The sequence below is a fragment of the Maribacter thermophilus genome, assembly GCF_001020565.1.
Classification (GTDB): Bacteria; Bacteroidota; Bacteroidia; order Flavobacteriales; family Flavobacteriaceae; genus Maribacter; species Maribacter thermophilus.
This window is the reverse complement of the sequence record NZ_LDAS01000001.1, coordinates 446,430-561,772: the sequence shown is the minus strand read 5'-3', so window position 1 is coordinate 561,772 and position 115,343 is coordinate 446,430. Positions and strand designations below refer to the sequence as shown.

Below are 115,343 nucleotides of genomic sequence, written 5' to 3'. Positions count from 1 at the left end.
TGGAAAACGGCCGAGAAGGTATACATATCACAATCTACCTTAAGTAGACAGATTCAATCCCTTGAAGACGAGATTGGGGTACAACTTTTTAAAAGGGACAAAAGAAACGTAAACCTCACGGATGCCGGCAAATTTCTACAAGAACAATGGACTGCTATTATTCATAATCTGGACCATATACACAAACAGGCGAAAAGAATTGATCAAGGAACCTATGGTTTTGTCTCCATATCTTACCCTGGATCCATCGCTTTTAGCTTTCTTCCAAAATTTTTGGAAACCTTAAACACAAATCTCCCCGACTTAAAATTGGAACTGACAGAACCTACAGATGAAAATCACGAAAAACTACTGCTCGATTATGAAACGGACATAGCCTTTAACAGGGACGAAATAAAAAATGCGCACATCAACTCATTAAAACTATACTCTGAACCCATTTGTTTGGTAGTTCATAAGAACCATTGGTTGTACAACAATCCATTAAAAGATTTAAGTGACCTAAAGAATGAAAAATTCATTATGTCGGGCCTGCACCGTACTACCTTATTCGCCTCTCTACTAAGAAGTCTTTTCGACAAACATGCCTTTGAGCCAAAAACGATCATTGAATCCGATTTTGGGGGAATGATCCTTAACCTGGTATCCAAGGGACTAGGCATTTCTATACTTCCATACTCGTTTAAATATGCCAATACACAAGATGTAAAATTTATTCAACTGGAAGAAACTATCGATCTATACGTAAACTGGCGAAAGAACGAACCGAACAAAACAATAGAAAAGGTGCTTGAATACACGAAACTTATCGCCAACAACAATTCATAAATTCCAAAATTACACTTTAAAGTATAGGATACCTTTTGTACTCCCTTTCTAAAAGAAAAAAACACTTTAAACCGTTTTGTACAAAGTGGTGACTATACGCCCTTTGCCATTATTTAATACAACGGACAACATTTCTTTTTCGTCCTTTACCTTAAAATTAAAAGGAGGCGCCAAAAGATCAATACCGCTTTGTTTTTTTAATCTCGTTCCTTGTCCCGAAATAATATCTTTATTGGGTTCAAAACCTCCTTCTGGTACATGTTCTGTAAGTACCACATATTTATAATCGGCCAACTTGGACACCACTCTTTTTACCTCTGCATTGGATAAATGCTGCAATACCTGCCGTACAATGGCGCAATCCGCCACCGGCAAATCGTCCGTTGCTATATCTATACAATAAAATTCGAGGTTTTTCCTTTTGAATTCTTTCTTGTTGTGCGCTATTAGGTTCGGTACTATATCTACGCCGATATATTCCGATGTATATTCCGTTAACTGTTTTCCAACGTTAAAATCCCCACACCCTAAATCGCAAACTACAGGGGGAGTCTTGAAGCTCGATAAAAATGATTTCAATACCCTTACGTAAGGACTTACAATTTCGGCACAATGTGACCCTTCTCCCGAATAAAAGTCAGATTCGCCCCTACCCCAAAGATTCATCTCATAAACCTGAGCCATAGCGTCTTTGGTGGGCCAAGGTTTTTTATTTTTTTTACCTATGTTATCCTTTTTATCCATAAGTTTTCGAAGACCTTGAATCAACTATAGACCCAACCATTTACAATTACTATTGACATATGGCAAGGCCAAATACACCATTGTAAAGTAAAAACCTAGAAATGCCTATTAATGAACTAATTGAACGCCTTAAAAATAATAAGGCCATAAATAAGAAACCGTGCATATCTAAAAAGTGCCCACAACAAGTATTGCCTAAAACTATATTTGATAAGACCAGAGGCCAAACTTATTATTGAATGTGGTAATGGCGATACTGCTCCGAGAACAACAAAAACACCGCCCCATTTTCGCAAATTAACAATATGCTTATGAATTTTATTCTCTATATGGTTCTTAATAGAAGGTACTAACGACAAACGGCGGCCAATAAAATAAGAAATAATACCCCCTATATAAGATATGGTCGCCAATATGAACAAAAACAACCACGGGTTGACCGATTTTGATGCCCATGCAATGAATATTTCTGGAGGCACTATGCCCAAAAACGTTTCCGATGCCAAAAAGAACGCAAATATCACCATTGGCGAATAGGACGCGACCAAATTGTTCAGTATTGAATTAAAATCTAAAAAGAAGACTTCTAGACCTATCAATAATAGTACAAATGCCCCGATTACAATACCTCCTTTATAGGCTGTACTTTTAAGAAAGGGATAAAACCGCGTTATTTTGTAATAGCGATTTAATAAAGATAACCTTTTAAGGGCGTTATTATATAATGTATTTTCTGTCATTACTGATTATAACGTTATGTTCTTTCATCAATGATATCATTGAAAACGTTTCTTTGTCCCAAAAAATATTCTTCATAACCAATTTTTGGGACTACAAATCTATAACAAATTAATGTCCATAAATATTAACAAGGTGTAAATTAACTTTTTCTATAGACGAAAGAATATGATTTTTTGGATAAGGCTATCCTATAATTTACTTTAATTTTGTCGCATGGTCAAAACCCTACAATTAAGATTAACACTCGAAGAAGAAGCAATAGAGGGCTATCTAAAAGCCAAGGCCGCCAAATACCTATCACTTTCAGAATCCAGTTTTAAATTAAAGGTGCTCCGCAAATCCATAGACGCGCGCAAGCCTACCATATATTTTAATTATAAGCTTCAAGCTTTTATTGGGGAAGATGTTCCAAAATCTTCTGAATATACCTTTGACTATAAGGACGTTTCCAAGGCGAAACCTATTCATATTATAGGGTTTGGCCCTGCAGGTATGTGGGCTGCACTGCGCTGCCTAGAGCTAGGTTTTAAACCCGTTGTTTTGGAAAGGGGTAAAAATGTCAAAGATAGAAGAAGGGACCTAAGAGCTATAAACCAAGACCATCTGGTAAACGAAGATTCCAACTATTGTTTTGGAGAAGGGGGAGCAGGCACCTATTCCGACGGTAAACTATATACCCGAAGTTTAAAACGTGGAGATGTAAGAAGGGTTTTCGAAAGCCTGGTACACCACGGTGCTACGGAGCGTATCTTAATAGATGCCCACCCCCACATTGGCACCAACAAACTGCCCAAAATAGTTCAAAACATTCGAGAGACCATTATAGACCATGGTGGAGAAGTTCATTTTAACACCAAAGTGACCGATTTTAACATTGTTGACAAGCGATTAAAATCGATCATTCTAGAAAATGGAAACGAGCTGCCGGTACAAAAGGTTATTTTGGCTACGGGCCATTCGGCGAGGGATATTTTCTACCTACTCCATTCAAAAAAAATAACCTTGGAAGCCAAGTCCTTTGCTATGGGGGTTAGAGTAGAACATCCGCAGCATATTATAGACGCTATACAATACCATTGCAGCGGAGACAGAAACGAACTTTTGCCCGCAGCGGCCTACAGCTTGGTGCAACAGGTAAAAAATAGGGGCGTATATTCGTTTTGCATGTGTCCAGGGGGCTTTATAGTACCTGCAGCAACCGCGCCCGGCGAAATCGTGGTAAACGGTATGTCCCCTTCTAAAAGAAACAATATGTTCGCCAATTCTGGTATTGTAGTCGAGATCAACAGCAACGAAGACCTTTTTAAATATGAAAAATTTGGAGCCTTAAAGGGGTTGGAGTTTCAAAAAAACCTGGAACGCTTGGCGTTTACTGCCGGAGGGCGCACACAGACCGCACCCGCACAACGCTTAACGGATTTTGTAGAAGGAAAATTATCGGCCGACCTAAACCCTACTTCGTACCAACCGGGGTTAAAATCGGCTCCCCTACATTCGCTCTTACCCAAATTGATAGGTAGCCGATTAAGGGTGGGCTTCAAAGAATTCGGAAAAAAGATGTTGGGTTACTATACCAACGAAGCCAATATTGTAGGGGTGGAATCCAGAACCTCATCGCCTGTTACCATTCCTCGAAGCTCTACTTTAGAACATCCAGAAATTTTAGGGCTCTACCCCTGTGGTGAGGGAGGTGGCTATGCCGGTGGCATTGTTTCCGCGGCCATGGACGGTGAGCGCTGTGCAGAGGCTGCAGCGGCAGCACTTTAAGCGTTTTTCAACTAAAAAACCATAATCAAAACTATTAGACTACCTTTGCAGCTTATTATAATACATGACATTTAAAGATTTATCCCTAGCGGAACCCATTTTAAAAGCACTTGAAAAAGAAGGATACACCAACCCCACTCCCATTCAAGAACAAGCGATACCCATTTTATTAAAACGAAAAGACCTTTTGGGAGTAGCCCAGACAGGTACCGGAAAAACGGCTGCCTTTGGCATCCCCATCATCCACCATTTGTACGAAGGTATAAGCCTTAGGGACAGCAAAAGAAAAGTAAAGGCCTTGGTGGTCACCCCTACCCGCGAACTCGCTATACAGATCGGCGAGAGTTTTACCGCCTACTCTAAATTCACCGGGCTTAAGAACACCGTTATTTTTGGCGGGGTAAAACAAGGTAAGCAAGTAGATACCCTTAAAAAGGGCGTAGACATTCTTATTGCCACTCCAGGGCGACTATTAGACCTTATGAACCAAGGTTATATATCTTTTAGGGACCTAGAGTTCGTGGTACTCGATGAAGCCGACCAAATGCTGGACATGGGCTTTATACACGATATAAAAAAGATTATTGCCAAATTACCCCCTAAAAGACAATCACTGTTCTTTTCTGCCACTATGCCCAACACCATAGTAGAATTATCGAAAACCATGTTGGGCGATTTTGAACGTGTTACCATTAAACCACAACAGGCAACAGCAGAAAAAGTGGAACAAGGGGTTTATTTTGTTAGTAAACAGAATAAACCCAAACTGCTTATACACCTGATCAAAGAGAAAGGCTCTGCCTCTGTACTGGTGTTTTCACGTACAAAGCACGGTGCCAATAAAATTGTAAAAAAATTGGCACAGGCAGGTATAAAATCTGCGGCAATACACGGCAACAAATCTCAAACCGCGCGGCAAAAGGCATTGGGAGATTTTAAAGACGGTAAGCTAAAAGTATTGGTTGCCACCGATATAGCGGCAAGAGGTATAGATGTAGAGGAACTTTCACTGGTTATAAACTATGACCTCCCCAACGTTTCTGAAACCTATGTACACAGAATAGGAAGAACTGGTCGCGCAAGCGCAAGCGGTATCGCCCTATCTTTTTGTGACAAAGATGAAAGGCCTTATTTACGCGATATTGAAAAATTGATCAAACAACAGGTGCCTCGTATGCCAGAGCACCAATTTGTGGATAACGATACAAACCAGCAAGTCGAAGAAGATACCAGACCGGCCCCAAGACCCAAGGGACAAGGAAACCCACGGAATAAGAATAGAAACCGAAACAGGCCTGGTGGCAATAACTTCCGAGGAAAGTACAATAGAAATACAAACAAAAAAAATTCTAACCGAAATACTTCAAGAAATAGCGATTAATCTAGAGTTTTCGCTTTCAAAATAAATAATGAGGCTTTCATGTTATTATATAACTTGGAAGCTTTTTTATTAGGGTAGATTTAAATAGTACGTATTCGGTTTAACAAAAACACCTTGTGCGATTTACCAATGGGTATCACCTTTCTACCAATCTCTAAATGTCGGTCTGCCAATACATCCAATTTTGATATGTTAATGATATAAGACCGGTGCACCCGAACAAAATTGGCACTTGGTAGCTTTTCTTCCATCACCTTGAGCGTACAGGTAAGTAAATGATTTACTTTAGAGGTAATTAACGAACAGTAATTACGGTCGGCTTCAATATATAATATATCATCTAAAAGCAGTTTTTCCATTCTTCCGTTATGACGGACAAAAATACGATCGTCAAGTACCTCAATTTGTTGTCCACTTTGGTCGGTCTGCGTAGTTTCTTTTAACTGCCCTGCGACCAAGGCTATTGTTCTTTGTAAACTTAATTTATTAAAAGGCTTGGTTATAAAGGCTTTCGGATGGGTCTCTTTTGCTTTTTCAAAAGTTGCATCATCACTATTTGCGGTAAGATATATAACAGGAATATCCCTTTCTTTTTGAATTGCCTTGACCGTACCTATACCATTTAGGTCTCCTTTTAGATTAATGTCCATCAACAAAATATGGGGCGACTGCTCCCTAACGTGCAAGACGGCCTCTTCTCCCCTAGGTATAATACCCGTTACCTCGTAACCCAAACTTGTTAGTTGAATAGATAGGTTGGCGGCAATTATCATATCGTCCTCAACTATCAATATTTTAATAGTGTTGTTCATTAGGCTGCTTTTACATTTTGAAATTGAATTTGAACAGATGTGCCATGATCTGTCAACAATACCATTTTTCCATCTAATTGCTTTACCAAAAGGTTTACCAAGTGCGTCCCAAACCCTGTTCCTTTCTTTAGGTTTTTATTGAATAAGCCTACACCGTCATCCCTTACCAATAAAACGAGCTGACCGTTATTTTTTGCCAAGCTCAAAACAATGTTGCCCTTGTTGTTATTTGGAAAAGCATATTTTAAAGAGTTTGTTATCAACTCATTGACTATTAATCCTATAGGTATTGCTACATCTATCTCCAATTCAACCTCATCCATTACAATATTCACGTCTATTTGTTCTCCTTTACCAAAAGAGTGTATGATATAATCACTTAGATTATTAAAGTAGTCTTTCATTTCTATGGTAGCCAACTTTTCTCCCAGATATAGTTTTTGATGAATCATGCCCATACTATGAACTCTCTGTTGGCTTTGTTCCATGGCCTCTAAAATTTCGGGGTCTTCTATTAACGATGCTTGTAGAGACAGTAGGCTAGAAACGGTCTCTAGATTGTTCTTTACCCTATGATGTATTTCTTTGAGCAAAAACTCCTTTTCAGCATTCTTACTCTCTAAAAGTTTATTCTTTTTAATATTGTTGGAAATTGCCTTATAGGCCAACAACAGCAACAATAGCAACAAGAACGTAATAACGGTGATCAATTGTTGCCGTGATTGTTGCTTTTTAATTTGGATCTCTTGTAAGGCTATGGTATTTTCCTTTTTTGCCACATCGAACTCCGTTCTTAATTCTGATATACGGTGATCCGCCTCTGCGGTGAAAACTTCCCTTTTTAAGGAATCATATTCAGAAAATGCGTTGTACGCATTTTTATAATCCCGTTCATTTGCATAGGCATTTGCCAATTCTTTATACGCATCACTTAAATAATAAGCATCGCCAAAATCTTTTGTTGCCACTTTTAGAGAGGTGCTTATACTTTTAATGGCTTCCGAATAATTTTCTTGTATATTCTGTAATTTACCAACCGCAAGCCAAGAACGCATTATCATAAAATTATTCTCCAAGAGTTCTGCATACTTAACTGCATTTTTACCGGCTTCACTAGCATTATCATACTCACCTAAATAGGTGTAAAGCTCTACCAACGATATATAAACATCACTTAGGTTATTATAAAAACCATAACGTTCACCAATTATGATCGCTTGTTCATAATATCTACGGGCTTCATGGTAATTCTCCAATGCCAGATAATTATTTCCGGTGACATAAAGTGTAAAGTCATAATCTAAATCTGTAATGCCCCATGTCTCAAAAAGTTCTAAGGAACGTAAGCCATATTCTAGACCCGATTCATATTTGCCCTGTTTCCAAAAAAGGTTGCTTAAATCGCTGTAAGCCATGGCCATTGCTTTGGTATTGTTATGCTCTACACCTAATTCCATTGACCTTATGGCGTAGTCCGCAGCCTTGTCCAATTGGCCCCTTCTTTCGTAAACATAGCCCAACTGGGTATTCAAAAAAGCTAAATCTGATGAATGTACTTTTGTTTTTGCGGACTCGAGAACTATTTCGGCGCTATCCAATTTTTCCAATCGCAGAAGAATGGCGCCTTGTGTAACCTGAAATCTACCATACCATAAAGTATCGGTCTGGGCCGTATATTCCAGTCCTACTTCGGTAAAAGCCAACGCCTTGTTTAAGTTTCTAGTATGCCAATAATACCCGAGGTCGTTAAGCATAGAAAACCTAATGGAATCTTTCTTTACCTTGCTATAGTTTTGCTCCAAGGTATCTAGGTAAGAAGCTCCAAAATTGTCTGTTTCAACAAAAACCTTTGTATAAGGATGCTTGCTTTTTAAATCTACGATCTGACCATAGGAAAAGTCCAGTCCGAAAAAAGACAACAGAATTAAGGGATGTATGATATACTGACCGACTCTCATTTCACTGGTTGATTCTCACCGGGGAAAATGAGATTGCTTTAAATGTACAACATTCTCCCCAGTTTTTTGTTGGATCAAAAATTATCGTTATTCGGACAGTTTACATATAATCCCATCCTAATATATATTGATTTTCAAATGGTTATACCTTATTTCATAATTATAAAAAACCTACCTAAATCTCATTTATGAAATATCTTGGCTTTACAATAACCGTATTTGTGTTGTATACGGCATGTAGAGATACGTCTTCACTTGAAAAAAATGACCTATCCGATAATACAGCACTTCACGTTTCTACCTTAAAAAAGAACACAAAGAAGTACTTAAACGCATGGAGCGAGTATGATACATTGTTGCTAAAGTCGGTTGCCATACAAAAATTTGTGCGCAACGTAAACGGCGAAAATATTTCTTATGACCGCCGCCAACTTTTTAGATCTATGCATTTTTGGAACAGGGCCATGCCCGACCTTTCTGTGGTGGATAAAGAAATTACCGTAGTTGAGAACAGAACTTATGTTAATTGGGAATGTCATGGCACCAATACCGGAATGTTAGGAGATACCCCACCAACCGGTAAAGTGGGCCAAACAACGGGCATTAGCATTCTTACATTTGACGATGCGGGTAAAATAGTACATGAAGTTACCTATTTTGATATGCTAAGTTTTATGAAGGACTTAGGCTACACCCTGTCCTTACCTGTAATGGAATAAACCTAAAAGCTATGCTCTTGATAAAAACATGGCCACATACTTTTAATTCAGTTATAGAATCAATTAATTTGCCTGTATGAAAAAACAGCTCTTAGTGTACGGTAGTGGCAGGCATACCGTTCCATTTTTGAAATATATGGCCGCAGCGACCGGTAAAGAAAAACCGAACCTTTGCTTTATACCTACCGCAAGTGGAGAAGATCAAAACTATATAGATTCTTTTTACGAGGTTTGTTCACATATTAATGTAACCCCCCATGTCTTAACCGTTTGGATAAACTCTTATGACCAAAAGGAGTCATTTGATGAGATAATTTCAAAAATGGACGCTATTGTAGTAGGCGGGGGAAACACTTTGAACATGTTGGCCATTTGGAAGGCCCAAGGCATTGATGTTGCTCTTAAGAAAGCTTATGATAACGGAGTTGTTATGGGCGGTGGAAGTGCTGGCTCTTTATGTTGGTTCAACGCCGGTACTACAGACTCTAGACCCAAAGAGTTGAGTATTGTTGAAGGTATGCGGTTTATAGATAAAAGTCATTGCCCTCATTACAATTCAGAAAAATCAAGAAGACCTTTGTACCATAACAATATTATTACGGGCAAGCTGACAGATGGGTATGCATGCGACGATCGATCCGCTATACATTTTATTAATGGCGAGGTTAATTGCTCTATTTCTTTAGACAGTGAAAATCACTCATACTTTGTTTACTTGGACAATAAAAACAACATCGTAGAAGAGCTTATACCCGGTACCATTGTTTCATAAATACTACTATTAAGTAATAGCCCCCTTTTCTTTTATGTTTCCACGCCATGTTACCGCTATCGAACATGTGCGTTTACTTCCGTATGTTTTATAATCAATCGGTTACCGAAAAAAACAAGCCGTCCGCTCAATAGTGGGCATAGATACTTAGATAAGTTAAAATGGCCATTCGGACAGTAAGAGCTCTCATCCGTCCTTGTTCAATTGTATTTAAGACCTTATTTGAGGTTCTTTAAAACAATGTTCCACACATAACAGACTAATAAAAAAACACAAATGGCCTACCAGAACAATATGCTTACGAATAATAAACAAAATTGTAACGAACCCCATAAAATAGTTCGTTCTGCGAAGAATCGAAGCTATTTAGCAAGGTAAATAACCATTCTAATTAAAACCATTAAAGTTGGCAGACGTGTTTCGGGGGAAATTATTGTACATCTGACAGGGTTAAAACAATTATGTTTTTACAACCAACAACCTGTTTGATTACAAATTAAGTCTGCCACTTTTTTTAAAACCTATACCAAAGGACCAAAAGAGAATATAAATGAAAAACCAAACTACCAGCATTAATCTAAAAGTTATAGATGCCCTGTACAAAGCCTTTACAGAGGGCGACATCCCTACCGTTTTAGGGTTAATGGACGAAAAAATAATATGGAACGAAGCCGAGGGCAATGCCTTGGCCATTGGCAATCCATACATTGGGCCGGAAGCAATTTTAAACGGTGTTTTTATAAAACTGGCGGAAGAGCATGAGTATTTCAACACAAAGAATGTAGAACTTCATGAAATGTACGATGACAAAGTACTCGCTACACTCAGGTACGATGCCAAACGAAAAGGCAATGGTGCACTCATTAATGCACAGGCAGCCCACTTTTGGACCATAAAATCAGGGAAGATAGTGGCCTTTCAGCAATATGTAAATACAAAGCAACTGGCAGATGCCGCAAACAAATAATGTAACATAAAAAACCTTCAATTGTATGAAAAACAAAGCATTTCTTAAGCCCGTATTGTGCCTCGTTTCCATTGCTCTCCTGTGCACTGCATGCAACCAACCCAAAAAAGAAATAGAAAAGAAGGCTACCATCACGAAAGTTACTGCTGAAACTCCCGAGTATTTTTATTTACGTCCAGAGGTCGAAAAAACATTTGGGTATACGCATGCCGTAAAAATTGGAAATGATATAAAAATATCGGGGGCGGTTAGTATGGATGCCGATGGCACCCCTACCGCAGTAGGAGATTTTGAACAACAAATGATCAATTGCTACTCGGACCTAAATAAGATTCTAGAACATTTTGGATGCACTTTCGACGATGTTATTGTCGAAAATGTGTTTACTACCAACATGCCCAAGTTTTTAGAGGTCGCTGCGTACAGAAACGAAATTTACAAAAAACAATTTCCCGCGGGATCTTGGCTAGGAGTCAAAGAACTGGCAATGCCTGAGTTTTTAATAGAAATAGAACTAGAAGTTTATAAAAGTGAATAAAACTATCTTGTTTCATCATTAATATCGAATTAATAAACAAATACACTAAAATTCCCATACCAACTGGTAAACGGTAATGGTTATTTGTGTATTTTAAGGGCGTAAAATCCCCTTTTATTTTTCTGATTCACAACAAGTTGCCAATTACCCCTGATTTACAGCTGTATTTGTTTTGCTTTGGTTGAAAAATTAAATAGATAAATGAATTTGTAATCAGTACGATTTTTTGAAACCAACCACCAATTAAGTGCATGAAACCAGCTGTAAAAGTGGAAAAACAAGTTTTAGAAGTTTATAATAAATGGCTCTATAGTTATTTAAACGGCGATGTAAAAACCAATACCTCCATTTTCAATGTTGATACTTGTTTTACCGGTACTTCCGTCAATGAGGCGTTTTTGATTTGCTCTACTACCTCCAATTTCTTTACTACCATTATTGAACTAGGTTCAACCATTAACTTAAGAATCAATGATTAAACAATCCCTCCTATTCATTACCCTATTTTTCTATATGCTATTTACGGCAAGAGGACAAGAAAACCCGGTAGAGAAAAATGGATTGGCACTCGATACAATTATACATTTTACCAAAGCAGATGTTGATCCTCTTTTTGGTTTAACGTTAAGAAATAGAGAAGGTTGGATTTTTAAATCGGGCAATGAAAAAGATTCATCTCCTATCAACATTGATTTAGCTGGCTGGGAACGATTTAGTCCTTCTCAGATAACTAATGATATGGCAGATAGTGCTGGAAAATTTGAAGGATGGTTCAGATTGCAGTTTACTATTGATAGTGCTATAGCAAAGCTTCCTCTTTATTTAGATAAAGAAGATCATGCTGCAGAGGATATTTATTTAAATGGAAAGTTATTCCGCCAATTTGGCGAAAAAGGAAAAGACCGAGCATCCTTTAAAGAACATATTCAAGATTTTGAAATTAGAACCCCAATATTTTTAGAACCTGACACCGTACATACATTAGCCATACATTATGTTGACTATGGTACTTATGGAAACATTTCCAAAGTAGTTCCAGTGGGTTCAACCAGAATTGTATCCAACGAGTATTTTGACTATATGAGTTTGTTAAGCTTTAAAGCTTTATTTGACATTTATAGTTCTTTAATTTTCGCTATTCTTTTCTGGCTTCTCTATATTCTAATTAGAGATGAAAAGGAGTTATTCATAATTGCTCTTTTTACTACTGTGATGTTCCTAGAGTTTTTTAGTTCAGCATTCTATGGTGGAGATAATTTATTCTTTACCCTACCTTCTAACATCATGATTCCATTATATTATGTCCGTGATATTTTATTTTTCTTCTTCCCTATATTATGTCTTTTATTCGGCTATAGGATGCTATATGGAAAACTTCAAAAATGGCTGATTCTATTTTGTTTAGTTGCACCTTTAGGCATGTATTACAGTTTTCAATTTTACCTAATTACTGTAATTGGGATTGCCATTTTCTTACTCATTTTCGCATTAAAATCCAGAAAAAAAGTAGTGTCTGTCCGGGTAGTCATGTTTAGTTTATTTTTATCGTATACTATATCTTTTCTTGGTCTTATGATACGATGGTTCTCTTTTGGCGATCATCTTAGTTTAAGATTGATTTTCGTAAACGGTGACTTAATTGGTAAAGGTATTCTTTATCTTGGAATGTTAGCATTTGTCGCTTATCGCATGAGAGAGAAAAATGAGAATATGCGTCAAAATGCAATAGACCTTGTAAAGGTTGAAGCTGAAAAGAGTGCGCTAATTACTTCACAAAATGAAAAGTTAGAATTAAAAGTAAAAGAAAGAACATCAGAATTAAATCAATCTTTAGAAGAATTAAAAGCCACCCAATCTCAACTTATTCAATCCGAGAAAATGGCTTCACTTGGAGAGTTAACTGCAGGCATTGCCCACGAAATTCAAAACCCTTTAAACTTTGTCAATAATTTCTCTGAAGTAAGTAACGAGCTTATTGATGAAATGAACGAGGAATTGGATAAAGGGGATCTTGAAGAAGTGAAAGCTATTTCATTGGATATCAAGCAAAACCTTGAGAAAATAAACCATCACGGCAAACGTGCGGACAATATTGTAAAAGGTATGCTTCAACATTCTAGAAGTAGCAGTGGCACAAAAGAACCTACGGATATCAATGCACTTGCAGATGAATATTTACGCTTGGCCTATCATGGTCTGCGGGCAAAAGATAAATCATTTAATGCAGAACTCATTACCGATTTTGACGAGAGCATTGGAAAAGTAAATATTGTACCACAAGACATGGGGCGGGTAATTCTCAATTTGATTACCAATGCGTTTTATGCGGTAAACGAGAAAAAACAAAGAGATGTTAGTTTTAAGCCCATAGTAACTGTCAGTACCAAAAAGTCTGATGAACATATCACCATTAGTGTTTCTGATAATGGTGATGGCATTCCTGAAAAAGTCAAAGAGAAAATATTCCAACCCTTTTTCACTACAAAACCTACCGGGCAAGGTACCGGCTTGGGTTTAAGCATGAGCTACGATATTATTACTAAGGGGCATAGTGGTGAATTGCTGGTGACAACACAACAAGGTGAAGGAACCACTTTTAAAATCATTTTTCCTTTAATTTAAATAGCAATGAAACGCATATTATACATTATTGGTTTTCTTCTACCGTTGACAATTTTTAGTCAAGAGGACAAAGTGTTAGTCATTACAGATAGTACTGTTGCTGATAATTGGATGATTCTTGGAATGGATTGGCGTTTTCAAAAAGGAGATAATATATTATGGGCTAATCCAGAATTTGATGACTCTACCTGGAATGAATTCTCTAGTAATAACTTAAATCTGCTTGATGGAAAAAACGTAATTGCAGATAGGGGCGAAATTATATGGTTGCGTAAACGTATTATGGCAGACCAGTCGTTAAATGATGCACTGGTTTTAAATATCTTTCAAGAAGGAGCATCAGAAATTTATTTAGATGGCAAACTAATTCACCAATTGGGTAATGTAAGCTCTAACAAGGATGAAGTTATCTACCATAATCCATTTAGCCAAGTGCTTCATTTACCTTTAGAGATAGGCAAGGAACAAATTTTAGCTGTACGTTTTGTCAATGCGCAATACAAATACCCTATCTACTACCATCATAACGGACTAATTAGAATTTATATATCCTCTTTGCGTAATGCCAATTCAACTGATGAGGTAAAGAATAAACGTGTAGCTTTTTTTCAACAATATATCAATAATTATAATATCTCACTTGGTCTTGCCATTCTAATGTTTATTATTTTCCTATCGTTTTTTATTTTCTTTCCTAAAGAGAAAATTAACGGTTATTTTTCTGCCTCTTTATTATTCTTAATTCTATTTACATTAGGAGTATTGTCGTTCTATGATAATACTGGTACTTATTTTTGGCTCACGTTTTATTTTGACACTTGCATTCTTATTTCAAGCCTTATCCTTTTATTTTGTTTTTACAAAATATTAGAACAGCCTATAGACCTTGTTTTTAAAGCTATTAGTTTTTTATGTTTTATAACTATAGGTTGTTACTTTTTATATAATCCAGACGCGTTGGGGCCTATCTGGTCAATTTTCTATTATGCTGGTATTATACGTTTAAGTTTAAAATCTTGGAACAAAAATAAAGTTGCCAGCTTTTTATTTTTAAGTGCTAGTTGTATTGAACTTGTCTTTTGGATTTTAATGATATGTTTTTATACGGGTTTAGTAAATCAGCGCATAGATAAATTTATTCCTTTTGCTTTTATGCTTATCCCTGTTGTTTTAGCTATCTATTTAGGTTACGCATTTGGAAAGCGCAGTCAAGATTTAAGATTAAATTTAAATCGTGTCCAAGAATTATCCAAAGAAAAAGAATCCATTTTATCTCAACAAAAAAATACTTTAGAGCAACAAGTCAAGGAGCGCACAGCAGCACTTAATCAATCTTTAGATGATTTAAAAGCTGCCCAATCCCAACTCGTGCAATCTGAAAAAATGGCAAGTTTGGGTGAACTCACCGCTGGGATTGCCCACGAAATTCAAAACCCTTTAAACTTTGTCAATAATTTCTCTGAAGTAAGCAGCGAACTTGTTGATGAAATGAACGAGGAATTGGATAAAGGAGATCTTGAAGAAGTGAAGGCTATTTCGTTGGATATCAAACAAAACCTTAAAAAAATAAACCATCACGGCAAACGCGCGGACAATATTGTGAAAGGTATGCTTCAACATTCTAGAAGTAGCAGTGGCACAAAAGAACCTACGGATATCAATGCACTTGCAGATGAATATTTACGCTTGGCCTATCATGGTCTGCGAGCAAAGGATAAATCATTTAATGCAGAACTCATTACCGATTTTGACGAGAACATTGGAAAAGTAAATATTGTACCACAGGACATGGGGCGGGTAATTCTCAATTTGATTACCAATGCGTTTTATGCGGTAAACGAAAAAAAACAAAGAGATGTTAGTTTTAAGCCCATAGTTACTCTCAGTACCAAAAAGTCTGATGAACATATCACAATTAGTGTTTCTGATAATGGTGATGGTATTCCAGAAAAAGTTAAAGAGAAAATATTCCAGCCCTTTTTCACCACCAAACCTACCGGTCAAGGTACCGGCTTGGGTTTAAGTATGAGTTATGATATTGTAACGAAAGGGCATGGAGGTAAATTAATAGTAGAAACGTCTGAAAACAAGGGAACCACCTTCATTATAGAATTGCCAAACTCAACCGATAACTAGACCAGTATGAAGAACATAACATTAATAAGACCAATATTCTTAATCAGTATCTTTTACGGTCTATTTCTGATTTCTTGCCACAAACAAAGCAAGTCTGAAGATGAAACTACGGTGGGTGATTATAAAGTTCCAAAAACCATTCCTTTACAATTTACGGAACCAGAACCTTTTGAATGGGAAATTATAACCAACGACACGCTGACAACTCCTATATCGTATGATTTAAATGTGGATGCCTTGCCCAGCAAACCTTTTGAACTAAACACGTTTAAACCATTGAAGTCTCCCATGAAGGAGTATGATCTGGATTGGAATAATTTTCAGACAGAAAAAACAATACTCGATTCTGTTTCATTTACTATTACTAAATCTACTATAAAAAAACCGACCATTACCAAAATGAAACCCCCAGCGAATGTGGCCGGTACTCACGTAAATCTTTTACAACTTTCAACAAATGAAGGATTGCCCTCTAATGACATTACTTCCTTTTTAGAAACTGAGGATGGTGGTATTTGGATAAGTTCATCTTCTTCTGCATCACCATTAACACTTTATGACGGTGAAAATGCATTTATCTATGACTACAATACAGTCTATAAAATGGAATTGGACAAACAAGGCAAACTTTGGTTGGTTAGACCTGCAGATCGCATAATCAACGTATTAGATTTTGATAATAATATAGAATATACAATTACCAGAACTGAAAATTTTACCCCATTCGATATTCTTTGCGACCATACCGGAACTATGTATATAGCATCTCTAAACGAAGGCTTCTATACTATTGATCCGGAATTAAAAAATTTGCAAAAAGTAAGCAACGTAAATAGTAATAAACCCTGGAGACTTTTTGAAGACAGTAATAAGAACCTATGGTTAGGTTTTACAAATCATCTTGCGGTCATAGGCAAAGATAGAAAGGAACTTAAAACACTTTCAAAGATAGCAGATATTGAAATAAACTCCATAGTTTGGGATATTACAGAAGATCAAACAGGTAACATTTGGCTTAATTATCCGTATCCATTTGCTACCAATAACACCGCTTATCCCAGGGTTTTACGGCTTTCATTAAAAGAAAATACCGTAAAAATATTAGACCCGGAAAATGGCTACAGCATAATAGGCACCGAATTGGAACAAGATAACGAAGGTAACTTCTGGATCTTGGGAGCCAAAGAGGCGTTTATATTAAGTAATAATCTGGAAAAACACAAAACAATAGCTTTAAACAGCGCACTACAAGGCTCTCTAAAGATTCCTAGACCCTTAAAAAGAAATGATGGCTCGTTATGGATTGCCACTACGGATAATGGAGTGCTAATAACCACGAATTACACTTTACAAACAGAATATTTTGATGATACAAGAGGTCTAATAAATGAGGAAATCTGGGAAATAGAAGAAGACTCAAATGGTGACATATGGTTAGGAACAGCTGCGGGAATCAATATTATCAACTTAAATAAAAATACTATAAAAGCCCTAGGTTTTGATCTGTTACGGGGCAATACGAACACAATTAGTTTTATTAAAGAGATTACACCAAATATGTACTTTATAAATACCAGAAATGGCTTTTCTATTCTTGATAGGAAAAAAAGTAAACTAACTTCATACGTCAATTCTGCCGATATTTTTGGGGCAGGTATTGCAATTATTAATGAGATTACTTTTGCCATATATACCAATACAGGCCTGTATATCTATAATATTGAAAACAACAGCTTTAAAAAGGTAGTTTCCAAAAATGACCCTGATATTTTAATAGCGGGAAGCGGATCCATAATGGTTTATGATAAAGAAATTCTTTGGACCCCTACTACGACGAACGGGTTAGCCAAAATAAATTTAAAAACGAACACCATAAGCTACCTAAGAGAAGAACAAGGTCTTAGCAATAACAATGTATCCACAGCCAAAATTTCTAATGAAGGAGAGCTATGGTTAGCTACCTCAAATGGTATTAACATACTTAACTTAGAACAAAATACCCTTACCTCAATAAAGAAAGAAAACGGACTATACCCTACAGATTTTTATGATCTGACAGAAAAAGGAGGTATGATGTACGCTGCTAGTGGTAATGGCTTAATTGCCATGGAAAAAGCCACTGCAAAAACAACAGATAAAGGCTTCTACAATTTTAATGCGGGACTTGGTTTTAAATCGAACGATTATTTACAAAATTCACCTCTATTTTTAAAAAATGGCCAGTTTTGGTCTGGCCTCACTAACACCTCTAATGAATGGAAGCTACTTGTACTCAATGCAGAACCTCAACCTGATAGTACCATAAGTACCGTTCTAATTAACAATATGTTTGTTATGGATGAAAACCCGGGGTTCGGGTTTAACCTTAAGAAAGATTCTACCAAGGTGCAACCTTCAACATATGCACACACTAATAGCATTACTTGGGATTCGGTAAAACGCCCTTATAATATTCCTAAAGGCCTTACCCTACCCTATGACCAGAACAGCGTTAGTTTTAGCTATGGCAGTGATGCTATATTCAACAGGGATAAATTAACCTATCGTTTTATTCTAGATGGTGAAGATAAAGATTGGAGCTATGCCGCAAACGCCACAAAAACCAAGAACTATTATAATTTAAAACCCGGTAATTACACCTTTAAAGTAGCTGTTAGAAATGGTATTAGCGGCTGGTCTACACCAGATACACTTTCATTTAAAATAAATCCACCATGGTGGCAAACTTGGTGGGCATACTTAATATTCGGTTTAATTGCAGCTAGTATTTTAAGGGCTTATATTGTTTTTAGGGCCAGAAAATTAACTAAAGAGAATAGAATCTTAGAAGAGCGTGTTAGTCATAGAACGGTTCAGCTTAAAACAAAAATCGATGAGTTAAAGTCCACCCAATCCAAATTGATTCAATCTGAGAAAATGGCAAGTTTGGGTGAACTTACCGCAGGTATTGCCCACGAAATTCAAAATCCGTTAAACTTCGTCAACAACTTCTCTGAAGTGAATAAAGAACTTCTAGAAGAAATGGAAGAAGAAATTGAGAAAGGCAACTATGACGAAGTAAAAGCGTTGGCCAAAGATGTTTCTGATAACGAGGATAAAATCATTTTTCATGGCAAGCGCGCCGATGGTATCGTAAAAGGAATGCTGCAACATAGCCGTAGTAGCACCGGTCAAAAAGAAATGACCGATATTAATACTTTATCAGATGAGTACTTACGCCTAGCCTACCATGGTTTACGGGCAAAGGACAAAAGCTTTAATGCCACGTTGAATACCGATTTTGATGATACTATCGGTAAAATAAATATTGTTGGGCAAGATATAGGGAGGGTTATTCTCAACCTTATTACCAATGCCTTTTATGTGGTAAAAAAGAAAAAAGAAGAAAACCCCAAAGGGTACGAACCTACCGTTTCGGTAAGTACAGAAAAGAAAGATACTATGGTATTCATAAAAGTATCGGACAATGGTAACGGAGTGCCTAAAGAGGTATTGGATAAAATATTTCAGCCCTTTTTCACTACTAAACCTTCTGGTGAAGGTACCGGACTTGGACTATCATTAAGTTATGATATCGTAAAAGTGCATGGTGGTGAATTAACAGTTGATACCAAACAGGGAGAAGGCACCACTTTTACCATAGCATTACCAATAAAATAACCACAAAAAACCACCTTATGAAAATATTAGTTGTAGATGACGAACAAGATGTAAAAGTGCTTTTTCAACAGCGTTTTAGAAAAGAAATACGAAAAGAAGAATTAGAGTTTGTATTTGCCTTTTCTGGCGAAGAAGCCTTAAACTTAATGAAAGCAATGGAACATGAAGCGGTATTGATTTTATCCGATATAAATATGCCCGGCATGAGCGGACTGGAATTGTTAGATACCATCAAAAAAAATTACGTAAAACCGCCTCCAATGGTTATGATGATTACCGCCTATGGAGATGATGAAAATAGAACTATGGCAAAAAATCTAGGTGCCGATGACTTTCTTACAAAACCTTTAGACTTTTCACTTCTAAAAGACAAGCTGATAACCTTAACATAAGACTATGGCAAAAATAATGGTAGTAGATGATGAGACGGACTTGGAGATACTCATCAAACAAAAATTTAGAAAGCAAATACGGCAAAACGAATATGAGTTTGTCTTTGCCGTAAATGGAAAGGATGCCTTGGATAAGCTTGCTGAACACCCAGGGGTGGATATTGTTTTGAGTGATATCAACATGCCAGAAATGGACGGTCTTACCCTACTCTCAGAACTACATGAATCCAGTCCGCTTATCAAAGCTGTCATTGTATCTGCCTATGGTGATATGGAAAATATTCGTGTGGCCATGAACCGCGGTGCTTTTGACTTCATCACCAAACCTATCAATTTTGAGGACCTTACAGTGACTATGGAGAAAACCTTAAAACATGCCAAAGAAATTCAAAAAACCTTGCAGGCAATTAAGGAAAATAATATCCTTAAAATGTATGTGGATGAGAACGTGCTTAATTTCATGGGAGGGCAAGAGTACGAGTCCAAGATCATGGCCAACGAAAGCATTGAAGGCACGGTCATGTTCGTAGATGTATGCGGATTCACAAAAATTAGTGAAACTACAAGTCCGGATGTAGTCGTCACCATGCTCAATACCTATTTTGATGCCATGGTGAAAGAAATTATGGAACAGAATGGCATTATAGACAAATTTATAGGAGATGCCGTGATGGCCGTTTTTAGGGGCGAATATCATTTAGACCGTGCCATTGATGCCGCATTGGCCATAAGAAACCAAGTAAACAGTCTTCCTGTTGAGGAAGGCCAAGAAACATACCAACCAAAGGTTTCCATAGGTATAAAAAGTGGGGAAATGATTTCCGGAAATATTGGTTCAGCTACCCTTAAGCGTCTAGACTACACTGTTATAGGAGACTCGGTAAATACTGCTGCCAGGTTACAAGATGCCGCTAAAGAAAATCAAATTATTATCTGCGAAAGTTGCTATGAACAGGTAAAAGAAGCTTTTAAATGTGAAAACTTAGGCAGTATTAACATGAAGAACAAATCGCAACCACTCACGGTGTACAATGTGATAGAATAGCCAGTTACAATAAATTAAAATCCATGACCAAACCATCGAACAATAAAAACCAAAAAACGGCTGCTAAAGAGCAAGTTCACAATCCCTTATCCGCTTTTGAGAAAGGTCTTTTAGATGAATTAAAATCCAAAGGTCATTCAGAAGAATTGGTCGATCATTATTGGGGCACCATCAATTATGTATCCGGACTCATAAAGGCCTCAGAACTAAAAGCGGGGCTTATACTTTCCTTTTACGGTATTATTTTAAATTTTATCTATCAAAGTGCAGCCCCAGTAATGCATTCGCTCTCCAACGCTGTTTTTTTCTATATACTCATGGGACTTTGGTTTGTAGCTACGGTAGTTTCTATCTTTTATAGCGTACGGTGCTTTATTCCAAAGCTTGAAGGAAACTACAGCGACAATGTATTTTATTTTGGAGATGTTATTACCAAGTTTGGCACCATTAAAGAGTTTTCAAAGAAGTTTTACAATGTAAGCATTAACGAGAAAGAGGTTTTTGAACAATTGGGAGAGCAGGTCTATATCAATTCTAAGATCTCTGCGTGGAAATTTAGAAACGTACAACGGTCAATTAGGTTTTTAGCCATTAGCCTTGTGCTACTATTAATAACAGCAGTTTATTATGGCGTGCTTAGAATCATGTAACTATAAGCATACACCTCTAAAAACACAGAAATAAATATTAAAATTAACGTCAAATAACCATTAAAATGAGAACTATGAAACCTTTACTACTGCTTGTAACTTTATGCTGTACCACCTTAGTTATTGCTCAGACAGATTTAGAAAAAGCGGCAATGACCGTTGACAAGAACGAAATAGAAGGGCATATTTACTTTTTAGCGGATGACGCCTTAAAGGGTAGGGCCACTGGTACTAACGAGTTGAAGATCACAGCTTCTTATCTTGCAAATAGCTTACGTAGTTATGGGGTAAAACCACATCCGGCAACCAATTCATATTATCAGACATTCAACCTTTTACAAACGGCAGCTCCGAATCTTCTTAAAACAACTATAAACGGCGAAGACCACCCACATAGTATTGCTGTAGAAGCAAAAGCGGTCGCCCTTTCTGGAGAAGCCGAATATCTTGGTTTTGGTACCGAGAACGATTATAAAGGAAAAAATGTAAAAGGGAAGCTTATCATCGTAAACGGGGGAACCCCAGAATCTTCCGATGCCAGAGCTGTATATGGTGCCCATAAGGCAAAACAGCAATTGGCAATTAAAAATGGTGCTATAGGTATGATAGAAATGACTTTGCTAGAAGAGGACTGGTGGTCTAGAATTTCTCATTTTATGGGAGAAAATGTAAAGATTCCGGATGCAACCGATACAGAAGGTTCAAAAAATGATTTCATTCATCTTTGGGTAAATACAACAGCAGAAAAATTAAGTGCATTCAATGCTTCCAAGTTATCCTATTCTATTGAAAACGACGGAAAGAAAGAAAAAACACTGGTCACCCAAAATGTTGTCGGGGTATTAGAAGGGACAGACCCAAAACTTAAAGATGAATACGTTATGTATTCTGCCCACTACGACCATGTAGGTATTGGAAAACCAGACACCGCGGGAGATAGTATTTATAACGGTGCCAGAGATAATGCCATAGGTACCACCGCCGTTTTAAGTATGGCCAAGAATATTGGCAAGTACCCTACTAAACGGTCTGCCGTATTCATTTTTTTTACGGGTGAGGAAAAGGGATTGTTAGGCAGTCGATACTACGTAGAGCACCCCTTGTTTCCTCTAAAACAAATTGTTTATGGTTTCAATACCGACGGTGGTGGCTATAACAATACCAAATTGGCCACCGTAATCGGTTTAAACAGAACAACGGCCAAAAAACACATTGTTGCGGGAGCGGCCGCTTTTGGTCTTGAAGCTATTGATGACCCTGCTCCCGAGCAAGGACTTTTTGACCGCAGCGATAATGTCAGCTTTGCCAAGGTAGGAATACCTGCTCCCACCTACTCCACCGGTTTTGATGCTTTTGATGATGAAATAAACAAATACTACCACCAAGCCGGTGATGAGGCCGATAGTTTAGATTATGACTACCTATTAAAATTTTATCAGGGGTATGTACTCTCTGGTAGATTGATAGCCAACGATCCTGAAACGCCTTTTTGGGTGAAAGATGATAAATATGAAGCGGCAGCCAATGTTTTGTACGGTAAAGTTCTTGAAGCTTCTATTAAAAATTAAAACCCTCTAAAACAAAATTATTTGAAGCCGAGAAATCGTAACGATTGACCAATGATTAATTTCTTTAGAAAAATCCGTAGAAACCTACTCGCCGAAGGCAAAGTCTCCAAGTACCTAAAATACGCCATAGGTGAAATTATTCTCGTTGTTCTTGGTATTCTTATTGCACTACAAATCAATAATTCGAACGAATACAGCAAAAGCAAAAAACTAGAATTGAATTATCTAAAGAACATTCAAGAGGATATACTATCCGATTCTTTATATTTTGAAAGGAGTTGGTTTAAAAGAAGTGGTAAAAAAATACAAGGTTTAAATAAAGCTAAAAATTACTATCTGAACGGTATAATACCAACCGATACCACCACATTTATAAACGATGTAGCTTATGGCGGCATTTTTGGCATCGGCAGGCTTACCCCTAATGACAGAACTTATAATGAATTATCAAGTACAGGTAATATTAGCCTAATCTCAGACCAAGACATTCGTGATGAGATTGTTGCGTACTATTTAAATTTAGAATTCTTATATGAATATGGGGCAGATGCACGGAGTGATTATCCGCATTTTATGAACTCATATAAAGTATTTAACCCTAAATTTCCAGATTCAGTAAGTCCCGCCGAAATCCCCATTCTTTTAAAAATGATGCGTAAGGATAAATTTTACCAACTCACAAATTTAGAATTAACCTATGCCTATTCCATTCTAAATAGGCTTGAGTATGCTAAAAAAGATGCTTCACTCTTATATCAAAAAATAGAAAATTATTTAAATAATCATGAAATAGAAGAATAAACCTAGATATACAAGCCACTCTCGTAGTTCTATTTTACGGTAATTGCCTAAAAACAACCAACAAAAAAAAACAGCTTAAAAATGTTCAATCCATAGATGCCACTTTTAAAGCCAATGATAGCGGTACCTCCTAAATGAAATCGGATTCAAAAACGAGACCTTAAAAAAATTTACAATTATAATTCCTTATAGGCTTTCAACACATTCTCGATCTTCGCTTCTGTTTCCAAATCTATATTTTGTCGCTCCGGTTTTTCCTGTAACCATGTAATGGTTCTTTTGATTCCTTCTGAAAAAGGGATCGTTGCCTTGAATCCGGGCACAAAAGTCTTGATCTTGGTATTATCAAAAAGTACACTTTCTGCCTTGTCCGCCAATAAAGTTCCTGTAAACGATGGTTCTACCTTACAGATAAAGTCAGAGGCTATATGCACCACCTTCGCCTCTTTCCCCAAGGCATCCGCTAAAATCTTATAGATCATATTCCAGCTCAATACCTCATCCGATGTAATATGAAAAGCATGGCCAATAGCTGGCTGCAAGCCTAAGAGGCCTACAAATCCCTTGGCAAAATCATCGGAATGGGTTACCGTCCATAACGATGTTCCATCGCCATGTATTATAATTTCTTTACCTTCTAAAATTCGTTTTGCGGTATTGTATTTATTAAATCCACCTATTGCAATCGGTATTACGGTATCGTATGTTAACGAGGGGCGAACAATGGTAATGGGAAACCCTTCTTCGCGATACGCTTTTTGCAAACGGTCCTCGCACTGAATTTTACCTTGCGAGTAGTCCCATAAATTGTTGTGCAAAGGTGTAGACTCGGTTATTACCGGATAACTCAACGGTGTCTGGTAACAAGACGCAGAACTGATAAAAATGTATTGTTTGGTCCTCCCTTTAAACAAAGCTATATCCCGCTCAATATCTTCGGGTGTAAAGGCTATCCAGTTAACCACCACATCCCACTCGTGTTTTTTAAGTTCGGTCAACTCGTTTGGCTTATTAATATCTCCGATAATGGTTTGGGCTCCCTCAATTTGTACCTTGGCCTGTCCTCTATTCAGTAAATATAGATCCATACCCTTAGCCACGGCCAATTTGCTACTTGGTGTGCTAATATTTCCTGTTCCCCCAATAAATAATACTTTCATTCCTATTTTATTTAATTACTGAATTTCAATTACTTACAAAACACTATTTTAAATATCCCTGTAAAAAGTCAATCCGTTTTTAAAAGGGTCATAAAAGGCGAACTCTTTAGTACCCCAAGCTGTTTCCCTTAGTAAAGTGTGAGGATTAAAAACCTCTCTTTCTCCATACTCCCGATACAGGGATTCTATGTTCTGGGTGACGATCCTCAACATAGGTCGGTCAATTTCAGCATCCCACTCTTTGGCATCATGCCATTGCAAATGTATCTCCACGGCATCTTTTATAACACCGGCATACTTGGGTTTTTTAGGGTCATCGGCAAAGGCGATCCTGAACCCCAACCGGTTTACATAAAAATTTAATGCCTCTATTACGTCCCAAACTGGAAGTACCGGATGAACTTGGTGTAAATAGCCCCTTTTATCCATTTGGTGAAAATACAAAAAGCAACAAAAACACTTTGGTTATAAACTATTAAATACCTACCCCTTTACCATCTTATATACTTACATATTTTATACATAATCGTTATCTTCATAACTTCTATTTCTAACCTAATTGAGCATTATGAAAATTTTTATCAAAACGCTGTTTTTTCTACTGTTTTCGGTATCTACCATGGCACAAGTTTCATCACATCTTGAGCTTACCGATATTTTTAACATGGAGTATGTATCAGACCCACAAATTTCGCCAGATGGCAGTAAGATTATTTATGTGAGAAACTTTAAGGACATTATGACCGACAAGAACCTCTCCAACCTATGGATCGTTAATTACGATGGTTCGGAAAACAGACCATTGACCACTGGCAACCATAACGACTTTTACCCAAGATGGTCACACGATGGTAAGAAAATCATTTTTAAGTCGAACATGGCGGACAATAAAATGAAACTTTACATTATGTGGATGGATACGAAGGAAGTAGCTCCATTAACGAACACCCCTAAGGCACCGGGTGCCGTAAGTTGGTCGCACGATGACCGTTATTTGGCCTTTACCATGTTCGTTCCCGAAAAAGAGCAGTCGCTCATAAAAATGCCCCAAAAACCCGAAGGTGCCAAATGGAACACCCCACCTACCTATATAGACAAATTAAAATATAGGGGCGATGGCCAAGGCTACCTGAAATCGGGCCACAATCAATTGTTCACATTATCCATAGATGGTGGTACACCCAGGCAACTTACCTCCGAGCCTTTTAACCATGGTGCTCCCATATGGTCAAAAGACAATAAGAGCCTGTATTTTTCGGCTAATTTTAACCCCGAAGAAGCTTTTGAGCCGGCTAATAGCGAAATTTATCGTTTAGACCTTGACACAAATACCGTCACCCCCTTAACCACCCGTTTTGGCCCGGATAACAACCCCGTACTTTCACCCAATGGCAAACAGATTGCATATACCGGAAATGACGATAAATTCTTGGGTTATCAAATGGCGGAGCTTTATGTAATGAATACCGATGGTACAAACTCTAAATTGCTTTCGGGGGACTTTGATAGAGGTATTGCCAATGTACATTGGGCCTCCGATGGCAAAGGGCTCTATTTTCAGTACGATGATAAAGGGGACACCAAAATAGGACACATTACCTTAGATGGCAAGGTAACGACCATCGCCGAAGGCTTGGGCGGACTATCTTTAGGAAGACCCTATAACGCCGCCGATTTCTCAGTCTCAAAAAACAACAGGTTTGCCCTGACACTTGGCAGTACACAGCATCCATCGGATCTGGCCGTAGCGGATAAAAAGGGAACCAAAAGATTAACCTTCGTTAACGACGATCTCTTTTCCCATAAAAACTTGGGCAAAGTGGAGGAAATTTGGTGGGAGTCTTCTTTTGACCAGCGAAAAATACAAGGGTGGATCGTAACGCCTCCCAATTTTGAACCCAACAAAAAATATCCGTTTATCCTAGAAATACACGGCGGCCCCTTTACCAGTTACGGTTCTGTTTACAGTGCAGAAATACAAGCTTACGCAGCAGCCGGTTATGTAGTATTATATGCCAACCCAAGGGGAAGCACCAGCTATGGTTCCGAATTTGGAAACTTGATACATCACGACTATCCGAACCACGATTATGACGATTTGATGAGTGGAGTGGATGCGGTTATAAAAAAAGGATATGTGGATACCAATAATCTATTCGTTACCGGTGGTAGCGGCGGCGGCGTACTAACTGCTTGGATAGTGGGCAAAACAGATAGGTTTAAAGCGGCCGTTGTGGCCAAACCGGTGATTAACTGGACCAGCTTTGTGCTGTATGCCGACAACCCTGCTTTCTTCTACAAATACTGGTTCGGCAAAAAACCTTGGGAAGATCCAGAAAGTTATTTTAAACGCTCTCCCTTATCCTATGTCGGTAACGTTACCACGCCTACTATGTTGTTAACAGGTGAGGAGGATTACCGAACACCCATTTCAGAATCCGAACAATTCTACACCGCCTTGAAATTAGAAGGCGTAGAGGCCGCTATGGTCCGTATTCCAGGATCTGGTCATGGCATTGCCAACAGGCCAAGCAATTTGGTCGCGAAAATCGCCAGTGTTTTAGCTTGGTTCGATAAACATAAAGATGAGAAATAAGCTTATGTCAAGATTTAAAATTATTTTATCGTTAACGATACTCCTCGTTGTATCCAACAGTTACTGCCAAACGGTAAAAGTGTTGACCTATAACATTAAATATGACAATGTTAACGACACCGTTAACAATTGGAACGACAGAAAAGGGGATATGGTTAGGTTACTAAAATTCTATAGCCCCGATATCATAGGCATGCAAGAAGTACTGGAAAGGCAATTAGTTTATTTGGATGAAAGTTTGTCCCAATACAAAGCCATAGGTGTGGGGAGAGAAGACGGAAAGAAAAAAGGCGAATACTCCCCTATTCTATTTAATGCGGACAACCTTAAGCTTTTAAAAGACAATACTTTTTGGCTCTCCGAAACGCCCGATAAAGTTTCTATTGGTTGGGATGCCGCTCTAGAACGTATCTGTACCTATGGCCTATTCGAAGAAGTGGGCTCCAAAAAACGTTTTTGGGTATTTAACACACATTTTGACCATAAAGGTGTTTTGGCACGTGAAAAATCGGCCGAATTGATTGCTTTAAAAATTAAGGAGATCAATAAAGATAACTTGCCCGTAGTGCTCATGGGCGATTTGAACCGCACTCCAGAAACAAAACCGATCCAATTTCTTAAAAAAGAGTTGACGGATGGGCAGACGGCAACAAAAAAAGCCTTTTATGGTCCTACAGGTACCTTTAGCGGTTTTGACCATAATAAAATTCTGGACGAAAGAATCGATTATATTTTTGTTCAGAATTTTGAAGTAAACAGTTACCAACATATCGATGATCGCATGGAGAACAACAAACATATCTCTGATCATTTACCGGTAATGGCACATTTGACCATAGATTGATCTTTTAACGCTCTTTCAAATAAAAAGCCCAAAAGCCCCATGCAATAAAATGTATGGGGCTTTTCTTTTAAAAGAAGGCTTTAACACGTTTATTGCCTTAAAACCCATCACTTAAAGAAAGATCGTTTTACGAATCGATGTTTTGGTTACTTTTATACTATGTATATACCCAACCATTACAAAAACGAGGATTTATCAGAGGTAAAAGACTTTATAAAACATAACAGTTTTGGTATTCTAATAAATCAGGTAGACAATAAACCATGGGCTACCCATATACCGCTAGAATTGGATGTGGACGAGAATGGCAACGATGTACTCATAAGCCATATCTCAAGAGCAAACCCACAATGGCGGTCATTTGAAAATGAGAGTCAGGTGCTCTGTATTTTTAATGGTCCGCATAGTTATATATCCTCTTCGTGGTACCATGAAGAAGAAGTACCAACTTGGAACTATATAGCGGTACATGTATACGGCACGATACAAATTTTAGAGGAAGAGGCTGTTTTGGCGTCTATGCACAAGCTGGTGGACAAATACGAAAAAGATTCCGAAAACCCCGTATCCATACACAACCTCTCCGAAAAGACCATGAAACAAATTAAGGGGGTCGTAGGGTTTCAAATTAATATTACCGATATACAGGCCACCTACAAATTGTCTCAAGGACGAGAAGAGGACCATTCACAAATAATTACCGAGTTAAAACAGCGAGATTTTAATGCCAAAGCCATTGCCGATAAGATGGGGAACAAACATAATTAAATACGTAGATTGAAAAAGAGGGTCAAGAATTTAGCACTGATATACATATCACTTTGGGTAGTGGTTTTTATGGTGCTTACCATTCTTTTTTCCAGAAGGGAACGCAGTATCGTCGACAGTGCTTTGTTCTTTTTTGAAATGGCTTCCAACCCCAATTTTCTTCTAGGTTTCCATGTATTGTTCATGTTGGTCTATTCCCTTTTTTTAACCATCAAACATTTCATTAAAGTTTCAAAAAACAAAGGACGCAGCACAGCCATAAAACAATTTTTATACCGATGTTGCCTTCCGTTACTAATGCTGTTCGTAGGTTTTAAGACCATCGTTTTTATAAATGCAAGAGAATGGCACCATTATGATTGGGATACCAGTGTCATAAACAAAACCGGTTATGCGAAAGACCTTTATGAAAAAGATAACAAACAGCGAGGTATAAGTGTTTTTGGATGGTCCGATGATAATTCGGAAGCCATAAACGACCTCATCAAAAACAATGTTGAGTGGGTTGCGGTAATACCTTTTATTGACCAAAAAGATGAAAACAGTGATCACGTAAGGGCTCCTAACAACCTTGAAACTTATTCTCGGCGAGACTCTAATATGATACGGGCGATCAACGACTTACATTCTAAAAACCTTCGGGTTCACCTAAAGCCCCATTTATGGTTACGAAATGGATGGCGTTCCAACATCTCCTTATCCAACAAAAAGGAGTGGGATACTTGGTTTAACTCGTACCGTGTTCATATGTTACGTTACGCGAAGATGGCACAGGATACTAAAGCAGAATTGTTTTGTATTGGAACAGAGCTAAAGACCTCCATTAAAAACCAACCCGAAAAATGGGAGCTATTGATCAAGGAAATTAGGGAAATCTATGACGGTAAACTAACCTATGCCGCCAATTGGCACGATGAATACGAGCATATTACTTTTTGGGACCAACTAGATTATATTGGCATTCAGGCCTATTTTCCACTCACCAAAGAAGAAAACCCCTCTTTGGAAGCTATTGAAAAAGGATGGGACAAGCATTTGGAAGCCTTAGAAAACGTACATAAAAAATATGAAAAACCTATTCTCTTTACCGAGGTTGGTTATAAAAGTACTCCAGACGCCACTATAAAACCATGGGAATGGACTTCGTACTTCAGCAAATTGTCAGAAAAAAAATCTGACATGACACAACAGTTGGCCTATGAAGCTATGTTTAAAAAAAACTGGAACAAACCATGGTTTGCTGGTGTTTATATCTGGCAATGGCATACGAGAACTACTAGGGAAAGTGCAGAGACAGACCTCGATTTTTCTCCACGTTTTAAACCTGCTGAAAATGTAATTGCCAAATGGTTCGCCAGACACACCAATACCCATGATCAAGACAAAATGTATACTTCAGATAATTAGTATGCACCTGCTAATGACCGTGAAAATTTGATTTACAGATTGTCCAATTGATTGCTTTTTTTATCTTGACTAATGGTCCAAAAGAAACCAACAAAGAAAAAAGTGTCTGCCGTAGGCCGTATGGCCCTACGATCGTAACGCCCAAGGTCGTTTGGAGTGTCCGCGTATTGATACCCGTTTATATTGTTAAAACCTGCCGCATTACTAACCGATAAATACAAGATTTTTTGTGGGGAGACCAAATAGGCCCAGTTAATGCTCAAATTATTGTATGCCTTTGTTTTCTCGTTCATAAAAGCCGTCGTATTGGGGTTATCATACGGTCTACCGGACCCATAATTATATGAAAACCCAATTTGAGACCGCCAATCTTCCAACCAATATTTGGTTACCAAAGAAAAACTGTGTTTGGGCGCAAAAGTAGGTGTTGCTTTTTGGGTAAAATTTCTATAGTCCCTTTCTGTATCCAAAAAAGAATACGAAATCCAATAATCAAGATTCTTTATGCTCTTGTTATCTCTCCAGAAAATATCAAGTCCCGAAGCATATCCACTACCGGCATTCGAATATTCAGAATCAAATTGAGGCAATTGGGTATTAAACTTTACCAAGTTATTGTATGTTTTATAATAGGCCTCCGCCCTAAAGGTCTTGCCATTGCCCAAGTATTGATAGTTTAAAATATAGTGCGATGTTTTTTCTGCCTTTAGGTCTTGATTAAATTTTAAATACTCTGTCCAAGGATTTTGGTAATAATCGCCGTATGCCAAAGAAAATTGCCCTTTTTCTCCACTCTTGTAGGCCAGTGACATCCTTGGTGCCAAGGTAACCTGATCCAAAAGATTACTGTTTTCCAACCTGCCCCCTATTTTCATTGCAAATTTATTACTGAAGAAAATATCCGATTCTACAAAAGCCGCCAGTAAATTATCTTGATACCCATAAATGTATTCAGAACCTATTTCTTCCTTAAAGGATTCATCATAGTTATTGAAAAAATATTCCGCCCCAAAATTTAATTGAAACCTACTGGTAAAATTCTTGCCCACCTTCGTCTTTATATGAGTTGCCGTTTCTTTCGAATCGACCGTATCATCCAATATCCCGATATCATTCTTATCCATAGAGATACTGGCTCCAGAGGTAATGGTCCATTCATTTTCCAAAAAATGCCTATACGATGTATTCACGTAAAGGTTGTTGTTTTTTAATTGAAAAGGCACATATTCCTCATAGTTGATATCTTCTTGTTCAATATCCATATTGGCATGGTTAAAACCCGAGTAAAGTTTAAACATACTCTTGTCTCCCATACTTCTAAAAACGGCCTCCCCAGAAATTGATTCATAGGGCTTGTTCCACCGTACATCTTGGTTGGCTGGCACCAATGATTGATATGGAGAAAGGTTTATATACGAAGTATTGATACTTAAAGACTCTTTGCCCCATATCTTGGTATGGCCTATGCCACCCCCGACGGACATAATGGAAATATCGGTTTTTTCTTGATCTGGAATGTCGGTGGTATTCAATAACAGAACACTGGAAAGGGCCTGACCGTATTCTGCAGAATAACCTCCTGTACTAAATGTGATGCCCTTAAAAAGAAAAGGTGAGAATCTTCCCCTTGTAGGTATGTTGTTCGCCGTAGCGCTAAAGGGTTGAAACACCCTTAAACCATCTATAAACACCTGTGTCTCCCCTGCGGCACCTCCCCTTACGAACAATCTTCCATCTTCGTTTACCGTAGACGTTCCGGGCAATGTTTGTAAGGCGGCCACAAAATCACCTGCAGCACCCGCTGTGGTCACTATATCCAATGGTTTTAAAACCGAAGCCTTCGAATTATCGCCTGCCTTAAAGCTACCGGCCGTTAAAGTAACCCCGTTCAACTGGTTTATAGCCTCATGTAAGGTTATATCCAAATCCTTAAGATAAGAGAGGTCACCTACTTGAGAATAGGTTTCAAAAGAGACCATAGAAACAATTAGGTTTTGGGTACCCGTTTCTGTTGTTTCAAAAGAAAAATTCCCCTTAACATCTGTAGACGCTCCGTCATAAGTGCCCTCTAAATATACATTGGCACCTTCTATGGGGTTGCCTTTTACATCTCTCACCTTGCCAGATATTATGGTCTGCCCCATGGTAATAGAGCTTATACATAAAAGAAATAAGGTCGCTACAGTTTTCATACGTTCGTTGTTGTCGATTTTACACCACAAAACTGTTCTTAATTAACAACCTAAACCAATTGTTTTTACCGAACCGTAGATTATGAACACTGAATTGAAAGACAATTTTCAGCTTACAGTTCACTCACAAAAAACAACAGTTGAGAGATTCTGTTTTTATGAAGCAGTACTAATGGTAGACATTTGAAATATCAAATAACTTTTAAAACCACGCACATGAAAAGATTAGTACTTATTTTAGTTTTTACATTGGCCACTTTCGCTTTAAGGGCCCAAGACAATAAAGGAGTTACCGTGAAAGTGACCATAGAGAACATACTTTCTGACCAAGGAAAGGTAATTGGCTCTTTACACACTTCGGAAACCTTTATGAAAGGTCCCGGTATTATGAATACAAGTGTTGATGCCACTACAGGAGAGGTTACCCTTGTTTTTTCTGATGTTAAACCAGGGACTTTTGCATTAATGTTGATGCACGACGAAAACGAAAACAACAGAATGGACTTTGAATCCAATGGTATGCCCAAGGAGAGCTATGCTACATCTGGCGAAATGTCATATGGGCCACCAACTTTTGAGAGCGCAAAATTCAAGGTCGCCGATAAAGACCTTGCTTTACGCTTCAGATTTTAAAATCATCAAAATTTTATAAAAAAAAAGACCTTCGATCGAAGGTCTTTTTTTATGGAGTGGACACTACTATATTTCTTCCGCCAACCAAGCTTTCATCATCCAAACCGTTTTTTCCTGCTCAGAAATAAAATCGCTCATCATAGAATTGGTGCCTTCATCATTTGCCTCGTCCGAAGCATTTAGAATACCCCTTTCTATCAATAACAATTCTGTTAAAGAATCTACGATCAATCGTATCGCATCATCATCTTTGGTTATGTTTTTGCCCACGGGCACAGAAGAATTTTCAATATAATCTTCAAACGTGTGTAACGGTACTCCACCTAGAGTTAAAATACGCTCTGCAATTTCATCTACCTTAAGGTTTGCGTCGTTATACAACTCTTCAAACTTTACATGAAGGTCAAAAAAGCGTTTTCCCTTAATATTCCAATGAATACCTCTTAAATTTTGATAGTACCTCTGAAAATTGGCCAAAAGTATGTTTAAATCCTTGGCCAACATCTTAGACTTTTCTGCATCTAACCCTATACTGTTGAGTTTCATATTCTGTTTTTATTATTTATGGTTAAACTTATTATTACAACTTAATTTGGGTATAAAAGTATTGAATAAATATGATGTTTATCATAAACTTAATTGATAGGTTTAATACCTTTATAGCCCAAAATTATTAACATGACCATTACACAATTAAGATATGTATTAGCGGTGGCCGAACACCAAAATTTTACCTTGGCCGCAGAAAAGAGTTTTGTAACACAGCCTACTTTAAGTATGCAGGTTCAAAAACTTGAGGATGAGCTAGATATACAGATATTTGATCGTGGAAAAAAACCGATTACCGTTACAGAAGTAGGGAAAAAAATTGTAGACCAGGCCAAAAACATCGTTAATGAGGCCAATAGGATCAAAGACATTGTAGATCAAGAAAAAGGATACATTGGCGGAGACTTTACCTTGGGCATCATCCCTACGATTATGCCAACGCTTTTACCAATGTTCTTAAAGACCTTTATTAACAAATACCCCAAGGTAAACCTTATCATAAAAGAACAAAATACGGAGCGACTCATTGAAAATCTGGAAGATGGACATTTAGATGCCGCCATAGCTGCAACCCCTTTAGAAGTCGATTTTTTAAAAGAACGGCCTCTTTACTACGAACCTTTTGTGGGCTACGTGCCACAAAATCATCGTTTGAGTTCCGCTTCAAAACTAAAAACCGATGATTTGGACACCTCTGACATTCTTTTGCTTCAAGATGGGCATTGCTTTAGGGATGGCGTGTTGAACCTTTGCAAATCTTCCAGAAAATCTGGGGAAGACAATTTTCAATTGCAAAGTGGCAGTTTCGAAACCTTGATAAATTTATCAGACGAAGGGCTGGGAATGACCTTGCTTCCCTTTCTGAACACATTGGAACTCGAAGACAAGAGAAAACAAAACTTAAAATATTTTGTAGACCCATCACCAGCAAGGGAAGTTAGTCTCATTTACCATAAAAAAGAGCTGAAAATACAAATTACAGAAGCTCTTAGAGAAGTTATTTCGGCTGTAGTAAGGGGCGCCATTGCTTTTCAGGATGTAAAAATAATCAGCCCTTTGAGCAAATAAAAACATACTGCTCCGTTAATTACGGGATTCTATATACGGACAAAACCGTTCTTTAAATAATAAAAGCCACTTAGTAAGTGGCTTTTATATTATTCTTTTATGTAGATTAAACTTTTTTGTAGCTCTGGTTTATCTATTACAAAAGTCTCTAACCAGATTTTTAATTCCTCCACCTCTTCGGGCAGTAATCTTACAAGTGCTTTTTTCAATTCCTTATAAAATAATTTAGCATCAAAACTAACCTTCTTAAGTACAGTTTTACTATACTCTAACATTGTTCTAGCCATGTAGCGCGTTTTTAATTAGTTGTTCTGTAAATTTAAACCGAAATGATCTAATAATATTGTAGGTAAAAAGTTAAAATCAATGTAAATATGTTAAACTCGTTTACATCATAAAGTACTGACTATTACCTTTTTAAAAATACAAAAAAATTATAATTACCTGATTTATCATAACATACACAAATTGTTAAATGAAAAATAAAATAATAATCCTAATTATTATATCCGTCACAATTAGCTGCGCCGGGCTACGAAAGAAAAGCGTTAAGGCAATTGACCGCTCATTTCAATCTTCTTTTTTTAAAAATCAGTTTACGGGGTTATTGGTAATAGACCCTATTTCTAGTGATACTTTGTACAGCCATAACAGTGACCATTATTTCATTCCCGCCAGTAATACCAAAATCTTTACCCTATATACCGCCCTTAAAACACTACCACAAAATATACCCGCCCTTAACTATCTTGAACACAACGATACCCTTTTTTTTGAAGGTACGGGCGACCCATCTTTTTTGCATCCCTATTTAAAGGACAGCACAGCTTTTAAATTTCTAAAACACGAAAACAATCTTGCTTTTTACCCAGATAATTTTCTAGATACCCCAATGGGCCCAGGGTGGTCATGGGACGACTATGAGTGGTACTATGCGGCCGAGCGTAACGGTTTTCCCGTTTATGGAAATGTCGTATTGCTATACGAGAATCCCCAACATACCATATCTCCGAATTATTTTGCGGATAGCGTCATAAATATGACCAACCTTCACAACAGGGAAATACATCGGAATCTCTTTTATTTTAATAGCAATAGAAAAGATACGTTGGAAATACCTTTTATAACTAAAACTACTACCACTACGGCCATTTTAGAGCATATCCTTAAAAAACCTATTGTTACTGTAACGAACATGCCCGAAGGCAATAAAAAAACACTCTACGGCATACATGCCGATTCTCTTTATGTTAGATTGATGCACGAAAGCGATAATTTTATCGCAGAGCAATTGTTAATGCTTTCCTCTGGTATCTTAACGGATACCCTTAATAGTAAAAACGCCAGAAACTATATATTGGAAAATGACCTTAAAATGTTGCCCCAAGAACCACGATGGGTAGACGGCTCGGGACTTTCTAGATATAATTTGTTTACACCACAATCAATGGTCTATGTATTGAACAAACTCTATAAAGAAGTTTCTACAGATAGACTTTTTAATATTTTTCCGGCCATCGATACATCTAATCCTTTTAAAAACTGGCATAGTGAAACGGGCCACCCATATATGTTCGCAAAGACCGGCAGCATGAGCAATATCTATTGTCTAAGCGGTTATTTAAAAACCGAATCGGGAAAGATTCTGATTTTTAGCTTTATGAACAATAATTTTAGAAATTCTTCCTCTGACCTTAAAAATAGAATGCTCAACATTATGGAACAGTTAAGAACAGGATATTAAGCATATAATGATCTATTCCTAATTACAATAGGCCATTAATTTGGGCATATTGCAAAAGTATTATGGTCTTAGCGTCACGGATTTCGCCTGTTTTTACTTTCTCCAATGCTTCTTTGAACGTAATTTCCATTACCTCTATGTTCTCTGTTTCATGATCTGCACCACCGCCTTCTCCTACTTTCATTTGATCCTCATAAGCCCCAACGAACAAATATAGTATTTCGGTAACAGATCCTGGAGACATGTATGTTTCAAAAACACGTTGAACGTTTTCAATTTTATATCCGGTCTCCTCCTCAATTTCCTTTTTAATACAATCTTCGGGTGCATCACCGTCCAAAAGGCCGGCACAGACCTCTATCATCATTCCATCATCATTGCCGTTTACATAAGTGGGCATTCGAAATTGCCTGGTCAACACCACAGTTCCCTTTTTCGAATTATAAAGTAATATCGCAGCACCATTACCTCGGTCGTAGGCCTCTCTACTTTGCTTTTCCCATGTACCGTCATCCTTTTGATATTCAAAGGTAAACTTGTTTAAGGTGTACCAATTATCGGACAACAGTTCCTTTTTTATATTTCTTACTTTACTATTGGGCATATGTAATTTTTAAATAGAAAACCTATTTCCGTTCTACTCTACAGTATTTCTTCGATATTAGAATTCAATGATCAAATATATCATTAATGAAAAAAATGGCAACCAACCACCTTTATAACAATAAGAAAATAATAGTATTTTTAAAGAACCAATACAACCAAAAATGAAAAAATACATTCCTTTACTTCTTCTTGTTTTATCGATTTTCAGCTGCAAAGACGAGAGAAAAAACAGTGATACCCAAAACAAACTTCCTAGAATTGCTATCGCCGGACTGGGTATAGAATCCAGTACCTTTTCACCTGCACAAACCGGCGAAGAGGCTTTTCATGCCAGAATTGGGGATTCTATTTTTGGCAAGTATCACTTTTTTGATGAAGGCAGTGATATAAGAAAGCGAGCCGATTGGATACCTACCCTATTGGGCAAGTCTTTGCCAGGGGGTATCGTAACCCGCGAAGCCTACGAATCAATGGTTCAGAAAACTTTAAAAATGCTTGAGGAAAACGGGCCTTATGACGGACTCTTTTTTGATATACACGGTGCTATGAGCGTAGTTGGGTTGGAAGATGCCGAAGGGGATCTTATTACACGGATCCGAGAAGTGATCGGCCCCGATGTTGTTGTCTCCACCTCTATGGACCTACATGGTAATGTTTCCGAAACTTTGGCCAAACATAGCGATTTGATCACTTGTTATCGTATGGCACCACATGAGGATGCACTGGAATCAAAAGAGCGTTCCATAATTAACCTATTGGAACGATTGGAAAGTGGTAAGGGCAAACCTGCCTACAAAGCTTGGATACCCGTACCTATTTTATTACCTGGCGAAAAAACCAGTACACGTATAGAACCAGGAAAAAGTCTATATGCCAAAGTACCCGAAGTTGCCGATCAAGACGGGATCATAGATGCTGCCATATGGATCGGCTATGCATGGGCCGACGAACCTAGAAACCATGCTGTGGTAATGGTTACAGGAGATGATAAGGAAAAGGTGACTTCTGGAGCCGAGAAACTAGCCAAGGCTTTTTGGGATGTTCGCAACGAGTTTGAGTTTGTTGCCCCCGTGGCCACATTGGACGAAAGCCTAAAAATGGCGCTTAGTAGTGATAAAAAGCCGTTTATGATCAGTGATATGGGTGATAACCCTACGGCTGGTGGTGCCGGTGATGTTACATGGACGCTGCGTGAGATTTTGGCTCGCCCTGAATTTAAAACTGATAACGGACCATCATTGATCTATGCTTCCATACCAGGCCCAGAACTTGTTGAAAAAGCCTTGGAAATAGGTGTTGGTGGTGATATAAGTGCCTTGGCAGGTGCCGCGGTGGACGATAGATTTGCCCCGCCATTACTTTTAACGGGAACCATTGAAGCCATTAAGGAAGGGGATCGTGATGCGGAGGTAGAGGTCGTTGTAAAAATAGGCAGTGTACATGTTATAGTTACCAAAAAACGAAAGCCATACCATTATAAGAGCGACTTCACCGATTTGGGGCTTAAACCTACAGAAACCGCTATCGTCGTAGTCAAAATAGGGTATTTGGTTCCTGAATTATATGATATGCGAGGAGATTGGATAATGGCCTTGACTCCAGGTGGGGTTGATCAAGACCTCGAACGTCTTGGCTATAAAAATATCAAAAGACCTATGTTTCCTTTGGACAAGGATATGGAAACCCCAGACTTAAGTGCTAAGTTGATTCCCGCTTCGGACTCCGACAACTAGCTATACGCTGATAGCTTTGTTTAAATAGCGCCTAAAGGGCAACATTTCTAGATAGGCCTCCACTAGCATATCTTCAAAATTGTTTTTAAAGGTTTCCTCTGTCGAAAACTCTTGGGCTACCGCAAAAGTTTTATTTTTTAGCAGCTCTATATGCCTGTGGTCTTTTGCAAACCCTTTTGGTGCGTTCGTTAGTTTAACATCTTTATAAAGTCCTCCAAAACGATTTTTGAAGGACTTTTTATTTAATATTTTCTCAAGATTTTCTCCATCATAATCGATAGCATCTCGTACACTCCTTAATACTTTTGGTTCTGATCGCCAAAGTCCGCCTGCAAAAATGCATCGCTCTATTCCCAGTTCAAAATAGAAATCCGCCGTTTTTGGCCTTTTATCAAAACCTGCTCCAAAATGATCTTTATAAACAGGTTTATTAGGATGGAACATAAGGTTGTTATTGATCCTGTTGATTCCCTTTTTGCCCGGCGTATCATAATAGTCATCATCGATAGATGAAAGTCTAATATTCATACTATTTAACCAATCTATGTACTCATCACGTACTTGTAGGTACCATTTTCGATTGGCGTCCATCCAATCTTTCGAATTGTTTTTCTGTAGTTGCTTTAGAAATTCGATTTGGTTCTTAAAGTTCATAGGCATCAAATACTATACTTGCTATTATCATTTTGATGCAAAAAAAGATAATCTATACACTAAAACCTATTATCACCACCAACAATATCACCCAAAGTTCCTAGTATACTACCTTCTCCCTTATCTTTACCGCCTCTTGGTATCGAAGCCAAAACCCTACCCGCCAATCTACTAAATGGCAATGATTGGATATATACCGTACCTGGACCCCTTAAGGTTGCAAAGAACAGTCCTTCACCTCCGAAAATTGTATTTTTAATACCCCCAACAAACTCAATATCATAATCTACATCTTTGGTAAAGCCTACGATACAGCCTGTATCTACCTTTAAAACCTCACCCGGAGCCAAGGTCTTTTTCGCCAGTGTACCTCCGGCATGTACGAAGGACATACCGTCACCTTCCAATTTTTGCATGATAAAGCCTTCGCCACCAAAGAGCCCTCTCCCCAATCTTTTAGAAAATTCGATACCTACGGAAACTCCTTTTGCCGCACATAGAAAGGCATCTTTTTGACAAATGAACCTACCTCCTATTTCCGAGAGGTCTATGGGAAGTATTTTACCGGGATAAGGGGAAGCAAAACTTACTTTCTTTTTACCCTGACCTATATTTAAAAAAGCGGTCATAAAAAGGCTTTCCCCCGTCAACATTCTTTTTCCTGCAGAGAATATTTTTCCTAGAACGCTATTGTCCTGGTTGCTTCCATCACCGAAAATAGTATTCATTTTTATATCGGTGTCCATCATCATAAAGCTACCCGCCTCGGCCACAACCGCCTCTTGTGGGTCTAGCTCTATTTCTACATATTGCATTTCTTCTCCGTAAATCTCGTAGTCTATTTCGTGTGCATTCATTTTTGATCGATGTTTTTAAGGTTTACAACATCAGTAGCAAAATGATAATTTTTGTTACAAAAATTACTTTGCTTTATTAAAATGCAAAAAAAGATACGAACAGAAAGGCTATTGCCCTATACATCTATGCTCGTGTATATACCATAGCAATTAGTGAACACTCTTTATCTTGGTTTTGTTATCAAAAGTATATTTAATGCCTGCACTTATATAAAGGCTGTTGGAGATATCAAAATCATATATTTCTTCATGGTCATAATCTTGAACCTGCATATGGTTGTATACCGAATATCCACCATTAACGGTTGCTTTAAAATTGTCCCAAAATGTATAGTTATAACCTAATCCCAATAAAACGGTGGTTTGCCTCAACGTTCCCTCATAATCTTCTTTATAAATTTCTATTTCGTCGTTTATATTACCCGTAAACCCGGTTAAGGTGGCAAAACCCTCAAAATTATGATGATCGGACAAGGTCCATTTTACCCGGCTATCGGGTACACCTAATTTATAGGCCCATGCATCGCTTATTCTTTTGGTATAAGTTACTATAGGTATTGGATAATATAGACCATAATTTATATCATACGTTGCACCAAAGGTCCATTGGGTATTATTTTCCTCATTAAATTTATCTACCGTGACCAATGCATTAAAAAATATATCATCGGACCCAATTTCACTTTCATCAAAATTGGAAGAAATCTGTGACCCTCCCATGAAATTAATGGCCCAATTATTGGATAAACTTCTTTGATAATTGAATTTTAACCCAAAGGCATTGAATGTTTCAATGTCATCCGTTTCGAAAGGAACATTTTTATCCTCATAGTTTAAACTATTATTTTGAAAGTACCCCCCTACAGAAAGCCTGTCTTTACTGGTATTTAAAAGTGGAATAGAAATTCCGGCTTCCAATTTTACAAAACTGCCAACATCTGCCGTGGGAAGAAATTCCGTGTTCATGTAGACATCATCCGTTTCTTGGGCATAAATCACACCACCTATCATCAACGTTAAAACAATCAAAGCTCTTTTCATATTATAATCCTACTTTATTAGTTGTTTTTAGAACAAACCAATTTGTTCTAAACACCGTAAAAGTGTTTAAAATCTATAGTAGAATCAATCATAATAGATATCTCGTAGAACTGTGTAGAGCAAAACAGCTGTTTTATCTACCAACCACTTTTTTTGTATCAACCTTAACATAACCTTAATTTGTAAGGCAGGCTGTAATCAACACATGAAGTATTGTAAAATATACGAAGACCTTATGTTTAACTTTTTAACCGAACGGTCCACTCAAAATCAAAAGTACTTACCACTACCCCATCTTCGTTTACCCCAATAGATTTCATCCATATGGTCTGTCCTTCACCGGTAGCAATGGTCTTATCCAAAGCTTCTTTTATTAAATGACCGTCCTCACAGGTAAAGGTAATCTTACCTGTAGCCTTCTTTGAAAAATTGGCTTTGTTATTGGCCACCAACATCGAGATTCTTTTACCCGTTTCCTTTATTTGGTCCATCATCATTGCCCCTGTCGTAAGTTCGGCAGCCATACCTTGAACGGCCCAAAACATAGAATTAAACGGATTTTGATTAAACCATTTATACTTAACGGACACTATTGCCTTCTCTTTATCCATATATCGCAAACGTACCCCGCACCACCATGCAGAAGGCAACTTAAAAAACATAAACGTATTGAATTTACCAATGTTTATAGGCATAGCTACTCTTATTTTAGCTAAAAGTATTGATAAAAAACCACATCTTAAAATGTTAATAATATGTTAATTTTTAGTACTATGTGTTGCATAGTACCTTCTTTTAGATATATATTTGCATTGTAAGTTATTATGTTATCAACATATTTGGTCTAAACATAGTAACACATCAATCAATCATCAGCAAAGAACGAACCATGACAGAAACAGTAACCAAACACGAAAGAAATCTCTCCGCACTTATACATGCGAGTACGTTTTCTAAATTTTTTATTCCGTTCGGAAACTTCATCGTTCCGTTGGTATTATGGACGGCAAACAAGAAAGAGTATGAGTTTGTGGACCATAATGGAAAACAAGCTTTAAATTTTCAGATAAGCCTGTTGCTCTACTCTATTATATTGGGACTTATAAGTATTCCGTTCTTTTTCGGTTTTTTTCCCAATATTTTTGACTTTGAACATTTTGGGTTTTTAAGACTAAACAATTTCAACAATCTAAACATTCATTTTGACAGTGATGATTTTAGGTTCGGTACCTGGCTTTTGCCGATAGGCATTACAGGTTTGTTGCAAGGGGCCTTATTTGTGGTCAATATAGTTTATACCATTTTGGCCACTATTAGAACAAACGACGGACAAACGTTCGAATACCCCATAACCATCAAATTCATAAAATAATGACACTATTAAAAATTATAATATTCACGATCGTGGCATTTTTTTCGAGTCTGGTACAAGCACAAGCCCCTACAGATTCAGAACTGTACAAAACTATTATGGAGCTGGACAAAACCTATTTTACGGCCTATAACAACTGTGATATGGAAACCCAAAAACAGTTCTATGACGAAGACCTTGAGTTTTATCATGACATGGGCGGGTTAGCAACCGATAAAACCGAGCTTTTAAAAAGTATAGAAAATAATATATGCGGAAAAGTAACAAGAACTTTGTTAGAGGAAAGTGTAGAGGTACACCCTATCAAGAATTTTGGGGCAGTACAGATAGGCATGCATCAATTTCACAACAACCAAGAACCCAATGCCATATCTGAACCTAGCAAGTTTATTGTTATCTGGAAAAAAAACGATACCAACTGGGTAATGAGCAGGGTAGTCAGTTTACACTAAAAAATAATCAGGGTCTTCATCACACCCTTCGGAGTCTATTTATCAATCAAATCAAAAAAGGATGTTTATTCATCAATCAAAAAACGAACGGTTAACACATGCAGACCAGTACAGAAAAGAAGGCGCAATACCCACAGGAGCTGGGACTGCATAAAAAGAAAAAAGACATTATGAACGTAGAAAATACAAAAGCGCAAATGCGTAAAGGAGTTTTGGAATACTGCATATTGTCCATCCTTAACGGACAGGACAAGTATGCCTCCGAAATTTTAGATACGCTAAAAGACGCTAAAATGCTGGTGGTAGAAGGTACCATTTATCCGCTATTAACAAGATTAAAAAATGCGGGCCTGCTAAACTATCGTTGGGAAGAGTCCACATCCGGACCACCACGAAAATACTATACCCTGACCGAGACCGGCAAACTTTTTCTAAAAGAGCTGGACACCACTTGGGACGAATTAAGAAAAGCCACCGATCTGGTTACCAACACAAAAAACAACTAAGAAAATGAACAAGACCGTAAATATAAATTTAGCCAATATGCTCTTCCACATAGATGAAGATGCATACAATAAAATGCGCAGGTATCTAGAATCTATTAGGCGCTCCTTTGCCGATACCCCGGGAAGCGATGAAATATTAGCCGATATAGAAGCTAGAATTGCCGAGCTTTTCTACGAGAAATTAGAAAACGAAAGACAGGTAATTACCCAAAAAGAAGTAGACGAGGTTATTGCCATCATGGGACAGCCAGAAGATTATATGGTGGACGAAGATATTTTTGAGGACGAACCCAAATCTAAAAAAGCCAAGTCTTCCCCAAATAGGGTGAAAAAACTATACCGAGATATAGACCATAAATACGTGGCCGGTGTTTCTGCCGGACTGGCCCATTATTTGGGCATAGACCCTATTTGGATTCGTTTGCTTTGGATCTTTTTGACCATTGGGTCCGCAGGATCGTTCATTCTCTTATACGGCCTTCTTTGGATCTTGATCCCCGAAGCCGTTACCACGGCTCAGAAATTGGATATGAGAGGAGAAGCAGTCAACATAAGCAATATTGAACGTAAAGTTAAAGAGGGTTTTGATGACGTTGCGGATCGTGTAAAAAGTGTTGACTATGAAAAAGTGGGCAATACCGTCAAAAAAGGAGGGAAAACGTTTTTTGATACCATTGGAGACATTATAATGTTCTTCTTCAGGATCTTTGGAAAGCTAATAGGCATATTATTGATCATTATAGGCGCCTCTACCCTAATAGGGCTTTTTATAGGATTGATTTCTGTAGGTATATTAGATATGGTGCATGTTCCCGGTATTGATTTTTACCATGTAGTCAACTCTAGCAACCTACCCATTTGGTTGGTTTCTTTATTGGCATTCTTTGTGGTAGGTATTCCTTTCTTCTTTCTACTCTATCTAGGTTTAAAAATCTTGGTCACCAATTTAAAATCAATAGGCAACATAGCCAAGTTCAGCTTATTGGGACTGTGGTTGATTTCATTGATACTATTGATAGTATTCGGCATAAGGGAAGCGGCATCACATGCGTATTCGGGCAGTGCTACCATAGAGAAAGAAATTATGATTCAAAATCCATCGGATACCTTACGTATTAGTTTGGCCACCCATAATCACGGAAGGGACAACAAAATTCATATGGGCAATATGATGATTACCCATGATGACAATGGTGATAAATTGCTGGTTTCGGAAGATGTTAGGTTTCGTATAAGAAAATCCAAAGACTCCATTTTTCGTATCGAGATCAGAAAAGAAGCCAACGGACCATCTTTTATCAGAGCAAAAGAAACCGCTGAGCAAATTGCGTACCATTACAAAGTAGAGGGCAATAGCATAGAGTTGAACAATTTTCTGGAAACTCCCGGACATACCAAATTTAACGACCAAGAAGTACGTGTAAACCTTTTTGTTCCCGTAGGCACCATTCTTACATACGACAAAGGAGATGGACGTAGTTGGGTCATGAGGGCCGATACCGATAACGACATGGACTATTTGGATCCGTATACCTGGAAAATGACGGATGACAATGAGCTTACCTGTCTCGATTGCCCAGAAGAAATGGACGACGAAGAAGACGAGGGCAATAATCGCATCCGCATCAACGGGCAAGGCGTGGACATAAAATTCAATGATGAGAATGGAGAATCCTTTAAAATGAAAATAGACGAGGACGGGGTTCGTATCAAGGCCAAGGACAATGATGAAGAACAGGTAGACATCAATATAGATTCAAACAAAGGGTCGGTGAACATTGATTCATCGGATATCGATAACCAAAAAATAAACTAATAGAACAGATGGTTGTATTTATTGCAACTCGGTAATAAAATTCAACAGTTCGTCCGTAAGGATTTTGAAAAATCTCTTACGACCAACATCTTTACATCATTCAAAAAAACAATCAATCTAAAAACAAACGATCATGACAACACTAATTAGAATTACCATTGCACTTTTTCTTGCGCTCTTTTTATCATCGTGCGGTTTTGACATTAACTTCGGCGATTTTGGATCGGGTAAAACCGGTAATGGAACCGTCGTAGAGGAAACCAGAGAAGTCACCGATGACTTTACCACCATACATGCTTCTGAAGGCCTGGACGTTTATGTGACCCAAGACGATAATTTTAGTATTACCGTAGAGGCCGACGAAAATATAATCGATTTAATAGGTACCGATATAGAAAACGGAAAGCTTAAGATACATGCCGTAGAAAATATCGGAAGGGCCACAAAAAAGGTGTTTGTTTCTTTACCCGACGTAAAATCGTTAAAAAGTAGTAGTGGAGCACATTTAACCACCCAAAACATGGTAAAAGGAGACGATATCAATATTGACTCCAGTAGTGGCTCTATATTAAATTTAGAGGTAACAGCGGACCAAATCGACATTGATGCCAGTAGTGGAGCCAACATAGAAATAGCCGGCAAGGCCAGAGAAGTTTATGTAGATGGAAGCAGCGGTGCCAATATCAATGCCAAAAACCTACTTTCAAAAGAATGTAGGGCAGAGGGTAGTAGCGGTGCCAACATTAATGTAAACGTATCGGATCTTCTTACCGCCGACGCCAGTAGTGGTGCCAATATTTCCTATTCCGGAGGGGCTACGGTAAAAAAGAATAAATCAGTTTCGGGCAGTGTCCATAAATATTAGAGTTAGCTATTAGAACAACTGATCTATAAAACCCATTGAAATTTCAATGGGTTTTCATTTTTAGGTACATGGCTTATCCCTATCTTAGTATTATGAAAATACACCTTAAAAAATACATACTCCCCCTAAAGCATACCTTTAGTATTTCAAGGGAATCCCATGATTTTCAAGACTCTTTGATCGTAAGTCTTTCGTTAAATGGGCATACCGGTTATGGCGAGGCCACCTCTAACCCGTATTACAAGATTACGGTACAGAGCATGATGACCGAAATAGAATCTATCAGAAAAGAAATCGAGAATTTCCATTTTACCATACCCGAAGAATTCCATGCCTTTTTGTGTTCTAAGGGGCTAACAAACTTTGCCATTTGTGCACTGGATCTGGCGGCCCATGATCTTTATGGAAAAATAAAAGGTAAACCCTTATATGAACTGTGGGATACCAATACCGATCATTACCCTACTACAAACTACACTATTGGTATAGCACCGATAGATGAAATGGTATCGAAAATGACGGAAATGCCCTGGCCCATATATAAAATAAAATTAGGAACTGACGACGATGTTGCCATTGTAAAAAAACTGAGAGAACATACGGATGCCATTTTTAGAATCGATGCCAATTGTGCATGGACCGCAAAAGAAACCATACAAAATGCACCACTTTTAAAAGATTTGGGAGTAGAGTTTTTAGAGCAGCCCTTAAAAGCGGACGATTGGGAAGGCATGGAGCTGGTAACACATCATAGTGTGCTTCCGGTAATTGCCGATGAAAGTTGTATAATAGAAGGCGATGTAGAAAAATGTGCGTTGCACTTTAATGGTATCAACATAAAACTGACTAAATGTGGGGGCCTCACCCCTGCCCTACGCATGATAAAAAAAGGCAAAGAATTAGGTTTAAAAGTAATGGTAGGTTGCATGACAGAATCTACCGTAGGTATTTCTGCCATTGCACAACTATTACCACAACTGGATTATGTAGATATGGACGGTGCACTACTCTTAAAAGAGGATATAGCCCAAGGGGTAGAGATCAAAGCCGACGGACAAGTCGTGTTTCCGACATTGGCAGGTAGCGGCATAACAATGATTTAATGGCTATTTATATAGATAATTTTCCCGGAAGGGTACTAAACACCAACGGAAACCAATATTTATATTTTGGTGGAACCTCGTATTTGGGGCTGCAGTACGACTCCGAATTTCAAGAGCTTTTTATCAAGAATATAAAGCAATACGGAACCAACTACAGTGCCTCCAGAAAATCCAACGTTCGCTTTACCATTTTTGATGAGGCAGAAAGTTATCTGGCAAATCTGGTAGGAAGTGAAGATTGTCTAACATTATCATCAGGTTATTTGGCCGGACAGTTTGTTTCTGAGTTTATCCATAAAAAAACTTGCAAGCCCTTTTATGCCCCCAACACCCATTCGGCGTTGTTTCGCAACACAGTCAAGAATTACGTCACCTATGCTAGTTTAAACATTGCGGTACGCAATTATCTTAACGAGCCCAATGCCAAAACTCCGGTGCTATTTTTAGATACAATAGACTTTTCTGGCGGAAGCTATCCCGATTTTGAAAGCCTAAAAATTTTACCTCTTAAAGAAATGATCATAGTTGCCGATGATTCTCATGGCATCGGAATCGTCGGAGCAAACGGTCGTGGAGTCTATAAAGCCTTAAAAGCACTAAACCCCAAACAGCTTTTGGTCTGTTGTTCTTTAGGCAAAGGATTTGCCATACAGGCAGGAGCGGTTTTTGGAGACAAAATAACTATAGAGGCCATGGAAAACACTTCTTTTTATGGTGGTGCCAGTCCCGCAAGCCCAAGCGCTATGGCAACTTTTATGGAAGCCGAAAAGATATACAATAAAAAAAGAGCCCTTTTAAGAAATAATATTGAGTTATTCTTGTCTCAGATGACCTTGTTAAAAAAGTTTAGGCATATGAGCGGTCATCCAACCTTTACATTTCAAGACATAGCACTAGTAAAATACCTAGAACACCATAAAATAATTGTAACCAACTTTAACTACCCCAAGTCAACTTCCGAAACAATGAGCCGCATTGTAATATCGGCCGGCCATTCCACCAAAGACATTAAAAAACTGACAAATGTTTTGAATAGTTTTCTTAATGATTTATAAAATCATTTGTAATGTATTTTCTTCAATAAAATAGTTAATTTCTTATTAAATTATCAATTTTATTTGTATCTTTTATGGTATTAATAATCATTAAACAACTAGGCCATGAAAAAAATACTTGGATTGGTTTTTTTGATGCTGTTATTGGTATCATTAACCAGTATCACTTCTTCAAAACTACAGAACAATTACTCTTTAGAGGGAACTTGGGAACTTATCAACCGATATAATTATGATGAATCTGGTGTATCGGATACGCTTTTTAATGTCAATGGTTACAGACAGATAAAAATATACAGTAAAGGTAAAGTTATGTGGACCAGATACTCACCCGATGATCCGGCCGAATGGTTTGGTTTTGGCTCTTATCAAAATACTGAAAACGAACTTGAGGAACGTTTGGAATACGGTTCTGCCGAAATGATGAAAATTCAAGATACAGTTCAAGTCTTCAAATTTGAACTAATACTGGACAAAGACAATTACAGTCAAATAACATTGGATGACGAAGGCAATAGAACCTTCTCTGAAAACTATAGAAGAATAGATTAGGACAACAATTATCCAACAAAAAAAGCGCCTTAAAAGGCGCTTTTTATATATAAAACTAAATTATAGTTATACTGGATCTGCTACAGTCTCTTCCATAGAGTCTATTGTAGCTAAATAACGCTCGGCATCCAAAGCTGCCATACAACCGGTACCTGCAGCTGTAATTGCCTGCCTGTACTCTTTGTCTTGAGCGTCTCCCGCGGCAAATACCCCAGGAATATTTGTTTTCGTAGATTTTCCCTTAGTGATTATATACCCGGTTTCATCCATGTCTAACTGTCCCTTAAAAATATCGGTATTCGGCTTATGCCCAATAGCTATAAAAAGACCGGTAATGGCTATCTCTTCCTTTTCCCCTGTTTGGTTGTTCACCATTCTAAGGCCTTCCACCACTTGGTCTCCTAAAACCTCATCGACCTCGGTATTGAATTTTATCTCAATGTTCTTAAGGCTTTTGACCCTATGCTGCATTGCCTTTGATGCCCTCATGTGGTCTTTTCTTACCAACATGGTCACTTTGTTACATATATTGGCCAAATAAGAAGCTTCCTCAGCAGCCGTATCACCTGCTCCAACTATGGCAACATCTTGCCCTTTATAGAAAAAGCCATCACATACCGCACATGCCGAAACACCACCTCCCCGTAATTTTTGTTCACTGGGGATATTTAGATATTTAGCAGAGGCCCCTGTAGAAATAATTACCGTTTCTGCCTCTATCTGTTTATCGTTGTCTACCGTAACCTTGTGAATACCGCCAGGTTTTTCACTAAAATCAACCGCTGTCACCATTCCGATACGCACCTCTGTACCAAAACGCTCGGCTTGTTGTTGTAATTGAGCCATCATAGAAGGCCCGTCTATACCTTCTGGGTACCCCGGAAAGTTATCTACCTCTGTAGTAGTGGTCAACTGACCTCCAGGCTCCATACCTGTATACATAACAGGTTTTAAATCGGCTCTGGCTGCATAAATAGCTGCTGTATAGCCAGCAGGACCAGACCCTATAATCAATGTTTTAATTCTCTCTATTGCTTCCGACATAATATTTATATTCAATCTATTCTTACCAATACAAAAGTAGTTTTTTGAATAAAAACCTTACAGCTAAGTTATTAAAAGTTTTCACAGTAAAATAAAGCGGTATAAGATGTAAATACTGACCCGGAAAATAATTCTGAAAGACCCCTAATTTTTATTGACAGCCCTCTTTTTCCACACTAAAACAAATACAATGCATTAATTACCAACAACTTAACAATATACTTCTATTTTAAATCGAACAGGTTTTTTTACCTTTTATAGTCAGCACTGGTGGAACAGAAGTATTATGTGCGTAACAAAAAAATATTATTTATTTAACAATTCAACAGTGGCAACGGTTCTAAAACCCGTATGTTCCAATGACGAATCTATACTGGACCCCATTTTTGCCGACACACGGTAACTAGCACAATAGCTGGCACTACACAAAAAAGAACCTCCTTTAATTATTTTTTCTTGGGCATAGGGATTATTAGGTGTAAATGGCTCAACGGCACCTGTTGGGTTCTTTAAAACGGCACCTGTGGCCTTCACGTCTTTATAATAATTGGCATTGTACCAATCACTGGTCCATTCCCAAACATTGCCCGCCATATCGTAAAGTCCGTACTCATTTGGCGGATAGGACTTTACTGGGGCCCTACGTTCATATCCGTCCTCCTTGGTATTGGTAACGGGAAACTCTCCTTCCCAAGTATTTGCCATTTTAGGCAACTTGGCACTATCGTCTCCCCAAAAGAACGTTGTTCCTTCATTTCCTCCCCTCGCTGCCAGCTCCCACTCTGCTTCTGTTGGAAGACGCCTACCTGCCCATTCACAATAGGCCAAGGCATCTTCATAAGAAACTTGAACTACAGGATAATTATCCATGCCATCTATGTTACTGTTAGGACCGTTGGGGTGTCTCCAGTCCGCTCCAATTGTCCAGTCCCACCATTGCGAAAAATCATATAGGTTGGGCACTGATGATTTTGCCTTTTTAAAGGTAAGTGCTCCAGGCTGTAATACAGAATCATGCGGTTTTTCTGTTCCTTCGGGCACTTGCTTTTTTAATTCTTCCCAATCAATAGCCCTCTCTGCGGTCGTAACATATCCTGTTTCTTTTATAAATTCCTCGAATTGGGCATTGGTTACTTCCGTAATGTCCATAAAAAATCCGTCTACTACCACATCTATTGCCGGTTTTTCATGTTCCATCGCCATCTTATCTTGGTCTACGGCCCCTTGTTTGAGTTTACCTCCAGGTATCCATACCATACCACGAGGGGTTTCTATGCTATCGGGTTTATTGACCAATACATCCTTTTCGGTAAACTTGGGAATTACGGCATCCGTGTTCTTTTGTGTCACTTCTTTGTCAGGTGTTCTTTTTTTATCCGATTTACAATTTTGAATAAAAAAGGTAATTATGAACAATGTCAAAATCTTGAAATAGTACCGCACGAATCATAAATTTTTGGTTGCTTCGTAAATTTAAACATTATGTAATAACGATAAACCATCAAGTGCCTACATATTACTCACAAATTATTGTTTTTTAGTGTACACTCAATAACAGGATATAGCGTTATATCGTTTGAAAAAAGCATAAAAAAACACCCAACTACAAGAGCTAGGTGTTTATATATCTATAGAAAACCTTTAGTTCCCTTTTTTGTAATCTTCCAAAAACTTGGCCAACCCTATATCGGTTAGAGGATGTTTTAAAAGCCCTTTAATAGCAGACAATGGACCGGTCATTACATCCGCTCCTATTTTAGCACAATCCAACACATGCATTACGTGTCTTACGGAAGCAGCCAATATTTCGGTCTCAAAACCGTAGTTGTCATAAATTAACCTGATATCGGAGATAAGTCCAAGACCATCTGTTGAAATATCATCCAAACGACCTATAAATGGCGAAACATAAGTAGCACCAGCTTTAGCGGCCAATAATGCTTGGCCTGCAGAAAACACCAAGGTTACATTTGTTTTGATACCCTTGTCAGAAAAATACTTACATGCTTTTACACCATCGGCGATCATAGGCAGTTTCACAACAATCTGTGGGTTAAGGGCTGCCAATTTTTCTCCCTCTTCCACCATGCCTTCAAAATCGGTAGAAATTACTTCCGCACTTACATGACCATCTACCAAGCTGCATATTTTTTTATAATGCTCAAGAATATTTTCGGCCCCGGTAATACCCTCTTTTGCCATTAGGGACGGATTTGTAGTAACACCATCCAAAACTCCCATATCCTGGGCTTCTTTAATATCTTCTAAATTTGCTGTATCTATAAAAAATTTCATTTTCTTCTTTTTTTAATTGTTTATTACTTTTTCAAAAACTCCATTACCTGACCATATACTTGATCTCCTGTAAATCCAAACTTCTCGTCCAACACGGTTGCAGGCGCAGAGTAACCAAAATGTTCAAGTCCGAAAACTTTTCCGTTGGGGCCGGCCAAACCTTCTAAGTTTACGGGTAAGCCGGCAGTTAAACCAAACACTGGTTTATTACTTGGTATTACATTTTCTTGATATTCTTTCGGTTGTTGCCTAAAAATACCTTCTGAAGGTATAGATGCGATATTAACCTTTAAATTCTCTTTTTCCTCCAATAACTTTGCGGCAGCCACCAAAGTAGCTACTTCAGACCCATTTGCTATTAAAACAATATCGGGATCATTCGTTTCTTGCACCAAATAACCTCCTTTTTCAGCTCCCAATGCAGCTTCATATCTACTACCCGATTGTGCCGGTATATCTTTTATACCTTGTCTGGACAATATTAGACCAGTAGGTGTCTTTTGGTTTTCCATTGCCATTTTCCAAGCAACATTGGTTTCTTGTGAATCGGCCGGACGCAAGGCTACAAAACTTTGTTCATGGCTATGGTTCTTTAATTTCTCCAATAGCCTAATTTGTGCCTCTTGTTCTATTGGCTGGTGTGTTGGTCCGTCTTCCCCTACCCTAAACGCATCGTGTGTCCATACAAATTTTACTGGCAATTCTTGTATTGCACTTAAGCGAATGGCCGGCTTCATGTAATCGGAGAAAACGAAGAAAGTAGCCACTACCGGTATAATACCACCGTGCAATGCAATACCATTTGCAATGGAGGCCATAGTCAACTCAGCGACACCTGCCTGTAAAAAAGCTCCGGAAAAATCTCCTTTTTTAAGTACGGTCGTTTTCTTTAAGAAACCATCTGTTTTATCACTATTGGACAAATCTGCGGAAGAAACGATCATATTTTCTACATTTTCCGCTAGATATGCTAACACATTCGAAGAGGCCGCTCTTGTCGCCTGCCCTTCTTTTTGTGCGATCGAACCAAAATCCAGTTCCGGTAATTTTCCATCAAAGAAACTGTCCAATTTAGCAGAAAGCTCTGCATTTTCTGCCCTCCATGCATCTATTTCCAATTTCTTTGCATGGGCCGCCGTCTTTTTTCTACCTATTACATCTTCATAATATTCTGCAACCTTGGTATATATATCAAAAGGATTGTCTACATCAGCACCTAAATTCTCTAAAGTTTTTTTATAGTCCGCACCGGTTCCACCGATAGGTTTTCCGTGCAATTCGGTATAACCTTCGTACATAGACCCATCTGCGGTAACACATCCTTTACCCATGATGGTATGGCCAATGATCAATGTTGGTTTTTCCGTTTCGGCATTGGCTTCTGTAAGTGCTTTTCTGATCTGATCGTGATCATGACCATCAATAGTTATTACTTTCCAGCCCCAAGCTTCATATTTCTTAGCCGTATCTTCTGAGGTTACCTCATCGGTCTTTGAAGACAACTGCACATCATTGGCATCATAGAACATGATAAAGTTGTTCAGTCCTAAATGCCCGGCAATACGCCCTGCTCCTTGTGAAATCTCCTCTTGTACACCCCCATCAGATATAAAGCCATATATTTTGTGGTTCATCCAATCTCCAAAACGAGCTTGAAGGAATTTTGCTGCGATAGCCGCGCCCACTCCCATAGTGTGGCCTTGACCAAGGGGCCCAGAGGTATTCTCTATTCCCCTTGCCACATCAACTTCCGGGTGACCGGGTGTTACAGACCCCCATTGTCTAAAGTTGGCAATATCATCCTTTTTAAAATTCCCTAACAAATAGTATTGGGCATACATCAAAGTAGAAAGGTGACCGGCATCCATAAAAAAACGATCACGGAAAGGCCAATGCATATCGGCAGGATCGTAATTAAAGAATTCCGAATATAAAATATGCATATAGTCAGCTCCGCCCATTGGTCCACCAGGGTGGCCAGAGTTTGCTTTTTCTACCATAGCTACGGCCAACGCCCTAATATTATCTGCGGCTAATTGATCTATTTCTTGATTCATTTAGTAAATAGTTGTTTAAATAATAATATTGCTTTTAGACTATAAAAATCATGTATCAAAGATACCGCATTTAGAGCGCTATTTAAAATATAATGGTACAACATCACAAAAAGTAAACTTTGTATGATACTTATTTTATCTACTGTAAACAATAAACCGCGGAAGCAGAAAAGGATTTCGTAAAAATCACCAATACATTATTGAACAACACAAAATATATTATCCATAATATCAATTAGATACACCTTTTTCCGTAAAAACAGTGCTATAGACTTAAGAATTGACATATAGCACATGTGATCTTTAGATTAGTGGATGCCGAACAAAACTGTGCTAAGCAGCCTTTGCCATACTTATTACCTTTGTCTTTCTTTTGCGCTTCTTTTGAAGTTTGTTCCACCATATTAAGGTTCCTGTAATGGGAAGACTAGTGGCTATCAAACAAGCCAGAAAATATATTATTTTAGAAAATGTTCCGAATATATTTCCGGTATGAAGAGGCTTTATCAGAGATGCTATTTGAACATTTAGTGGTTTTTCGCTAAAGATCTCTTTATTCAAGACAGTTCCGTCCCTATCCAATATTAATTTATCGGAGGTAACAGGAGAAAAAGAAGAAGCTCCTGTTTTAGATATTGAATAAACCCCGCTTTTTGGGGTAGCAAAAGAAAGTCTGATCTCCCCGTTATAATCCAATTCCTTATTCGTTATTTCTATGATCTCCGAGACCGATAGTTGCTTTTGCCCCTTTGTTACGGCCGATTCAAATTTTGGACCGCCACCCCTAGCTCCAAAAACTTTGGCTCCGAGCACTGCACTACTGGCATCTTTATACCATTCAAAAGACCAACAAAGGCCTGTCAAGGTCATTATAACCAAAAAAATACAGGCATAGAACCCCAGTGTGTTATGCAAGTCATGGTTAATACGTTTCCAATTTGCAGAAAACTTGATCTTAAAACCAGATTTAAAATTCTTCCATTTAAGTTTTTTAGGAAACCACAGATATAACCCACTGATAGATAGAAATAGAAAAATCAAGGTCGCTACTCCTACGATAGGCCTACCGATATTAGTGTCTAACAGCAACCAACGGTGCAACCTGAACATGGACATGAAAAATCCGTCCAAAGAGGATTTTTGTTGCTTTTGATAATCTCCCGTGTACGGGTCTACATAAAAGGTAGTGCCCCTTCTTTGTTTTGGATCAGATTTTACAGAAAAGGCATATGATCCGTTTTTTTCTTCGGGTATGGTTACACTGCTCACCACACCTTCTTTTTCTAACTTTTTCTTTAATGTTTCTACGCTCATTAAATCCTTGCCATTGGAGTCGATCGTCAATTCTTCTGAAAATGCCGCTTTTATTTCCTCTTCGAATGTAAGTATGGTACCACTCAGACAAACCAAAAACAAAATGATTCCACTACCCAATCCGGCCCATAAATGAAGGTCGTTTATAAATTTCTTAAATGTGTAATTCTTCATAAAAGTATCGGTTCGTTTAAATTGGTTTATACTAGTAAAAAGATTCCTATATGATCAGACTTGTTTATAGCAATATGCGCAAAACTAAACGCCTACATCCAATTGTGCAAATTATTTTTATTAAATCTAAATAAGAGGGTGTGGAATTAATTTCACCAACATCCCCATCTTACATGTCAATAATTCTTTCACTAAAAAAATAGGCCCTGAAACCTATGAAATGTACACGGTGGTGTTCGACCGTTTAAATATGTCGCTAACGGTTTTTATTCAGTGATTGATAGAAATAAGTCTATTTTTATAAAATGGCGAAGGCTCTAAAATCACTATCCCTCAATACCAAAGAGATTATATTTCAAATAGTGCTCTATACACTGGTATTTCTTTTTTATAGCTTTGATAAAAACGACCCGGGTGTTACCCTTGCTCAGATATTGACCTTTGGATCTTATTGCGCGGGAGCTATTTTTATATCTTACTACCTGATGCCATCATTTCTTTACAAGAAAAAACATTGGAAGTTTTTTGGGGGCGTACTCTTGACGATTATTGCGCTAATGTTAATAGAAGAGGTTGCTCTAGAAAAGATATTCTACTCTGGCACAAAACGAGCCGATATCTTTCCGGGCATTTATTTTGTATTTTTTGACATAATACCTGTACTTACCATTTTATCTGGTTTTAAGTTTGGTTGGGACGCCCTAAAAAAACAAGAACAGATAGAGGAACTTAAAAATGCCGTTCAAGAGAGCGAGTTGCAATATCTTAAATCACAGATCAATCCTCATTTCCTCTTCAACAATCTTAATAATTTGTACTCTTATGCCATTGAGCGATCCAGTAAGACCCCTTCAATTATATTGGAGTTGTCCTCTGTTCTCAGATACATGTTGTACGACTGTAAAGAAAATTTTGTCGCCCTCCCAAAAGAAATTGACCACCTAAAGAGTTTTACACAATTAAACGAACTGCAGATCGAAGAACGTGGAGAAGTCATTTTTAATACCCAGAACATTAAACCCGAATATAAAATTGCCCCTCTTATCTTAAATGTCTTTATAGAAAATGCATTTAAACATAGTACGGCGAGCCAATCTGAAAATATATTTATTAATATTGACATTAAGGTTTGCGAGGGTAATATTTTGGAATTTGAATGCAAAAATTCTTTCTCGCCTATGGGAAACACCCAAAGCCTCTCCAAAGGCATTGGTTTAAAAAATGTAAAAAAGCGATTGGAAATATTATATCCGAATGCCCATAAGCTAGATATTACATCAAAAGAAAACCTATACCATGTAAAGCTAAGAATCAACCTAAAAACATAACCTTTTGATACGTTGCATAATCATAGAAGATCAACCGCCAGCACAACGTGTTCTAAAAAAATTTATTGGGGACATGGACACCTTGGTCTTAAAAGGCATTTTTACCGATGCCATACAGGCTATGGATTTTTTACAATCGGAACCTATCGATTTGATTTTTCTGGATATTCACTTACCTAAAATATCGGGTATAGATTTTCTAAAAACTTTAACCAATAGGCCTCATGTAATATTAACCACGGCATTTTCAGAGTATGCTCTTGAAAGCTATGATTATAACGTTGTAGATTATTTATTAAAACCTTTTTCTTTTGAACGTTTTGTACAGGCCGTATCCAAGGTTCAGCTAAACCGACCTACCGATAAAAATAACTCTCCACCCCCTACGACTCGCGATTTTGTATTTGTGAAATCCGGTTATGAACTTATTAAAGTAACTATAAACGACATTCTGTATATTAAATCAGATGCCGATTACACGGAGCTTTATACCACTAACAAAAAAATTCTATCGCAAGAACCACTTAGATATTGGGAGAAACATCTAAATTCAAATACGTTTATACGAATTCACAGGTCGTATATAATAAACACCTCAAAAATTGAAAAGATTACCGGCAATCATGTTCGTTTGAACGAACATACAAATCTCCCCATTGGCCGGGCCTACAAAGAAAGGTTTATTAAAAATGTTTTACCTTAAAGAAAAAAACACTATGAGAAAAAATATACTCTTCACCTTGCTATGTATTAGCACTGCCTTATCTGCTCAAAGAGATTTTAACAAGGTCCAGATTACATCCGAAAAAATTACCGAAGACATCTATGTACTGTTTGGTTCCGGTGGTAATATAGGCCTTGCAATCGGTGAAGAAGCCGCTTATCTTATCGATGATCAATTTGGACCATTGACAGAGAAAATTGTGGCCCACGTTAATACGTTGACCAATAAACCTATCCACTTTGTGCTTAATACCCACGTACACGGAGACCATACTGGAGGCAACGAAAATTTGGCAAATGCCGGCGCCATGATCATCGCACATGAGAACGTGCGAAAAAGAATGACAGAAGGGAATACTCCTCGACCTAAAGAAGCCTACCCCGTTGTTACGTTCAACGACAAAATGACCTTATACCTCGGAAATGACAAAAGCATTCATGCGATGCACGTAGATCCCGCCCACACCGATGGGGACACCTATTATTACTTTCCTGAGAACAATGTAATTCATATGGGCGACAACTTTTTTAGTGGCCGCTATCCGTATATAGACATTGCCAATGGAGGTGATATAGACGGATTGATATCAAACGTTTCCATGACCCTCAATATAGTAAACGATGATACTAAAATTATACCCGGCCATGGTAATATCTCTTCAAAAGAAGATCTGAAAAGTTATTTGGACATTCTTATCACCTTAAGGGAAAGGGTCAAAAAGGCTAGATCTGAAGGTAAATCTTTAGAAGAAACACAAAAAATGAGTTTATCAACGGAATGGGACCAAACTCACGGACAAGGCTTTATTAACCCGGACAGGATTATTGAATTTATTTACTTATCCGCCGACTAAAAATAACATCATGAAAAAACTGAAAAAAGAAGACATTAAACAAGAAGTTTTTGACCTATATGACGACTACGCCCACGACAGGGTAAGTAGAAGGTTGTTTTTAGACAAATTATCCACCTATGCCGTAGGTGGAATAACCGTGACTTCCCTACTTGGTTTTATTTCTCCGGATTATGTCAAAAAAATACAGATCAAACCGGACGACCCCGACCTTAGCTCTGAATTTATCACCTACGATTCCCCACAAGGAGGCGGTAGTATAAAAGCTTTGTTGTCTAAACCTAAGGACGCCAAAGACAAATTACCGGGTATAGTGGTAGTCCATGAAAACAGAGGACTAAACCCACATATAGAGGACGTAGGTAGACGAGCAGGACTGGCCGGGTTTTTATCCATTGCGCCCGACGCGTTGACTCCATTGGGTGGTTACCCCGGTAACGACGATGATGGTCGCGAACTACAACGAAAAAGAGATCGCAATGAAATGTTGGAAGATTTTATAGCTGCTTTTGAATATCTGAAAAATCATCCGGATTGTAATGGTAAAGTAGGAGTCGTCGGCTTTTGTTTTGGCGGATGGATATCTAATATGATGGCCGTTAAGGTCCCTGATCTTAGTGCGGCCGTTCCCTTTTACGGAGGACAACCAACTGAGGACATTGATCAAATAAACGCTCCTTTATTGCTTCATTTCGGGGAGCTCGATAAAAGGGTAAATGCAGGTTGGCCCGCCTATGAAGCAGAATTAAAAAAATATAATAAGGAGTACAAGGCTTTCATCTACAAAAATGCGAATCATGGATTTCATAACGATACTACCCCAAGATATGATCGGGAAGCTGCAGAATTAGCATGGAAACGTACTATTGACTTTTTTAAGGAAAAACTTGCTTAACCATATTATTGCGATATTAAAAGAAACTTGCATTTTTAGTTTTCTACCGGTTCCTATATAGCTAAGTACGCCTTTGCAAAATACGGTATGCTATAAAAATTCAATCTGGAGCACTATAACTTTTGGTTATATCAGATAACAAATTACTGTGCTAAAGGCTTGTTTTAGGCATGTACTTTTGTATCAAATCATACGAATTGATATGAAAGGTATTTTTTTAAAAACAGCATACCTCCTAATTATCGGCACGGCACTTTTAGGCAAAATAAACAGTCCTACGGCATTAGTATTGGGTTTTATATTTACCCTTATTTTTTCAAATCCCTTTAAACAATACTGCCATAGGGCCATTCATTATTTCCTTAAAATTTCGGTCATTGGTCTCGGTTTCGGCATGTACCTCGAAGAAACCTTTCAAACCGGCAAAGAAGGCTTGGGTCTGACCGCTTCTTCCATTGTTTTAACAGTATCACTAGGTTGGGTACTGACCAGGGCTTTGAAACTTGACCTGAAACTTGGCCACCTTATCACTTCTGGTACAGCTATTTGTGGCGGAAGTGCCATAGCAGCGATTTCACCAGTAATCAAAAGTAAGGGCAAGATCATAAGCATTGCCCTAGGGGTTGTATTTCTGTTAAACTCCATTGCTCTTTTTGTTTTTCCGACAATAGGTCACTTTTTTAAATTGACACAAGAACAGTTCGGACTATGGTGCGCCATAGCCATACACGATACCAGTTCGGTCGTAGGGGCGGCCATTGAATACGGCGATGAAGCCCTTAGGATCGCTACGACGGTAAAACTTTCAAGAACTTTGTGGATTATACCCCTATCGGTGCTCTCTATGTTCTTGTTCGGTACCCAGGGTAAAAAAATTAGAATTCCATATTTTATTCTGTTATTTATTGGTGCCATAGCCATTAACAGTTACCACATTTTACCCGAAACAACCACCGGACCAATCGTATTTATAGCCAAAAGGCTTTTGGTTGCAACCCTTTTTATGGTAGGTTCTACCATTTCTATCGAAGATTTACGGGCCACGGGAGTTAAACCCATATTGTTAGCTTTGGCCTTATGGATCTTTATTTCTATTTTCTCACTGGTATTCATCCTTTATTAGTCCCTTTTTGCAATCAAAGGCAATCATAAGTACAAAAGGCGCCAAAGAAGTCTCAAGAGCCCCAATCCGGTAAGAAAAATCACATATATCTCAATTGTAGATTTTCTGTTAGATATGGTTTTACTAAATTAGCCCGCTTGTTACAACTTGATTAACTTAAAAACTTAGTTATGGCGCTAATCCCTATCACTTAATACTCGCACGCAACCCTACCTTAACATCAACTATTTTAGGGCGCCATACGACACATCAACTTAACTCATGGATACTACTACAGATTATCAACAGTTTGAAGATTTAAACGAAGAGCAACTACCCGTCGCCAAACATAAACTGCACGATTGGACCCATTTTGCCGGATTGTATGCCGCAGAGCACGTAGCAGCTACCGAATTTGTCATAGGGGCTACATTTGTTGCACTCGGAGCCAAAACCATGGATATTCTCTTGGGCCTGTTGATCGGTAATATCTTGGCCGTTCTAAGCTGGACATTTATTACCTCGCCCATTGCCGTAGACACTAGGCTTAGTCTCTATACTTACCTGAACAAAATTGCCGGCGACTCTATGACCAAGCTTTATAATTGGGCCAATGTAATTATATTTTCGGTCATTTCCGCCGCCATGATCACCGTATCGGCCACGGCGGTGCGTTTTGCTTTTGACGTCCCGGCCCAATTAAACTGGTACCCTACCAACCTCTGGTTTGTATTGATTGTCTTTTGTGTGGGTGCCGTCGTAGTCTCCATCGCCATCTACGGCTTTAATGCCGTTTCGGAGTTTTCGGGTATATGCGCCCCTTGGCTCTTTGTTATGTTCACTAGCGGCGCCATGGTACTCTTGCCCGCCCTCTCATTGGACGTTCTGGGGAAAACGCTACCTGCCGGATGGAACGATTTTATTGCCCTGGGCGACCAGTCCATTTGGACGGGACTTGACAGCAACGGTGAGCCCGGTATAGGCCTCATAGAGGTCATCGGCTTTGCCTGGGCCGCCAATACGATTACCCATTTTGGGCTTATAGACATGGCGCTTTTACGTTTTGCCAAAAAGAAAATTTATGGCCTATCGACCAGTACGGGAATGATGTTCGGGCACTACGTTGCCTGGATCGCAGCAGGTATCATGGGGGCCGGTGCAGCAGTAATCATAGGGAAATCTATCGTGGAACTAGATCCGGGAGATGTCGCCTATTACGCCTTGGGCTGGTCGGGCTTCGTCATCGTCATAGTGGCCGGGTGGACGACCGCTATCACCAACCTGTACCGCGCAGGCTTGGCGGCACAAGCTATTTTCCATAGCCACTCGAGAAAGAAAACCACCATAGTGGTAGGACTGATAACCGTTGTCATCGCATGTTTCCCCTTTGTTTTTTCACAAATACTACCGCTACTTACCTATGCCGGCCTATTGGTCGTTCCCGTAGGGGCCATCGTATTTGCCGAACACCAGATATTCCCTAGAATAGGTTATACCCGCTATTGGTCTTCGTACAGCCAACTGACTTTTAGCACCCCGGCAGTAGCCTCATGGGCATTAGGACTCTTGTTTGGTTTTGGCCTCAACGCCTTTAATGTGATGTCTTTCTTTTACCTGTTTATTCCCACATGGATATTTACGATCCTTGTCTATACCCTTATGGCGGGAAGATATGGAGCCAAGAAAGCCTATCCAGAAGCCCAGAAAAAAGAGGAAATACGTCTCCAGAACATTGAAAAATTTCATGAACACAAGGCTAAATCGCAACCCTTGACCGTAAAGGACAATTCCTTTCTTACACGGACACTACAGGTCATCTCGCTCATTACCTTGGTAATTACCCTAATTTTGGCCGCCATTACGCTATTTGGCAGTTCTGACGAGACATTTTATGTGGAAAATCGCGAGGTATTTTACAAATACGCATTTATCTGCACCCTACTCTATTTTATAACAGCCTATTGGGCCCTTAAACGCGGAAAACAAAAAAAAGCAGCATTGTAATGAAAAACACCCTAACTCTGGAACAAAAGAACGTAGCGGAATTGGCAGGACGCATTCCTTGTCCTTCCTATGATAGAAACAACCTGATATCGGGCATGGTGCATATTGGCGTGGGCGGTTTCCATCGTTCGCACCAAGCCTTTTACACCAATGCCCTTCAAGAAAAATACGGCGCACCCGAATGGGGCATCTGTGGTATCGGCCTAAGGGAAGGCGACCGCAAAATATACGACGTGCTGACCAAGCAAAACGGACTTTACACCTTGATCGTAAAGCACCCCGATGGCAAGGTAGCACCCAAGGTCATAGGTTCTATATGCGATTTTTTACTAGGTGTCGACGATGCCAAAAAAGTAATCGACCGTATGGCGGACCCCGCCACAAAAATTGTTTCCCTCACCATTACCGAGGGCGGCTATAATTTTAATCCATCTACGGGAGAATTCGACTTTGAAAACCGAGATATCCAGCACGACCTAGAACATCCGGACACCCCTAAGACGGTTTACGGATTTTTAACCGCCTCCCTAAAAAAACGACGTGATAAAAACCTGCCGGCATTCACCCTAATGTCTTGCGACAATATTCAGCACAATGGCGATATGGCCCGTAAAATGTTGCTTGCCTTTGCCAAAAGACAAGACACCGCCTTGGCCGACTGGATCGAACGCGAAGTTTGTTTTCCCAATAGTATGGTGGATCGTATAACACCGGTGACCACGGCCGCGGATATCGCCTATCTCGAAGAGAATTACGGTATTAAGGACGAATGGCCCGTAACCTGTGAACCCTTTATACAATGGGTGGTAGAGGACAATTTTTCGAACGGTCGACCTGAATTTGAAAAGGTTGGTGTACAATTTGTACCCGATGTAAAGCCCTACGAAAAAATGAAACTTCGTTTATTGAACGCAGGCCATTCGGTCTTGGGCATATTGGGAGCCTTACACGGCCACCCTACCATTAATGCCTGTATGGAAGACCCGACCTTCGTTACCTATTTAAGAACCTTTATGGACCGTGAGGCCACCCCTACTCTCGACGAGGTAAAGGGAATCGACCTTAACGCCTACAAGGATAGCCTACAGGAGCGTTTTGCCAACCCCAATATAAAGGATAGTCTAAGCCGTATCTGTTCTGAAAGTTCTGCCAAATTGCCCAAGTTCTTGTTTGAGACCCTTCAAGAGAATCTATCGGCGGAAAGAAGCATCGAGTTTATAAGCCTGATCATTGCCGCTTGGTGCTATTACAGCGACAAACAGACCGATAAGAACGGGCAGCCACTGGAGATTATCGATGCCATGCAAGAGGAGCTTCACCAAGCCGCAAAGCAAACCGCAACGGATCCCTTGGCCTTTATTAAGCAAGAGTCCCTTTTTGGAAACCTTGCAAAAAACGAGCGTTTTGCACAATCATATGTAAATATGGTAGGGAAAATTTACAAGGATGCCGATGTTAAAAAATATATGGAAACCATGATATAAGTTCATCTTTTCAAGATACGGACGAACATCCCTGAAAATAAAAAGAGCGGCCATAAGCCGCTCTTTTTGTATCTATTTCATCTGAGTTTAAACCAGCTCTACCTTAACGGCGTTCAGACCTTTTTGGCCTTGTTGCGTTTCGTAGCGTACTTGGTCGTTCTCCTCGATTTCATCGATAAGGCCCGATACGTGTACGAAAATATCTTCATTTGAATCGGTCGGTGTTATAAAACCAAAACCTTTGTCATTGTTAAAAAACTTTACTGTTCCTTCTTGCATAATTGTAATATATTAATTTTTAAAATTTATCTGCTATTCATTGGCGAATGTGCGGGCCTACATTAAGGCTAACACCTATGTTACCTACCCATTCCGTTGGATGTAGCTATCCATGTTTTATATTGTTTTAAGTGCTTTGGACGGGAATAATATCCGTGCGTCCCAAGTCTTTGAGCATTTGAAAATGCTTGATTACCGCTGTTAAAAAAGAGCCATTGGTGTGATAGGGCAATCCGAATTCCTCCGCCGTCCGTTTTACGATCGGGGCTATTTTTCTATAATGAACATGTGATATGTTCGGAAAAAGGTGATGCTCTATCTGATGCGTGAGCCCCCCTATCAACCAAGACAGGACCACGCTTTTTTGAGCAAAATTACAGGTCGTCTCCAACTGATGTGCCAAGCGACCAGAATCTAAGTTTCCGTTTTCATCCGGTAGCGGAAAAGCGGCGTCAGGAGATACATGGGCCGTTTGAAAGACCAAGGATATACTTAACCCGGTTACAAAGTGCATTGCCAAAAAGGCCAATACTACCGTCCATGGGGCAAAAGCCGTTAAAACGATCGGCAATACCAGGGCATAGGAATAATACACCACTTTCCAAGCCGCGATCTTGAACAAACCTTTTATATAGGTCTTGCGGTCCTTGATCAGTCCTAATTTATAATACCTCTTGTACCTGATAAAATCTTTGGAAGTGACCCACGAAATCGTCGACAAGCCGTAAAAGAACCACGCATACCAATGTTGGTACCTGTGCAGTTTGTTTCTTTTTGCATGGGGCGAAAACCGAAGAAAGAATGGGGCGTTTATATCATCGTCGTGTTCTTCGATGTTGGTAAAACTGTGGTGCAGCACATTGTGCTGTAACCGCCATACCTTATCATTGGCCCCAATTAAATTTATGGTATAGCCCATAAGTTTATTAACAATCTTATTTTTTGAATAAGATCCGTGTATGGCATCGTGCATGATGCCCATGCCGATACCCGCCATACCCAATCCACTTAGGATGTACAATCCGAACAATAAGGGAACGCTTGTAATGGATGAGAAAATGATAAATGCCAATGGTGTAAAAAACAACAAGAGCATAAAAATGGTCTTTATAACCATGCGTTTGTTACCGTACCTACTTTTTTGGGCGGTCTTGGAATATTCGGATACGCGAAGCTTCAATGTCTTTGAAAAATCAGAACTAACTGATTTGGAGAATCTTAATGTTTTAATGTGAAAAGAAATTAGTTAAACAAAAATTACTTCGAAAAAAGGGTAAAAATGATATTTGATCTTGTGATCAAATTGAAACGTTGAAGTAAAGTCTTAAAGAAAATTGCTTAACGAAGAACTACTAAAAAGTAGGGTATTTTTACTATTTTAATCTTGTTCACAAAACAATTTTTTGTTTCATGAATTGGTTACAAATGTACTCAAATAATTGAGCCACACCTAAAAACCCAGCCATAATTCTAATTGTATTTTTTCATCTACCACATTGAAATAGGCCTGTACCTCCTTGTACCGTTGCCTTCAGCCACAGAATTCACTATCCCGTAAATTAACTGTTTTTAACTTTTAAAACCCTCCATGATTCATAGAAAAAGTCATAATAGCTCATTTAGAAAACGATTACGAGTTAAAATAATTGGCACAACCATACTGCCTTTTCAACATTACGGCAGAGATTTATTTCACCAATTAAATAATACGGAAGATAACTACTTTAATATTACCTCTTTTTATAAAACTAATAACAATCGGTTTAATTGTTAAAAGTGATAAAACACCTAAATTTGTCTCTTTTAAATTAAAAGACAGAGAGAGAATTTGGATTTAACCATTGAAAATATTCTATTAGTAGGCTCCCTATTACTTTTTATAAGTATCGTCGTGGGCAAGACCTCCTATAAATTTGGGGTTCCGACCTTAATTCTGTTTTTGGCCATTGGAATGCTGGCAGGCTCCGACGGCATTGGTGGAATTGTCTTTGACGACCCTAAACTTGCACAGTTCATTGGTATTGTTTCTCTTAATTTTATATTGTTTTCCGGTGGATTGGATACCAATTGGAACGCGGTAAAACCTATTCTTAGAGAAGGGTTGGTATTGTCTACCCTTGGTGTTTTGCTTACCGCTCTTTCCCTTGGCACCTTCGTTTGGTTTGTTACCGACTTTACCATTTATGAAAGCATGTTATTGGGTTCTATTGTTTCGTCTACCGATGCTGCTGCTGTATTTTCTATATTAAGATCAAAAAATTTAGCCTTAAAAAGCAATCTTAGACCAACACTGGAATTGGAGAGTGGAAGTAACGACCCTATGGCCTATGTTTTAACGCTGGCTTTTTTAACCCTGGTCATTCATCAAGACCAAAGTATTGTATCTATCATCCCTATGTTTTTAAAGCAAATGATTTTAGGGGGCCTGGCCGGTTTTGCTTTTGGAAAACTGAGCAAAATAACCATAAACAATATTAAACTTGGGTTTGAGGGACTTTACCCTGTTTTAGTTATCTCCCTTATGTTTATTACGTTCTCTGCCACAGACTTCGTTGGAGGAAACGGATTTTTGGCTATTTACATCTGTGCTGTTTATCTGGGAAATCAAGATTTAATACATAAATCTACCATCCTTAAAATGTTTGACGGAATGGCCTGGTTAATGCAGATCGTACTGTTTTTAACATTGGGCCTACTGGTTTTTCCTTCTCAGATTATACCTTACATGGGCATTGGTCTGTTAATTTCATTATTTCTGATTATCGTTGCCCGTCCTGTTGGTGTTTTTCTAAGTCTTATGTTTTTTAAAATGAAACTCAGGCGAAGGGTTTATATATCATGGGTAGGTTTACGTGGGGCGGTCCCAATTGTTTTTGCAACCTATCCCCTATTGGCAGGAATAGATAAAGCACATATTATTTTCAATATCGTATTCTTTATTTCCGTCACTTCTGTTTTGATACAGGGTACAACTTTATCCATTTTTTCTAAATGGCTTAATGTGGCCTTACCTGAAGAAGTAAAACCTATTACCGGAAGTGATAGGTACATACTGAATTTACCAAAGTCGGAAATGGAAGAAATATCAGTTGCTCCCGATAGTTTTGCCGTTGGCAAACGAATCATAGATTTACATTTTCCGCAATCCGCATTTATTGTTATGATCAAGCGAGATACAAAATTTGTTAGGCCAGGGGGATCCACGGTCATCGAAGCCAACGATATATTGGTAGTTTTATTGGATAATGAGGACAGTTTAAATGAAGTAAACGAAGTGCTCGCTAAAAGTAGCGTAGTATAATATGAAAAGTCCATATCAAATATTAAAGGCCCTTTTACTTTTTACAGTCTATTGTTTTGGTATTTACACTACCATAAACATACTACCGGACTATAATAAACGTATTGTTCCCCATAAAAACGGACAAAAAGAATACCTAACCACATTTAAGGTTCTTAACCCCCATACAGAACAATCAGAAGTCTTGTTTTCTGGTCTTACGGAATATCCTTCGCCCGATTTTAATTTATCATATAAAGGCTTTTGGATAATTTCCTCTTATGGTGAAGTACTTTTTAGTGCCTTATTCAAGCAATACAAAAGCCACTTTAAAACCCTCTTGATCCGACATAGAAAGTCCGATCTTATTTTTCCTTTCCATAATTTTTGGTAATCCTCTTCTCTTAAGAACTACCGATTTTCGTAGTCTCTTCAACTTATAAATAAATGCAAGGACAAAATCGCCTTGTACAAAATTCAGTATACCAAAAAATTAAAATATTATAAAAATGGATTTAGGAACGACCATAATAGGTCTAATATGCATTGTAATATGCGCAATACCTTTTGTTTTAACAATTAGAGGAAAAAAGAAAAAAGAAAAACAATTGTTGGTTTCTCTCAAAGATTTAGCTAAACAACAAAATTGTGAAATAACCGAGTTTGATATTTGCGGTTTCTATGCCATTGGTATAGACAAAGCCAAGAATTTTGTTTTCTTTGTTTTTAAGAAAAAAGACCTCAGTAAGCAGCAATTTGTAGATCTATCCACAATCAAAAGTTGTAAAATAGCCAATATAGGCAAGTCTACTTCAAAAAACGGGAAAATAATAGAGCAACTACACTTGAATTTTAGCCCTATTGACGATAATAAAACCAACACTGTTTTTGAGTTTTACAACGTAGATGTAAATTACCAAATAAGTGGAGAACTAGAATCTATTAAAAAATGGAATACATTGATTAACAATGTGTTAAAAACAAGTAAATAAAGTTCTTATTAATAGCACATACATGTAAGCATAATCGGATTCGGCCTAACTTTTTATTTAAAACAGGTGCCGTATCCGCGAGTGCTTACATCTATCTTATTTTTAGAACAGATCATGGGCTTGGCACCTATAAAATTTATGGTACAACACTTGTCTAAAATTGAATCTATTCTTTATAAAAAAAGGGGAAAGCTAAGCTTTCCCCTTTTTTTCGCCCAAAATAAAGACAAATATCCTTATTATATGACCTAGACTTTTACCATTATTTTGTCTTTTTAATGTTGTATTTGTTCTTATAGTAGGCAATTATAGGAGGAAAAGGCCCAAATTTATGTTGCTCTGCCGAGAAATTATCGTCCCAAGGACCATAAGGAGTAGAAACGGGCTTTAACTTTCGGTCAGGAAAATCCTTTGTTTTATTCCTTTTTTCTGGACGCATAAAATTATTGATATATCCCGCAACGTGGTAAGCCTCCTCATCCGTCAATTTAGGCCTGTCTTTGGTAGCTTGGCCAAAAGGCATATTGGCCTTAATAAATTGTGCGGCCGTAAGTACCCTGTGCATCCCTGCCCCATCGTTATAACTATCTTGCCCCCATAAAGGAGGATATTGATACCCCATAGTGCCGTCGGGGAACTTTACCCCTTGTCCGTTTGCACCATGACAAAGGGCACATTCCATAGTATAGATGCTCTTTCCTTGTTCCAGGTCCACGGCCTCGGCGGGTATTTTCAAGGATACAAACCCCTTGTATTCCTTTATCCGTTCTTCGGGCATATCTTCGCCCAGCCATTCCATATAGGCCTTCATGGCCTGCATTTCCTTGGAATCCACCGGTAACTTTTTACCGTTCATGCTACGCTCAAAACACCCATTGATTCGATCCTCAATAGTACCAATGCTATTGGATCGTCCGCGAAAGGAAGGAAAGCGCTGGGTAACACCGATCCAGGAAGCAGCCCCTACCTGTGTTCCCGTTTTTAAATGGCAATTTTTACAGGCCAAATTGTTACCGGTAGACCGCATTTCGGAATCGGCCACTTCAGGCCCGAGAAACTTGGGCGTCTCGGTCAACAGATCGTAGCCATACTTTACATCATCGGGCATGTTTGCTATTGCCATTTCCTTGATTGGATCCTTTGGTCGCCATTCCGATGCTGTTTCGACGGCCAGCTCTTTAGTGTTAAAAACCTCTGGATGGGTCACATATACAATTAACCCCACGATCACCACAAGTATGGCCGAAGAAAGTGCAAGCACACCATAAATCAACCTTCTTATTTGATTTCTAAAATTTTCCACTTGATTAAAATTTCACGTTTATAATCTATTACACCTCACTGCATCTGAAACAACAGTGCTACCGATAGTTAGGGCATCAAAGCATAGCCCTTAAGCTGAAAAGTGGGGATATCTATGAGTGCAGAAAGACTAAAGGTGATGTATTTATTTATCTCGGTATCCGGATCGATATTGGCCTTGGCCACCGCTTGTCCGCAAACATGAAGCTGCACTCCGTGCTCTTTGAGTACCTTAAGAATATCGAGATTGGGGTTGGGTCTTCCTTTGATTTTTTGATAGGCTTCATTGGTAAGAACCGTAGGCGTGGCCCCACCATGTATAACCCCTACCAAATGAATATTCTTCTCCTTTACCCCTCCGGCCCTTAGAAGGTTGATAGTGCGGGCCATCTTCCATAAGCCGGCATTTACCCCGTCTATTTCCTTGTCCGTGGTAATATTGAACACAATTTTATAGTCCATATGTCTGTCTGGCTGCATGGCGACATCCTTATAATATTTGATCTTCCCGTAATTCTTGATTACTGGGTTTGTCCATTCTTGGGCTATTGCTTTATTGCCAACGATTGACAGCAAGCATATATAGATAATCGCTTTGATCTTTTGCATTGTTTTTTCTTTTATATCGTTCTCTATTATTTTACGGTGATGAATCCGTATTTTTTATAAATCGCCTGCCCCTTATCGGAGGTGAGAAATTCTATAAAGTCCTTTGCCGCTTCCGGATGCTGGGCATTTTTCATTTGTCCCACTACATAGGTGGCCCCGACATTGACATCGTTCGGTATGGTGACCATTTCCAAGGGATGGTCGGTTAATTGAGAATGATAAAACGCCTCACTGTACCACACCGGTCCGGCATCCGATCTGTTGTACATTATTGATAAGGGGGTCTCACGGTGGTGAATTGTAGTAAGATAGGTAGTGCCTTCGCCTACTTTCTCCTTCATAATCTTAGTTTTCAAGGCCTCTCCCCCCACATTTTCATAAGCTTTGGTGATGCGCCTTCCTATTCCTTCCCATTCGGGATTAGGCATGCTTACATTCACATCGGACCTTCCTAAATCCTGTAAACTATTAATATTCTTTGGGTTGCCCTTGCTCACCATAATGGCCAATCGATTTTTGGCATAGGCTTCGGTTCGCGAAAACCATCCGAGTGCCTCGTTTTTTTCAATACTTCCCTTACCGGCTGTTATCACATCCGGTTTTAATTGAATACGCATATTACCTAGCACTAGAACACCTGACTTCACCTGGCGTTCTTCTATGCCCGGTGGAATGGTCTCTGCAAATATCCTTTTGTACTTGGGATATTCGGTTTTAAAAGCATCCAGTAGTTCGGGCACTACCATGTATTGGTTGCCCGCAAAAAATACCACCAAATCCGGATTATTTATATCCCCATGAAAATCGGGGGCATTATCAATACCGTAGATCGTAAATGGTGTTCCTTCCTGTACCACATTATCCCATGGCGGGTCATATCTGTGATTATAGGGTTTTGAAACCTGGGCATGCACAACCTCCCCCAACAACACTAACCCACACAGACCCAGAACAAAACGGAGAGTCCTGATCATTTTTCCTTTTCCTTTTTTTCTACAATTCATTGTTTTCATTTTTAGATGGTTTTAATTTTTCAACATTAAATCGGTAATTGATTTCCCTTAGGACCAAGAACAATCATGCCTCCCCCATACACACCCAAACCATTCGGGCGTCTACAAAGACCTGGTCAAAAAAGAATCTTAAATCAGTTATGACGCTGCCCGACCCATAGGCAGCATAATGAGAATAGGTATTTAAAGGATGGCGCCAAAGCCCCTAGATACTAGAAATGGACCCACTGCACGAGAAAAGTGCAAATAAGTATAATTTAATCGCTATTTGTTCTGTGAGTCGTATCATTGCATCCATCAAATACATTGTTATTATTCGATGTAAAAGTAGCAGTGCTTGTCTGGGCAAACAAATGATAAAAAAGCATATATTATAACAATATGTTATAATGATATCGTATAAAATCGAGAAATAAATTGGAAAGTGCCGAATGGTGCCCTTGTTTAAAGATATAATAAAAGTCGCGTTCCAAAGAGAGTCCGGTAACATCTACAATGCCCAATTCCCCCGACTTCAGTTCCTTTAATATCGTATTAACACTAAGAAAAGCCATACTGCGGTCATCACCTAGGTACGATTTGATGCTTTCAGAGCTACCCAAGCGCATTTCAACAGTAAGGTCATTGTAAACAATACCTACCTTTCTCAATTCTTGAAGAATTATTTCTAAGGTTCCCGAACCCTCTTCCCTGAGCACCAAGGGCTGGGTTTTCAAGTCTTGGGGAACAATCGTATTTGCATTGAACAAAGGGTGCCCTGCCCCCACCACAGGAACAATTTCATCCTTTAAAAAAGGTTGGTAGGCCAATTCACGATTCTTTGAACGCCCCTCGATAAAGCCCAGCTCCGCATTAGATTCAAGCACTGCTTTTTCAACATCTTCCGTGTTGGCACTGATCAAGCTTACTTTAACCTTGGGGTACTGTCTATGAAATTTGGCCAAGACCACTGGCAACACATATTGTGCAACAGTGGTACTGGCGGCAATACGTAGAATACCCTCTGTTCTATCGACCAAGGCGTTCATGTCAAACTCCAATTCCTTATACTCTTGCAAGATCCTCTTTGAATGGTTATACAACAAGTTGCCTGCTTCCGTAAGTGCTATGCTGTTACCCTTTCTTTCAAACAATTTTTGACCAAAATGATCTTCGATCTGCCTAATATGTCTTGTTATTGCCGGTTGGGTAATATGGAGCTCCTCAGCCGCCCTGGAAAAGGACAACCTATTGGCCACGGTAAAAAAGACACGTATTCTATAGTCAAACATTATAAGCAAAATTAATACTAAAACTCGATATAGAGATCTAAATACAAAGCATTAGCATATAAACACTATAAATTCTAACATACCGACCTATGGCTCCTATGGCTATTTACATTCCTGCAGCAAAATTATAACTTCATATAAACAACTTATTGTTCTAGAAGCCAAAATCTTTTTGCTTATACGTACCTTTGTTTCCGATTTTAAAAAATCGCATTAAATGCTATCGCATGTTTAGACATCAAGGTAAGAGCAGAACTTTAGAACACAATCTTCGTATTGCTACCGTATTATCTTTTGTTGCCGGAATCGTTAACGTAACAGGATTTTTGGCCTTTAATCAATTAACGACCAATGTAACGGGCCACTTTGCCCTATTTATATATGACGTTGCCAATTTTGAGTTTTGGAAAGGCACTGTTTATTTTCTCTATATTTTCTCTTTCTTGATCGGTTCTTTTACATCAAGTCTACTAATAGAGAAATATAAAGAAAACAAAAGGCTCAACGTTTTTGTAATACCTACCATATTGGAATCCTTAATTTTAATATCTATCGGGGTTCTAAGCAATCTACTTATCATAGAATCGGCCAACCTGATTATTTGCTTACTACTTTTCGCTATGGGCCTACAAAACTCTTTTGTTACCAAAATTTCTAATGCCGTAGTCAGAACAACACACTTAACTGGTCTTTTTACCGATTTGGGTATCGATATTTCCCAACTCTTTTTTAAAAAGCTACGTTTGCAAAGAGAAAAACTTAAATCGAATATTAAACTGCGTATTTTTATTATTGCGTTCTTTTTTGCCGGTGGATTGGTAGGCGGTTTTTTCTATTCTGAAGCGAATATTAAATTGAACACCCTAATCATAGGGGCGCTCATATTGCTTGCAAGTTTGTTTTATGATGATTTTAGATACAAAGTCATCAAAACCAAAAGAAAATACACCCAACGTAAAACCGTGCATCAGTTTGAGAATTAAGATGAATAGCGGAAAACACCTATAGGACCTTTACATTCTGTAAAAAAACAGAAATTCATGTATCTTTTTTAATGTTTTCGAGTCTACTTAACAAACGTTAAAATTATATCCATATGAATAATTGTAAATGCACAAACTGTGACTGCACAAAATGCAATTGTAAAAATTGCCTGGAAAACAACTGTAATTGTGCCAAATGTGAATGTGATAAATGTAGTTGCTGTTAAATCTATTGAAGGCCAGTTTTGATACTGGCCTTTTTTTTAATTTTAAGTTATGAAAACGCAAAGCATATGGGACCATCATAAAGACGAACTATACTTCTTTATTCTAAAAAAGATAAAGAACAAAACCGTTACCAATGATATTTTTCAAAACACCTTCTTAAAAATCCATAAAAATCTTCCCAATCTTAAAGATGAAGATAAAATAAAGGCCTGGGTCTTTCAGATTGCCAGAAACGAGATAATTAATTACATAAACAAAGAATCGGTATACACCGATGAAACCTCTGTTGTACAAAAGGTCGACAAACATGACTACCAAGACATCTGTTGTTTTGATAAATTCATCAACGATCTTCCTCCTATATATGAAGAGGTTATAGAACTGGTTTACATAAAAGGGTACAAACAAAAAGAGGCTGCAAAAATTTTAGATATAAGCTTGGCCAATGTAAAAGCAAGAATACGAAGGGCCAAAGATATCTTGAAACAGAACTTTAATGAATGTTGCAAATATGAATTTGATAAAAATGGCTTGTTAACGGGAGAGCCCAATTGCTCTATATGCAAAACGGTTTAAACCCTTTTAAACACCTAAAAACAAGATTCGCATGACTACCACACAAAAACCGCTATTATTTCACACATACCGTTTTGGTCTTTTGTAACATTTGTTACTAATACTAGACCTGCCTTCCCTTACTTTTGAAATAAAATTTTAAATATGTTCGGCAAAGGCTCTAAATTATACAGTATTATATTCATCAAATGTCCCAGATGTCATGAAGGCGCATTTTTAGAAGCAAATCCCTATAAATTAAGTAACTTTAACAAGGTAAAGGAGCGTTGCCCCAAATGTGGATTAAAATATAGCATTGAACCAAGTTTTTATACCGGTAGTATGTATGTTTCATATGCAGTAGGTGTGGCAGTAGCGGTGGCTGTATATGTGCTAACCCTTATTTTTAGGTTAGATCTGTCCATTGCCGGTCTTTTTGGCTTGATCGTTATAACATTGATATTGACCATGCCTTGGATCGCTGCCGTATCAAAAATTATTTGGGCAAACTTCTTTTTTAAGTATGATAAAAAAATAGCGGAAAAAGTTAAGTCACAACAAATAAAATGATACAAGAGCTAAAAGCAAGTTATGGTCATATTTTCGAGGAGGCACTTATCAATGAAATAATTCAGGTAGGCACATACAAAGAAATTCCGGAAGGCTACAAATTAATGGACATTGGCGAATATATTAAAGGCATGCCCTTATTAATTTCGGGAGCCATTAAGGTGCTTCGCGAAGACAATGATGGTGATGAACTGTTGCTTTACTACCTAGAGCAGGGAGACACCTGTTCTATGACGCTCACCTGCTGTATGGGCGATGCCAAAAGTGAGATCAGGGCCATCGCCGAAACGGATACCAAACTCATCATGGTGCCTGTTCAAAAAATGGAAGAATGGACAGCTAAATACAAATCTTGGCGTAATTTTATTTTCAACAGTTACCATAACCGCTTAAACGAACTGTTGACCACCTTAGATAGTATCGCCTTTGACAAAATGGATATGCGCCTGATCGGATACCTTAAAGAAAAAGCGCGCATCAACAAAGAGGACACCATTCAAAATACCCATCAAGAAATTGCCTATGACCTACATACCTCTAGAGTGGTCATCTCTAGATTACTGAAAAAATTGGAGCAAATGGGCAAAATAGAACTACACCGAAACCATATTAAAATATTAGATTTATAAATACTATGTAACCATTGTTACTGCCTAGCTTCTGTAGGCCAAATAGCTTTGTACTGTATCAAAGTAAAACGGCATGGAAGTTATAGAGATATTTGGTTACATAAGCGCACTGATCATTGGAATATCATTAGGCCTCATAGGTGGTGGGGGATCCATACTGGCGGTACCTGTACTTGCTTACCTATTCTCCATAAACGAAAAGGCCGCCACGGCATATTCCCTTTTTATTGTAGGAACCAGTGCCTTGGTCGGTGGTTGGAAACAACACCTAAAAGGTTATGTAGACTGGCGTACTGCCGTTGTTTTCGGCATCCCTGCAATTATAGGGGTTACCATTGTACGGCACTATGTTATTCCCATACTTCCCGATACTCTTTTTAACCTAGGCGACTTTGAATTTACCCGACGTATGGCCATGTTCGGACTTTTTGCCGTGTTAATGATACCTGCGGCGTTTTCTATGCTAAAAACAAAAAAAGAGATTAAAAACAAAACCAGTGGCAAGGTCAAATATAACTACCCTTTGATCTTGGCCGAAGGTTTAATGGTCGGTGGCATTACCGGTATGATCGGTGCCGGAGGGGGATTTTTGATCATTCCCGCATTGGTAATTCTTGCCAATGTAGAAATGAAAGTGGCCGTAGGTACTTCGTTGATAATAATCGCCATTAAATCATTAATGGGATTCTTTTTGGGAGATGCCCTTACCATGGATATCGACTGGCAATTTTTAGGCCTTTTTACCAGTCTTTCCCTAATAGGAATCTTTATTGGCAGCTATATAGGTAACTTCATAGACGGTAATAAACTAAAAAAAGGCTTTGGTTATTTTATACTGGTAATGGCGGCCTTTATATTTTATATGGAATTTTTTGTAGAACGATAAATACATTTCCAAATCCATACTTTCTACATAAACAACATTCTGTTTCTCTTGTTTTTTATACAATTTTAACAACCTTATGTGACATAAGTCACAGAATTACAGTTCTTCTATAAGTAATTTTAGCCCATAAACCTTAAACGAACAATTATGAAAGTAGAACAGATTTATACAGGATGTTTGGCACATGCGGCCTATTATATTGAAAGTAAAGGTGAAGCAGCAGTATTTGACCCATTAAGGGAAGTACAGCCATATATTGATAGAGCCCAAATAGATAATGCCGAGATAAAATATGTTTTTGAAACACATTTTCATGCCGATTTTGTAAGCGGCCATTTAGATTTAAGAAAAAAGGCCGGTGCCGAAATTGTTTTTGGTCCGGGTGCAAAACCTGCATACGAAGCCACTATCGCCCAAGACGGTCAAATATTTGAAGTCGGCGATTATAAGGTCAAGGCCATTCATACACCGGGGCACACTATGGAAAGTACCACCTATTTGCTCATAGATGAAAATGGCAAAGAGCATGGTATCATTACAGGCGATACCTTATTTATCGGGGATGTTGGAAGACCAGATCTTGCACAGCACGTAGTATCCGAACTGACCCAAGAAAAGCTTGCGGCACACTTATATGATTCACTACGAAATAAAATTATGCCCTTGAGCGATGATTTAATAGTCTATCCAAACCATGGAGCAGGTTCTGCCTGTGGTAAAATGATGAGCAAGGAAACGACCGATACGCTTGGCCATCAGAAAAAAGTAAATTATGCCCTAAGGGCCGATATGACTAAAGAAGAGTTCATTAAAGAACTTTTGACAGGCCTTACGACTCCACCAGGGTACTTTCCCCAAAATGTTCTCATGAATATTAAAGGATATGAAAGTTTAGACAAAATAATGGATAGGGCAACCAAAGCCCTTAGGCCGGACGAATTTGAAGTAGTCGCAAACGAAACAGGAGCTTTAATGTTGGACACCCGTGATGCTTCCGATTTTGCCAAAGGTTTTGTCCCCAACAGTATTAATATTGGACTCGATGGCAATTTTGCGCAATGGGTAGGTGAAATGATTCCCGATGTAAAACAAGAAATATTATTGATTACCTATCCAGGTAAAGAGCAAGAGGCGATTACGCGTTTATCTAGAGTAGGCTATGACGGTACCGTAGGATATTTAAAAGGAGGTTTCCAATCTTGGAAATCATCTGGAAAAGACTTTGAAACTACCGACCGTATTACCGCAGAAGACCTAGAAAAAGCCATAAAAAGCGAACAACCATTGATTATCGATGTACGTAAGAAAAGTGAATTTGATTCTGAACATATTATAGGGGCCATTAATGTGCCTCTTAACGAAATCAACAAGCATTTGGCCCAGTTTCCAAAAGACAGGACCTTTATCTTGCATTGTGCCGGTGGGTACCGTAGTATGATCGCCGCCTCTATTTTAAAACAGAGGGGTTGGTCCGACTTTGCGGATGTTATAGGTGGTTTTGACGACATCTCTAAAACAGACACTCCCAAATCGGAATACGTTTGTCCGACTACATTGTTATAATCTTTAAAACAACAATTTTAGCGCCCTGTAAAACCTACAGGGCGTTCTTGTTTATAAGCAATGTAACCATTGTTACCGTTTTAGTTAATTGCAATTCGTAATTTTGTGTTGTAATTAAAAATGTGTCCTAATGAAAGTTGAACAAATTTATACAGGTTGTCTTGCACAAGGTGCCTATTATATAGAGAGCAAAGGTGAAGTTGCCATAATCGATCCTTTACGCGAAGTACACCCCTATATTAAAAGAGCCAAGTTAGACGATGCCAAGATCAAATATATTTTTGAGACACATTTTCATGCAGATTTTGTAAGTGGTCATGTTACGTTGGCAAAAGAAACGGGAGCTCCCATTATATATGGCCCAAACGCCAATCCTTCTTTCGATGCTATTATTGCCGAAGACAACCAGGAGTTTAAATTAGGGGACCTTACCATTAAGGTTTTACATACCCCTGGCCATACCATGGAAAGCACCACCTATTTGTTGAAAGATGAAAATGGAAAAGACTACGCTATATTTAGTGGAGATACACTTTTCTTAGGTGATGTAGGTAGACCCGACCTTGCACAAAAAATGGGGGAATTAACAGAGAGAGACCTTGCCGGTTATTTATATGACAGCCTTAGGGAAAAAATAATGCCCTTGGCAGATGATGTAATCGTATATCCGGCCCATGGAGCCGGTTCCGCCTGCGGAAAAAATATGATGAAAGAAACGGTGGATACCTTGGGCAACCAGAAAAAAATGAACTATGCCTTAAGGGCAGATATGACCAAAGACGAATTTATCGAGGAAGTAATAGAAGGATTACTGCCTCCACCACAGTATTTTCCGTTGAACGTAAAAATGAACAAAGAGGGGTACGAGGATATAAAAACGGTATTAGAACGTGGTACCAGAGCCCTTTCTCCCAAAGAATTTGAAGCTGCGGCCAATGAGACCGGCGCCATTGTGTTAGATGTTAGACATCAAGACGATTATGCAAAAGGCCATATACCCCGCTCTATCTTTATAGGATTGGATGGTAGCTTTGCCCCTTGGGTAGGTGCTTTGATCGCCGATGTACAACAACCTATTTTATTGGTAACCCCAAATGGTCTGGAAGAAGAAGCCGTTACAAGACTATCAAGAGTTGGTTTCGATAATACCTTAGGATACTTAAAAGGTGGATTCGATGCCTGGAAAAAAGCATCAATGGAATACGATACAGTAAGCCAGGTAAATTCAGAAGAGCTTAAAGATGCCATAGAACAAGAAAATGCGATAGTATTCGATGTTAGAAAACCAAGCGAATACTTATCGGAACATGTATTAACTGCACATAATACCCCTCTAGATTTCTTGAACGACCATTTATCGGAGTTTCCCGAAAACAAACCCTTTTATGTGCATTGCGCCGGCGGATATAGAAGTATGATCGCAAGCTCTATCTTAAAAAGTAGAGGAATACATAATCTAATAGACGTTACAGGTGGATTCAAGGAAATAAAAGAATCCGGTATTCCGGTTTCTAATTACGTTTGTCCGTCTACTCTATAAAAAACAATTGTTATAAATGAAAAATGTAGATCAGAACGAGTGGCAATCACTCATAGAAAAGGATGAAAATGCCGTTGTAATCGACGTTAGAACACCAAATGAATGGATGGAAGGTGTTCAAGAAAATGCCTTATTGATAAATGTCATGGATCCTGCAAAATTTGAAGAGGCTGCCAAGAACTTGGATAAAACCAAGAACTATTACGTGTATTGCCGAAGTGGGCAAAGAAGCCTTAGAGCTTGCCACCTGTTGGAAGCAACTGGTATTGCCAATACATACAACCTATTGGGAGGTATGTTGGAATGGCAAGGGAAAACCGTTATTCCTGATATTGATTAATTTTAACAAGTGAATTGTATAAAGAGTACATATCTTTTATCCAGTTTCACAAAAAACCGGTTTTTCTCTTTAAACAACACTATTCATAAAAACACTTTTGAAATGAGAAACATTGCAATACTACTTTTCTTAATAACAGTAATTTCCTCTTGCCATTCGCAAAGCGATAAACAAGTACAAATTATCGATATAGAAACATTGAAATCGGAAGCTATAGGTAAAGATGTTCAATTGGTGGATGTAAGAACTCCCGAAGAATATAATGCGGGGCATATAGATGACGCCATAAACATAAATGTTTTGGACGCCGAAACCTTTAACAAAAAGGTGCAGTCATTAGACAAGGAAAAACCTGTTTATGTTTATTGCAAAGTGGGAGGTAGAAGTAACAAGGCAAGCCAAATATTAAAAGAATTAGGTTTTAAGGCCATTTACGATTACGCTGGTGGCTACACCGAATGGAATGCCAAAAACAAATAGCTCCCATTAAAATTCGTTAGCACAAACTAAACTCTAGTATTATAAAAAAAGGCCCTATATAGGGCCTTTTTTTATGGGTTTTCTTTAACACGTTATGTAACCTAAGTTACTGTGCTTAAGTGTAAAGACAGGTATCTTTATGGTATAAAACATAAACAATATGGAAACACTAGATAACAATGAAGTAACAGTAATGCCAAGAATTGGAGACAAGGCTCCCGATTTTGTGGCCAATACTACCAAGGGTAAAATAAAATTATCGGATTATGCCAAGGATAAATGGATTGTAATGTTTTCACATCCGGCAGATTTTACGCCGGTATGTACAACAGAGATGAGTGGTTTTGCCACCAGAAAACCAGAGTTTGATGCTTTGAACACCGAGCTCCTAGGGCTCAGCATAGACAGTGTACATGCACATTTGGGATGGGTACAAAACGTTCGCGAGAATACCGGGGTATATTTTGATTTTCCTATTATCGCTGATTTGGACATGAAAATATCCAAGTTATACGGTATGTTGCAACCAAACGAAAGCGAAACCTCTGCAGTTAGGGCGGTCTTCTTTATAGACCCCGATAAAAAAATAAGACTCATTATGTACTACCCACTTAACGTAGGTCGTAATATGGATGAAATTCTAAGGGCGCTAGAAGCTCTTCAAACGTCTGACAAGTATAAGGTTGCGATGCCTTTAGATTGGAAAAAGGGCGATAAAGTAATTGTTTCGCCACCTAAAACCTTAGATGAGCTAAATGCAAGATTGGCCGATGATACTGTAGAGAAGGTAGACTGGTATCTGGCAAAGAAAAACTTAAATTAGAATTGTTTTTATTTGGTTGGTTATGGAAGAAAACGGTCTTTTTAAACTGGGCCGTTTTCTTTTTTTAAGTTATTTTTTCACTTAACATAATATACATATGTCATTTTTTTCATCCCTTTTTAAATCAAAATCGTCAGAAAATATCAATATTCTGAACGCAGAAGAGTTTCAAAATGAAATTAAAAACAAGAAAGTACGATTGGTAGATGTACGAACCTCTGGGGAGTATAATTCCGGTCACATAAAAAATGCGGTCAACGTTGATTTCTTTAACAGAACGGCATTTCAAAAATTCTTTAGTAAATTAAATAAAGAGGAACCTATATATCTTTATTGTCGATCAGGCAACCGAAGCCGAAAAGCTGCGTATATGTTAGAAAAAATGGGTTTTACCTCTCTAACAGATTTAAAAGGAGGGTATATGGCTTGGCAAAGAAACCAATAAGCCACTATTTTGTAGCATTCAATTAAACGTATAAGATTATTAACAGCATTTAAACATACACTATGAAAACATCCATTATTGTTCAAAATTTAAAATGTGGCGGATGCGCTAGTACTATCATTACCAAATTGGCAACAGTACCCAATATTTCGGATGTGACCGTTGATGTTAACTCTTCTGTGGTTTCGTTCGACTGTAACGAACCAGAAGATGCCCTATTGGTAAAAGAAAGATTAAAAGATATTGGATACCCATCGGTAGATGCCGAAAACACGGTTTTTACCAAGGCCAAATCTTTTGTAAGTTGTGCAACCGGAAAAATTTCGAAATAATGAAAAATATTCTAAAAATAGCCGTAATCGTTTTGATACTTGCCAGTTGTAAAAACGTTGAAAAAAAACAGCTCGATGAGTCGCCCGTTGAAGACCAACAAACACTGCACGATAGCAATGTGGATAACAGCGATAGTGTAAACTACCAAGAAATAGGTATGAAATATGCCACTAGCACACAGAAACAATTGGGGAAAAACCTAATTGCGGCCATTCAAGAGAAAGGTACCTTGGGAGCCGTAAAGTTCTGTAATATACAAGCCTATCCCATTACCGATAGTATGGCTACGGTTCACCATGCCGTTATAAAAAGGGTTTCAGACAAGCCTAGGAACCCAAATAATAAGGCCAATGCAAAAGAACTGGAACATATAGCGTATTTTAAAAGTAGTATTGCCGAAGGTAAAGAATACAGTCCTATTGTGGAAGAAGAAGGCGATGTTGTCAAGTTTTACGCTCCGTTGATCACCAATGCCATGTGCCTGCAATGCCATGGAAAACCAAACAGCGATATACAACCAGAGGTAATGACTTCGTTGCAACAACTGTATCCGAACGATTTGGCCACTGGGTATTCTGCGAACGAAGTGCGCGGAATTTGGTCCATTACTTTTGAAAAGTAAAACCCTTATAAAGACAATCACAAAAGGGTAGGATATATTAAAAATGCCCCCTACCCTAGTCGTTATCAACTTTCAAAGAAATGACCGGAACCTATTTAGTCTCGGTCATTTCTTTTTGTTCTTTCTGAACCCGTAAACCAGTTGTCCGAAAAAATCTTTGGGCAATTCCTCGTCACCAGGATATCCTAATTGTATAGTTCCACTATCTTCCGGTACATAGTTCGTTTTAAATATATAATCCCATAAACTAAGGCTTATTCCGAAATTGACACCATGGGTATTGCCTTCTGGCAAATCATAGGCATGGTGGTACAGGTGCATTACAGGATTATTTAATATATATTTTAATGGCCCCCATGTTATCTTGATATTCGAATGGTTGAAATGACCTATGGCAATGGCCATAAAATGAACAATATACGCTTGCTCGGGTTCAAACCCACCTAAAATCATGACACCAAAGGTCTTTAAGGGTTTATAAAGAATGTTTTCCATCCAGTGATATCTTAAATGGGCAGCAAAACCCATTTCCTTTACACTGTGGTGTACCTGGTGAAACCTCCAAAGAACAGGATATCGGTGTAGAAGTACATGGGTAAACCATTGTACAAAATCCAATACTATAAAAAACACCAATAACTGAAGTCCCATTGGCCACCCCGAAATATCCACTATGGACAAACTTTTGGCCGTAATGCCCATATCGTTAAAAAGAACTTGCAATACCTTATAAAACCCGCTAATTACGATGGCAAACAAGAAAAAATTGAAGAACATATAAAACGCATCCAACCAAAAATCTTTTCTGAATACCCCCTGTTCTTTACGCCATGGAAACAAAATTTCTAAAAACCATACGAACAACGAAATTGCGATTAGGCCCCAAAAGTAATTTGTGTACCAGGGCACCTCAAACAAAATAGATTTCCAAGTCCATTGAACCGTTCCTAAAAAAGCATTTATAAATGCGTCTATATACTCTTTCATTCAAATTAAATTAAAAATCAAAGTTACCCTTTCACTTTAAATTATAGAGTAACAATTGTTACAATCCAAAACTCTTAAAAACAATAGATTGGTTTCCTAACATTTATCATATTCTACTATATATCAGTTACCTACCTTTAAAAAATCTTTTCTATACAAGAACGTTGTTTTTAATTACTTGTTCTGACTATACGGGGCGGTAACTGTAATGAACATAATGATTGAATTTATAAATAACCATTTACTATGAAAAAAAACATGAGCGGTACCGACCGCACCATTAGAATTATCGTTGCCTTGGTCGTAATAAGTCTATATTACTTAAAAATAATCGACGGAACATTAGGCAATATACTCATAGCGCTATCCGCTATATTTTTGTTTACCAGTTTTATCGGCTTTTGTCCTCTCTATTCGGTATTCGGTATAAAATCCGATAAAAGCAAAGAGTAATATTCTCTTTAAAGATAAAACGCACTACGGTCTGCTTATTTACACATAGGCAGACCGTTTTCACAATAAAAGCTTATGTAACAAAAGTTACAGTATTAATAAATTTTTACATCTAAATTTATAAGATTGATAAAAAATTAATACAATGAGCACACATCATCAAATTTTAATTATTGGCGGTGGTACGGCCGGCATCATGGTCGCATCTCAACTAATAAAACAAAAAAAGGCAAAAGATGTTGCCATAATCGAACCGGCAGATACGCATTACTATCAACCCGCTTGGACCTTGGTCGGTGCAGGGGCTTATAATTTTGAAAAAACAGCTAGACCCATGTCTTCTGTAATGCCCAAGGGAGCTACCTGGATCAAGGATAGGGCCACGGGTTTTGACCCCGACAAAAACTTGGTACATACTGCTAACAAAGGCGACATCACTTATGACTATTTGGTAGTAGTACCCGGTTTGGCCTATGATTTTAGTTTGGTGCCAGGTTTAGGTGAAGCAATGGATAAAGGCGTTGTCTGTAGCAACTACACAAACCCTAAGCATACTTGGAACGTTATAAAAAACTTTAAAGGCGGCACCGCCCTTTTTACACAGCCCACAACCCCCATAAAATGTGGTGGAGCACCCCAAAAAATAATGTATTTGGCCGAAAGCTACTTTAGAAAAAGTGGTGTCCGCAAAAAAACGGAAGTCGTGTTCGCCACGAGTGGCACTGTCATTTTCGGTGTTAAGAAAATCGCCAAAACTTTAATGCAGGTGGTTGATAGAAAAGATATTAATCTAAGGTTTTACCATAAATTGGTGGCCGTAGATGCCGACAAACAAATTGCATGGTATAAACTTGGAAAAGACATCACGGCAGGTGGTTGTGTAGTAATGGCTGGAGAAGACGATGAAGACCGACTAGACGATTCTTTCCAATATAATTATAAAGATGTTAAAGTAACGGTAGATGGAGACCGGTATGGCATACATTACGATATGTTACACACCGCCCCCCCTTCGGTAGCCCCTAAATTTGTCAGAGACTCCGTTTTAGTGAACGAGGCCGGATGGTTAGACGTTAACCACCAGACAATGCAACACAATAAATTTCCAAATGTTTTTGGTCTCGGGGATGTAGCTGCCCTCCCCACCGCGAAGACCGGGGCGGCCATAAGAAAACAGGTACCTATTGTTGTGGACAATATTGACCTGTTGATAAAGCACCATAAATTGGGCAACAAGTCATATAATGGCTATTCTTCTTGTCCGTTGGTAACCGACTATGGTAAAATGGTACTCGCGGAGTTCGATTACAACAATAACTTTACTCCCGACCCTAAATTGAAACGAATGCTCATTTCAGATTCATCAAAAGAACATTGGCGATTATGGATGCTCAAGAAATATGGACTGCCCTATCTTTATTGGAACAAAATGATGAAAGGCAAAGACGTTTAATGTATCTAGAAATTACAGGAATCTGTTAAAAGTTGTAATTTAAGATAAGATCTATATGAAACATATCGGTCTTATTAATATAAAAATTAGGGTTGTCGGGGATATCGCCGTTTGCAAGCTTTGAAGTCAACAATAGCTCTGGCTTTAAATGCTTTATGCTTTTAAAATTAAAGAAAAGGTCCAGATTGATATGGGTGTAATCGGGCACGGCATATTTGTTTAAATCCGCATTGGTCACCTCTGGTTTCCAATGCCTTCCTACACTTAAAATGGATGTAAGGCCCATTTGGTCTTTGCACACTAGAAAGTTGGTCTTGAAATTAAGAACCAGGGCGTCATTATTGGCAGAGCCCTCGCTTCTTTCCCTTTTTTGAAAACTAAAAAGATCTTCTCTTCCCCATTCGCGTGGCGAAATAAACTGCCCATGCGGCATTATTTTATCATAGGAGATAGAAATCATAGATTTTTTCCATTTATAATTTAATCGCACCCCGAATATATCCGAGGAATTTTGGTCAAAATAACGACGCGATTCTATGGTATTACCCCCATTGCCCACCCTGTTCTGGTGTAACCATTCAAGATCAACAACTATTTTCGGAGTTATCGAATAACTAGGTCTAATATATAGACTATTGTATATATTATCAACGTAATAGTTCCAAACATCCATCTGAACCGCTTTCAAAACCTTCATATTGGCATTGAGCAATACTATAAAATCAGAATCTGTATTATTGGCATATTCGTTATCGTTACCATCTCTATTTCTACCTACGGGGTAAGTTCCGATGCTTTCCCCAATAGTAAAGAACTTACCTGTGGATCGTGGGGCAATCCGGTTTACTACCCCGGCCTGAAAAAAGAACTCTTTCTTTACATTCTGTTTGTACCATACCCCTTGAACCAAAGTAGGGATCATTCTTCCATCTTGGGGATTGATCAAAGGGGTATTTATTTTCATGCGCCCCACCGTAAATTCATGATTCGGCAATTTGTATTTAACATACAGCTCCCCTAGTAGAAAAACAGCATCGTTAGAAAGATCCAACCTATCATACAAACCTTCTTCGTACCTACTTATCTTGCCCGTCGAGGCATCTGCAACGGTTAGGTCTTGAACTCCCAAATTTGTAGAATTATATAAGGCAGCACCAAATTGAAATTTCTTATTTAGTAGAAATCGATATTTAATATTTCCGCCTGTGGCAAGCGCATTAAAATCTTTTAAACTGCTTTTATTAAAGGTTGTCATATAATAGGTTCTCCATTGTCCCGATAATTTGCTCTTACTAACAGGCTCTTCCGAAGCCTGTGAAAAAACGATAAAGGGCAGTAACCACCATAGAAAAAACAAGTTTCGTATCAAGTTTATTTTGTTTTAATGATATTATACTGCTTTTTATAGAATTCCATTATTGGTTGAAACGGACCATATTTATGTTGTGCTGCCGAAAAATCATCTGCCCAAGGACCATAGGGGGTAGAAACGGGCTTTAATTTCTTGTCTGGATAATCATCTTCGGTATTGGATTTATGGGGTCTACTGAAACTATTGATATAGCCCGCCACATTATAGGCTTCCTCGTCGGTCAATTTTGGATTTTTCCAAGTAGCTTGTCCAAAGGGCATATTACTTTTTATAAACTGTGCTGCCGCTATTACCCTATACATTCCCGCCCCGTCATTATAACTGTCATTTCCCCATAAAGGTGGGTATTGGTAGCCTTTGGAAGCATCTGTATATCTAATACCTTGGCCATCGGCCCCATGACATAATGTGCACTCTTTTTCAAATACCTCTTCGCCCTTTTTAAGATCTACCACCTTATTAGGGATATTTAGGGCCCCATACCCTTTAAACTCCTTTTCCTTATCCTTTGGCAAATCTTCGCCCAACCATGTCATATAGGCAACGATCGCCTTTATCTCTTCAGAATCTTCTGGAAGCATTTTTCCGTTCATACTGCGTTCCATACAGCCATTTATACGCTCCTCGATCGTTCCTGTTTTATTGGCGCGTCCGCCAAATTGGGGAAAACGATCTATAACCCCTACCCATGAAGCAGATCCTGCCTGTGTACCGTTTTGCAAATGACAATTGGTACACGCCAAATTGTTTCCTGCAAACCTCATCGTAGAATCCTTTGCAGAAGGCCCCATATAATTAGAGGTCTCAGCAACCAAAAAATATCCCATCTTAACATCCGAAGGCATATTATTTAATTCGGCTAGTACATTTTTGGGTCGCCATTCCGCAACCTTTGTATCTTCAGGTATTATTGGAGAATGTATATTCTTAGAGGGCTTATAGGTCAATAATAGAATAAAGAGAACAACGATCAAAGCCAACATTGATATGAAGAGAACTAATAACCTACGTGCAAGGAGCCTTATCTCTTCCATAACCAAATTGTTGTCTTCTTTTAAGCGAATTAAATTAGGTTCAATTTAAAAATTTGACCTAATAATAACGACAATAATGGCCACAGATTTACAATTCTCCCTTACTTTTATGAAAACACAGCATGGAATAGCAATATTCCTTTAACTTTACCTCTATCTGATAAAAACCAATTAATCAAAACTAGATATGCGCAACGTAATTACAATAGCCTTATTATGCATGATAAACGGCATGATATACGCCCAAGAATGGACCACACCGATAATTGAAGGATATGGCAGAATAAAACAGTTCAAAGATGTTGCCGCCCAACCGGATACCTCTTTAGAGTACAATATAGTTTTTGATGTAAAGGATGATAGGGAACTTGACGGCGTGAACATTGGGTTGTTTAAAATAGCCCGACTCATAAATATGCTTGGCACCGGTGGTGTTCCCCAAGATAAAATTCATATTGTAGCGGCCGTACATGGCGGTGCTACCTTTGCCGCATTGAACGACCAGAAATACAAAGAAAAATATAACAAGGCCAATCCGAATACCGAGTTGTTACAATTGTTGCACGATTACGGGGTTGAAATATACGTATGTGCCCAAGCAACTGCATCTAGGGGCATAACCGCAGACGATTTAGACGCCAATACAGAATTAGGGTTATCGGCAATGATGGTCTTGGCAAATTACGAGCTTAAAGGCTACGCCTTAATGCCCTGATGCACAACTGCCAAATGGCCTTTCTACCGTCTTTATCGGTTATCTTGCCGTAAGCGCATATCTTTGTAATCAAAAAAGAACTAAATGAACTGGATCTATGAACCATGGCCTTGGTATGTATCGGGCCCTATGATAGCATTGATAATGTTTCTACTTCTTATGGTAGGAAAAAACTTTGGCATGTCTTCCAACCTTAGAACCTTATGCACAATTTGCGGGGCAGGAAATAAAGTGAATTTCTTTAGGTTTGATTGGAAGTCACAAAAATGGAATCTTATTGTTGTTTTGGGTGCCATTATAGGTGGTTTTATCGCGTCTACTCTTTTAACCAACGATGCCTCGGTCGATATAAACCCTAACACTATAGCGGACCTGCAAGAGCTCGGTTTCGAAAGTGCCGGAAAAGCATATTTGCCCACCGAACTTTTTGCCCTGGATGCCATGACAAACATCAAAAGCCTATCTGTCTTAATCATTGGAGGTCTGTTGGTAGGTTTTGGAACACGCTATGCCGGTGGATGCACTTCTGGCCATGCCATCTCTGGACTTAGTAATTTGCAGTTACCATCATTAATAGCGGTCATCGGTTTTTTTATTGGTGGCCTGGTAATGATACATATTATTTTCCCATTAATCTTTTAAGGCTATGAGAACAATATCTTATCTACTAATAGGCATTGTGTTCGGTATTACCATGTACAAGTCAGAAGCGGCCTCTTGGTTCCGAATCTATGAAATGTTCAAGTTCGAGTCTTTTCATATGTACGGCATTATCGGTTCTGCCTTGGTAATCGGAATAGTTATGGTACAATTGATAAAAAGAATTCCCATAAAATCGTTCTATGGGGAGACCATCAAATTTTATCCAAAAGAAAAAAGCTTTAGCCGATATATGATCGGAGGAATTATTTTCGGATTGGGATGGGCCTTGGCAGGTGCCTGTCCCGGACCTATGTTTACCTTGGTCGGAGCAGGTTATGTGCCCATTCTTGTTTTAATATTGGCCTCTATTGTCGGAACCTTTTTATACGGACTCATAAAAGATAAGTTGCCCCATTAAACAAACTTGTGAAGCAACTTAACACGTAAAGTACTGCTTACCCGGGTATTTCAAAATCTAGGTTCATTGGTAATATGAAAAAATTATAAGTATCTTAAACCTATTATCTAACATGTTACCAACTAATGATGAAAAGGTTCTTAGTTCTTTTTTTATTGGTTCACCTGTCGTTAACCGCTCAAATACCTGATGGTAAAAAGGTGGTTAGCAGCTTGTATGTTTATACATTAGAAACAGCTTCTTCCAAATTGATATTGAAAGAGAACCGGCATTTTGAAGCACCAAATTGGTCGCCCGATGGTTCTTTTCTATTAATTAACAGCAACGGACAACTAGAAAAAATTGACCTGGACGGCAAAAACCTAGGTATCTTGAACACTGGCAACATTAAACAGGCCAACAACGACCACGGATATTCTTTTGATGGGCGAACATTGTTCTTATCGAGCGGAAAACCCAACGGCAAAGGTGGCTCCTATATTTACAGAGTGCCCGCAAACGGAGGTGACCCTATACAGATAACTCCCTTGTCCCCATCTTATTGGCACGGCGTGTCCCCAAATGGTAAATGGATCGTATACTGTGCCGAAAGAAATGATAATTATGATGTCTATAAAATGCATGTAGACGGTGGTGAAGAGATTCGGCTCACTTTAGCCGAAGGGCTAGATGATGGCCCGGAATATTCACCGGACGGAAAATATATTTACTTTAACTCATACAGAACAGGAACCATGCAAATATGGCGTATGTACCCTGATGGGTCTAACCTAGAACAGATGACCTTTGACGACCGTTCTAACTGGTTTGCCCATATATCACCCAACAATAAATTCGCCACGATTATTTCCTATATCGAGGACCAAGGGCAAAGTCATCCATTTGGAAAACAGGTAAAATTAAGGTTGTTAAATATAGAAACAAAAGAGATAATCGATTTAACGGATGAATTCTATGGTGGGCAAGGCACCATCAATGTTCCTTCGTGGAGTCCGGACGGCAAACGGTTCGCCTATGTACAATACGGACTGAAAGACTCTAATTAGAAACTCCACTTCCTGTAGTCAACCGCTATTTCAAATAATTGTCCGACAATTTTAACAGAGTCTTTCATCGACAACTTAGATCCATCTGCATGTATCCATCTTTTTAGGGGTTGTTCACAGATAAGCTTTATAGCTTCGTTCTTACCATAATACCGCTTCATTCTCATAAAGATCTCTACATCAAAGAGCCACTTGGTGATAAACTTTTGTTCGAACATTTTAACGGCAATATCCCTATCCATAACTTTTGCACCACATTGCGTGTCCTTAAAGGGCATGCCCAATATCGTCTGTATGATAAGGTTAATGGTAGTACTAATAATTTTCCGGGCCGACTCTTTTGTGATATTGGCACCCATTCGTGCAATTCTTGAGCCACTAACTATTTTGAAATCAGAATTTTCAATGGTCTTTACCAGATCATCAAAATCCCTAAAATCTGTGGATAGATCTGCATCTAAAAAACCAATATAATCGAACTGTTCATCCTTTATAAGGTGCTGTACCCCTTGCCTTACGGCTTCTGCCTTTCCTCCATTTTGTTCACAATTGTAAATACTGATATTATCGGGGTTCGTTTGTTGTAGTTTTTGTAGAACTTCCAAGGTATTGTCGGTACTACCATCGTTTACGAAACAAAGGTGATATCCAAGATTTTTATGGGCAAAGTCTTTGAACTCATCACTTAACAACCTTTCCTCTTCATTATAACAGGGTATAACCACCCCTACACAATTCTTTTGTAGCATTTGGGCGTCTGGCTGTTCCAATAGGTTTTTCTTATTATTCTCCGGTGTACCAATGATTCGTTTAATTCTTGCCACCATCTCGTCCAAACTAACGGGCTTTTTCATATAATCGTCGATACCCAAGGTAAAACCGTCCATTATTACCTGTTCGGTAGTATTGCCCGACATGATCAATATGGGAGTTTTTGATTCTTTAAAAAAACGAATATGCTTTACTACCTGTAGGCCGGACATATCTGGCATATTGATATCTACCAATACCAGGTCTGGTTTATAGGCCTCAAAAAGGTCTATTCCAGACTGTCCGTCAGAAGCTGTTCTTACCTCATATCCTAGTTCGGTCAAACGCTTTTCAACAGAAAGTAATATTAGTTTTTGGTCTTCTATAGCTAAAATTTTCATTGGGCAATTTTTTAAATGGATATAAAAAGTTTTACATATTCTACTACAAATCTACCGGCATTAGACGTCGATTTTTACCTCGAACGGACGGGATGCATTTTTGTGTAGACGAATGGTTTTTTAAGTTCGATGGCTGATTGTTAAGCACATGTACAATAAAGCTATCTTTGTTTTGTTATATTTTCTTACAACTAACAATCAATGCAAAAGACGAACGTCTTACTTATTTTGGCTCTCTTTATAGGAGTTGCCTTTCATGGATCCAGCATCTTTTTTACGTTAGAGACCACGTACGACGCATTGATCCACCTATTTTTTGCAGACCATTATGCCAACAGTTGGTTCGAACCATGGGACTATAGATGGTATACCGGCTTTACGGTACAGGCCTATCCCCCTTTGGTTCACCAAGGTATTGCCGCACTATCGTATATAGGCGGACTCAAATTTGGAATGTTTACCGTTGCCATGATCGGCATTATTCTATTTATAACAGGCACCTACCGTTATGGGTTGCTTATGACCGGTAGCCGTAAAATAGCCGGATACACCTCTATCTTGGCCGTATTCTCGTCTACCTTCATAGAAACCCTCCATATTTTTGGACAATTGCCGAGTATTTTGGCCCTATCGATCTTACTGCATTCCTTACCCGAAATATACTCGTGGATAAAAACGGGAAAACTTAGGTACCTCGCCACCAGCTTGTCTTTGATAGCCGTAACCGTTACATCGCACCATGTAACACCAATATTCGGAATGGTTTTCTTTATATTCCCATTAATTGGTATGGTGTTGATGGACGCCAGTAGAGATCAGATACCGAGCACCAAATCTATCACCTTTAAAGTATTCATAGTACAGTTCAAAAAATTGTTTTGGCGTATAGTGGGCTTCGGTTTTGGTTCGCTAATGCTTTTTATTTTCTGTATTCTACCGTACTGGATAAACTCAAAGAAAAACCCTATTACCCAAGTTCCCATTCCCCATGGGTCAAGGGATAATTTTTTGGAGGTTACCTCATCAGGACTCGTATTCTTTTTAATTCCCTGGGGTATATTGCTATTTATTCTTCCTTATATTTTTTACCGATATTTTAGCAAGCGTTACCTGTTCTTCGGATTATCTTTTACCGTATTGACGATCTTGGGAACCGGTGGTACCACCCCGATACCTTTAGCTGTTCTGGGCGAAACCGCCTTTAATATTTTAACCCTGGACCGTTTTACCCTATGGGCTACCATTATGGCGCTGCCCATATTTGGTGAATTTGTATACAGACTGGTAGAAGGCGACTTAAAAGAACATATTCAGCAGCGTTTTGGGGCTGTATACCATAGAATTATTGGTGGTCTATTGGCCGGTGGAATATTGGCCATGGTCATATTCACCATGAGCCTTAACTATTTTAGGCCATCACAGCCACAAAAAATAAATATGCTGCCCATTGTTAATTTTCTGAGTCAGGATATGCACGATCATTGGCGCTATCTGCCCTTGGGGTTCGGTGACCAAATGGCATGGCTTTCGGCACAGACGAAAGCTATGACGGTAGATGGCAACTATCACTCCGCAAGAAGATTACCAGAGCTTACCACACGACCTATAGAAAGATTAGAGAATTCAAAGTTTAGGGGTGTTCAAGGTATAGGCTCACTACAACAATTCTTGACCGTGCCAGAAAAATATAATCTTAAGTACATATTCTCCAATGACAAATTCTACGACCCCCTACTCTACTTCTGTGGTTGGCAACGACTGCAGCAATTGGAAAACGGTATTATGGTCTGGGAAAAACTAAACGTACCCCCTATTCCCGCCATCATAGAAAAGGAAGATGTATCCACGACATTAAAAATAATGTGGAGTGTTATCCCCCTGTTAACGGTAATATTGGCTTTTATAATCAACATTCAATTGGTATGGTACCGAATTCTAAAATCGCGCCCCTTGCCCCAAGGTGTGTTTATGAATTATGAAATAAAGTACACCAAATTCTCTAAAGGTCTAGTGAACATAAACCACATTTGGGCCCTATTATTACTTATGGTACTGGGTTTTGGAGTATATCAATTTTACCTGACCAATGCTACACAGATAGCACCAAAAAATGTAATCGTATCTTACTATGATGCACTGGATTTTAAAGAATTTAAAAGAGCCCATTCTTATTTGGACCCCGATAGCGGCGTAGATATTTCACAATATATGCTAGAGGTGTCGGTCACCGACGGTATACTTAGCTCGTATGCAAAACTGGATTCCATCGGTGTAGAAATCGTAGATGAGACCCAGACCAGTGCCAGGGCCAAAGTATTTACCCAATGGGTAACCCCTTTGGAGAAAATAGATAAATTATACGAACATGATTTATTGAAACATAACGGCAAATGGTATATAGCCCCTTCTACTTTTGACAACGATCTACCGCCAGACCAATTGATTTCTTCTAATACGACCGCTTTTTTTAATCATGGTAGACGCCGTATTACGACCCAACAGACCAATCATGAAGATGTTTTAAAACAGCCCGTACTAGAGATTTTAACCGCAAAGCTGGTAAAACATAACGGTAGTTACAGTATAATCGGAGAATTACAAAATGTAGACAATGTACCATCGGATGTGGTCATAAAGGCCAGTTTATACAACGACAATAATGTGGAACTGGCCACTTACAATGGTAAGTACCAATTAAAGCACAAACTGATGCCCAAAGAAACGACCACTTTTAGAATAGATTTTGAGGGTATCGCATGGTCATCTACCAAAGATACTTTGCCCCCTACCTTTGATCCCGACCAATTTACCCCGATGAATTTTAAGGAACAGCCTACGAGGTTCAACATTCAATGTGCAGGTAACGTGGCCAATACCGACCTTTATAAAGAAATTACCTTGCAAGATTTGGAATTAAACACCGAACAAATTACGGGGTCTTTGTATAATGCAGGTATACAAGAGGTTACAATACCTCAACTATTGATATCGTACTACAATACCAATAAAGAGTTAATATGGCTAGACCACCACTTTTTAACAGAAGGGGTACGTATACAACGTAAACAATATTTCGATTTTAAACCTAAAGAATTGAATGACCTAGAATTGATAAACAGCAGTTTAGAAAACTGTTTCGTGAACGGTCTCCCTAACAAATCCATATCTGAAAAGGCATTTCCCGATCGCGAACATGAACATGCCAAAGAACAGTTGCAACCATATTCTGGAGTGGGATATGAGTTTATTAAAATTGAAACGAACGGTTATATCGGAAATCCAAGATAATTTGAAAAACTACGGTTACATACTTGTTTTGTTCGTCCTTATTGTAGGATGCAAGAAAGAAATGGACAGTTCACAAATTATTACTTCCAACCCCACAGTTCTACCCTTTAAAAAATTAAATGTTGCCGGTGACCCTATTCAATTAAAGTTCAAGGACGCTACCAACGAGCTTGCAGCCTTGATCATAGAAAACAGTTTGGGCACTACCGTACTCAAGGCTACCAAAGAAGAGAATATGTTCATCTTTGATATACCGAAACATATCACCCAAAAAGCGGGATTGTGTCATTGGACATTGACCGAAAACGCACAAATTAAGGCAAAGGGAAGCTTCAATATACTCCCCAACCCCAATAATGGCACCTACATAGAATCTTATTTGGGCCCAAGAAGCATTACCGCCGTACCTTCTGATTTTTCTATGCACGTTATAGCTCCTACGGATGCTTATGACAATCCTTTGTCCGATGGCACAAAAATTACCAGTACCTATCAATTTAAAAATAATATATCTTCCAATAGCGTTACAATGAAAAACCTAATGGGATGGAAAAATATATACGCCCCACAACAAGCTGGTCGCATATTGGTCACCGCCAACTGTAACGGCAGTAATTCAAAAGAACTGACAAGCATTGTATACCCAGGCAATGCGGTCGATTTTAATATAACATATGCGCGCAACCATGATTATGCGGACGGAAACCAAACAATAACCTTCTCCTCCGATATCATTAAAGACGTATATAGCAATATAGTTAGCGACGGCACCTTGGTCAACTTTGTAGCAACCAATACTAAGAATATTCGGTTAACCGCAAGTGGCACCACTTTAAACGGTATAGCAAAGGCCCGTTTTATACACCCATACGAGGCAACCGAATGGAAGGTAAAAGCATATGTTACAGGAGCAGCCCAAAGCAAACCTATATCTGTTCCTTTTAAAGCTGCCATTAAAGGCTACCAAATAACCCTTGCTAATGACCATCGACTTATAGCGATAGAAAACATTCAAAGTTTTATGGACCAAATCGTACCCGATGGCGTTCCTATTTCTTTAACAATATATGACCAACAGGGTGAATTTGTTGCCTTATTAAAAGAAACTTCTAGATTAGGAGAGGCAACGTTCGAACTACCCATAGAATTTTATGATGCTGGTAAATACACTATTGAGACGGTTGTAGCAGGTATCTCCAAAAAACAAGACATTGTCCTAAAATGAAAATGAACCGGAATCTATATCGCGCATTCTTGCTTTTGACATTTCTGGTGTTGAACGGCCTTATCTTGTATGGCCTAAGTGCTCTATGGTCCTATTTAAATACAGGTGCAGACCGTGCAACCATGTTACATTTACCCGCTCAGCTTACCGCCAATTACATACCAAAAGTAATTTGGTCTCCCTTAAAAAATGAAGGCAGATCTATGGAACAACAAACCTTGCAAGAGTTAGAACGCGATTATATAAAAGCCTGGTATGTACGAAACAATGCCCTGGAAACCAACAACCACTATGGGGTACAAGATTATTATACCGATAGCGCCCGTGTAAAGATTTTTGATATTCTAGATTTTAATAAAGAAAACAATACATACATAAAAACAACAACGGTAGAACATCATCCTACGTTAGAATTTTATAGTGCAGATGGTAAGTTGGCCGTTTTGACGGATAAGAATATCCAAATACATAAAGAAGTATTTGTAGACGATATAGCTGTCTTAAAAAAAGCATCGGAAAGTACCTTTAAAGTGATGCTGCTTTTAGAGGATGGTTTTTGGCGTATTCGCCATATGGTAGAAATCGAAAATGAAGATCATGAAAACAAGGTTGAATCATTGCCCCTTCAAGCATTTAAGACAGATATCGCAAATAGTAAAGGTCTAAACTATTACCCGAAAGACAATCCTTGGAATATGTTCGGAAAACGGTTCAATGATACCATTATAGATAATGACTTTAAAAAAATCAATTCCATAGGCTTAAACACCATACGCATTTTTGTGCCTTACGAGACTTTTGAAAAAGCGGTGATAGACGAAGAAAAATTGGGACAATTGAAACAAACGATGGATTTGGCCGCTAAGAACGGTTTAAAGGTTACCGTTACATTGTTCGATTTCTACGGAGATTATTCCTTGAGCGATTGGACGCTGACCCACAGGCATGCCGAAAAAATCGTAAACGCTTTAAAAGACCACGAGGCCCTATTGGCTTGGGACATTAAAAACGAACCCGATCTGGACTTTGAATCTCGTGGTAAAGAAAATGTTTTGTCATGGTTGCATCAAATGATATTTGAAATTAGAAAATGGGATACCAAAAATCCAATAACCATCGGGTGGTCTTCTCCCGAAGCCGCCATTGAACTTTTAAAAGAAGTTGACATCGTTTCTTTTCATTATTACCGTAAACCTGATGATTTTAAGGAAGCCTATACCACCTTAAAAAATACAGTTGGCACTAAACCAATGGTACTGCAAGAATATGGTTATTCTTCGTATAGTGGCCTCTGGAACGGTTATTTAGGGTCTGCCCAAGACCAAGCCGATTACTATAAAGAAATGCAGACTGTCATAGAAGAAGAGAATCTGCCTTTCCTGTTATGGACATTGTATGATTTTGAAGAAGTGCCAAATGCTGTTGTAGGCAGATTGCCATGGCGAAAAAGCCAACAAAAACATTTTGGGATTATAGATAGCCATGGTGAATTAAAACCTGCATATCATCACATTATAAAATAAAAAAGGCCGGTAAACCAACCAGCCCTTTTAACAACCAAACCTATTTTTTTAATGAACCAATTTCTTTTCAATAGCTGAAATATCCATATCAAAACCAAGTTTTTTAGATTTCCGAATGGCCTTAAAATAATCGATATACATTTGGGTAATCGCAGACATGGGCAGTGAACATGCCGCTCTATAATTCTCTTTACCAAGCTGTATTCTATATTCCTCGTTTATTAAGATATTCTCAATGGCCTGTGCCAAAGAAGAAGTATCATAGGCATCAAAAAACTCGCCCCTATACCCCTCTTCCTGTACCAAGGTGCTTAAATCTCCCAGGTCTGGCAACACTATTGCGTTACCGTAACTCCCGGCTTGATGTAAAACCCCCGAACTACCTGTTGTTGAGGTATATGGAAAAACGGTAACCGCACTTTCGCCAAAAAGCATTGGCACATCTTCTTCGGCAACATACCCCGTAAATCTAATTTGTGGCACATGGCTATATTTTTCTTTCATCTCATCTAAATAACCTGGCGTATTGGGGCTATCGGTACCGGCGATTACAATTTCTATATCCTCGTTGGTACGTTGTCGTATCAATTCTACGGCCTCGATCATTATCTCCACTTTTTTATAGGTACCAAACTTACCAAAGGCCATTACCTGTTTAGGCCCTGCCGGAAGATGATAACTGGGTTCCGGTGGGGTTTCAAAAGCACCATGAGGAACCAATGCCACGTTTCTGACCTTGTACTTATTTTCTAAAATAGTAACGTATTTACTAATGGTCACCGCAAGTACATCCGATGCAAGAACAAAACGGGTGAGCGTGGTCCCAATCAGATTATATGCACTTTGTAACAGTCTGTTTTTTGTGAAACCCGCATTTTCCAAATCTACTTTTTCCAAAATATTATGCAAGAGAGAAATGGTCGGAATTCCTTTTAACTTACAGATATACGGAAGCATTAAACCCAAAGCGGCCGGTACTTTTTTATCACCAAATTTTAAAAACTGAAGGTTGAACAAAACAGCATCTGGCTTGGTTTCCGATATTGTTTTACTAATACCTATAATATTACGATAGCTATTAAAGCTCCAACATTCCTTTACCGTAATCTTACATCCACCCCCTGAAAAGTTCAAATCTTTGGGGCCGTCTGTACGATCGGTGATCAAAATTAACTCGGTTACCTCTTTTTGTAGCCTAAAATGCTTTACCAAATAATAACCATATTCGGTCAGGGTTACTTTACTTGGAGGGTATGCCGTTACGATTGCTAGTCTCATGTCGATTATTTTTTAATTCTATTATTAAAAAGCTAGAGAATATTCTCTCCAAGCAATTCTGATTTCTTTGTATTGTTTTTATTTGATTCGTTTTTGATTATAAAAAATAGTAGTTGGGCTACCAGTAGAACAACCATGGCAATAATCTGTACATGCACTACATGCACCAGGCTATCATGAAAAACCATTATCAATACCACTTGTAAAAGCCCAAGGATACCTGATAGTATTACTGGGGCATACCGGTTTAAGGAAAGAAAATAGTATGCAAAAATATTGGAGACCGCGAACAGCGAGGTTGCCAAGGCATATTTCCACAATAAATGTGCTATTGATAAATAGGCATCGCCAAACATTAAGGTTATGATCAAATTGGGCATTAAATAGCATGCAAAAACAATTAATGTGGACAAAGTCCCAATAAAGAGTACATATTTAAATAGAACCGGTGCCGTGGCCTCTCCGTCCTTTTGTTTTTGAATTACGGTTGGCATCAACAACATCACAAACATCCAGGCTACAAAATAAACCACCCTACCAATCAAGGCCAACGATGCATATAGTCCCGCATCCTTATCATCAAAATAGTGCTTTACCAAAAGAATATCACTATTATTAATGATTATCTGTGTAAGTTCATAACCTGCGGTAAGCCCAATAAAAATCCAAACTTGTCTTAAATCTACAGAAGATAATTTGTGCTTTGAAAAAACCTGAACACCTTTAAAATTAGAAGGAAAAAGGCCAAAAACAAACGATACGGCGATACCGATAGCAATTAAAATTCCTGTTTCTACAGGTAGTAACAGCAACAGCCCAAAAGTTACAAGTAACCTGCCCCACATTTCTGTTTGATAGGTAGCCGCCAATTTGCCAAATTCATGTCTACCCTGAAACCTGCCCCTATTTACGCTCATTACAAAATACAAGGGCATGGCAATGGCAAAAACCATAAACATATAGTGATTTTGTGTATTGAACAGTATCTGAAGTTTTTTTGAGAAAATGAAAACGGTAAAACCTGTAACTACTCCAAAAACCAATGCATAACGATATAGGGTATTTTTAAACGCAGTCCATTTTTCATTAGAAAACAAAACCGCAAATTTGGTAGTCGCCAATTGAAAAGTCATTCCTACGAAGGACAACACCAAAAGTAAGGTGACCAATAACGCGGCATCCGCAAAGGCTTCAGGCCCTAAAAGTCTACCTAAGAGAAGATTATAAAGGTAATTGCCTCCATTTACCAATAAAGCACTGCCCATAAACACTTGTTTAGGAGAGACTCTACTTAAGGCTATCTTGATTACGGACATAAAATGGGCTGGGTTATGGCTATATTGAAGTATTATCTGTACACAAAGGCAATCTTAGCCAACTGCCCCACAATTTTTACAGAATCTTTCATGGATAGTTTAGACCCATCCGCATGTATCCATCTTTTCAATGGTTGCTCACATATAAGTTTCTTTGCTTCGGTTTTACCATAATGTTTTCGCATTCTTATGAACATTTCCACATCGAACAACCATTTGGTGATAAATGGTTTACCAAAGAGTATGGGAACCACGGAACGGTCCATTACTTTGGCTCCGCACTGTGTATCGTTAAAAGGCATTCTTAAAATGGTTCTAATAATAAGATTAATGGTCATGCTTATAATCTTACGTGCCGATTCTTTTGTAATATTAGCTCCCATCCTACTCATTCTAGAACCACTGACAATTTTAAAACTTGATTGGTCCAATGTTTCTACCAAATCATCAAAATCCCTAAAATCGGTAGATAGATCGGCATCCAAGAAACCTATATAATCTAATTGTTCGTCTTTTTCCAAGAATAGCATTCCTTGGCGAACGGCCTCTGCCTTTCCGCCATTTTTGGCACAGTCGTAAATACTGATATTACTTTCGCTTCCGTCTTGCAATTTCTTTAATACCTCGAGGGTATTATCGGTACTACCATCATTTACAAAACATAGGTGATATCCGAGGTTTTTATGGGCAAAATCCTTAAACTCAATACTTAACAACCGCTCTTCTTCATTGTAACAAGGGATAACAACACCTACACAATTCTTTTGAAGCATTCTGGCCCCTGCCGTAACTTTTACATTATTATTTACCTTTGGTACCCCAATAAGTCTTTTTATACGGGCCGCCATTTCATCTAAACTAACGGGCTTCTTCATATAATCATCGATACCCAAGGTAAAGCCATCGATAATTATATTTTCTTCTGTGTTGCCGGACATGACCATTACCTGGGCCTTATTTTCACCCTTGGACTTTATATATTTTACGACCTCTAAGCCGGACATATCGGTCATATTTATATCTACAAGAACAAGATCGGGATCAAAAGAATCAAATAATTCCATACCCTTCTGACCTGAGTTGGCGGTCATCACGGTATACCCTAATTCTTTGAGTCGTTTCTCAACAGACAAGAGTATCAACTGTTGGTCATCAATGGCTAGAATTTTCATGCTTTAAATTTAAGTAAGAATTAACCTACATATAACGCAGTAATCTAAATATATTGTAAGAATAAGGGCTTATTCGATAGAATCATACATAAATTATCATATTCGCAACTATTTGATTTACAATTAGAAAAGGGAATAATAAAACATACTACCCCCTTTTTCTAATAAAACCACCAATTAATACTTTTTAGACCATTTCTTTTTCTTTCTCTGTAATATCTAAGTTAAATTCTGTTGATTTTGTCATTTGTAGCGCCCTAAAATAATCCACATACATTTGGGTAATATCTGACATGGGCAATGAACATGCGGCCTTATAATTGGTTCTGCCCAGCTGCACCCTATAAGCATCGTTCATTAATATATTTTCAATGGCGTCTGCCAAAGATGCTGTATTTTCCGGCTCAAAAAATTCTCCCCTGTAGCCTTCTTCCTTGACCAAAATACCCAGGTCGCCCATATCTGGCAATGCAACGGCCTTACCGTAACTACCGGCCTGATGCAATACTCCAGAACTACCAGTTGTAGAGGTATAAGGGAACACTACTACCGTACTTTCCCCGAAAATTACGGGAACATCCTCCTCGGCAACATATCCGGTAAAACGTAATTGATCCACATGGGCATACTTGTTTTTTATGGCCTCTAAATAACCTGGAGTGTTTGGGCTATCCGTACCAGCGATAACAATTTCGATATCCTCATGGGTGCGCTGTCTTATCAGCTCAACCGCCTCGATCATAATTTCCACCTTTTTATAAGTGCCGAACTTACCAAATGCCATCACCTGTTTCGGACCTTTTTTTAGTTCATAATTGGGCTCTGGCGGAGTTTCAAAAGCTCCATGAGGTACCAAGGCAACGTTTTTTGATTTGTATTTTTCTTCAAGAATACCCTTATACTTACTGATCGTAACTGCCACTACATCGGATGCCAGAACAAATTTGGTCAATGTACTTCCTATAAAATTATATGTCTTTTGCAATATTTTATTAGAGGTAAATCCTGCATTTTCCAAGTCTACCTGCTCTAGAATATTATGTAACAAAGAAATCGTAGGTATTCCTTTGAGCTTGCAAATAAACGGCAACAATAGGCCCAGTGCCGCAGGTATTTTCTTATCCCCGAATTTTAAGAATTGAAGATTAAAGAATACGGCATCGGGTTTGGTGTCCGAAATTACCTTATTGATTTTTATAAGGTTGGTATAATTGTTAAAATCCCAACATTCTTTCACCGTAATTCTACATCCATCCCCCTCAAAATCAACATCTTTACCCCCTTCTGTTCTATCGGTAATCAAAATAATCTCGGTTACTTCCTTTTGTAGCCTAAAATGTTTTACCAAATGATAACCATACTCGGTTAAAGTTACTTTACTTGGTGGGTATGCTGTTACAATTGCTAGTCTCATTTGTTTTATTTTATAGTTTGATTTTTATTAACTCTCCAAGACAAATATCTCTTAATACCCACAAATTCAATAGATTTGAAAGACAGGTGGCAATTTACCGTAGATGAGCGGAAGGTTTGGTTAGACAAAGGCTGCACACTTTTGTTCTATATAAATACACGATATGGAAACACCCAAGCCTATATGTGAATGGTTGCTACCAAACATATCCACTATGAAAATCGTTACTGTCTAATGCATAATTTGATGGTGCATAAAGTACAGTAACTGAACCACCAATAAGGCCACCATGGCAATAATCTGAACTTGTACTACGATAAAGAGACTGTTATGAAAAAACATGATCAATATTACCTGTGTACATCCTAATAAACCTGATATTATAACGGGAATGTATTTATCCAAGGACAAAAAGTAATAGGCGAATATATTAGAGACCGCAAATAAAGAGGTTGCCAAGGCATACTGCCATAATAGCGGAGCCATTGAAAGATATGCTTCGCCGAACATTAGTTCTACTATAAATTTTGGAAAAATTGCACAGCACAATACTATTGATAACGACAGCACTCCTATATAACTAACATATTTAATAAGTATCGGTGCAGTGGCTTCACCGTCTTTTTGTTTTTGTACTACGGTAGGCAATAGTAACATTACAAACATCCAGGCTACAAAATAGACTACTCTACCGATCAATGCCAAGGATGAATATAGACCGGCCTCGGAAGCGTCGAAATAATGTTTTACCAAAAGAATATCACTGTTATTTATTACGATCTGCGTAAGTTCATAACAAGCGGTAAGAATCAAGAAATTCCATACCTTTTTTTTATGGGCCTTGGGAAGGGTTATCTTTTTTGTTAGGGTTGACAACTTAAAATTAGTAGGTACCAAACCGAACACAAAAGAGATCGCAATACCTATAGATACCAAAAAAGCAGGTTGTAGGGGCACTGACAAGAGCAACAAAAGGGTAATGACCAATCTGCTCCACATTTCTGCTTGGTAGGTTACCGAAAGATTCTTAAAATCTTGTACTCCTTGGTACTTACCCCTATTCACCGACATAAAAAAATAGAGCGGCACCCCCATTGCAAAAGTTTTGAACAGGCCATCGGATTCTGTATTAAATACCTCTTGCAGGTTTCCTGAAAATATAAAAAGTAACGCCCCTATCACTATACCAAAGGTAAGCGCGTACCTATATATTAATTGTTGAAAGGCCAACCAGTCAGTATTTGAAAACAACACCGAGAACTTTGCCGTAGCCAGCTGAAATGTCATTCCTAAAAACGATAATACCAATAACAGGGTTATTAACAATGCCGCTTCGGAGAACGCTTCCGGACCAAGTATTCTGCCCAAAAATAAATTATATAAATAGTTTCCCCCATTCACTAAAAGTACACTGGCCATGAACAAACGTTCAGGGGAAATTTTATCAAAAGCTAATCTAATTGCAGTCATATCAAGAAAAATATAGTGTTGATCCTTTACATTTTACATGACAAATATCTCGTTGAAAGATGTTTTTATTCTACCACCATGGGTAGAATACAAGTTGCTGTAGACGAATGGCATTTATCGTACTTCCGAGAATATATAGGCTACTTTACCTTTATAAAGTCCAATAGTTCTAATAAAACAACATTATGAACGTTAGACGTATGTAGTATTAATCTTACTTTTAAATAATGCGGAAATTTCTTTTTCTTTTTTTAGCTTTCACTACCTTATTGAGGGCACAGTCCGATATGTCACAAGGTTTTGAAATGTTGGAAAAGGGTAACTTTCAAGAAGCGGAAGCATTTTTTGAAACTTATTTAAAAAGTGATCCCAAGAACAAGACGGCCCGTTTATGTTACGCCAGAGCGGTCGGTTTAAGTGGAGAACCCGAGCAAGCGACCACCTTGTTCAGAGCGCTTTTAGAAGAATATCCAAAAGATTTTGAAATACAGATCAATTACAATGAATCGTTTTTATGGGCAAAAGAGTATGAAAGGGCGAAGCCTTTATATGAAAAATTGGTGAAGGAAAATCCTGATAAATTTGGAGCCTTGTTAGGGTATGCAAATACCTTGAGTAACCTAAAGGAATACGAATCAGCACTAAACTGGATAGAAAAAGCGCTTGCCCTAAAACCGGAGAACGAAAGTGCAAAAATTTCTCGTAAGTATATGAGATTGGGCTACGCCAATGAATTTGTTAACAACCAAAAATATGAGAAGGGAGAGACCATATTAAACACGATTTTTATTGATTTTCCAGAAGACAAGGATGCCCTTTTGAATTTGGCCAACCTATATCTTATTACCAAAAAAACCGAGCGTGCCAGTAAAATGTACCAGAGGTACGCCACTAGCCCAAAAGATTCCGTTACCGCATTAAACGGTATCTCTTTGGCGGCACATATAAACGAAAAAGACAAAGAAGCCCTTACAACCTCTCTACGGGCCAAATCTATGGTACAGTTTTTTAACGATACTATACTTACCCAACGTACCTATGACCGTTATGTACAGGCATTGATATGGAACCGTAAATTTATAACGGCCAAAAAGCAAATAGACAGCCTTGAAAAGGTATACCCGAACACCAATTGGGTGTTGGCACTAAAAGCCACATTGGGCCTGTACACCGGAGCGCCAAAAAATAGTATCTATAGTTACAATAAAATATTGGCCAACGATAGCACCTCTTTTGATGGAAACTTGGGTAAGGCAAATGCCCTATTTGCTGCCGACCATATAATGCCTGCTTATGAGATGGCCAATAAGACCCTTTCTTTTTATAAAAACCAAAAAGATGCTATAGGTTTTATCGAAAAACTGAACTTGATGCATACGCCAAGTATAGAAGAACATGCGGCCTATACGTTTGACAATGGCAATAACGTTGCTTTTTATACGAATACCACCGCCGAATTGCCTTTTTCGTCAAAATTTAGGACTACCATTTCTTATTTGTACCGTACCACAAAAAATACCGTTACGGAGCACAAGGCAAATTCGCATGTTGTTTTAGCAGGGTTGATCTATAAAATACTTCCAAAAACAACCTTAAAAACGGTAATAGGTTTTAATAATTCTAGATTTATGGATGACGCCTATACGCAACCGGTAATAGATACCCGGTTAATGCTTCAGCCCTTCAAATTGCAAAACCTCACCTTAGGATACCAACGAGAAGTTCAGAATTTTAACGCAGATCTTATTGAACGTGAAATTGTTCAGAACCACTACGGCATTAACTACAACCTAGGAACCAATATAAACCTTGGCTGGTATACACAACTAATTCATACACAGCAGAGTGACAATAATAACCGTAACTTATTATTTACCTCGCTATACTATACATTATTTAGAAAACCGGCCTTAAAAATAGGAGTTAACTACCAATACATCACATTTAAAGAACAATTACCTACCATCTATTTTAGTCCAGAAAAATACCAAGCCTTTGAGTTATTTGCAGATGTTAGAGGCCAAATTTCTCAAAAGACTACCTACATCGCAAGTGCCGCCACCGGATTTCAACAAGTAGAACAAGACGCCAACACTAGTATTTTTAGGGCCGAAGCAGCTATACAACACCAAATAACAAAACGCCTCAACGCTCGTATTTATGGTAAGTATAGCAATATTGCCTCTGCTACAGCTGCTGGATTCGAATTTACTGAAATTGGTTTTAAGATTAAATGGCTTTTTTTAAACAAGCCTATCTTTTCTGACCAGCTTTTTAAGTAAACAACAGAAAATCTTAAGAAAATCTTAAAAAAAATTGAGTGAGAATTTATTATGTAAGAATATTCATTAACTTTATTATGAGTATTCACTTATAACTTCTTTCCCCCGAGACTAAAACAATATAGTGATAAAACTCTCTAACCGATCTTTTTATGAGGAAAAGAGTTTTTAAGATTTTTGCATTTCTTTATATTCCAGTATTTATACTATCCCTATACCTTTTGCTATCGCAAAAAGAAGAAAAAACCAGGTTACTCTCCGAGTATCAAAAGAAAGATACCTCCATCAAAAGAAAATATTTAGAAGACCAGTTTTACTCTTTCGTCAACAACACCCAATATTGGTCAACGCTAAATTATCCTATAAATTTTGCCCCCTTAAACGAACATAGTTCTTTTATGAGCCCCTATTTAGAGATTATTAGGGGTATTACGGACTATGACCAATTTCGTTTTCTGGATCTTGAGGGAAATGAATTTTTTCGTGCGGAGCGAACGAGAGTAAACTCTGTAGAACTAAGACCCCTTCAAAATAAAATTGAACATAATTATGTTAAGAACGGGCTCGCCTTGAAACCTGGTCAAATATATCTTTCGCAAATAAGTCTGAACCGCGAAAATGGAAAAATAGAAAAACCTCATAAACCTGTAATCAGGGCCGTAAGTCCCATATATGATCGGACCGGAAAAAAAATGGGCATCGTGGTCATTAATTTTAAGATGAAAAGAATTCTTGACTACCTTAAATTAAGGGCTTCCGACAACAATATTTTTCTAATTGACAATAACCAGAACATTATTACCTCTTCTAAATACCAAGAAGACCTACCATACGAGTTTGCCACAAAAAACACCTCGTTAAAAGACATATATACCTCCACCGATAATGGAATACAACTCGATACCACCTATTTTAAAAATAACCATATCTGGACCATACAACATATAAATCTTCGAAAAACAGATTCAAGTTCCAGTACCCTTTCCGATGATTCCCTAGAAGTAGTCACGCCTACGAACTGGATATTGGCACAAGAGGTTTCACCTTCAATGTTAAGAGCCAGTTTACTACCTATATACGAAGGGTTGGGACTGTTTAATTTTTTTGCAATAGTGCTATTGGCCTCCCTGGCCTATGCACTACAGAAAAATAGACTACAAAAAGAATTGTTTTACAAAGAACTGGAAGAAAAGAATAAACTATTGACAAAAAACAGAGACCAATTACTGGAAAACAACCTATTTATAACCAATATGAACCACCGTTTGGAAATTAGGAACGAACAACTAAGCGAGTTCAATTATTTAGTTTCGCATAATCTTAGGGCTCCTGTAACTAGCATGGCTGCTGTAATGGAGATGATCAATAAAGAAAAAGAACCCAAAAACTTGACCATGCTTTTACCTAAATTGGGGCAGGTTACCAAAAGTATTATGAACCTTACAGAGGATATAAGCGAGTATGTCACCATTTTGGACAATAGAGAAATTAAGATTAGCGATGTAAACATTATCGACCTAATAGAAGAGGTTAAGAAAGACTTTACCGAGACGCTATTGGACAACGACAGTTTTGAGGTAATTATAAAATCGGATGCTTGGCAACAGGTTCTATTCTCTAAGTTTTACCTTAGAAGTGTTCTTCATAACCTAATGTCAAATGCCATTAAATACAGGCAAAAAAATGTTTACTCTTACATTCTGTTCGAAACAGGTTATGAAGACAATAAAAAAGTTTTATCAGTTTCGGACAATGGTATTGGCCTTGACCTCAAAAAACACGGAGACAATCTTTTTAAGTTATACAAACGGTTTCATAGAAACATTTCGGGCAAGGGAATGGGATTGTTTCTTGTTAAATCACAATTAGAGGCACTAGATGCGAAAATTACCATAAATAGCAAAGAGAACGTAGGCACAACTTTTAAGATAATTTTTTAACCATGGACAAAAAAACTAACATATTATTGGTTGACGATGACGAGCTATACCTTTATCTAATGGAAAGAACCATAAAGGAAATGACACATAATATTGAAATCAATTCTTTTACCGATGGGGAACAAGCCGTAGAATTCGTAAGTATATGCACCAAAGAAAAAAAAGACCTGCCCAAAGTTATATTTTTAGACATTAATATGCCTTTTTTGGATGGTTGGGGTTTTTTGGCAGAGTTCAGAAAACTAAAATCAAAGATACGGCAGCAGATAAATATTTATATTGTCAGCTCTTCAGTAAGGGAAAGTGATATAAAAAAAGCGGCAGAGTATGAGGAATTAACGGACTACTTGATAAAACCCATAGATAGAAAAAAACTAGCTGGCATATTTACCAGGGCATATAATGGGGAGTAAAGGCATGCCTTCTGTTTTATTGACTTTTCGAACCAACGTTACCCTTCTATTCTAAACATCCTTTCGAACGATCTCTTTTATTATTGGTCTTATTATCACAAAAGGTTTAACCTTCTCATAAGCTCTGGCCTATTGGATCTACTAATAGGAATCACGTTTTTTTCTATCAATACACTGTTATCTTCTATATCTATTATTTTGGTGAAGTTAATAATATATGATCTGTGTATTTGTAGAAACAACTTCTCGGGCAATTTTTCCTTTATCTTTTTTAGGGTGGTATGTACACGATATTCCTCTTTCTCTGTTTTTACACCTATATAATCTCCCTTGGCCTCTATAACCAAAATTTCATTGAACTTTAATTTTATCAACCGCCGGTCTATATTTATATAAAGGTCTCCTTTCAAATCGGCTTCTTGACTCTCATTACCGTTATCTTTTGGTTTTTGCAAGATGGCATTTTTAATCTTTAGAAAGCTTTTTTCGAAACGTTCTGGTGTTACCGGTTTTACCAAATAATCTACAATACACTCATACTCATATGCTTCGATGGCAAAATCGGTATCTGAGGTGGTCAAAACTATTTTAGGGGGGTTCTTTAAGGTCTGTACAAAATCCACGCCTGTAAAACCTGGCATATGAATGTCCAAATAGACGATATCAACACTTTGTTGGTTTAAAAACTTAATGGCATCGATAGCATTGTCAAATTCCTCTATTACAACCAAATCTTGCACTGTACCGCATAATTTGGTGATTATGGCCCTTGCCGTTGCTTCATCGTCTATAACAATACAGTTCATTTATATTTTTTTAATATACTCCTCAATGGTATCCAATATCTTTTTAAACTTGGTATCTGCAGTGGTTTGCCCTTCCAGAAGCTCTTTTTCGTACGTAACGGCAAGCCTATAGGATTCTTCCATTCCCAAGATATTGAATTTATGCTTTAGTTTGTGAACGATTTCCGCCGCTTCTTTTGTCCTTTTGTTCTCTATATGGTTTATATATGTTTCCTTTTCTTTAGGAAACTCCTCTTTTAAAATAACGATAAACTGTTCTCTAAAGGCCATATCGTCACCTGCCAGATCATCCACGTATTTTAGGTTGGGTTGTTCTATCATAGTTCTTTTTTTAATTTGATATAAAAAGTTGTACCCTTGCCTTCTTCCGATTTTAACCGTATATCTCCATCATATAGGACTACTATTTTTTTTACCAGGGCAAGTCCTATTCCCGTTCCATTACCTTCGTTTTCTAACTTTTTGAACATTTCAAAAATACTTTCTTGATAATGTTCTGGAATACCCTTACCGTTATCGGAAACTATAAATTTCCAGTATAATTCATCTGGTTCATAATCTATCTTTATTAATCCCCTTTCTTTTTTTTCTGTGGCAGATATGGCATTGGTAAGCAAATTCATGAACATTTGCTCTAAACGGGCTCTTTCAAAAACCATTTTGGGAAGATTCTCCGCTAGTATAATTTTAATATTGTCGGGAACATAGATCGTTCGTACGGTCTCTTTTAAAACATCTTTTAGTTCAAAGCTAACTCTTTGCTCTTTGGTTTTGCCCAAAGTTGCATGGTTAAGTATGCCCGAAATTAATTTATCCATTTTTTCCAGGTTCTGGGCAACTAGCGAGCAGTTTTCTTTACTGGCATTTGAAAATTTTTCTTTTTCATCTTCCATGATCCAGCTCATAAGGGCGTTTATATTTCTTATCGGAGATTTTAGATCATGTGAAACTACTTGTGCATAATTGTTCAAGGCTTGGTTCTGTTCTTCCAAACTCTTCAAAAACCTATCCTTTTCCTCGTTCATTTGTGCTACTTGCGAAGCCAAATTACTTATGTATTCCGCCAAATGTTCGGCATTGAACTCATCAATCTTATTTTGTCCAAAAGCTTGTTCTTGCTTTAGGTTGTCGGTTAAACTGCCAATTGCTTTTTCTAAAGAAGTTAAAATGTTTTTTTGTCTGGCAGATTCACTTTCTAGTTGTTTATTGGCTTCATAAAGCTCTTCAGAACTTATAGAGGTCGCCCTATGCAACATAGCCAATTTCTCATCATAATTTTCGTATGATTTTTCTACCGCTTGTAAAAACGCTTCAATTTCTGGCAATGACTGCGTATCTGCCGAAATATATTTTCTTAACTGTCTTCTTAACAATGAATGCATTACTCGCTAAATAGGGTTAAGGTCATTGTCTGGTTGTGTAATTTACATGCACTTGTGGTTACAAAAGGTGCCATTTCACCGTAAGAATAAAAACCACTTATAAGCGTATTTTCGCCTACAACCGACCTTACCTCTTCGATTTCTTCTTCGGTCCTTTGATCCATTACCAATTTTCTTCCAATACAGCTTACCAAAAGAGCAAACTCAGGTGCGTTAGTTCTGCCCTCCATGGCTAACTGGGCCGCTTGGTACGCCCCATTGGCAATATCATCTACAGAGGACATCATTAATTGTACCTTTGCCCCTTCTGGAACATCACCGGCCAAGATCATGGTATTTTCCTCATCGTTTATATTTAATATAGTGCGAACTATAGGCTCCGCACTATCTAAAGTTTTTACGCTCAACGGGTACAGTAAAGCGGATTTTGGTAATTCGCAGGCCTTTTCTCCTAGATAATTTTTATATAGGTCCAAGGCAGGCTTGCCGTCCAGTTCATATAATATATTGTCATGTGACTTGGTAATGGTTCTTTCTGGACCAAAAGGGGTCCACCCTCCATAATTAGCGCTAGTTATCTCTAAACTTTCTCCATAAAACCCAATGGCCACAATCTCTCCCTCCCTGGGGTTTTCATTATAAGAAACCAATGTTCGCTCAAAACGGTCATCATCTCCACATAACCCACCCGAAAGGCCTATGCGCTTCTTTTTAATTTTTTCCAATCCGTTGATCAACGCACTGCCGTTCACGGTACTACCTTCTGAAATTACAAAAAGATGTCTTAGGTTTTCTTCCGGAAACTCTTTCATTAAACTTTCTCCGAGCAAACAGTCATCGTGACCATAATCCTCTACATTTTTTCTTTTGATAAGAAATGTACTCTTTTGAAACTCAATAGCAGTAATAATGGTTGTTTCTTCCAGAACCATTTCGTCTATTATCTCTCCTGAAGTAGTTCCAAAAACAATATGTCCGGTAGGGAATAATTCTTGTACCTCTTTGTAGATGGTCGGACTTTCTAAAGCATATCTATTTCCAAATACCAAAACCAACGGATTATTAAGTTCCGTTGTACTACCAATAAAAACAAAAGGTTTATCGGCCTTTTTTATTGCTTGGACTACTTTCATTTGTTACTTTTTAATTGCTCAAATTCTTTTTAATCGTAAAATGAAACTCAGTTCCATTACCCTCCTCGCTATCGACCCATACACGGCCTTTGTAACGGTCTATGATCTTTTTGACTATAGATAGCCCAATACCGGTAGATCTTTCATTCTCTCCAATAGATTGAAATATGTCGAATATCTTTTTATGATATTTTTTGGGAATGCCTACTCCATTGTCCTTGATGGTAAAATGCCAAAAGTCTACCTCCTCATTACACAATACTTCCACCAACCCCTTTTCTTTTTCTATATGTACGACCGCATTACCTATGATATTTTGAAAAAGTTGGTGCATTTTGGTCCTGTCAGCAACAATTGTGGGCAACTCCGTCGGTACCGATAGCTCAACATGATCGGGTATATAAATAACTTCCTCTATCTCGGTCACCACACTGTTAAGATCCACATCGCAATTGTCCAGTTCAGCGCTATTAGCCGTAGAATATTCCAAAATACCATGTATCAGCTTATCCATAGAAGCTACCTTTTCTTGCATAAGATCTAGGTTTTGTCTGCCCCCTTCATCCAGCACATCCTTATAATCCTCGTTCAGCCATGTGGCAAGGGCACTTATACTACGTAAGGGAGATTTAAGATCGTGTGAAACTATATGCGCATATTCTTGCAAGCCTTGGTTACTCAGCTCTAACTCTCCAAGTAGTTTCTCTTTTTGCAGTTCTAGATGTTTTTGATCTGTAACATCCAAATGTATCCCTATAGATCCTATTACCGATCCAGAATCGTTATATCTGGGCGCCCCACTGATAAGCCAATGTCTTTTCTCTCCCTTTTTGGTGCGTACCTCTATTTCATAAGAATCGGATTTGCCGTCCAATCTATTTTTATTTTTTTCCCCGATTATCTCGTCGTTCGTAATGTTAATTATATCAATGGCCTTTTTTCCCAATAGCTCATCTTCCCCAAAACCGCTCATATCACAAAAACTCTGGTTTACCATTTGTATAATGTCATCATTATCGACCTCTACCAACCCTAAGTTCATATTGGCTATAATACTGCTATACTTTTCTTTTTGCGTCTCAAGGTGTCTTTTATGGTTTTTGCTGATGGTCACATCGTTGTAGGCCCATAAGTGACCTTTGTATACACCATCTGTATAAATGGGTATATAATCCCTTTCCAAGACCCTACCATCTGCCATTTCCAATTCTTCGGACAATACTGTTTTTTTATCCGTCAATATCCGGCCTATTCTTTCTACAAACGCTATCGGGTTCTTAAAATGAAATTTATTCTGTTCGGCAAAACCACTGTAGTCAGAACCTCTTAATTTCTCGGGTGTGGCAGGTATTAAAAATAAATTACAGAATCTTTGATTGGTCAATGCAATCTTGCCATCTTCATCTTCCAATAAAACGCCGGTATGTAAGTTAGAGATCAAGGTAGACAACCTGTTTTCAGAAGCTTTCAACTTTTGTTCCGCTTCATGTTCTTTTGATATATCCTCTATAATCGCCAATTGATAATCTAAAGCTCCCTTACTATCGGCTACGGTATTCACCATTATTTTGGCCAAAATGTGGTCGCCGCTCTTTCTTGTAATTTTATTGATAGATGTAAATTTGTCCAATTTACCCGCTTCCATCTGTTCCATTTTGTGAAGTACCTCTTCTGAGCTATCGGGTTGTGATATTTGGTTCAAGGAAAGTTCTTTAAGTTCACTTTCAGAATAACCAAGC

The 115,343-nt window shown here is 38.2% G+C and carries 106 protein-coding genes (2 of these 106 cut by a window edge); 67 read left to right on the top strand and 39 right to left on the bottom strand.

Going from position 1 to position 115,343, the window contains the following annotated elements; translation table 11 throughout:
• On the top strand, nucleotides 1–828 hold the 3' portion of the coding sequence (locus tag AB657_RS02355; RefSeq protein ID WP_047245028.1) for a LysR substrate-binding domain-containing protein. Its footprint begins 54 nt before the window's first position; 828 of the gene's 882 nt are visible here — the last part of the coding sequence; its start codon lies off the left edge, out of view; its stop codon occupies nucleotides 826–828.
• Between the two features lie 66 nt (nucleotides 829–894).
• On the opposite strand, the gene AB657_RS02350 is transcribed toward AB657_RS02355, so the two are convergent.
• Both AB657_RS02350 and AB657_RS02345 read right to left on the bottom strand, forming a co-directional pair.
• A complete protein-coding gene (locus AB657_RS02350; RefSeq protein ID WP_047245027.1) occupies nucleotides 895–1,572 on the bottom strand; it encodes a class I SAM-dependent methyltransferase in 678 nt (225 codons plus the stop codon).
• Between the two features lie 116 nt (nucleotides 1,573–1,688).
• A complete protein-coding gene (locus AB657_RS02345; RefSeq protein WP_047245026.1) occupies nucleotides 1,689–2,312 on the bottom strand; it encodes a YqaA family protein in 624 nt (207 codons plus the stop codon).
• A 214-nt stretch (nucleotides 2,313–2,526) separates the two neighbouring features.
• On the opposite strand from AB657_RS02345, the gene AB657_RS02340 reads away from it, so the two are divergent.
• On the top strand, nucleotides 2,527–4,080 hold the full coding sequence (locus AB657_RS02340) for an NAD(P)/FAD-dependent oxidoreductase (protein WP_047245025.1): 1,554 nt from the start codon (nucleotides 2,527–2,529) through the stop codon (nucleotides 4,078–4,080).
• A gap of 64 nt (nucleotides 4,081–4,144) precedes the next feature.
• Nucleotides 4,145–5,461 (top strand): DEAD/DEAH box helicase, encoded by a 1,317-nt coding sequence (locus AB657_RS02335; protein WP_047245024.1) that lies wholly within the window; start codon nucleotides 4,145–4,147, stop codon nucleotides 5,459–5,461.
• Between the two features lie 80 nt (nucleotides 5,462–5,541).
• Here AB657_RS02335 and AB657_RS02330 read toward each other — a convergent pair whose 3' ends face one another.
• A complete protein-coding gene (locus AB657_RS02330) occupies nucleotides 5,542–6,273 on the bottom strand; it encodes a response regulator (protein ID WP_047245023.1) in 732 nt (243 codons plus the stop codon).
• Nucleotides 6,273–8,231, bottom strand: a complete 1,959-nt coding sequence (locus AB657_RS02325) for a tetratricopeptide repeat-containing sensor histidine kinase (RefSeq protein ID WP_047245022.1) — start codon at nucleotides 8,229–8,231, stop codon at nucleotides 6,273–6,275. Before AB657_RS02325 ends, AB657_RS02330 begins: the two co-directional genes overlap by 1 nt.
• 188 nt (nucleotides 8,232–8,419) lie before the next feature.
• Here AB657_RS02325 and AB657_RS02320 point away from each other — a divergent pair, with 188 nt between their 5' ends.
• From AB657_RS02320 to AB657_RS02260, 13 genes are all read left to right on the top strand, one after another.
• Nucleotides 8,420–8,950, top strand: coding sequence for an ester cyclase (locus AB657_RS02320; protein ID WP_047245021.1), 531 nt, complete (start codon nucleotides 8,420–8,422; stop codon nucleotides 8,948–8,950).
• 76 nt (nucleotides 8,951–9,026) lie between these two features.
• The gene (locus tag AB657_RS02315; protein WP_047245020.1) at nucleotides 9,027–9,722 is read left to right on the top strand and encodes a Type 1 glutamine amidotransferase-like domain-containing protein; all 696 of its coding nucleotides are present in this window, start codon (nucleotides 9,027–9,029) and stop codon (nucleotides 9,720–9,722) included.
• Nucleotides 9,723–10,272: 550 nt separating this feature from the next.
• Nucleotides 10,273–10,689, top strand: coding sequence for a nuclear transport factor 2 family protein (locus tag AB657_RS02310; protein ID WP_047245019.1), 417 nt, complete (start codon nucleotides 10,273–10,275; stop codon nucleotides 10,687–10,689).
• A 25-nt stretch (nucleotides 10,690–10,714) separates the two neighbouring features.
• The gene (locus AB657_RS02305; RefSeq protein WP_047245018.1) at nucleotides 10,715–11,227 is read left to right on the top strand and encodes a RidA family protein; all 513 of its coding nucleotides are present in this window, start codon (nucleotides 10,715–10,717) and stop codon (nucleotides 11,225–11,227) included.
• 251 nt (nucleotides 11,228–11,478) lie between these two features.
• Nucleotides 11,479–11,706 carry a hypothetical protein gene (locus AB657_RS02300; RefSeq protein WP_047245017.1) on the top strand — a complete coding sequence of 76 codons (228 nt, stop codon included), beginning with the start codon at nucleotides 11,479–11,481 and terminating at the stop codon, nucleotides 11,704–11,706.
• Nucleotides 11,699–13,849, top strand: coding sequence for a sensor histidine kinase (locus tag AB657_RS18135; protein ID WP_232304832.1), 2,151 nt, complete (start codon nucleotides 11,699–11,701; stop codon nucleotides 13,847–13,849). The genes AB657_RS02300 and AB657_RS18135 overlap by 8 nt, the downstream gene beginning before the upstream one ends.
• Nucleotides 13,850–13,855: 6 nt before the next feature.
• Nucleotides 13,856–15,985 (top strand): sensor histidine kinase, encoded by a 2,130-nt coding sequence (locus AB657_RS18130; protein ID WP_052958602.1) that lies wholly within the window; start codon nucleotides 13,856–13,858, stop codon nucleotides 15,983–15,985.
• Nucleotides 15,986–15,991: 6 nt separating this feature from the next.
• Nucleotides 15,992–19,645 carry a sensor histidine kinase gene (locus tag AB657_RS17920; RefSeq protein ID WP_157491554.1) on the top strand — a complete coding sequence of 1,218 codons (3,654 nt, stop codon included), beginning with the start codon at nucleotides 15,992–15,994 and terminating at the stop codon, nucleotides 19,643–19,645.
• 17 nt (nucleotides 19,646–19,662) lie between these two features.
• Nucleotides 19,663–20,037: a response regulator gene (locus AB657_RS02280; protein ID WP_047245016.1), complete on the top strand. Its 375-nt coding sequence runs from the start codon at nucleotides 19,663–19,665 to the stop codon at nucleotides 20,035–20,037.
• A 4-nt stretch (nucleotides 20,038–20,041) separates the two neighbouring features.
• Entirely contained in the window at nucleotides 20,042–21,082 is a 1,041-nt protein-coding gene (locus AB657_RS02275; protein ID WP_047245015.1) for an adenylate/guanylate cyclase domain-containing protein, read from the top strand.
• Nucleotides 21,083–21,105: 23 nt separating this feature from the next.
• Nucleotides 21,106–21,732: a Pycsar system effector family protein gene (locus AB657_RS02270; RefSeq protein WP_232304831.1), complete on the top strand. Its 627-nt coding sequence runs from the start codon at nucleotides 21,106–21,108 to the stop codon at nucleotides 21,730–21,732.
• A gap of 74 nt (nucleotides 21,733–21,806) precedes the next feature.
• On the top strand, nucleotides 21,807–23,300 hold the full coding sequence (locus tag AB657_RS02265; RefSeq protein WP_047245014.1) for a M28 family peptidase: 1,494 nt from the start codon (nucleotides 21,807–21,809) through the stop codon (nucleotides 23,298–23,300).
• 51 nt (nucleotides 23,301–23,351) lie between these two features.
• Nucleotides 23,352–24,101 carry a DUF6090 family protein gene (locus tag AB657_RS02260; RefSeq protein ID WP_047245013.1) on the top strand — a complete coding sequence of 250 codons (750 nt, stop codon included), beginning with the start codon at nucleotides 23,352–23,354 and terminating at the stop codon, nucleotides 24,099–24,101.
• A gap of 176 nt (nucleotides 24,102–24,277) precedes the next feature.
• Here AB657_RS02260 and AB657_RS02255 read toward each other — a convergent pair whose 3' ends face one another.
• Together AB657_RS02255 and AB657_RS02250 are read right to left on the bottom strand one after the other, a co-directional pair.
• Nucleotides 24,278–25,261, bottom strand: coding sequence for an SDR family oxidoreductase (locus tag AB657_RS02255; RefSeq protein WP_047245012.1), 984 nt, complete (start codon nucleotides 25,259–25,261; stop codon nucleotides 24,278–24,280).
• Between the two features lie 48 nt (nucleotides 25,262–25,309).
• Nucleotides 25,310–25,690, bottom strand: coding sequence for a glyoxalase superfamily protein (locus AB657_RS02250; protein WP_047245011.1), 381 nt, complete (start codon nucleotides 25,688–25,690; stop codon nucleotides 25,310–25,312).
• Nucleotides 25,691–25,829: 139 nt separating this feature from the next.
• On the opposite strand from AB657_RS02250, the gene AB657_RS02245 reads away from it, so the two are divergent.
• The 4 genes from AB657_RS02245 (at nucleotide 25,830) to AB657_RS17585 (ending at nucleotide 30,876) form a co-directional block, all read left to right on the top strand.
• Entirely contained in the window at nucleotides 25,830–27,857 is a 2,028-nt protein-coding gene (locus tag AB657_RS02245) for a S9 family peptidase (RefSeq protein ID WP_047245010.1), read from the top strand.
• A 4-nt stretch (nucleotides 27,858–27,861) separates the two neighbouring features.
• Nucleotides 27,862–28,701 carry an endonuclease/exonuclease/phosphatase family protein gene (locus tag AB657_RS02240; RefSeq protein ID WP_198146861.1) on the top strand — a complete coding sequence of 280 codons (840 nt, stop codon included), beginning with the start codon at nucleotides 27,862–27,864 and terminating at the stop codon, nucleotides 28,699–28,701.
• 159 nt (nucleotides 28,702–28,860) lie between these two features.
• Nucleotides 28,861–29,469 (top strand): FMN-binding negative transcriptional regulator, encoded by a 609-nt coding sequence (locus AB657_RS02235; RefSeq protein ID WP_047245008.1) that lies wholly within the window; start codon nucleotides 28,861–28,863, stop codon nucleotides 29,467–29,469.
• A gap of 9 nt (nucleotides 29,470–29,478) precedes the next feature.
• Complete coding sequence (locus AB657_RS17585) at nucleotides 29,479–30,876, top strand: glycoside hydrolase family 113 (RefSeq protein ID WP_157491551.1); 1,398 nt, start codon at nucleotides 29,479–29,481, stop codon at nucleotides 30,874–30,876.
• Between the two features lie 32 nt (nucleotides 30,877–30,908).
• On the opposite strand, the gene AB657_RS02220 is transcribed toward AB657_RS17585, so the two are convergent.
• Entirely contained in the window at nucleotides 30,909–33,068 is a 2,160-nt protein-coding gene (locus AB657_RS02220) for a TonB-dependent receptor (RefSeq protein WP_047245006.1), read from the bottom strand.
• A 216-nt stretch (nucleotides 33,069–33,284) separates the two neighbouring features.
• On the opposite strand from AB657_RS02220, the gene AB657_RS02215 reads away from it, so the two are divergent.
• On the top strand, nucleotides 33,285–33,701 hold the full coding sequence (locus AB657_RS02215; protein ID WP_047245005.1) for a DUF2141 domain-containing protein: 417 nt from the start codon (nucleotides 33,285–33,287) through the stop codon (nucleotides 33,699–33,701).
• A gap of 66 nt (nucleotides 33,702–33,767) precedes the next feature.
• Here the strand turns inward: AB657_RS02215 and AB657_RS02210 are convergent, their stop codons facing one another.
• The gene (locus AB657_RS02210) at nucleotides 33,768–34,247 is read right to left on the bottom strand and encodes a Dps family protein (RefSeq protein WP_047245004.1); all 480 of its coding nucleotides are present in this window, start codon (nucleotides 34,245–34,247) and stop codon (nucleotides 33,768–33,770) included.
• A gap of 132 nt (nucleotides 34,248–34,379) precedes the next feature.
• Here AB657_RS02210 and AB657_RS02205 point away from each other — a divergent pair, with 132 nt between their 5' ends.
• Entirely contained in the window at nucleotides 34,380–35,318 is a 939-nt protein-coding gene (locus AB657_RS02205; protein ID WP_047245003.1) for a LysR substrate-binding domain-containing protein, read from the top strand.
• A gap of 89 nt (nucleotides 35,319–35,407) precedes the next feature.
• Here the strand turns inward: AB657_RS02205 and AB657_RS02200 are convergent, their stop codons facing one another.
• Nucleotides 35,408–35,605: a hypothetical protein gene (locus AB657_RS02200; RefSeq protein ID WP_047245002.1), complete on the bottom strand. Its 198-nt coding sequence runs from the start codon at nucleotides 35,603–35,605 to the stop codon at nucleotides 35,408–35,410.
• Nucleotides 35,606–35,793: 188 nt separating this feature from the next.
• Between AB657_RS02200 and AB657_RS02195 the strand changes: the two genes are divergently transcribed.
• Nucleotides 35,794–37,062: a D-alanyl-D-alanine carboxypeptidase gene (locus AB657_RS02195; RefSeq protein ID WP_047245001.1), complete on the top strand. Its 1,269-nt coding sequence runs from the start codon at nucleotides 35,794–35,796 to the stop codon at nucleotides 37,060–37,062.
• A gap of 22 nt (nucleotides 37,063–37,084) precedes the next feature.
• Here AB657_RS02195 and nudK read toward each other — a convergent pair whose 3' ends face one another.
• The gene (gene nudK / locus AB657_RS02190) at nucleotides 37,085–37,666 is read right to left on the bottom strand and encodes a GDP-mannose pyrophosphatase NudK (RefSeq protein WP_047245000.1); all 582 of its coding nucleotides are present in this window, start codon (nucleotides 37,664–37,666) and stop codon (nucleotides 37,085–37,087) included.
• Nucleotides 37,667–37,829: 163 nt separating this feature from the next.
• Between nudK and AB657_RS02185 the strand changes: the two genes are divergently transcribed.
• Nucleotides 37,830–39,401 carry a M81 family metallopeptidase gene (locus AB657_RS02185; RefSeq protein WP_047244999.1) on the top strand — a complete coding sequence of 524 codons (1,572 nt, stop codon included), beginning with the start codon at nucleotides 37,830–37,832 and terminating at the stop codon, nucleotides 39,399–39,401.
• On the opposite strand, the gene AB657_RS02180 is transcribed toward AB657_RS02185, so the two are convergent.
• The 4 genes from AB657_RS02180 to AB657_RS02165 form a co-directional block, all read right to left on the bottom strand.
• The gene (locus AB657_RS02180) at nucleotides 39,402–40,055 is read right to left on the bottom strand and encodes a DUF2461 domain-containing protein (protein ID WP_047247743.1); all 654 of its coding nucleotides are present in this window, start codon (nucleotides 40,053–40,055) and stop codon (nucleotides 39,402–39,404) included. It abuts the gene before it with no gap.
• A gap of 59 nt (nucleotides 40,056–40,114) precedes the next feature.
• Entirely contained in the window at nucleotides 40,115–40,912 is a 798-nt protein-coding gene (locus AB657_RS02175) for a TIGR00266 family protein (RefSeq protein ID WP_047244998.1), read from the bottom strand.
• A gap of 150 nt (nucleotides 40,913–41,062) precedes the next feature.
• The gene (locus tag AB657_RS02170; RefSeq protein ID WP_157491549.1) at nucleotides 41,063–41,953 is read right to left on the bottom strand and encodes a DUF6268 family outer membrane beta-barrel protein; all 891 of its coding nucleotides are present in this window, start codon (nucleotides 41,951–41,953) and stop codon (nucleotides 41,063–41,065) included.
• Nucleotides 41,954–42,192: 239 nt separating this feature from the next.
• A complete protein-coding gene (locus AB657_RS02165) occupies nucleotides 42,193–42,648 on the bottom strand; it encodes a DUF4442 domain-containing protein (RefSeq protein ID WP_047244996.1) in 456 nt (151 codons plus the stop codon).
• A 194-nt stretch (nucleotides 42,649–42,842) separates the two neighbouring features.
• On the opposite strand from AB657_RS02165, the gene AB657_RS02160 reads away from it, so the two are divergent.
• From AB657_RS02160 to AB657_RS02125, 8 genes are all read left to right on the top strand, one after another.
• On the top strand, nucleotides 42,843–43,325 hold the full coding sequence (locus AB657_RS02160) for a DUF4870 domain-containing protein (protein ID WP_047244995.1): 483 nt from the start codon (nucleotides 42,843–42,845) through the stop codon (nucleotides 43,323–43,325).
• A complete protein-coding gene (locus AB657_RS02155; protein WP_052958600.1) occupies nucleotides 43,325–43,777 on the top strand; it encodes a nuclear transport factor 2 family protein in 453 nt (150 codons plus the stop codon). The genes AB657_RS02160 and AB657_RS02155 overlap by 1 nt, the downstream gene beginning before the upstream one ends.
• A gap of 170 nt (nucleotides 43,778–43,947) precedes the next feature.
• The gene (locus AB657_RS02150; protein WP_047247741.1) at nucleotides 43,948–44,283 is read left to right on the top strand and encodes a PadR family transcriptional regulator; all 336 of its coding nucleotides are present in this window, start codon (nucleotides 43,948–43,950) and stop codon (nucleotides 44,281–44,283) included.
• Between the two features lie 4 nt (nucleotides 44,284–44,287).
• The gene (locus AB657_RS02145) at nucleotides 44,288–46,099 is read left to right on the top strand and encodes a PspC domain-containing protein (RefSeq protein WP_047244994.1); all 1,812 of its coding nucleotides are present in this window, start codon (nucleotides 44,288–44,290) and stop codon (nucleotides 46,097–46,099) included.
• A gap of 133 nt (nucleotides 46,100–46,232) precedes the next feature.
• Nucleotides 46,233–46,964: a head GIN domain-containing protein gene (locus tag AB657_RS02140; protein WP_047244993.1), complete on the top strand. Its 732-nt coding sequence runs from the start codon at nucleotides 46,233–46,235 to the stop codon at nucleotides 46,962–46,964.
• A gap of 92 nt (nucleotides 46,965–47,056) precedes the next feature.
• Complete coding sequence (locus AB657_RS02135) at nucleotides 47,057–48,067, top strand: dipeptide epimerase (RefSeq protein ID WP_047244992.1); 1,011 nt, start codon at nucleotides 47,057–47,059, stop codon at nucleotides 48,065–48,067.
• Nucleotides 48,067–49,122: a pyridoxal phosphate-dependent aminotransferase family protein gene (locus tag AB657_RS02130; RefSeq protein WP_047244991.1), complete on the top strand. Its 1,056-nt coding sequence runs from the start codon at nucleotides 48,067–48,069 to the stop codon at nucleotides 49,120–49,122. The genes AB657_RS02135 and AB657_RS02130 overlap by 1 nt, the downstream gene beginning before the upstream one ends.
• Nucleotides 49,123–49,227: 105 nt before the next feature.
• Complete coding sequence (locus tag AB657_RS02125) at nucleotides 49,228–49,674, top strand: hypothetical protein (RefSeq protein WP_047244990.1); 447 nt, start codon at nucleotides 49,228–49,230, stop codon at nucleotides 49,672–49,674.
• A 66-nt stretch (nucleotides 49,675–49,740) separates the two neighbouring features.
• Here the strand turns inward: AB657_RS02125 and trxB are convergent, their stop codons facing one another.
• The 5 genes from trxB to AB657_RS02100 form a co-directional block, all read right to left on the bottom strand.
• On the bottom strand, nucleotides 49,741–50,718 hold the full coding sequence (gene trxB, locus AB657_RS02120; protein WP_047244989.1) for a thioredoxin-disulfide reductase: 978 nt from the start codon (nucleotides 50,716–50,718) through the stop codon (nucleotides 49,741–49,743).
• A gap of 306 nt (nucleotides 50,719–51,024) precedes the next feature.
• The gene (locus AB657_RS02115; protein WP_316933204.1) at nucleotides 51,025–52,140 is read right to left on the bottom strand and encodes a formylglycine-generating enzyme family protein; all 1,116 of its coding nucleotides are present in this window, start codon (nucleotides 52,138–52,140) and stop codon (nucleotides 51,025–51,027) included.
• A gap of 219 nt (nucleotides 52,141–52,359) precedes the next feature.
• Nucleotides 52,360–53,013: a fructose-6-phosphate aldolase gene (fsa, locus tag AB657_RS02110; protein ID WP_047244988.1), complete on the bottom strand. Its 654-nt coding sequence runs from the start codon at nucleotides 53,011–53,013 to the stop codon at nucleotides 52,360–52,362.
• A gap of 23 nt (nucleotides 53,014–53,036) precedes the next feature.
• Nucleotides 53,037–55,070: a transketolase family protein gene (locus AB657_RS02105; RefSeq protein ID WP_047244987.1), complete on the bottom strand. Its 2,034-nt coding sequence runs from the start codon at nucleotides 55,068–55,070 to the stop codon at nucleotides 53,037–53,039.
• A 333-nt stretch (nucleotides 55,071–55,403) separates the two neighbouring features.
• Nucleotides 55,404–56,558 carry a PepSY-associated TM helix domain-containing protein gene (locus AB657_RS02100; protein ID WP_198146860.1) on the bottom strand — a complete coding sequence of 385 codons (1,155 nt, stop codon included), beginning with the start codon at nucleotides 56,556–56,558 and terminating at the stop codon, nucleotides 55,404–55,406.
• 305 nt (nucleotides 56,559–56,863) lie between these two features.
• Here AB657_RS02100 and AB657_RS02095 point away from each other — a divergent pair, with 305 nt between their 5' ends.
• From AB657_RS02095 to AB657_RS02065, 7 genes are all read left to right on the top strand, one after another.
• Nucleotides 56,864–57,886, top strand: coding sequence for a sensor histidine kinase (locus tag AB657_RS02095; RefSeq protein WP_047244986.1), 1,023 nt, complete (start codon nucleotides 56,864–56,866; stop codon nucleotides 57,884–57,886).
• Between the two features lie 4 nt (nucleotides 57,887–57,890).
• Nucleotides 57,891–58,589: a LytR/AlgR family response regulator transcription factor gene (locus AB657_RS02090; RefSeq protein WP_047244985.1), complete on the top strand. Its 699-nt coding sequence runs from the start codon at nucleotides 57,891–57,893 to the stop codon at nucleotides 58,587–58,589.
• Nucleotides 58,590–58,602: 13 nt separating this feature from the next.
• Entirely contained in the window at nucleotides 58,603–59,463 is an 861-nt protein-coding gene (locus AB657_RS02085; RefSeq protein WP_047247738.1) for an MBL fold metallo-hydrolase, read from the top strand.
• A 10-nt stretch (nucleotides 59,464–59,473) separates the two neighbouring features.
• On the top strand, nucleotides 59,474–60,358 hold the full coding sequence (locus AB657_RS02080; RefSeq protein WP_047244984.1) for a dienelactone hydrolase family protein: 885 nt from the start codon (nucleotides 59,474–59,476) through the stop codon (nucleotides 60,356–60,358).
• Nucleotides 60,359–60,560: 202 nt separating this feature from the next.
• Nucleotides 60,561–61,481 (top strand): YeiH family protein, encoded by a 921-nt coding sequence (locus tag AB657_RS02075; protein WP_047244983.1) that lies wholly within the window; start codon nucleotides 60,561–60,563, stop codon nucleotides 61,479–61,481.
• Between the two features lie 261 nt (nucleotides 61,482–61,742).
• Nucleotides 61,743–63,464, top strand: a complete 1,722-nt coding sequence (locus AB657_RS02070) for a purine-cytosine permease family protein (protein ID WP_047244982.1) — start codon at nucleotides 61,743–61,745, stop codon at nucleotides 63,462–63,464.
• On the top strand, nucleotides 63,464–64,948 hold the full coding sequence (locus AB657_RS02065; RefSeq protein WP_047244981.1) for a mannitol dehydrogenase family protein: 1,485 nt from the start codon (nucleotides 63,464–63,466) through the stop codon (nucleotides 64,946–64,948). The genes AB657_RS02070 and AB657_RS02065 overlap by 1 nt, the downstream gene beginning before the upstream one ends.
• 87 nt (nucleotides 64,949–65,035) lie before the next feature.
• On the opposite strand, the gene AB657_RS02060 is transcribed toward AB657_RS02065, so the two are convergent.
• Complete coding sequence (locus AB657_RS02060) at nucleotides 65,036–65,227, bottom strand: cold-shock protein (RefSeq protein ID WP_047244980.1); 192 nt, start codon at nucleotides 65,225–65,227, stop codon at nucleotides 65,036–65,038.
• Nucleotides 65,228–65,354: 127 nt separating this feature from the next.
• Nucleotides 65,355–66,407 (bottom strand): fatty acid desaturase family protein, encoded by a 1,053-nt coding sequence (locus AB657_RS02055; protein WP_316933203.1) that lies wholly within the window; start codon nucleotides 66,405–66,407, stop codon nucleotides 65,355–65,357.
• 648 nt (nucleotides 66,408–67,055) lie between these two features.
• On the opposite strand from AB657_RS02055, the gene AB657_RS02050 reads away from it, so the two are divergent.
• The 3 genes from AB657_RS02050 (at nucleotide 67,056) to AB657_RS02040 (ending at nucleotide 69,499) form a co-directional block, all read left to right on the top strand.
• Nucleotides 67,056–68,528 (top strand): potassium/proton antiporter, encoded by a 1,473-nt coding sequence (locus tag AB657_RS02050; protein WP_047244979.1) that lies wholly within the window; start codon nucleotides 67,056–67,058, stop codon nucleotides 68,526–68,528.
• Nucleotide 68,529: 1 nt separating this feature from the next.
• The gene (locus tag AB657_RS02045) at nucleotides 68,530–68,901 is read left to right on the top strand and encodes a hypothetical protein (RefSeq protein ID WP_047244978.1); all 372 of its coding nucleotides are present in this window, start codon (nucleotides 68,530–68,532) and stop codon (nucleotides 68,899–68,901) included.
• 115 nt (nucleotides 68,902–69,016) lie between these two features.
• Entirely contained in the window at nucleotides 69,017–69,499 is a 483-nt protein-coding gene (locus AB657_RS02040) for a hypothetical protein (protein WP_047244977.1), read from the top strand.
• A gap of 262 nt (nucleotides 69,500–69,761) precedes the next feature.
• On the opposite strand, the gene AB657_RS02035 is transcribed toward AB657_RS02040, so the two are convergent.
• The 4 genes from AB657_RS02035 to AB657_RS02020 form a co-directional block, all read right to left on the bottom strand.
• Complete coding sequence (locus tag AB657_RS02035) at nucleotides 69,762–70,802, bottom strand: c-type cytochrome (RefSeq protein WP_047244976.1); 1,041 nt, start codon at nucleotides 70,800–70,802, stop codon at nucleotides 69,762–69,764.
• 68 nt (nucleotides 70,803–70,870) lie between these two features.
• Nucleotides 70,871–71,410 (bottom strand): DsrE family protein, encoded by a 540-nt coding sequence (locus AB657_RS02030; protein ID WP_047244975.1) that lies wholly within the window; start codon nucleotides 71,408–71,410, stop codon nucleotides 70,871–70,873.
• 26 nt (nucleotides 71,411–71,436) lie between these two features.
• The gene (locus AB657_RS02025) at nucleotides 71,437–72,414 is read right to left on the bottom strand and encodes a molybdate ABC transporter substrate-binding protein (RefSeq protein WP_198146859.1); all 978 of its coding nucleotides are present in this window, start codon (nucleotides 72,412–72,414) and stop codon (nucleotides 71,437–71,439) included.
• Between the two features lie 380 nt (nucleotides 72,415–72,794).
• Nucleotides 72,795–73,694: a LysR family transcriptional regulator gene (locus tag AB657_RS02020; protein WP_047244974.1), complete on the bottom strand. Its 900-nt coding sequence runs from the start codon at nucleotides 73,692–73,694 to the stop codon at nucleotides 72,795–72,797.
• A 227-nt stretch (nucleotides 73,695–73,921) separates the two neighbouring features.
• On the opposite strand from AB657_RS02020, the gene AB657_RS02015 reads away from it, so the two are divergent.
• From AB657_RS02015 to AB657_RS01955, 13 genes are all read left to right on the top strand, one after another.
• Entirely contained in the window at nucleotides 73,922–74,677 is a 756-nt protein-coding gene (locus AB657_RS02015; protein WP_047244973.1) for a YoaK family protein, read from the top strand.
• Nucleotides 74,678–74,953: 276 nt separating this feature from the next.
• Nucleotides 74,954–75,481, top strand: coding sequence for a sigma-70 family RNA polymerase sigma factor (locus AB657_RS02010; RefSeq protein WP_047244972.1), 528 nt, complete (start codon nucleotides 74,954–74,956; stop codon nucleotides 75,479–75,481).
• 144 nt (nucleotides 75,482–75,625) lie between these two features.
• The gene (locus AB657_RS02005; protein WP_047244971.1) at nucleotides 75,626–76,030 is read left to right on the top strand and encodes a DUF983 domain-containing protein; all 405 of its coding nucleotides are present in this window, start codon (nucleotides 75,626–75,628) and stop codon (nucleotides 76,028–76,030) included.
• The gene (locus tag AB657_RS02000; protein ID WP_047244970.1) at nucleotides 76,027–76,659 is read left to right on the top strand and encodes a Crp/Fnr family transcriptional regulator; all 633 of its coding nucleotides are present in this window, start codon (nucleotides 76,027–76,029) and stop codon (nucleotides 76,657–76,659) included. Before AB657_RS02005 ends, AB657_RS02000 begins: the two co-directional genes overlap by 4 nt.
• A 73-nt stretch (nucleotides 76,660–76,732) precedes the next feature.
• Complete coding sequence (locus tag AB657_RS01995) at nucleotides 76,733–77,545, top strand: sulfite exporter TauE/SafE family protein (protein ID WP_047244969.1); 813 nt, start codon at nucleotides 76,733–76,735, stop codon at nucleotides 77,543–77,545.
• Between the two features lie 147 nt (nucleotides 77,546–77,692).
• A complete protein-coding gene (locus AB657_RS01990; RefSeq protein ID WP_047244968.1) occupies nucleotides 77,693–79,108 on the top strand; it encodes an MBL fold metallo-hydrolase in 1,416 nt (471 codons plus the stop codon).
• 130 nt (nucleotides 79,109–79,238) lie between these two features.
• Nucleotides 79,239–80,648 carry an MBL fold metallo-hydrolase gene (locus AB657_RS01985; protein ID WP_047244967.1) on the top strand — a complete coding sequence of 470 codons (1,410 nt, stop codon included), beginning with the start codon at nucleotides 79,239–79,241 and terminating at the stop codon, nucleotides 80,646–80,648.
• Between the two features lie 16 nt (nucleotides 80,649–80,664).
• On the top strand, nucleotides 80,665–80,988 hold the full coding sequence (locus AB657_RS01980; RefSeq protein ID WP_047244966.1) for a rhodanese-like domain-containing protein: 324 nt from the start codon (nucleotides 80,665–80,667) through the stop codon (nucleotides 80,986–80,988).
• A gap of 102 nt (nucleotides 80,989–81,090) precedes the next feature.
• Nucleotides 81,091–81,468: a rhodanese-like domain-containing protein gene (locus AB657_RS01975; protein ID WP_047244965.1), complete on the top strand. Its 378-nt coding sequence runs from the start codon at nucleotides 81,091–81,093 to the stop codon at nucleotides 81,466–81,468.
• 160 nt (nucleotides 81,469–81,628) lie between these two features.
• Nucleotides 81,629–82,291, top strand: a complete 663-nt coding sequence (locus AB657_RS01970; protein WP_047244964.1) for a peroxiredoxin — start codon at nucleotides 81,629–81,631, stop codon at nucleotides 82,289–82,291.
• A gap of 97 nt (nucleotides 82,292–82,388) precedes the next feature.
• Entirely contained in the window at nucleotides 82,389–82,736 is a 348-nt protein-coding gene (locus tag AB657_RS01965) for a rhodanese-like domain-containing protein (protein WP_047244963.1), read from the top strand.
• 62 nt (nucleotides 82,737–82,798) lie between these two features.
• Nucleotides 82,799–83,068: a heavy-metal-associated domain-containing protein gene (locus tag AB657_RS01960; protein ID WP_047244962.1), complete on the top strand. Its 270-nt coding sequence runs from the start codon at nucleotides 82,799–82,801 to the stop codon at nucleotides 83,066–83,068.
• A complete protein-coding gene (locus AB657_RS01955; RefSeq protein ID WP_052958599.1) occupies nucleotides 83,068–83,691 on the top strand; it encodes a Tll0287-like domain-containing protein in 624 nt (207 codons plus the stop codon). The genes AB657_RS01960 and AB657_RS01955 overlap by 1 nt, the downstream gene beginning before the upstream one ends.
• A 105-nt stretch (nucleotides 83,692–83,796) precedes the next feature.
• Here the strand turns inward: AB657_RS01955 and AB657_RS01950 are convergent, their stop codons facing one another.
• The gene (locus AB657_RS01950) at nucleotides 83,797–84,678 is read right to left on the bottom strand and encodes a sterol desaturase family protein (RefSeq protein ID WP_047244961.1); all 882 of its coding nucleotides are present in this window, start codon (nucleotides 84,676–84,678) and stop codon (nucleotides 83,797–83,799) included.
• A 246-nt stretch (nucleotides 84,679–84,924) separates the two neighbouring features.
• On the opposite strand from AB657_RS01950, the gene AB657_RS01945 reads away from it, so the two are divergent.
• Nucleotides 84,925–85,131, top strand: a complete 207-nt coding sequence (locus AB657_RS01945; protein WP_047244960.1) for a YgaP family membrane protein — start codon at nucleotides 84,925–84,927, stop codon at nucleotides 85,129–85,131.
• A 145-nt stretch (nucleotides 85,132–85,276) separates the two neighbouring features.
• Nucleotides 85,277–86,584: an NAD(P)/FAD-dependent oxidoreductase gene (locus AB657_RS01940; protein WP_047244959.1), complete on the top strand. Its 1,308-nt coding sequence runs from the start codon at nucleotides 85,277–85,279 to the stop codon at nucleotides 86,582–86,584.
• Nucleotides 86,585–86,609: 25 nt separating this feature from the next.
• Here AB657_RS01940 and AB657_RS01935 read toward each other — a convergent pair whose 3' ends face one another.
• Together AB657_RS01935 and AB657_RS01930 are read right to left on the bottom strand one after the other, a co-directional pair.
• The gene (locus AB657_RS01935; RefSeq protein WP_198146858.1) at nucleotides 86,610–87,953 is read right to left on the bottom strand and encodes an OprD family outer membrane porin; all 1,344 of its coding nucleotides are present in this window, start codon (nucleotides 87,951–87,953) and stop codon (nucleotides 86,610–86,612) included.
• Between the two features lie 2 nt (nucleotides 87,954–87,955).
• Complete coding sequence (locus AB657_RS01930; protein WP_047244957.1) at nucleotides 87,956–88,990, bottom strand: c-type cytochrome; 1,035 nt, start codon at nucleotides 88,988–88,990, stop codon at nucleotides 87,956–87,958.
• 187 nt (nucleotides 88,991–89,177) lie between these two features.
• On the opposite strand from AB657_RS01930, the gene AB657_RS01925 reads away from it, so the two are divergent.
• From AB657_RS01925 to AB657_RS01910, 4 genes are all read left to right on the top strand, one after another.
• Nucleotides 89,178–89,705 (top strand): DsrE family protein, encoded by a 528-nt coding sequence (locus AB657_RS01925; protein ID WP_047244956.1) that lies wholly within the window; start codon nucleotides 89,178–89,180, stop codon nucleotides 89,703–89,705.
• Nucleotides 89,706–89,789: 84 nt separating this feature from the next.
• Nucleotides 89,790–90,347, top strand: a complete 558-nt coding sequence (locus AB657_RS01920) for a YeeE/YedE family protein (RefSeq protein ID WP_047244955.1) — start codon at nucleotides 89,790–89,792, stop codon at nucleotides 90,345–90,347.
• 4 nt (nucleotides 90,348–90,351) lie between these two features.
• Nucleotides 90,352–90,765: a DUF6691 family protein gene (locus AB657_RS01915; protein ID WP_047244954.1), complete on the top strand. Its 414-nt coding sequence runs from the start codon at nucleotides 90,352–90,354 to the stop codon at nucleotides 90,763–90,765.
• Nucleotides 90,766–90,890: 125 nt separating this feature from the next.
• On the top strand, nucleotides 90,891–91,811 hold the full coding sequence (locus AB657_RS01910; protein WP_198146857.1) for a TolB family protein: 921 nt from the start codon (nucleotides 90,891–90,893) through the stop codon (nucleotides 91,809–91,811).
• Here AB657_RS01910 and AB657_RS01905 read toward each other — a convergent pair.
• The gene (locus tag AB657_RS01905; protein ID WP_047244952.1) at nucleotides 91,808–92,962 is read right to left on the bottom strand and encodes a response regulator; all 1,155 of its coding nucleotides are present in this window, start codon (nucleotides 92,960–92,962) and stop codon (nucleotides 91,808–91,810) included. The two genes, AB657_RS01910 and AB657_RS01905, sit on opposite strands and share 4 nt — an antisense overlap.
• 201 nt (nucleotides 92,963–93,163) lie before the next feature.
• Here AB657_RS01905 and AB657_RS01900 point away from each other — a divergent pair, with 201 nt between their 5' ends.
• The 3 genes from AB657_RS01900 to AB657_RS01890 are packed head-to-tail and all read left to right on the top strand — an operon-like array spanning nucleotide 93,164 to nucleotide 98,998.
• Nucleotides 93,164–96,250: a membrane protein gene (locus AB657_RS01900; RefSeq protein ID WP_047244951.1), complete on the top strand. Its 3,087-nt coding sequence runs from the start codon at nucleotides 93,164–93,166 to the stop codon at nucleotides 96,248–96,250.
• The gene (locus AB657_RS01895) at nucleotides 96,216–97,475 is read left to right on the top strand and encodes a hypothetical protein (protein WP_198146856.1); all 1,260 of its coding nucleotides are present in this window, start codon (nucleotides 96,216–96,218) and stop codon (nucleotides 97,473–97,475) included. The genes AB657_RS01900 and AB657_RS01895 overlap by 35 nt, the downstream gene beginning before the upstream one ends.
• A gap of 2 nt (nucleotides 97,476–97,477) precedes the next feature.
• Nucleotides 97,478–98,998 carry a glycoside hydrolase family 2 TIM barrel-domain containing protein gene (locus AB657_RS01890; RefSeq protein WP_316933202.1) on the top strand — a complete coding sequence of 507 codons (1,521 nt, stop codon included), beginning with the start codon at nucleotides 97,478–97,480 and terminating at the stop codon, nucleotides 98,996–98,998.
• 48 nt (nucleotides 98,999–99,046) lie between these two features.
• Here AB657_RS01890 and AB657_RS01885 read toward each other — a convergent pair whose 3' ends face one another.
• From AB657_RS01885 to AB657_RS01865, 5 genes are all read right to left on the bottom strand, one after another.
• The gene (locus tag AB657_RS01885; protein ID WP_047244949.1) at nucleotides 99,047–100,276 is read right to left on the bottom strand and encodes a glycosyltransferase; all 1,230 of its coding nucleotides are present in this window, start codon (nucleotides 100,274–100,276) and stop codon (nucleotides 99,047–99,049) included.
• A 32-nt stretch (nucleotides 100,277–100,308) separates the two neighbouring features.
• Nucleotides 100,309–101,592: an oligosaccharide flippase family protein gene (locus tag AB657_RS01880; RefSeq protein ID WP_047244948.1), complete on the bottom strand. Its 1,284-nt coding sequence runs from the start codon at nucleotides 101,590–101,592 to the stop codon at nucleotides 100,309–100,311.
• A 32-nt stretch (nucleotides 101,593–101,624) separates the two neighbouring features.
• Nucleotides 101,625–102,764, bottom strand: a complete 1,140-nt coding sequence (locus AB657_RS01875; protein WP_047244947.1) for a response regulator — start codon at nucleotides 102,762–102,764, stop codon at nucleotides 101,625–101,627.
• A 187-nt stretch (nucleotides 102,765–102,951) separates the two neighbouring features.
• A complete protein-coding gene (locus tag AB657_RS01870; RefSeq protein WP_047244946.1) occupies nucleotides 102,952–104,178 on the bottom strand; it encodes a glycosyltransferase in 1,227 nt (408 codons plus the stop codon).
• Nucleotides 104,179–104,409: 231 nt separating this feature from the next.
• On the bottom strand, nucleotides 104,410–105,648 hold the full coding sequence (locus AB657_RS01865; protein ID WP_047244945.1) for an oligosaccharide flippase family protein: 1,239 nt from the start codon (nucleotides 105,646–105,648) through the stop codon (nucleotides 104,410–104,412).
• A 227-nt stretch (nucleotides 105,649–105,875) separates the two neighbouring features.
• Here AB657_RS01865 and AB657_RS01860 point away from each other — a divergent pair, with 227 nt between their 5' ends.
• The 3 genes from AB657_RS01860 to AB657_RS01850 all read left to right on the top strand — a co-directional run bounded on the left by AB657_RS01860 (nucleotide 105,876) and on the right by AB657_RS01850 (nucleotide 110,283).
• Nucleotides 105,876–107,930, top strand: a complete 2,055-nt coding sequence (locus tag AB657_RS01860) for a tetratricopeptide repeat protein (RefSeq protein ID WP_047244944.1) — start codon at nucleotides 105,876–105,878, stop codon at nucleotides 107,928–107,930.
• A gap of 152 nt (nucleotides 107,931–108,082) precedes the next feature.
• Nucleotides 108,083–109,870, top strand: coding sequence for a sensor histidine kinase (locus AB657_RS01855; RefSeq protein ID WP_047244943.1), 1,788 nt, complete (start codon nucleotides 108,083–108,085; stop codon nucleotides 109,868–109,870).
• Nucleotides 109,871–109,872: 2 nt separating this feature from the next.
• On the top strand, nucleotides 109,873–110,283 hold the full coding sequence (locus tag AB657_RS01850) for a response regulator (RefSeq protein WP_047244942.1): 411 nt from the start codon (nucleotides 109,873–109,875) through the stop codon (nucleotides 110,281–110,283).
• Nucleotides 110,284–110,378: 95 nt separating this feature from the next.
• On the opposite strand, the gene AB657_RS01845 is transcribed toward AB657_RS01850, so the two are convergent.
• The 5 genes in view from AB657_RS01845 to AB657_RS01825 are tightly spaced (at most 10 nt apart) and all read right to left on the bottom strand, a layout consistent with a single transcriptional unit that may run on beyond the window.
• Nucleotides 110,379–111,089 (bottom strand): LytR/AlgR family response regulator transcription factor, encoded by a 711-nt coding sequence (locus AB657_RS01845; protein WP_047244941.1) that lies wholly within the window; start codon nucleotides 111,087–111,089, stop codon nucleotides 110,379–110,381.
• A complete protein-coding gene (locus AB657_RS01840) occupies nucleotides 111,090–111,410 on the bottom strand; it encodes a hypothetical protein (protein ID WP_047244940.1) in 321 nt (106 codons plus the stop codon).
• Nucleotides 111,407–112,471 carry a sensor histidine kinase gene (locus tag AB657_RS01835; RefSeq protein ID WP_047244939.1) on the bottom strand — a complete coding sequence of 355 codons (1,065 nt, stop codon included), beginning with the start codon at nucleotides 112,469–112,471 and terminating at the stop codon, nucleotides 111,407–111,409. The genes AB657_RS01840 and AB657_RS01835 overlap by 4 nt, the downstream gene beginning before the upstream one ends.
• Complete coding sequence (locus AB657_RS01830; RefSeq protein WP_047244938.1) at nucleotides 112,471–113,604, bottom strand: FIST signal transduction protein; 1,134 nt, start codon at nucleotides 113,602–113,604, stop codon at nucleotides 112,471–112,473. The genes AB657_RS01835 and AB657_RS01830 overlap by 1 nt, the downstream gene beginning before the upstream one ends.
• 10 nt (nucleotides 113,605–113,614) lie before the next feature.
• Nucleotides 113,615–115,343, bottom strand: partial view of a PAS domain S-box protein gene (locus AB657_RS01825; protein WP_047244937.1) — the 3' portion only. 638 nt of this gene lie beyond the right edge of the window; only the last 1,729 of its 2,367 coding nucleotides appear in the window; its start codon lies off the right edge, out of view; its stop codon occupies nucleotides 113,615–113,617.

Coding starts and splice junctions, on each gene's coding strand:
- AB657_RS01890 (WP_316933202.1), top strand. CDS start 97,478: ATGAACCGGAATCTATATCGCGCATTCTTGCTTTTGACATTTCTGGTG.
- AB657_RS02070 (WP_047244982.1), top strand. CDS start 61,743: ATGGATACTACTACAGATTATCAACAGTTTGAAGATTTAAACGAAGAG.
- AB657_RS02310 (WP_047245019.1), top strand. CDS start 10,273: ATGAAAAACCAAACTACCAGCATTAATCTAAAAGTTATAGATGCCCTG.
- nudK (WP_047245000.1), bottom strand. CDS start 37,666: ATGCCCAATAGTAAAGTAAGAAATATAAAAAAGGAACTGTTGTCCGAT.
- AB657_RS02195 (WP_047245001.1), top strand. CDS start 35,794: ATGAAAAATAAAATAATAATCCTAATTATTATATCCGTCACAATTAGC.
- AB657_RS02200 (WP_047245002.1), bottom strand. CDS start 35,605: ATGGCTAGAACAATGTTAGAGTATAGTAAAACTGTACTTAAGAAGGTT.
- AB657_RS01925 (WP_047244956.1), top strand. CDS start 89,178: ATGCGCAACGTAATTACAATAGCCTTATTATGCATGATAAACGGCATG.
- AB657_RS02150 (WP_047247741.1), top strand. CDS start 43,948: ATGAACGTAGAAAATACAAAAGCGCAAATGCGTAAAGGAGTTTTGGAA.
- AB657_RS02165 (WP_047244996.1), bottom strand. CDS start 42,648: ATGCCTATAAACATTGGTAAATTCAATACGTTTATGTTTTTTAAGTTG.
- AB657_RS01915 (WP_047244954.1), top strand. CDS start 90,352: ATGAGAACAATATCTTATCTACTAATAGGCATTGTGTTCGGTATTACC.
- AB657_RS02105 (WP_047244987.1), bottom strand. CDS start 55,070: ATGAATCAAGAAATAGATCAATTAGCCGCAGATAATATTAGGGCGTTG.
- AB657_RS02210 (WP_047245004.1), bottom strand. CDS start 34,247: ATGAAACTCAACAGTATAGGGTTAGATGCAGAAAAGTCTAAGATGTTG.
- AB657_RS01880 (WP_047244948.1), bottom strand. CDS start 101,592: ATGTCCGTAATCAAGATAGCCTTAAGTAGAGTCTCTCCTAAACAAGTG.
- fsa (WP_047244988.1), bottom strand. CDS start 53,013: ATGAAATTTTTTATAGATACAGCAAATTTAGAAGATATTAAAGAAGCC.
- AB657_RS01850 (WP_047244942.1), top strand. CDS start 109,873: ATGGACAAAAAAACTAACATATTATTGGTTGACGATGACGAGCTATAC.
- AB657_RS01860 (WP_047244944.1), top strand. CDS start 105,876: ATGCGGAAATTTCTTTTTCTTTTTTTAGCTTTCACTACCTTATTGAGG.
- AB657_RS02080 (WP_047244984.1), top strand. CDS start 59,474: ATGAAAAAACTGAAAAAAGAAGACATTAAACAAGAAGTTTTTGACCTA.
- AB657_RS01845 (WP_047244941.1), bottom strand. CDS start 111,089: ATGAACTGTATTGTTATAGACGATGAAGCAACGGCAAGGGCCATAATC.
- AB657_RS01975 (WP_047244965.1), top strand. CDS start 81,091: ATGAGAAACATTGCAATACTACTTTTCTTAATAACAGTAATTTCCTCT.
- AB657_RS01940 (WP_047244959.1), top strand. CDS start 85,277: ATGAGCACACATCATCAAATTTTAATTATTGGCGGTGGTACGGCCGGC.
- AB657_RS02000 (WP_047244970.1), top strand. CDS start 76,027: ATGATACAAGAGCTAAAAGCAAGTTATGGTCATATTTTCGAGGAGGCA.
- AB657_RS01840 (WP_047244940.1), bottom strand. CDS start 111,410: ATGATAGAACAACCCAACCTAAAATACGTGGATGATCTGGCAGGTGAC.
- AB657_RS02255 (WP_047245012.1), bottom strand. CDS start 25,261: ATGAAAGTATTATTTATTGGGGGAACAGGAAATATTAGCACACCAAGT.
- AB657_RS02005 (WP_047244971.1), top strand. CDS start 75,626: ATGTTCGGCAAAGGCTCTAAATTATACAGTATTATATTCATCAAATGT.
- AB657_RS02125 (WP_047244990.1), top strand. CDS start 49,228: ATGAAAAAAATACTTGGATTGGTTTTTTTGATGCTGTTATTGGTATCA.
- AB657_RS02340 (WP_047245025.1), top strand. CDS start 2,527: ATGGTCAAAACCCTACAATTAAGATTAACACTCGAAGAAGAAGCAATA.
- AB657_RS01955 (WP_052958599.1), top strand. CDS start 83,068: ATGAAAAATATTCTAAAAATAGCCGTAATCGTTTTGATACTTGCCAGT.
- AB657_RS01970 (WP_047244964.1), top strand. CDS start 81,629: ATGGAAACACTAGATAACAATGAAGTAACAGTAATGCCAAGAATTGGA.
- AB657_RS02170 (WP_157491549.1), bottom strand. CDS start 41,953: ATGAAAAGAGCTTTGATTGTTTTAACGTTGATGATAGGTGGTGTGATT.
- AB657_RS02140 (WP_047244993.1), top strand. CDS start 46,233: ATGACAACACTAATTAGAATTACCATTGCACTTTTTCTTGCGCTCTTT.
- AB657_RS02130 (WP_047244991.1), top strand. CDS start 48,067: ATGGCTATTTATATAGATAATTTTCCCGGAAGGGTACTAAACACCAAC.
- AB657_RS01980 (WP_047244966.1), top strand. CDS start 80,665: ATGAAAAATGTAGATCAGAACGAGTGGCAATCACTCATAGAAAAGGAT.
- AB657_RS17920 (WP_157491554.1), top strand. CDS start 15,992: ATGAAGAACATAACATTAATAAGACCAATATTCTTAATCAGTATCTTT.
- AB657_RS02280 (WP_047245016.1), top strand. CDS start 19,663: ATGAAAATATTAGTTGTAGATGACGAACAAGATGTAAAAGTGCTTTTT.
- AB657_RS02095 (WP_047244986.1), top strand. CDS start 56,864: ATGGCGAAGGCTCTAAAATCACTATCCCTCAATACCAAAGAGATTATA.
- AB657_RS02020 (WP_047244974.1), bottom strand. CDS start 73,694: ATGTTTGACTATAGAATACGTGTCTTTTTTACCGTGGCCAATAGGTTG.
- AB657_RS02245 (WP_047245010.1), top strand. CDS start 25,830: ATGAAAATTTTTATCAAAACGCTGTTTTTTCTACTGTTTTCGGTATCT.
- AB657_RS02075 (WP_047244983.1), top strand. CDS start 60,561: ATGAAAGGTATTTTTTTAAAAACAGCATACCTCCTAATTATCGGCACG.
- AB657_RS02025 (WP_198146859.1), bottom strand. CDS start 72,414: ATGAATTGTAGAAAAAAAGGAAAAGGAAAAATGATCAGGACTCTCCGT.
- AB657_RS02315 (WP_047245020.1), top strand. CDS start 9,027: ATGAAAAAACAGCTCTTAGTGTACGGTAGTGGCAGGCATACCGTTCCA.
- AB657_RS01855 (WP_047244943.1), top strand. CDS start 108,083: ATGAGGAAAAGAGTTTTTAAGATTTTTGCATTTCTTTATATTCCAGTA.
- AB657_RS02260 (WP_047245013.1), top strand. CDS start 23,352: ATGATTAATTTCTTTAGAAAAATCCGTAGAAACCTACTCGCCGAAGGC.
- AB657_RS01965 (WP_047244963.1), top strand. CDS start 82,389: ATGTCATTTTTTTCATCCCTTTTTAAATCAAAATCGTCAGAAAATATC.
- AB657_RS02010 (WP_047244972.1), top strand. CDS start 74,954: ATGAAAACGCAAAGCATATGGGACCATCATAAAGACGAACTATACTTC.
- AB657_RS02335 (WP_047245024.1), top strand. CDS start 4,145: ATGACATTTAAAGATTTATCCCTAGCGGAACCCATTTTAAAAGCACTT.
- AB657_RS02065 (WP_047244981.1), top strand. CDS start 63,464: ATGAAAAACACCCTAACTCTGGAACAAAAGAACGTAGCGGAATTGGCA.
- AB657_RS02060 (WP_047244980.1), bottom strand. CDS start 65,227: ATGCAAGAAGGAACAGTAAAGTTTTTTAACAATGACAAAGGTTTTGGT.
- AB657_RS02145 (WP_047244994.1), top strand. CDS start 44,288: ATGAACAAGACCGTAAATATAAATTTAGCCAATATGCTCTTCCACATA.
- AB657_RS01985 (WP_047244967.1), top strand. CDS start 79,239: ATGAAAGTTGAACAAATTTATACAGGTTGTCTTGCACAAGGTGCCTAT.
- AB657_RS02270 (WP_232304831.1), top strand. CDS start 21,106: ATGACCAAACCATCGAACAATAAAAACCAAAAAACGGCTGCTAAAGAG.
- AB657_RS18135 (WP_232304832.1), top strand. CDS start 11,699: ATGATTAAACAATCCCTCCTATTCATTACCCTATTTTTCTATATGCTA.
- AB657_RS02330 (WP_047245023.1), bottom strand. CDS start 6,273: ATGAACAACACTATTAAAATATTGATAGTTGAGGACGATATGATAATT.
- AB657_RS01865 (WP_047244945.1), bottom strand. CDS start 105,648: ATGACTGCAATTAGATTAGCTTTTGATAAAATTTCCCCTGAACGTTTG.
- AB657_RS01875 (WP_047244947.1), bottom strand. CDS start 102,764: ATGAAAATTCTAGCCATTGATGACCAACAGTTGATACTCTTGTCTGTT.
- AB657_RS02100 (WP_198146860.1), bottom strand. CDS start 56,558: ATGAAGAATTACACATTTAAGAAATTTATAAACGACCTTCATTTATGG.
- AB657_RS02235 (WP_047245008.1), top strand. CDS start 28,861: ATGTATATACCCAACCATTACAAAAACGAGGATTTATCAGAGGTAAAA.
- AB657_RS02215 (WP_047245005.1), top strand. CDS start 33,285: ATGAAAAGATTAGTACTTATTTTAGTTTTTACATTGGCCACTTTCGCT.
- AB657_RS02160 (WP_047244995.1), top strand. CDS start 42,843: ATGACAGAAACAGTAACCAAACACGAAAGAAATCTCTCCGCACTTATA.
- AB657_RS01905 (WP_047244952.1), bottom strand. CDS start 92,962: ATGAAAATTTTAGCTATAGAAGACCAAAAACTAATATTACTTTCTGTT.
- AB657_RS02220 (WP_047245006.1), bottom strand. CDS start 33,068: ATGAAAACTGTAGCGACCTTATTTCTTTTATGTATAAGCTCTATTACC.
- AB657_RS02265 (WP_047245014.1), top strand. CDS start 21,807: ATGAAACCTTTACTACTGCTTGTAACTTTATGCTGTACCACCTTAGTT.
- AB657_RS01945 (WP_047244960.1), top strand. CDS start 84,925: ATGAAAAAAAACATGAGCGGTACCGACCGCACCATTAGAATTATCGTT.
- AB657_RS02325 (WP_047245022.1), bottom strand. CDS start 8,231: ATGAGAGTCGGTCAGTATATCATACATCCCTTAATTCTGTTGTCTTTT.
- AB657_RS02085 (WP_047247738.1), top strand. CDS start 58,603: ATGAGAAAAAATATACTCTTCACCTTGCTATGTATTAGCACTGCCTTA.
- AB657_RS01830 (WP_047244938.1), bottom strand. CDS start 113,604: ATGAAAGTAGTCCAAGCAATAAAAAAGGCCGATAAACCTTTTGTTTTT.
- AB657_RS02350 (WP_047245027.1), bottom strand. CDS start 1,572: ATGGATAAAAAGGATAACATAGGTAAAAAAAATAAAAAACCTTGGCCC.
- AB657_RS01920 (WP_047244955.1), top strand. CDS start 89,790: ATGAACTGGATCTATGAACCATGGCCTTGGTATGTATCGGGCCCTATG.
- AB657_RS02180 (WP_047247743.1), bottom strand. CDS start 40,055: ATGAACTTTAAGAACCAAATCGAATTTCTAAAGCAACTACAGAAAAAC.
- AB657_RS02300 (WP_047245017.1), top strand. CDS start 11,479: ATGAAACCAGCTGTAAAAGTGGAAAAACAAGTTTTAGAAGTTTATAAT.
- AB657_RS01990 (WP_047244968.1), top strand. CDS start 77,693: ATGAAAGTAGAACAGATTTATACAGGATGTTTGGCACATGCGGCCTAT.
- AB657_RS01835 (WP_047244939.1), bottom strand. CDS start 112,471: ATGCATTCATTGTTAAGAAGACAGTTAAGAAAATATATTTCGGCAGAT.
- AB657_RS02175 (WP_047244998.1), bottom strand. CDS start 40,912: ATGAATGCACACGAAATAGACTACGAGATTTACGGAGAAGAAATGCAA.
- AB657_RS02135 (WP_047244992.1), top strand. CDS start 47,057: ATGAAAATACACCTTAAAAAATACATACTCCCCCTAAAGCATACCTTT.
- AB657_RS02015 (WP_047244973.1), top strand. CDS start 73,922: ATGTTTAGACATCAAGGTAAGAGCAGAACTTTAGAACACAATCTTCGT.
- AB657_RS02250 (WP_047245011.1), bottom strand. CDS start 25,690: ATGGATAAAAGGGGCTATTTACACCAAGTTCATCCGGTACTTCCAGTT.
- AB657_RS01910 (WP_198146857.1), top strand. CDS start 90,891: ATGATGAAAAGGTTCTTAGTTCTTTTTTTATTGGTTCACCTGTCGTTA.
- AB657_RS02305 (WP_047245018.1), top strand. CDS start 10,715: ATGAAAAACAAAGCATTTCTTAAGCCCGTATTGTGCCTCGTTTCCATT.
- AB657_RS01900 (WP_047244951.1), top strand. CDS start 93,164: ATGCAAAAGACGAACGTCTTACTTATTTTGGCTCTCTTTATAGGAGTT.
- AB657_RS01885 (WP_047244949.1), bottom strand. CDS start 100,276: ATGAGACTAGCAATCGTAACGGCATACCCTCCAAGTAAAGTAACCCTG.
- AB657_RS02240 (WP_198146861.1), top strand. CDS start 27,862: ATGTCAAGATTTAAAATTATTTTATCGTTAACGATACTCCTCGTTGTA.
- AB657_RS02030 (WP_047244975.1), bottom strand. CDS start 71,410: ATGCAAAAGATCAAAGCGATTATCTATATATGCTTGCTGTCAATCGTT.
- AB657_RS02205 (WP_047245003.1), top strand. CDS start 34,380: ATGACCATTACACAATTAAGATATGTATTAGCGGTGGCCGAACACCAA.
- AB657_RS01960 (WP_047244962.1), top strand. CDS start 82,799: ATGAAAACATCCATTATTGTTCAAAATTTAAAATGTGGCGGATGCGCT.
- AB657_RS02320 (WP_047245021.1), top strand. CDS start 8,420: ATGAAATATCTTGGCTTTACAATAACCGTATTTGTGTTGTATACGGCA.
- AB657_RS01950 (WP_047244961.1), bottom strand. CDS start 84,678: ATGAAAGAGTATATAGACGCATTTATAAATGCTTTTTTAGGAACGGTT.
- AB657_RS02040 (WP_047244977.1), top strand. CDS start 69,017: ATGGATTTAGGAACGACCATAATAGGTCTAATATGCATTGTAATATGC.
- AB657_RS01870 (WP_047244946.1), bottom strand. CDS start 104,178: ATGAGACTAGCAATTGTAACAGCATACCCACCAAGTAAAGTAACTTTA.
- trxB (WP_047244989.1), bottom strand. CDS start 50,718: ATGTCGGAAGCAATAGAGAGAATTAAAACATTGATTATAGGGTCTGGT.
- AB657_RS02345 (WP_047245026.1), bottom strand. CDS start 2,312: ATGACAGAAAATACATTATATAATAACGCCCTTAAAAGGTTATCTTTA.
- AB657_RS02045 (WP_047244978.1), top strand. CDS start 68,530: ATGAAAAGTCCATATCAAATATTAAAGGCCCTTTTACTTTTTACAGTC.
- AB657_RS02275 (WP_047245015.1), top strand. CDS start 20,042: ATGGCAAAAATAATGGTAGTAGATGATGAGACGGACTTGGAGATACTC.
- AB657_RS18130 (WP_052958602.1), top strand. CDS start 13,856: ATGAAACGCATATTATACATTATTGGTTTTCTTCTACCGTTGACAATT.
- AB657_RS02155 (WP_052958600.1), top strand. CDS start 43,325: ATGACACTATTAAAAATTATAATATTCACGATCGTGGCATTTTTTTCG.
- AB657_RS01930 (WP_047244957.1), bottom strand. CDS start 88,990: ATGGAAGAGATAAGGCTCCTTGCACGTAGGTTATTAGTTCTCTTCATA.
- AB657_RS01995 (WP_047244969.1), top strand. CDS start 76,733: ATGGAAGTTATAGAGATATTTGGTTACATAAGCGCACTGATCATTGGA.
- AB657_RS02185 (WP_047244999.1), top strand. CDS start 37,830: ATGAAAAAATACATTCCTTTACTTCTTCTTGTTTTATCGATTTTCAGC.